General features: G+C 65.2%; 96 protein-coding genes, 1 pseudogene and 1 riboswitch (1 of these 98 running past the window's edge). Of the genes and pseudogenes, 38 read left to right on the top strand and 59 right to left on the bottom strand.

Annotation, left to right across the window (positions count from 1 at the left end; translation table 11 throughout):
• Positions 1 to 24: the end of an ABC transporter substrate-binding protein gene (locus AC1D1F_RS11355; RefSeq protein ID WP_477678868.1), read on the top strand. It extends 1,131 nt beyond the left edge of the window; 24 of the gene's 1,155 nt are visible here — the last part of the coding sequence; its start codon lies off the left edge, out of view; the stop codon is at positions 22 to 24.
• A gap of 72 nt (positions 25 to 96) precedes the next feature.
• Here the strand turns inward: AC1D1F_RS11355 and AC1D1F_RS11360 are convergent, their stop codons facing one another.
• On the bottom strand, positions 97 to 1,383 hold the full coding sequence (locus AC1D1F_RS11360) for a solute carrier family 23 protein (protein WP_477678867.1): 1,287 nt from the start codon (positions 1,381 to 1,383) through the stop codon (positions 97 to 99).
• A gap of 155 nt (positions 1,384 to 1,538) precedes the next feature.
• Entirely contained in the window at positions 1,539 to 2,438 is a 900-nt protein-coding gene (locus AC1D1F_RS11365; protein WP_477678866.1) for a LysR family transcriptional regulator, read from the bottom strand.
• A gap of 189 nt (positions 2,439 to 2,627) precedes the next feature.
• On the opposite strand from AC1D1F_RS11365, the gene speB reads away from it, so the two are divergent.
• The 5 genes from speB to AC1D1F_RS11390 all read left to right on the top strand — a co-directional run bounded on the left by speB (position 2,628) and on the right by AC1D1F_RS11390 (position 6,741).
• Positions 2,628 to 3,602, top strand: a complete 975-nt coding sequence (gene speB, locus AC1D1F_RS11370) for an agmatinase (RefSeq protein WP_477679365.1) — start codon at positions 2,628 to 2,630, stop codon at positions 3,600 to 3,602.
• A 64-nt stretch (positions 3,603 to 3,666) separates the two neighbouring features.
• Positions 3,667 to 4,530: a transporter substrate-binding domain-containing protein gene (locus AC1D1F_RS11375; protein WP_477679035.1), complete on the top strand. Its 864-nt coding sequence runs from the start codon at positions 3,667 to 3,669 to the stop codon at positions 4,528 to 4,530.
• Positions 4,531 to 4,562: 32 nt separating this feature from the next.
• Positions 4,563 to 5,288 carry an amino acid ABC transporter permease gene (locus AC1D1F_RS11380; protein ID WP_477679032.1) on the top strand — a complete coding sequence of 242 codons (726 nt, stop codon included), beginning with the start codon at positions 4,563 to 4,565 and terminating at the stop codon, positions 5,286 to 5,288.
• A complete protein-coding gene (locus AC1D1F_RS11385) occupies positions 5,285 to 5,950 on the top strand; it encodes an amino acid ABC transporter permease (RefSeq protein WP_477679033.1) in 666 nt (221 codons plus the stop codon). Before AC1D1F_RS11380 ends, AC1D1F_RS11385 begins: the two co-directional genes overlap by 4 nt.
• On the top strand, positions 5,947 to 6,741 hold the full coding sequence (locus tag AC1D1F_RS11390; protein ID WP_477696126.1) for an amino acid ABC transporter ATP-binding protein: 795 nt from the start codon (positions 5,947 to 5,949) through the stop codon (positions 6,739 to 6,741). Before AC1D1F_RS11385 ends, AC1D1F_RS11390 begins: the two co-directional genes overlap by 4 nt.
• A gap of 347 nt (positions 6,742 to 7,088) precedes the next feature.
• Here the strand turns inward: AC1D1F_RS11390 and AC1D1F_RS11395 are convergent, their stop codons facing one another.
• The 4 genes from AC1D1F_RS11395 to AC1D1F_RS11410 form a co-directional block, all read right to left on the bottom strand.
• Entirely contained in the window at positions 7,089 to 7,973 is an 885-nt protein-coding gene (locus AC1D1F_RS11395; protein ID WP_477675181.1) for an alpha/beta hydrolase, read from the bottom strand.
• Between the two features lie 231 nt (positions 7,974 to 8,204).
• Positions 8,205 to 8,825 (bottom strand): TetR/AcrR family transcriptional regulator, encoded by a 621-nt coding sequence (locus AC1D1F_RS11400; protein ID WP_477675182.1) that lies wholly within the window; start codon positions 8,823 to 8,825, stop codon positions 8,205 to 8,207.
• Between the two features lie 65 nt (positions 8,826 to 8,890).
• Positions 8,891 to 9,286, bottom strand: a complete 396-nt coding sequence (locus AC1D1F_RS11405; RefSeq protein ID WP_477675183.1) for a RidA family protein — start codon at positions 9,284 to 9,286, stop codon at positions 8,891 to 8,893.
• A 92-nt stretch (positions 9,287 to 9,378) separates the two neighbouring features.
• Entirely contained in the window at positions 9,379 to 9,822 is a 444-nt protein-coding gene (locus AC1D1F_RS11410; RefSeq protein ID WP_477700725.1) for a ribonuclease HI family protein, read from the bottom strand.
• A gap of 126 nt (positions 9,823 to 9,948) precedes the next feature.
• On the opposite strand from AC1D1F_RS11410, the gene AC1D1F_RS11415 reads away from it, so the two are divergent.
• The gene (locus tag AC1D1F_RS11415; protein WP_477675184.1) at positions 9,949 to 11,967 is read left to right on the top strand and encodes an acetoacetate--CoA ligase; all 2,019 of its coding nucleotides are present in this window, start codon (positions 9,949 to 9,951) and stop codon (positions 11,965 to 11,967) included.
• Here AC1D1F_RS11415 and AC1D1F_RS11420 read toward each other — a convergent pair.
• From AC1D1F_RS11420 to AC1D1F_RS11455, 8 genes are all read right to left on the bottom strand, one after another.
• Positions 11,950 to 12,906 (bottom strand): alpha/beta hydrolase, encoded by a 957-nt coding sequence (locus AC1D1F_RS11420; RefSeq protein WP_477675185.1) that lies wholly within the window; start codon positions 12,904 to 12,906, stop codon positions 11,950 to 11,952. The genes AC1D1F_RS11415 and AC1D1F_RS11420 overlap by 18 nt on opposite strands.
• Positions 12,907 to 12,937: 31 nt before the next feature.
• A complete protein-coding gene (locus AC1D1F_RS11425; RefSeq protein WP_477675186.1) occupies positions 12,938 to 14,050 on the bottom strand; it encodes an ABC transporter substrate-binding protein in 1,113 nt (370 codons plus the stop codon).
• Positions 14,047 to 16,464 carry an efflux RND transporter permease subunit gene (locus AC1D1F_RS11430; RefSeq protein ID WP_477675187.1) on the bottom strand — a complete coding sequence of 806 codons (2,418 nt, stop codon included), beginning with the start codon at positions 16,462 to 16,464 and terminating at the stop codon, positions 14,047 to 14,049. The genes AC1D1F_RS11425 and AC1D1F_RS11430 overlap by 4 nt, the downstream gene beginning before the upstream one ends.
• A gap of 56 nt (positions 16,465 to 16,520) precedes the next feature.
• Positions 16,521 to 17,576 carry a WD40/YVTN/BNR-like repeat-containing protein gene (locus AC1D1F_RS11435; protein ID WP_477675188.1) on the bottom strand — a complete coding sequence of 352 codons (1,056 nt, stop codon included), beginning with the start codon at positions 17,574 to 17,576 and terminating at the stop codon, positions 16,521 to 16,523.
• Positions 17,576 to 18,934: a DUF1329 domain-containing protein gene (locus AC1D1F_RS11440; RefSeq protein ID WP_477675189.1), complete on the bottom strand. Its 1,359-nt coding sequence runs from the start codon at positions 18,932 to 18,934 to the stop codon at positions 17,576 to 17,578. The genes AC1D1F_RS11435 and AC1D1F_RS11440 overlap by 1 nt, the downstream gene beginning before the upstream one ends.
• Positions 18,935 to 18,957: 23 nt before the next feature.
• Entirely contained in the window at positions 18,958 to 20,634 is a 1,677-nt protein-coding gene (locus tag AC1D1F_RS11445; protein WP_477675190.1) for a DUF1302 domain-containing protein, read from the bottom strand.
• A gap of 87 nt (positions 20,635 to 20,721) precedes the next feature.
• On the bottom strand, positions 20,722 to 21,489 hold the full coding sequence (locus AC1D1F_RS11450) for a coniferyl-alcohol dehydrogenase (protein ID WP_477675191.1): 768 nt from the start codon (positions 21,487 to 21,489) through the stop codon (positions 20,722 to 20,724).
• A 66-nt stretch (positions 21,490 to 21,555) separates the two neighbouring features.
• Positions 21,556 to 23,010 carry a benzaldehyde dehydrogenase gene (locus tag AC1D1F_RS11455; RefSeq protein ID WP_477675192.1) on the bottom strand — a complete coding sequence of 485 codons (1,455 nt, stop codon included), beginning with the start codon at positions 23,008 to 23,010 and terminating at the stop codon, positions 21,556 to 21,558.
• 267 nt (positions 23,011 to 23,277) lie between these two features.
• Between AC1D1F_RS11455 and AC1D1F_RS11460 the strand changes: the two genes are divergently transcribed.
• Positions 23,278 to 25,080: a sigma 54-interacting transcriptional regulator gene (locus AC1D1F_RS11460; protein ID WP_477675193.1), complete on the top strand. Its 1,803-nt coding sequence runs from the start codon at positions 23,278 to 23,280 to the stop codon at positions 25,078 to 25,080.
• A gap of 20 nt (positions 25,081 to 25,100) precedes the next feature.
• On the opposite strand, the gene AC1D1F_RS11465 is transcribed toward AC1D1F_RS11460, so the two are convergent.
• From AC1D1F_RS11465 to AC1D1F_RS11480, 4 genes are read right to left on the bottom strand one after another with little or no spacing between them, the layout of a single operon-like run.
• Complete coding sequence (locus AC1D1F_RS11465; RefSeq protein ID WP_477675194.1) at positions 25,101 to 25,730, bottom strand: ATP-binding cassette domain-containing protein; 630 nt, start codon at positions 25,728 to 25,730, stop codon at positions 25,101 to 25,103.
• A 5-nt stretch (positions 25,731 to 25,735) separates the two neighbouring features.
• The gene (locus AC1D1F_RS11470; protein ID WP_477675195.1) at positions 25,736 to 26,467 is read right to left on the bottom strand and encodes an ABC transporter ATP-binding protein; all 732 of its coding nucleotides are present in this window, start codon (positions 26,465 to 26,467) and stop codon (positions 25,736 to 25,738) included.
• Positions 26,464 to 27,207 carry an ABC transporter ATP-binding protein gene (locus AC1D1F_RS11475; protein ID WP_477675196.1) on the bottom strand — a complete coding sequence of 248 codons (744 nt, stop codon included), beginning with the start codon at positions 27,205 to 27,207 and terminating at the stop codon, positions 26,464 to 26,466. Before AC1D1F_RS11475 ends, AC1D1F_RS11470 begins: the two co-directional genes overlap by 4 nt.
• The gene (locus AC1D1F_RS11480) at positions 27,204 to 28,217 is read right to left on the bottom strand and encodes a branched-chain amino acid ABC transporter permease (protein WP_477675197.1); all 1,014 of its coding nucleotides are present in this window, start codon (positions 28,215 to 28,217) and stop codon (positions 27,204 to 27,206) included. Before AC1D1F_RS11480 ends, AC1D1F_RS11475 begins: the two co-directional genes overlap by 4 nt.
• Positions 28,218 to 28,407: 190 nt before the next feature.
• Between AC1D1F_RS11480 and AC1D1F_RS11485 the strand changes: the two genes are divergently transcribed.
• From AC1D1F_RS11485 to AC1D1F_RS11515, 7 genes are read left to right on the top strand one after another with little or no spacing between them, the layout of a single operon-like run.
• On the top strand, positions 28,408 to 29,292 hold the full coding sequence (locus AC1D1F_RS11485; RefSeq protein ID WP_477675198.1) for a MurR/RpiR family transcriptional regulator: 885 nt from the start codon (positions 28,408 to 28,410) through the stop codon (positions 29,290 to 29,292).
• Complete coding sequence (locus tag AC1D1F_RS11490; protein ID WP_477675199.1) at positions 29,289 to 31,232, top strand: bifunctional 5-dehydro-2-deoxygluconokinase/5-dehydro-2-deoxyphosphogluconate aldolase; 1,944 nt, start codon at positions 29,289 to 29,291, stop codon at positions 31,230 to 31,232. The genes AC1D1F_RS11485 and AC1D1F_RS11490 overlap by 4 nt, the downstream gene beginning before the upstream one ends.
• 25 nt (positions 31,233 to 31,257) lie before the next feature.
• Complete coding sequence (locus tag AC1D1F_RS11495) at positions 31,258 to 32,160, top strand: NAD(P)-dependent oxidoreductase (protein ID WP_477675200.1); 903 nt, start codon at positions 31,258 to 31,260, stop codon at positions 32,158 to 32,160.
• Between the two features lie 40 nt (positions 32,161 to 32,200).
• Entirely contained in the window at positions 32,201 to 33,553 is a 1,353-nt protein-coding gene (locus AC1D1F_RS11500) for an ABC transporter substrate-binding protein (RefSeq protein WP_477675201.1), read from the top strand.
• Between the two features lie 36 nt (positions 33,554 to 33,589).
• Positions 33,590 to 34,519: a branched-chain amino acid ABC transporter permease gene (locus AC1D1F_RS11505; protein WP_477675202.1), complete on the top strand. Its 930-nt coding sequence runs from the start codon at positions 33,590 to 33,592 to the stop codon at positions 34,517 to 34,519.
• 28 nt (positions 34,520 to 34,547) lie between these two features.
• Positions 34,548 to 35,291, top strand: a complete 744-nt coding sequence (locus tag AC1D1F_RS11510) for an SDR family NAD(P)-dependent oxidoreductase (RefSeq protein ID WP_477675203.1) — start codon at positions 34,548 to 34,550, stop codon at positions 35,289 to 35,291.
• Positions 35,292 to 35,341: 50 nt separating this feature from the next.
• Positions 35,342 to 36,151 (top strand): SDR family NAD(P)-dependent oxidoreductase, encoded by an 810-nt coding sequence (locus AC1D1F_RS11515; protein WP_477675204.1) that lies wholly within the window; start codon positions 35,342 to 35,344, stop codon positions 36,149 to 36,151.
• On the opposite strand, the gene AC1D1F_RS11520 is transcribed toward AC1D1F_RS11515, so the two are convergent.
• From AC1D1F_RS11520 to AC1D1F_RS11530, 3 genes are all read right to left on the bottom strand, one after another.
• Complete coding sequence (locus AC1D1F_RS11520; protein ID WP_477696123.1) at positions 36,135 to 37,340, bottom strand: pyridoxal-phosphate-dependent aminotransferase family protein; 1,206 nt, start codon at positions 37,338 to 37,340, stop codon at positions 36,135 to 36,137. The genes AC1D1F_RS11515 and AC1D1F_RS11520 overlap by 17 nt on opposite strands.
• Positions 37,341 to 37,349: 9 nt before the next feature.
• Entirely contained in the window at positions 37,350 to 38,246 is an 897-nt protein-coding gene (locus AC1D1F_RS11525) for a DMT family transporter (protein WP_477676320.1), read from the bottom strand.
• Positions 38,247 to 38,474: 228 nt separating this feature from the next.
• A complete protein-coding gene (locus tag AC1D1F_RS11530; RefSeq protein ID WP_477676319.1) occupies positions 38,475 to 38,993 on the bottom strand; it encodes a flavin reductase family protein in 519 nt (172 codons plus the stop codon).
• Positions 38,994 to 39,091: 98 nt separating this feature from the next.
• Between AC1D1F_RS11530 and AC1D1F_RS11535 the strand changes: the two genes are divergently transcribed.
• The gene (locus AC1D1F_RS11535) at positions 39,092 to 39,943 is read left to right on the top strand and encodes a M14 family zinc carboxypeptidase (protein WP_477676318.1); all 852 of its coding nucleotides are present in this window, start codon (positions 39,092 to 39,094) and stop codon (positions 39,941 to 39,943) included.
• A 28-nt stretch (positions 39,944 to 39,971) separates the two neighbouring features.
• Here the strand turns inward: AC1D1F_RS11535 and AC1D1F_RS11540 are convergent, their stop codons facing one another.
• The 10 genes from AC1D1F_RS11540 to AC1D1F_RS11585 all read right to left on the bottom strand — a co-directional run bounded on the left by AC1D1F_RS11540 (position 39,972) and on the right by AC1D1F_RS11585 (position 50,352).
• Positions 39,972 to 40,790, bottom strand: a complete 819-nt coding sequence (locus AC1D1F_RS11540) for a M55 family metallopeptidase (RefSeq protein ID WP_477676317.1) — start codon at positions 40,788 to 40,790, stop codon at positions 39,972 to 39,974.
• Complete coding sequence (locus AC1D1F_RS11545) at positions 40,787 to 41,878, bottom strand: DmpA family aminopeptidase (protein ID WP_477696122.1); 1,092 nt, start codon at positions 41,876 to 41,878, stop codon at positions 40,787 to 40,789. Before AC1D1F_RS11545 ends, AC1D1F_RS11540 begins: the two co-directional genes overlap by 4 nt.
• Before the next feature lie 15 nt (positions 41,879 to 41,893).
• A complete protein-coding gene (gene gsiD / locus AC1D1F_RS11550) occupies positions 41,894 to 42,802 on the bottom strand; it encodes a glutathione ABC transporter permease GsiD (protein WP_477676315.1) in 909 nt (302 codons plus the stop codon).
• The gene (gene gsiC, locus AC1D1F_RS11555) at positions 42,799 to 43,719 is read right to left on the bottom strand and encodes a glutathione ABC transporter permease GsiC (protein WP_477654438.1); all 921 of its coding nucleotides are present in this window, start codon (positions 43,717 to 43,719) and stop codon (positions 42,799 to 42,801) included. The genes gsiD and gsiC overlap by 4 nt, the downstream gene beginning before the upstream one ends.
• A gap of 41 nt (positions 43,720 to 43,760) precedes the next feature.
• Positions 43,761 to 45,311, bottom strand: a complete 1,551-nt coding sequence (gene gsiB / locus AC1D1F_RS11560; RefSeq protein WP_477676314.1) for a glutathione ABC transporter substrate-binding protein GsiB — start codon at positions 45,309 to 45,311, stop codon at positions 43,761 to 43,763.
• Between the two features lie 86 nt (positions 45,312 to 45,397).
• Entirely contained in the window at positions 45,398 to 47,266 is a 1,869-nt protein-coding gene (locus AC1D1F_RS11565) for a dipeptide ABC transporter ATP-binding protein (protein ID WP_477676313.1), read from the bottom strand.
• The gene (locus AC1D1F_RS11570; protein WP_477676322.1) at positions 47,263 to 48,228 is read right to left on the bottom strand and encodes an isoaspartyl peptidase/L-asparaginase family protein; all 966 of its coding nucleotides are present in this window, start codon (positions 48,226 to 48,228) and stop codon (positions 47,263 to 47,265) included. The genes AC1D1F_RS11565 and AC1D1F_RS11570 overlap by 4 nt, the downstream gene beginning before the upstream one ends.
• 50 nt (positions 48,229 to 48,278) lie before the next feature.
• Positions 48,279 to 49,238, bottom strand: coding sequence for a MurR/RpiR family transcriptional regulator (locus AC1D1F_RS11575; protein ID WP_477676312.1), 960 nt, complete (start codon positions 49,236 to 49,238; stop codon positions 48,279 to 48,281).
• 158 nt (positions 49,239 to 49,396) lie between these two features.
• A complete protein-coding gene (locus AC1D1F_RS11580) occupies positions 49,397 to 49,690 on the bottom strand; it encodes a hypothetical protein (protein WP_477676311.1) in 294 nt (97 codons plus the stop codon).
• A gap of 95 nt (positions 49,691 to 49,785) precedes the next feature.
• Entirely contained in the window at positions 49,786 to 50,352 is a 567-nt protein-coding gene (locus AC1D1F_RS11585) for a flavodoxin family protein (protein WP_477676310.1), read from the bottom strand.
• A gap of 86 nt (positions 50,353 to 50,438) precedes the next feature.
• Here AC1D1F_RS11585 and AC1D1F_RS11590 point away from each other — a divergent pair, with 86 nt between their 5' ends.
• Entirely contained in the window at positions 50,439 to 50,864 is a 426-nt protein-coding gene (locus AC1D1F_RS11590) for a VOC family protein (protein WP_477676309.1), read from the top strand.
• Here the strand turns inward: AC1D1F_RS11590 and AC1D1F_RS11595 are convergent.
• Both AC1D1F_RS11595 and AC1D1F_RS11600 read right to left on the bottom strand, forming a co-directional pair.
• Positions 50,861 to 51,496, bottom strand: coding sequence for a LysE family translocator (locus AC1D1F_RS11595; RefSeq protein ID WP_477676308.1), 636 nt, complete (start codon positions 51,494 to 51,496; stop codon positions 50,861 to 50,863). The two genes, AC1D1F_RS11590 and AC1D1F_RS11595, sit on opposite strands and share 4 nt — an antisense overlap.
• Positions 51,497 to 51,500: 4 nt before the next feature.
• On the bottom strand, positions 51,501 to 52,022 hold the full coding sequence (locus AC1D1F_RS11600; protein ID WP_477676307.1) for a hypothetical protein: 522 nt from the start codon (positions 52,020 to 52,022) through the stop codon (positions 51,501 to 51,503).
• 126 nt (positions 52,023 to 52,148) lie between these two features.
• On the opposite strand from AC1D1F_RS11600, the gene AC1D1F_RS11605 reads away from it, so the two are divergent.
• Positions 52,149 to 53,099, top strand: a complete 951-nt coding sequence (locus tag AC1D1F_RS11605; RefSeq protein WP_477676306.1) for a helix-turn-helix transcriptional regulator — start codon at positions 52,149 to 52,151, stop codon at positions 53,097 to 53,099.
• A 12-nt stretch (positions 53,100 to 53,111) separates the two neighbouring features.
• Here AC1D1F_RS11605 and AC1D1F_RS11610 read toward each other — a convergent pair whose 3' ends face one another.
• The gene (locus AC1D1F_RS11610) at positions 53,112 to 54,461 is read right to left on the bottom strand and encodes a D-amino acid dehydrogenase (RefSeq protein ID WP_477676305.1); all 1,350 of its coding nucleotides are present in this window, start codon (positions 54,459 to 54,461) and stop codon (positions 53,112 to 53,114) included.
• Between the two features lie 106 nt (positions 54,462 to 54,567).
• On the opposite strand from AC1D1F_RS11610, the gene AC1D1F_RS11615 reads away from it, so the two are divergent.
• Positions 54,568 to 55,512 (top strand): LysR family transcriptional regulator ArgP, encoded by a 945-nt coding sequence (locus AC1D1F_RS11615; RefSeq protein WP_477684368.1) that lies wholly within the window; start codon positions 54,568 to 54,570, stop codon positions 55,510 to 55,512.
• A 224-nt stretch (positions 55,513 to 55,736) separates the two neighbouring features.
• On the top strand, positions 55,737 to 59,801 hold the full coding sequence (locus tag AC1D1F_RS11620; protein ID WP_477675835.1) for a PAS domain S-box protein: 4,065 nt from the start codon (positions 55,737 to 55,739) through the stop codon (positions 59,799 to 59,801).
• Between the two features lie 206 nt (positions 59,802 to 60,007).
• Here the strand turns inward: AC1D1F_RS11620 and AC1D1F_RS11625 are convergent, their stop codons facing one another.
• Both AC1D1F_RS11625 and AC1D1F_RS11630 read right to left on the bottom strand, forming a co-directional pair.
• Positions 60,008 to 60,559 carry a hypothetical protein gene (locus AC1D1F_RS11625; protein WP_477654425.1) on the bottom strand — a complete coding sequence of 184 codons (552 nt, stop codon included), beginning with the start codon at positions 60,557 to 60,559 and terminating at the stop codon, positions 60,008 to 60,010.
• A gap of 275 nt (positions 60,560 to 60,834) precedes the next feature.
• Positions 60,835 to 61,686: a metallophosphoesterase gene (locus AC1D1F_RS11630; protein ID WP_477675836.1), complete on the bottom strand. Its 852-nt coding sequence runs from the start codon at positions 61,684 to 61,686 to the stop codon at positions 60,835 to 60,837.
• A 125-nt stretch (positions 61,687 to 61,811) separates the two neighbouring features.
• Here AC1D1F_RS11630 and AC1D1F_RS11635 point away from each other — a divergent pair, with 125 nt between their 5' ends.
• Both AC1D1F_RS11635 and AC1D1F_RS11640 read left to right on the top strand, forming a co-directional pair.
• Complete coding sequence (locus AC1D1F_RS11635) at positions 61,812 to 62,231, top strand: DUF1801 domain-containing protein (RefSeq protein ID WP_477675837.1); 420 nt, start codon at positions 61,812 to 61,814, stop codon at positions 62,229 to 62,231.
• Positions 62,228 to 62,650 carry a VOC family protein gene (locus tag AC1D1F_RS11640; RefSeq protein WP_477675838.1) on the top strand — a complete coding sequence of 141 codons (423 nt, stop codon included), beginning with the start codon at positions 62,228 to 62,230 and terminating at the stop codon, positions 62,648 to 62,650. The genes AC1D1F_RS11635 and AC1D1F_RS11640 overlap by 4 nt, the downstream gene beginning before the upstream one ends.
• 441 nt (positions 62,651 to 63,091) lie before the next feature.
• On the opposite strand, the gene AC1D1F_RS11645 is transcribed toward AC1D1F_RS11640, so the two are convergent.
• From AC1D1F_RS11645 to AC1D1F_RS11680, 8 genes are read right to left on the bottom strand one after another with little or no spacing between them, the layout of a single operon-like run.
• Positions 63,092 to 63,409: a DMT family transporter gene (locus AC1D1F_RS11645; RefSeq protein ID WP_477675839.1), complete on the bottom strand. Its 318-nt coding sequence runs from the start codon at positions 63,407 to 63,409 to the stop codon at positions 63,092 to 63,094.
• A gap of 35 nt (positions 63,410 to 63,444) precedes the next feature.
• A complete protein-coding gene (locus tag AC1D1F_RS11650; protein ID WP_477675840.1) occupies positions 63,445 to 64,188 on the bottom strand; it encodes a class I SAM-dependent methyltransferase in 744 nt (247 codons plus the stop codon).
• A gap of 30 nt (positions 64,189 to 64,218) precedes the next feature.
• The gene (locus AC1D1F_RS11655) at positions 64,219 to 65,118 is read right to left on the bottom strand and encodes a class I SAM-dependent methyltransferase (RefSeq protein WP_477675841.1); all 900 of its coding nucleotides are present in this window, start codon (positions 65,116 to 65,118) and stop codon (positions 64,219 to 64,221) included.
• On the bottom strand, positions 65,115 to 67,082 hold the full coding sequence (locus AC1D1F_RS11660) for an NAD-dependent epimerase/dehydratase family protein (protein WP_477675842.1): 1,968 nt from the start codon (positions 67,080 to 67,082) through the stop codon (positions 65,115 to 65,117). Before AC1D1F_RS11660 ends, AC1D1F_RS11655 begins: the two co-directional genes overlap by 4 nt.
• A gap of 4 nt (positions 67,083 to 67,086) precedes the next feature.
• The gene (locus tag AC1D1F_RS11665) at positions 67,087 to 67,971 is read right to left on the bottom strand and encodes a transketolase family protein (RefSeq protein ID WP_477675843.1); all 885 of its coding nucleotides are present in this window, start codon (positions 67,969 to 67,971) and stop codon (positions 67,087 to 67,089) included.
• The gene (locus AC1D1F_RS11670; protein ID WP_477696121.1) at positions 67,968 to 68,762 is read right to left on the bottom strand and encodes a 1-deoxy-D-xylulose-5-phosphate synthase N-terminal domain-containing protein; all 795 of its coding nucleotides are present in this window, start codon (positions 68,760 to 68,762) and stop codon (positions 67,968 to 67,970) included. The genes AC1D1F_RS11665 and AC1D1F_RS11670 overlap by 4 nt, the downstream gene beginning before the upstream one ends.
• Positions 68,759 to 68,920, bottom strand: coding sequence for a hypothetical protein (locus AC1D1F_RS11675; protein WP_477675845.1), 162 nt, complete (start codon positions 68,918 to 68,920; stop codon positions 68,759 to 68,761). The genes AC1D1F_RS11670 and AC1D1F_RS11675 overlap by 4 nt, the downstream gene beginning before the upstream one ends.
• A gap of 31 nt (positions 68,921 to 68,951) precedes the next feature.
• The gene (locus AC1D1F_RS11680) at positions 68,952 to 70,481 is read right to left on the bottom strand and encodes a sensor histidine kinase (protein ID WP_477675846.1); all 1,530 of its coding nucleotides are present in this window, start codon (positions 70,479 to 70,481) and stop codon (positions 68,952 to 68,954) included.
• A 171-nt stretch (positions 70,482 to 70,652) separates the two neighbouring features.
• On the opposite strand from AC1D1F_RS11680, the gene AC1D1F_RS11685 reads away from it, so the two are divergent.
• Positions 70,653 to 70,841, top strand: a complete 189-nt coding sequence (locus AC1D1F_RS11685; RefSeq protein ID WP_436155678.1) for a hypothetical protein — start codon at positions 70,653 to 70,655, stop codon at positions 70,839 to 70,841.
• A 31-nt stretch (positions 70,842 to 70,872) separates the two neighbouring features.
• Here AC1D1F_RS11685 and AC1D1F_RS11690 read toward each other — a convergent pair whose 3' ends face one another.
• The 3 genes from AC1D1F_RS11690 to AC1D1F_RS11700 form a co-directional block, all read right to left on the bottom strand.
• Complete coding sequence (locus AC1D1F_RS11690; protein WP_477696120.1) at positions 70,873 to 71,862, bottom strand: Bug family tripartite tricarboxylate transporter substrate binding protein; 990 nt, start codon at positions 71,860 to 71,862, stop codon at positions 70,873 to 70,875.
• 152 nt (positions 71,863 to 72,014) lie between these two features.
• The gene (locus AC1D1F_RS11695) at positions 72,015 to 72,893 is read right to left on the bottom strand and encodes a hypothetical protein (protein WP_477696119.1); all 879 of its coding nucleotides are present in this window, start codon (positions 72,891 to 72,893) and stop codon (positions 72,015 to 72,017) included.
• A 643-nt stretch (positions 72,894 to 73,536) separates the two neighbouring features.
• Positions 73,537 to 73,965 (bottom strand): autotransporter outer membrane beta-barrel domain-containing protein, encoded by a 429-nt coding sequence (locus tag AC1D1F_RS11700; RefSeq protein WP_477675849.1) that lies wholly within the window; start codon positions 73,963 to 73,965, stop codon positions 73,537 to 73,539.
• Between the two features lie 5 nt (positions 73,966 to 73,970).
• On the opposite strand from AC1D1F_RS11700, the gene AC1D1F_RS11705 reads away from it, so the two are divergent.
• Complete coding sequence (locus AC1D1F_RS11705; protein WP_477675850.1) at positions 73,971 to 74,246, top strand: response regulator transcription factor; 276 nt, start codon at positions 73,971 to 73,973, stop codon at positions 74,244 to 74,246.
• Positions 74,247 to 74,267: 21 nt separating this feature from the next.
• Here AC1D1F_RS11705 and AC1D1F_RS11710 read toward each other — a convergent pair whose 3' ends face one another.
• Positions 74,268 to 75,224, bottom strand: coding sequence for a LysR family transcriptional regulator (locus AC1D1F_RS11710; RefSeq protein ID WP_477654414.1), 957 nt, complete (start codon positions 75,222 to 75,224; stop codon positions 74,268 to 74,270).
• A gap of 174 nt (positions 75,225 to 75,398) precedes the next feature.
• Between AC1D1F_RS11710 and AC1D1F_RS11715 the strand changes: the two genes are divergently transcribed.
• Positions 75,399 to 75,914, top strand: a complete 516-nt coding sequence (locus tag AC1D1F_RS11715; RefSeq protein WP_477696118.1) for a hypothetical protein — start codon at positions 75,399 to 75,401, stop codon at positions 75,912 to 75,914.
• A 147-nt stretch (positions 75,915 to 76,061) separates the two neighbouring features.
• On the opposite strand, the gene AC1D1F_RS11720 is transcribed toward AC1D1F_RS11715, so the two are convergent.
• Entirely contained in the window at positions 76,062 to 77,924 is a 1,863-nt protein-coding gene (locus tag AC1D1F_RS11720; RefSeq protein ID WP_477696117.1) for a phosphoenolpyruvate carboxykinase (GTP), read from the bottom strand.
• Between the two features lie 441 nt (positions 77,925 to 78,365).
• On the bottom strand, positions 78,366 to 78,533 hold the full coding sequence (locus AC1D1F_RS11725; protein ID WP_436155687.1) for a hypothetical protein: 168 nt from the start codon (positions 78,531 to 78,533) through the stop codon (positions 78,366 to 78,368).
• A gap of 122 nt (positions 78,534 to 78,655) precedes the next feature.
• Here AC1D1F_RS11725 and AC1D1F_RS11730 point away from each other — a divergent pair, with 122 nt between their 5' ends.
• Positions 78,656 to 79,138 (top strand): glycine zipper family protein, encoded by a 483-nt coding sequence (locus tag AC1D1F_RS11730; RefSeq protein ID WP_477677789.1) that lies wholly within the window; start codon positions 78,656 to 78,658, stop codon positions 79,136 to 79,138.
• Between the two features lie 21 nt (positions 79,139 to 79,159).
• Here the strand turns inward: AC1D1F_RS11730 and AC1D1F_RS11735 are convergent, their stop codons facing one another.
• Positions 79,160 to 80,362, bottom strand: a complete 1,203-nt coding sequence (locus AC1D1F_RS11735; RefSeq protein WP_477677790.1) for a threonine ammonia-lyase — start codon at positions 80,360 to 80,362, stop codon at positions 79,160 to 79,162.
• Between the two features lie 251 nt (positions 80,363 to 80,613).
• Here AC1D1F_RS11735 and AC1D1F_RS11740 point away from each other — a divergent pair, with 251 nt between their 5' ends.
• The 4 genes from AC1D1F_RS11740 (at position 80,614) to AC1D1F_RS11755 (ending at position 86,143) form a co-directional block, all read left to right on the top strand.
• Positions 80,614 to 82,977: an ATP-binding protein gene (locus AC1D1F_RS11740; RefSeq protein WP_477677791.1), complete on the top strand. Its 2,364-nt coding sequence runs from the start codon at positions 80,614 to 80,616 to the stop codon at positions 82,975 to 82,977.
• A gap of 168 nt (positions 82,978 to 83,145) precedes the next feature.
• Entirely contained in the window at positions 83,146 to 84,798 is a 1,653-nt protein-coding gene (locus AC1D1F_RS11745; protein ID WP_477677792.1) for an FAD-binding protein, read from the top strand.
• Positions 84,795 to 85,124 carry a 4Fe-4S dicluster domain-containing protein gene (locus tag AC1D1F_RS11750; protein WP_477677793.1) on the top strand — a complete coding sequence of 110 codons (330 nt, stop codon included), beginning with the start codon at positions 84,795 to 84,797 and terminating at the stop codon, positions 85,122 to 85,124. Before AC1D1F_RS11745 ends, AC1D1F_RS11750 begins: the two co-directional genes overlap by 4 nt.
• A gap of 17 nt (positions 85,125 to 85,141) precedes the next feature.
• A complete protein-coding gene (locus AC1D1F_RS11755; protein WP_477700726.1) occupies positions 85,142 to 86,143 on the top strand; it encodes an ABC transporter substrate-binding protein in 1,002 nt (333 codons plus the stop codon).
• A gap of 80 nt (positions 86,144 to 86,223) precedes the next feature.
• Here AC1D1F_RS11755 and AC1D1F_RS11760 read toward each other — a convergent pair.
• The 5 genes and pseudogenes from AC1D1F_RS11760 to AC1D1F_RS11780 form a co-directional block, all read right to left on the bottom strand.
• Positions 86,224 to 86,983: pseudogene (locus AC1D1F_RS11760) on the bottom strand (class II glutamine amidotransferase); the annotation flags it as partial.
• 10 nt (positions 86,984 to 86,993) lie between these two features.
• Positions 86,994 to 87,737, bottom strand: coding sequence for an amino acid ABC transporter ATP-binding protein (locus tag AC1D1F_RS11765; RefSeq protein WP_477654408.1), 744 nt, complete (start codon positions 87,735 to 87,737; stop codon positions 86,994 to 86,996).
• 15 nt (positions 87,738 to 87,752) lie between these two features.
• Positions 87,753 to 88,856: an amino acid ABC transporter permease gene (locus AC1D1F_RS11770; protein WP_477696115.1), complete on the bottom strand. Its 1,104-nt coding sequence runs from the start codon at positions 88,854 to 88,856 to the stop codon at positions 87,753 to 87,755.
• A 3-nt stretch (positions 88,857 to 88,859) separates the two neighbouring features.
• Positions 88,860 to 90,062, bottom strand: a complete 1,203-nt coding sequence (locus tag AC1D1F_RS11775; protein ID WP_477679232.1) for an amino acid ABC transporter permease — start codon at positions 90,060 to 90,062, stop codon at positions 88,860 to 88,862.
• Between the two features lie 88 nt (positions 90,063 to 90,150).
• A complete protein-coding gene (locus tag AC1D1F_RS11780; protein ID WP_477696133.1) occupies positions 90,151 to 91,125 on the bottom strand; it encodes an amino acid ABC transporter substrate-binding protein in 975 nt (324 codons plus the stop codon).
• A gap of 564 nt (positions 91,126 to 91,689) precedes the next feature.
• Here AC1D1F_RS11780 and AC1D1F_RS11785 point away from each other — a divergent pair.
• Both AC1D1F_RS11785 and AC1D1F_RS11790 read left to right on the top strand, forming a co-directional pair.
• On the top strand, positions 91,690 to 92,205 hold the full coding sequence (locus tag AC1D1F_RS11785; RefSeq protein WP_477677689.1) for a serine O-acetyltransferase: 516 nt from the start codon (positions 91,690 to 91,692) through the stop codon (positions 92,203 to 92,205).
• Complete coding sequence (locus AC1D1F_RS11790; RefSeq protein WP_477696114.1) at positions 92,192 to 93,229, top strand: glycosyltransferase family 2 protein; 1,038 nt, start codon at positions 92,192 to 92,194, stop codon at positions 93,227 to 93,229. Before AC1D1F_RS11785 ends, AC1D1F_RS11790 begins: the two co-directional genes overlap by 14 nt.
• 47 nt (positions 93,230 to 93,276) lie before the next feature.
• On the opposite strand, the gene recQ is transcribed toward AC1D1F_RS11790, so the two are convergent.
• Positions 93,277 to 95,160, bottom strand: a complete 1,884-nt coding sequence (gene recQ / locus AC1D1F_RS11795; RefSeq protein ID WP_477654403.1) for a DNA helicase RecQ — start codon at positions 95,158 to 95,160, stop codon at positions 93,277 to 93,279.
• 57 nt (positions 95,161 to 95,217) lie between these two features.
• Complete coding sequence (locus tag AC1D1F_RS11800) at positions 95,218 to 95,610, bottom strand: rhodanese-like domain-containing protein (RefSeq protein ID WP_436155697.1); 393 nt, start codon at positions 95,608 to 95,610, stop codon at positions 95,218 to 95,220.
• A gap of 68 nt (positions 95,611 to 95,678) precedes the next feature.
• Between AC1D1F_RS11800 and AC1D1F_RS11805 the strand changes: the two genes are divergently transcribed.
• From AC1D1F_RS11805 to AC1D1F_RS11825, 5 genes are all read left to right on the top strand, one after another.
• Entirely contained in the window at positions 95,679 to 96,725 is a 1,047-nt protein-coding gene (locus AC1D1F_RS11805) for a homocysteine S-methyltransferase family protein (protein WP_477696113.1), read from the top strand.
• A 201-nt stretch (positions 96,726 to 96,926) separates the two neighbouring features.
• Positions 96,927 to 97,910, top strand: a complete 984-nt coding sequence (locus tag AC1D1F_RS11810; protein WP_477696112.1) for a Bug family tripartite tricarboxylate transporter substrate binding protein — start codon at positions 96,927 to 96,929, stop codon at positions 97,908 to 97,910.
• Between the two features lie 72 nt (positions 97,911 to 97,982).
• A riboswitch (S-adenosyl-L-homocysteine riboswitch) is annotated at positions 97,983 to 98,077 on the top strand.
• A gap of 15 nt (positions 98,078 to 98,092) precedes the next feature.
• A complete protein-coding gene (gene metH, locus AC1D1F_RS11815; protein ID WP_477696111.1) occupies positions 98,093 to 100,846 on the top strand; it encodes a methionine synthase in 2,754 nt (917 codons plus the stop codon).
• 175 nt (positions 100,847 to 101,021) lie between these two features.
• The gene (locus AC1D1F_RS11820; RefSeq protein ID WP_477696110.1) at positions 101,022 to 101,831 is read left to right on the top strand and encodes a glycine zipper 2TM domain-containing protein; all 810 of its coding nucleotides are present in this window, start codon (positions 101,022 to 101,024) and stop codon (positions 101,829 to 101,831) included.
• Positions 101,832 to 102,021: 190 nt separating this feature from the next.
• Positions 102,022 to 103,344, top strand: coding sequence for an HdeD family acid-resistance protein (locus tag AC1D1F_RS11825; protein ID WP_477678554.1), 1,323 nt, complete (start codon positions 102,022 to 102,024; stop codon positions 103,342 to 103,344).
• A 16-nt stretch (positions 103,345 to 103,360) separates the two neighbouring features.
• Here the strand turns inward: AC1D1F_RS11825 and AC1D1F_RS11830 are convergent, their stop codons facing one another.
• Positions 103,361 to 104,905, bottom strand: a complete 1,545-nt coding sequence (locus tag AC1D1F_RS11830) for a YifB family Mg chelatase-like AAA ATPase (protein WP_477678555.1) — start codon at positions 104,903 to 104,905, stop codon at positions 103,361 to 103,363.
• Positions 104,906 to 105,214: 309 nt separating this feature from the next.
• Between AC1D1F_RS11830 and glnK the strand changes: the two genes are divergently transcribed.
• Complete coding sequence (gene glnK / locus AC1D1F_RS11835; protein ID WP_007873831.1) at positions 105,215 to 105,553, top strand: P-II family nitrogen regulator; 339 nt, start codon at positions 105,215 to 105,217, stop codon at positions 105,551 to 105,553.
• Positions 105,554 to 105,744 lie beyond the last annotated feature (191 nt).

Here is a 105,744-nt window from a genome sequence, read left to right on the forward strand (position 1 = left end):
GCCGCGGGGCGCTTTCTGGGCTGATTCCGCTACGGCATTCGTGAAAAAGCCCCGGCTGGTGCATGACCAGCCGGGGCTTTTTTTATGGGAGCCGGCTTAGCGTTTTCGATTCAGCAGCGCGTACAGCAGGATGGCGCCGAAGGTCGCCGTGCCTATGCCGCCCAGCGCGAACTGGCCGAAGCGCAGCGTGAAGTCGCCCGTGCCCAGCACCAGCGTGATGGCCGCGACGATGAGGTTTTTGTTGTCCGAAAAGTCCACCTTGTTGTCGACCCAGATTTTGGCGCCGGCCACGGCGATCAGGCCGAACACCACGATGCTCACGCCGCCCATCACCGGCAGCGGGATGGCCTGGATCAGCGCGCCGAACTTGGGGCTGAAGCCCAGCACCACGGCGATCAGCGCCGCCACCACGAAGACGGCGGTCGAGTAGATCTTGGTCGCAGCCATCACGCCGATGTTTTCCGCATACGTCGTCACACCCGTGCCGCCTGCCGTGCCCGAGACCATAGTGGCCACGCCGTCGCCGATAAAGGCCCGGCCCATGTAGGCGTCCAGGTTTTTGCCGGTCATGGCCGTCACTGCCTTGATGTGGCCCAGGTTTTCCGCCACCAGGATGATGGCCACCGGCGCGATCAGCAGCATGGCGCCCGCCTCGAACACCGGCGCCGTGAAGCCCGGCAGGCCGACCCAGGCCGCATTGGCGATGCCCGAGAGGTCCATAGGCTTGCCCAGCCCCAGGCCGTTGGTCAGCACGGCGTAGATCACGCTGGCGACGATCAGCCCGACCAGGATCAGCAGGCGCTGCACCATGCCGCGCGTCATTACCGCCACCAGGGCCACGCTGACAAAGGTCACCAGCTGCATCCACGCATCAAAGTTGCCGGCGGCCATGTTCTTGACCGGAATGCCGGCCAGGTTCAGGCCGATCACCGCCACCACCGCGCCCGTGACCACGGGCGGCATGAAGCGCTCTATCCAGCCCGTGCCTATGGACTGCACCACCACGCCGATCAGCGTGTACAGCGCGCCGCAGGCGATGATGCCGCCCAGCGCCACGCCCAGGTTGGCGTTGGGACCCTTGCCGGCATAGGCCGTGGCGGCGATCACCACGCCGATAAAGGCAAAGCTGGAGCCCAGGTAGCTGGGCACCTTGCCGCCGGTGACGATGAAGAAAATCAGCGTGCCGATGCCGCTCATGAGGATGGCGATGTTGGGATCGAAACCCATCAGGATGGGCGCCAGCACCGTGGCGCCGAACATCGCGATCACGTGCTGCACGCCCATCACCGCGGTCTGCGGCCAGGGCAGGCGTTCGTCGGGGCCAATGACGCCGCCCTGTTGCAGGATCGCGCTGCTTTTTTCGGTCCAGTCCAGCATTCCCATCATGTCTCCTCGTTATAAAAGTGAGGCAATGCTAGGGGGAATGCGCGTCTCGCACAAGAGCGGGTGTTCGCGACGGGCGGCTTTTCGGTGGGACCGTTCAACCCGGGTATGAAACCGTGTACAACCGTTAGCCCAACAGGTTGCGCCAGCGACTCTCAGGGCACTTTGGCCGCCAGATCCAGCAGAAAGCTTCGCACCAGTGGTGGTGCAGGTGAACGCCGCCGAATAGCCGTAAATCGGGACACCAGTGACATGCGCCCCGGCAAGAGTTCCACCAGGTCACCCCGTTCCACCCAGTGCGCTGCGTAATGCGCAGGCAAAAAACCAATACACCCTGCCGAAAGGATGAGGATGGCTTGTGCCTCCACATTGTCAACAGTGAATGCAGCGGCTTCCACCTTTAGCAAATCGAGGTCTTTACGCCTGAGGTATCCACGGGCTACGACGCGTTCGCTGCGGATACGCAGCATCAAGCTCTTGACAGAAACAGATTCGCCATCAAGAACCGCATGGCCGGCACTGCAGTAAAGGCCGTGCGGTTCGTCATACAAGGGTGTTCCGGTCAAGCCTGCCACCTGGAATGGAAAATGGCCAATGGCCAGATGCAGGCGGCCACTCAATACCCGCTGTTCAAGTTCGCTCGGGGATCCCACATAGACATGCACACCAACATCTTTGCCGCGTGCCAGGAACCGCTGCATTGCGAGTTTCAACGGAGAGGTGGTGTCAGTCACCGTGTTATCAATAAGCCCTAGATTCAAGGTGCCGGTGAGGGTCTTTTTGAGCTGATCGGCTTCCAGTCGAAAAATATCGATTGCTCCAAGCAATCGTTGCGACGCATCATGGATGGCACGCCCCTGATCGGTCAGGCGAAATCCACCCCTGCCACGCTCGCACAGTCTGGCGCCCAGGCGCACCTCCAGTTGGCTGATCTGCATGCTGATCGTCGATTGACCCACATTCAGCTCGGCCTGCGCGGCCGACAGTCCCCCGCAACGAACCACAGCGTCAAAGACGCGTAACAACCGTAGATCGACTTCGTGCAACTGCTTCATGGGTCCAGACCTTATTGGGTTTCGCAGCTATATGGAGCCCCAATTTAATGCAATGCACCAAATTGGAAACTTCAATGTGTACCGATGTGATCTTCAAATACTCGCTATTTTATCGATTCAACTTCTCTCCTACATTGGTCCCATAGCGAGCGAGCAAAGCCGCGAAAGTTCTTGAAAAGAAAGACCAATATGTCTGACAACGCGTACGACCAGGGTCGCCTTGACCTGCCCTTTGTGGGTCACTGCACCTTCGCCAAATCACGCCCCTGCACCGACTGGGATCACATTGATGCGGATGTGGCGGTGCTGGGGGCACCCAATGACATGGGCACCCAGTGGCGGCCCGGTGCGCGCTTTGGACCCCGGGGCATCCGCGAAGCATCCACCCTCTTTTCTTTCGGCCATGGTGGCGCCTACGACCATGAGGATGACACCATGTACCTGACGCAAGACCAGGTGCGCATGGTGGATGTTGGCGATGCCGATATCGTGCATACCGACCAGGTCAAGAGCAACGCCAACATTGAACGTGCAGTACGCAAGATACTTGAAAAAGGCGCCATGCCCGTAGTGCTAGGTGGCGACCACTCTATCCATGCGCCCGTTATGCGGGCCTTTGAAGGGCGTGGACCGATTCACATCCTGCATGTGGATGCCCATCTGGACTTTGTCGACGAACGCCATGGCGTTCGGTATGGCCACGGCAACCCATTGCGCCGGGCTTCCGAAATGGCGCACGTGGTCGGCATGACCCAAATCGGCATCCGCAACGTCTCCTCTTCCAACCGGGACGACTACGACGCCGCCCGTGAAGCCGGCTCCACCATCCTGTCGGTGCGCCAGGTCCGCCAATTGGGAACGGCCGGCGTGCTGGCCCGGATTCCGGAAGGAGTCTCCTACTACCTCACCATTGACATTGATGGCTTTGATCCTTCGATTGCGCCTGGCACCGGAACCCCGAGCCATGGCGGCTTTCTGTACTACGAGATACTGGAAATCATCCGAGCACTTGCGCTGCGCAGTGGCGGGCGCATTGTTGGTATGGACCTGGTGGAAGTTGCCCCGGCTTATGACCCGGCGGGCGTTACCTCCATCCTGGCGGCACAACTATTGCTCAACAGCATCGGCTTCATTTTTCATGCCCGAAACCGGTTGGCTGATTGACGTATTTCGCTTCTGACTCTACATCCACCCATTCTTCACCCTTCATCAACCTCAGGAAATCGCCATGAAAACGCCACGTCGTCACTTTGTCCGTTGGTCCATTGCTGCCACCATCCTTGCAGGCTGCGGCTTTTTGTCGTCCCATGCCATCGCGGGCAGTTTGCTCGACGAACTGAAAAGCAGGAAGCAAATCGTTGTCGGTACCGAAGCGCAGTTCGCTCCTTTCGAGTACGTGAATGACGGCAAGATCGTCGGCTATGGACCTGACCTTATGAACCTGATCCTGGCCGACCTGCCGGGCGTGGCCGTCAAGCAACTCGACTTGCCTTTTCAAGGCATCCTGCCCGGACTGGCTGCCAAGCGGTTTGACTTTGTCATCACGTCTGTGACGATGACAAAAGAACGTGCTGACAAGTTCGCCTTCACCCTGCCGATTGCAGACGCGACCGTCTCGCTGGTCAAGCGCAAGGCGGATGCAGCATTGGCCAAACCGGACGACATCAGTGGCAAGGTGGTGGGCTCGCAAGCGGGATCGGCACAGCTCAAGGCGCTGCAGTCGTTTGACGCCAAATTGAAGGCAGCCGGTCGTCCCGGCGTGAAGGAAATCCGGGAATACACCGGCTTTGATGAGGCGTACGCAGACCTCACCGCCGGCCGCCTGGATGCGGTTGCACAAAGTCTGTCCAATCTCTCCACACTGGTGAAGACACGTGGCGACCTGTATGCCGTAGTGCCCGAATCCATCGGAGCCAAAACCTACTTTGGCTGGGTCGGACGCAAGGATGCCGAAAGCGCGTCCCTGGTGAAATTCTTCAATGACGGCATCGCCAAGGCGGCGCGTTCCGGCAAGCTCAAGGAACTCCAACTGAAGTGGTTCGGCTTCACCATGGACACTCCGGTGGATGCAGTGCCGGTTCCATCGATGTGAAGGCAATCGGTTTTTAGCCGTTAGTACCCCCCATGCTCACAGATACCACCCTGGGTGCTCGCTTGTTGGGCTACTTGCCGCGACTGGCTGAGGGTGCGGCCACCACATTGGGCCTCTCGCTGGTGGCCATCGTCTGTGGTTTTGCAATGGGGGCGGCCCTGCTGGGCCTCTCCTTGCGCCCCGGCCTGTTGGGGTTGCGCCAGCGGACCGTGGCGCTTTACGTGAGCTTTTTTCGGGGGACACCCCTGCTGGTGCAGTTGCTGATGCTCTTCTACCTGCCATCGGCGCTCGGTGTTGACCTGCCTCCGCCCCTGGCGGCCATGATGGCCCTGGGCCTCAACTCGGCAGCCTTTCAATGTGAGATATTAAGAGCCGGTTTGGCGGCCATTCCGCATGGTCAGATAGAGGCGGCCAGAGTCTTCGGACTCACACCCCGGCAGACCTTCAGCCAGATCCAGTTGCCGCAGATCGCTGTGGCCGTCTGGCCCACGCTGGTTTCAGAAGCCATTGACGTGCTCAAAGGTTCCGCCATTGTTTCGGTCATTGCCGTTACCGATCTGGCCCGCATCGGCCGCCAGATCGTCGCCGGCAATTTCCGGCCACTGGAGGTTTACCTTGCAGTTGCCGTCAGCTATTTGCTGCTGGCGCTGCTGCTTGTCGCTGCAGGCTGGGTCGTCAAACGTAAGCTGGCCGAACGGCGGTTCAGACCGGTCAGCAATGCAATTCTCGCATCGCCGTTCGGGGGGTCGCCTACATGATCGATTTCGATCTCATACAGAGCATTCTCCCTGCCTTCGGCGTTGCTGCGTGGCATACCGTGGTGCTGGTGCTGATTGCAGCCGTTGGCGGATTGCTGCTGGGATTCGGCCTCAACATGCTGCGCATCTTTGGCGGTCGGAAAGTCCGCGCCATTCTGCTCGTCTACACCAGCGTATTGCGCTTCACGCCGTTCCTGGCCCTACTCTTTATCGTCTATTTTGGATTGCCGGGTCTGGGCATTACGCTGTCACCGCTGCAGGCTGCCGCAATCACATTGGCGGTGTATAGCTCGGCCTATTTCGCTGAAATTTTCCGTAGCTGCTGGGACACCATTCCCAAAGGTCAACTGGAAGCCGCTGCAACCTTGGGCATCAGTCGCTTCAAGGCATTTCGCGTCATTGAAATGCCCCAGGCGCTGGCCATGAGCGTGCCGCTGCTGGCCAACCAAACCATTTTGGTGCTCAAGGAATCGGCCCTGGCGTCCATCATTACCTACCCGGAATTGACCATGGCGACGGGTCACATTGTTGCCGAGAAATTCGCCTATTTCGAGCCCTATCTGCTGCTCTCCGCTTGCTATTGGTTGATGACCTTGCTCATCGGCGCAGCCGGTCGCCGGCTGGGAGCGGCTTTCCCTGCAAACCCCAGGAGTCCCCGATGAATCATTCCTTGCCCATGATCGCAATGCGAGAGGTTGGAAAGTCGTTCGGCACGCACCGGGTCCTGCGCGGCATCAATCTTGAAGTGCATCGTGGCGAAGTGCTGGTGCTGATTGGCCCATCGGGCTCCGGCAAGACCACGGCCTTGCGCTGCATGAACTTTCTGGATGAGCACGACGAAGGGGAAGTCCTGATCCGGGGAACGCCGCTGGGTGTGCGTCAAATGCAGGACGGTCGCCGGGTGCGTGACAGTGAGCGTGAAATCGCAGCCGCGCGCGCACCGCTGGCCATGGTGTTTCAGCAGTTCAATCTGTGGCCGCACATGACGGCATTGGGCAACGTGATGGCCCCGCTGCTTCTGGCAAGAGGCCTCGGCGAAGTGCGGGCACGGCAGATGGCCATGGCGGCACTGGACCGGGTCGGTCTGACTGCCAAGGCAGATCTGCGTCCGGCAGCCCTGAGCGGTGGCCAGCAGCAACGTGTTGGCATTGCCCGTGCCCTGGCCGGTCAACCGCAAGTGATGCTGCTGGATGAACCTACTTCCGCGCTGGACCCCGAGTTGGTTGATGAGGTGCTGGAAGTCATTCTCTCGCTCTCGCGCGATGGCATGACCATGGTGATGGTCACACACGAAATGAGTTTCGCGGCGCAAGTGGCCAGCCGCATCGCCTTCATGGAAAAAGGCGAACTGGTGGCGGTTGGGACGGCCGATGAAATCATCCGGCGTCCTGCGCACCCGCGGATACAGACATTTCTGGCGCCGTGGGTGAGACGAAGTTTGCCGATCACCTGATATTGGGCTCAATCTGAAGCCCGGCGCGTTGCGCCACTCCCAAGTGCCGGCGATTGCCTCTGGTCAAGTGCGTTTGCACTTTGGTGCCGACATCGCGGTTCGACGGCTGATCCTTGGATGTTTGGCACCAGTGGCCGGTATCAGGAGGTCAATTTCAACTTCGGCAGGACCGCTTTCGCTGTACTGCAGGCGCTCAAGCGGGATCCGTTTACCGGCTGGGTTGGGCCCCCTTGCGGGTCGCCGTGACCGACCACTGACGGCGACTCCACGCGATCCAATTGGGTTTCCAGAAAGCTGCCGCTTTTTCAGGGCGAGTTTTCAAAAACAAAAAAGGACCAGCACCCTCGTCAGGCCAGGAATGCGGCCACCTGCCTCAGCACCTCGTCGTCCTTGAGGATCTTGCGGTGGCCCAGGCCTTCGGTGGCCAGCAGGCGCGCGCCGGCGATGGCTTCGGTATAGGCCACGCCGTCGGCGAAGCGGTTGATGCTGTCCTGCCGGTCATGCACCACCAGCGTGGGCAGGCTGATGCGTGGGCCGACCGCCGCGGGCTCGAACTGCGGCATCAAAATGCCTTCGCGCGCCTCGATGCGCCGTTGCATGGCCGCGCGCGTGGATTCGCGCAGGCCGAACACGTGCGCGAACAGCCGCGTGTATTCGAGCGGCGAGGCCGGCGGTGCCAGCAGCACCAGGCGGCCGGCCGCCAGCCCGCGGCTGGCCGCATACGCGCCGGCATTGGCCGCCAGCGAATGCGCCACTACCGCGCGCAGGGTGTGGCCCTGCTGCAGCAGCCGCGCCGTCACGTACTCGAGCACGCGCGCGAACTGCGGCAGGTTGGTGACCGAACCGCTGCTGCGCCCGTGCGCCGGCATTTCAATAATGACCGGCCGCAGGCCTTGCGCACTCAAGACCTCCGCCAGTGCCAGCATCTGTCCGGCATGCCCGCCCCAGCCGTGCACCAGCAGCACCACCGGGCCGGCCGGCGCGATGGGGCGGCTGTACATCGTCACGCTGGCGTCTTCAAAAGGCCATTGCTCAATGTGCCAGTCGGGGCTCCACTTTCTGCGGCGGCTCACCCACTTGGGCGGTAGCGGCGTGCCGAACAGGCGGTAAGCCGCGCGCACGGCCAGCGACGGCCACAGTTGCTGCGAAGCGCCCAGGCCCCAGCGGAAGATGCGCGTCAGGGGGCTGGCGTTGTAAAAGGCCGTGGTGGCCTGCAGGGAGGTGCGTGTCATGGCGGTTTCCTTTTTCTTCTGGATGTCAGTACCAGATCCAGTCTTCGTTGCTGCGCGGCAAACTGCGTAGCGAAGCCAGAACCGCCCTCACGGTGCGAACGCCAAGAAATACGCCTAAACCGATGATCAGGATCAACATGATTTCCTCATTTCTCCGCACAGTCGTGCGAAATTAAAAGTTACCCAAACACTGAAAAAAGCACTGCTGCCTCTTTCGCCTTGCCTTGTCTCTTATTTGTTGGTGATTGCCTCTGTCTGGTAGCTCTTGATCAGGCGCTCCCAGGATGCCTGAGCCCGTTCCGCCGCGCGTGGGTCGCGCAGAAAACGGGCATCGTGCAGCATCCCCATGGCAATGCTGCTGATTTCCATGACCAGCTGTTCCGCATCGGTGTCGGCCTTCAGTTGACCGGCCTCCATGGCCTGCAGCACGGTGCGCCGCAACGAGGCGCGCCAGCGGGTGACCTCGCCGAACAGCAGGTCGCGCAACTCGCCTTCCCGGTCGTCCAGCTCAAAGGCGCCCGCAGTGTAAATACAGCCCGACTTGGCCTCGACATCGCGCGTACGCACAATCCAGCGCTGCACGATGGTCTCCAGCCGCGGCAAGCCCTTGGGCTGCTGCATGGCGGGCACGAACACATCGGCAATGAAACGTCGGCCGAATTCTTCAATCACGGCCTTTTGCAAAGCCTCGCGCGAGCCGATGCGCGAAAACACGCCGCTCTTGGAAAGACCGATGCGGTCCGCCACTGCCTGCAAGGTGATAGCCTCCAGGCCGTCCGCCGCGGCCAGGTCAATGCCGGCGCCAATGATGGCGGCGCGGGTCATTTCGCTTTTCTGGGTTTTGGCGTCCATGGCGCGAATATTAGCACGATTGTGCGAAATGGCAATCCCGTCCTGGAATCTCGGTTTTTAGCCTTCTAGCAGGCTGCAATGCAGTCGATCTCAATGTCAAAGTGCCCTGGCCAGGCGGGCACGCAGACAAAAATCCGGGCCGGCGGGTCTTTGGGAAAGTACCGGGCGTAAATCGTATTGACTGCCGCGAACTTCTCGACCGAGGTGCAATAAACGTTGCACTTCAACACCTTGCCCAGCGAGGAGCCCGCCGTCTCCAGGCAAAGTTTCATCTGCTCCAGCACCAGCTCGGTCTGGCGTTCAAGGGAGGCATTGATGATGACTTCGCCCGTGGCCGGGTCAAACGGCGGCAGGCCGGAGACATAAACCGTGTCGCGATGGCGCGTCATCACCGAAGTGGGCGCCTTCCATCGCTCCAGCCAGGTGGAAAGGGGCTCGACGCGAATAACTTCTTTGGCCATGGCGGTGTTCCGGGTGGAGTTGCGGGTACTGCTGCCTTTGTACCCCGCAAGGGCACGGCCATGCTTCGCGACAGGACGAAGCATAGCTGCCGCTAACGGCGGCGCCTGGCAGGCGTGGCCGGCTTCTTGGGCAGCAGCCCCACAGCCGCCCTGGCCAGGGCGTCGGCTTCGCGGTTGCGGTGGCGTGGTATCCACACCAACCGCGCTGACGTGAAGGACCGCAACTCGGTACGCACCTCGTCAAACAGCGGGACCAGGCGTAAAAAGGGTTCGAGGGCGGTCCCGGACAGCTGTTTCACGACCACACTGTTGTCGCAATGAATCACCAGCGCGGCCGCGCCTCGCTGTTTGGCTTCCCGCAGCGCTGCCATCAGCGCGCGCAGTTCCGCCTCGTTGTTGCAGCCCCGCCCCTCGGCCAGGGCGGACAGCGAATGCCGCGTGCCGTCAGGCGCAGTGAGCACCGCGCCCAGGCCCATGCGGCCGGGGTTGGGCACGGCGCTGCCGTCGCAGTGGATCGTCCAGGCTTCTTCGGTCAATAAACAGTTCCAGGCGAATGGCGACATCCGCATGCCGCCGATTTTCATGGTCGGGTCCAGCAATATAAGCCACGGCCTTCACGCCTTTCGGTCAGCCTCCGCTCCGACTTGGTTTATGGTTGCGCCATGTTCCAGATACGCCACTACCAGAACTGGCTGCAGGCCACACGCGGCCTGTCCTTCGACAACTACGACGCGCTGTGGCGCTGGTCGGTCAGCGACCTCGACGCCTTCTGGCAAAGCATCTGGGATTACTTCGAGGTCCAGTCGCCCACGCCGCACACGGCCGTGCTGGGCCGGCGCACCATGCCCGGGGCTGAATGGTTTCCCGGCGCGCAGGGCAATTACGCGCAGCAGGTGTTCCGCCATGCGGCCGCGGCCGAAGCGGCGGGCGTGCCCGCCATCCTGAGCCACGGCGAAGCCAGCCTGGCGAAGGGCGAGGCGGCGCGCGAACTCGGCTGGGCCGAGATGCGCCGCCAGGCGGCCTCGCTGGCCCTGCACTTCCAGGCCCAGGGCGTGCAGCCCGGCGACCGCGTGGCCGCCTACCTGCCCAACACGCCCGAAACCATGGTTGCCTTTCTCGCCACGGTCAGCCTGGGCGCCGTCTGGAGCGTCTGCGCGCCCGACATGGGCACGCCCGCCGTGCTGGACCGCTTTCGCCAGATTGCGCCCAAGGTGCTGATCGCCTGCAACGGTGTGCATTACGGCGGGCGCGACATGGCGCGCGGCGAGGCAGTGGCCGAACTGGTTGCGGCCCTGCCCAGCGTCACGCATGTGCTCATTCACGAGATTCTTCCGGTCTCGGATGTGCCGGCATGCCACGCGAATTTCGCGCAGGCCGTCGCGCGCGACGACGCCCAGACCAAAGCCTTCGAGCCGCTGTGGTTGCCCTTCGACCACCCGCTGTGGATCGTCTATTCCAGCGGCACCACCGGCCTGCCCAAACCCATCGTCCACGGCCATGGCGGCGTGGCCTTGGTGGGGCTGGCGCTGCTGCGCCTGCACAACGACCTGGCACCCAGTTATGCCGACCCGGCCAATCCAGAACGCTTTCACTGGTACAGCTCCACCGGCTGGATCATGTGGAACGTACAGGCCGCCAGCCTGCTCAATGGCACCACCTGTTGCATCTACGACGGCAACCCGGCCGGCACGAACAAGGACAAGCCCGACTGGACCACCTTGTGGCGCTTTGTCGCGAACACCCGCGCGACCTTCTTCGGCGCGGGCGCGGCCTTCTTTGCCAACTGCATGAAGGCGGGTATTGACATTGCGCAATGCGGAGACCTGAGCCGGCTGCGCACCCTGGGAACCACCGGCTCCCCGCTGAGCGAGGACACACAGCGCTGGGGCACAGCGCAATTCGCAAAGATTGGAAACCCCGACATCTGGTGGTGCAATATTTCAGGCGGCACGGACTTCGCTGGCGCTTTCATTGGCGGCAACCGCGAGCTGCCCGTCGTCCCCGGCGAAATGCAATGCCGCATCCTCGGCTGCGCCGTCGAGGCCTGGAACGACAAGGGCGAATCCGTCGTCGATGAGGTCGGCGAGCTGGTCTGCACGCAGCCGCTGCCGTCCATGCCGCTCTACTTCGTCGGCGACAAAGACAATCAGCGCTACCTCGCAAGCTACTTCGACACCTACCCCGGTGTCTGGCGGCATGGCGACTGGCTCAAGGTCACGCCCTCGGGCAGCTGCATCATCTACGGCCGCAGCGACGCCACCATCAACCGCCACGGCCTGCGCATGGGCACCAGCGAGCTCTACAGCGCCATCGAGGCGCTGCCCGAGGTGCTGGACTCCATGGTGGTCGACCTCGAATACCTGGGCCGCGAAAGTTATATGCCGCTCTTCGTTGTGCTGCGTCCCGGCCAGGCACTGGATGAGGCGATGAAGGCCAAACTCAACCAGGCCGTCAAGACCGCGCTGTCGCCGCGCTTTGTGCCAAACGAGATCTTTGCCGTGCCCGAAATTCCGCGCACGCTCTCCGGCAAGAAGCAGGAGCTGCCGATCAAGAAGCTGCTGCTGGGCCAGCCGCTCGAGAAAGTGCTGAACCGCGATGCGATGGCCAACCCCGCTTGCCTGGACTGGTATGTGGCCTTTGCGCGCCAGCGTGCCGGGAAGCCGTCAAACCCGCTGGCGTAGCCACAGCGCCAGGTCCGTCATGACCCGCAGGCCTACCGGCGACACCGCCGTGAAATGAATACAGGCATGAATCGCCTCCGGGTAGTGCCGGTGCGCCACCTGCACGCCGGCCGAGGCCACGCGCTGTGCGAGGGCGTGGCCTTCGTCGCGCAGCGGGTCATGGCCCATGGTGGCCACCCAGGTGGCGGGAAGGCTGGCCAGGCCGCCTGAGTCCAGCAAGGCAAAGTCGGGGTGCTTGTCCGCATCGGGCTGCTTGCCGAGGTAGCTGGCCATAAACCACCGCATCACGTCCATGGTGAGAAATTTGCCTTCGTTCTCCGGGTAGGAGGCGCTGGGCTGGCTGGGGTGCTGCGCCACCGGGTAGATCAGGCCCAGGGCACGGACGGCCCTTGCGTTGACGCGGCGCGCTGCGACCAGCACGAGTTGCGCGCCGGCGCTGTCGCCGGCCACCGCGATGCGGCCGGCGTCGCCGCCCAGCGCGGCGGGGTTCGTGAGCACCCAGCGCAAGGCGGCCTCGACGTCGTCCGGCGCGGCGGGAAAGGGATGTTCGGGCGCCAGCCGGTAGTCCACCGCCACGACCAGCATGCCGCTGTGGTGGCACAGCGTGCGGCAGACCTTGTCATGGGTCTCCAGGTCGCCTATGACAAAACCGCCGCCATGTGCGTAGAGCAGCACGGGCCAGGGGCCTGGGGCGTCGGGGCTGTATGTGCGCAGGCACAGCGGGCCGCCCGGTCCGGGGAAGCTGATGTCTTTCACCTTCCCGATGGCCGGGGCCGGCAGGCCCAATGTGTCGGCAAGTTCGCGGTAAACCTGCCGCGCGATGGCCGGCGGCAGGCTTTCCAGCGGCGGGTTGCCCTGCGCGGCGGCCTGGGCCAGAAAGCCGGCCAGGCCAGGGTCCATATCGGCCGTCTCCAGCACCGGCTTCACAACAGAATTCATTCGAGAGTCTCCTCGTGGGTGGGTCATGTGGTCATCTAATTAATTTGCCGTCGCGCGCGCGCATGCCGATCTCGACATGGTCCGATGCGTGGTGCCGCTCCCGGCCGAACGAGAGCCTGAAGCCGCCCAGGTCCAGTGCGCCAAGGCTTTCAATCGCCTCGCCGAGGCGCTGGCCGTCGGCGCGCGGGCCGGCACGGCGCAAGGCTTCGGTGCAGACACGCAGGTTCAGGTAGGACTCCAGGCCTTCGAAGGTCATCGCCTCGGGGCCGATGAAATCGTCGGCATCGCGCTCGAGTTCACGCACGATGGGAAGGCGTGCCACCTCGGGATTCGGCACCACGCTGGTGTAGCCCACCAGCCGGTTGCGAAACAGCCGTGTCAGCTGCGTGAGCCCCGCCGTCGACAAAGTGGCGACGGTCGACGGCACGCTGTCATAGGCCGAGGCCGGAAGCCGGCCCAGCGCATCCAGCACTTCGTTGCCCAGGTTGAGGACCAGGGCTTGCGGCGCAGCCCTGGCCACGTCGCGGAAAGCCGCTTCGATGGACGCCAGCCGTGCGTCGGCGGTGATGCGCGTGACTTGCCGGCCGTCGCGTTGCAAGGCCGCCACCAGCGCCGCCGTGCGCGCCGGTTCGGAATCGTCGGCGAGTACCGCCACGCGGGTGACGCCGATGGATGCCAGCTGGCGCGCCAGCGCCTCGGCCTCCCGCGCGTCGTCCGGCCGCAGGCTGAAAACATGGCGGACATCGGGAGCACGCAAAGCCGACGCGCCCGACATCGGGCCGACCAGCGGCACGCGAAGTTCGCGCGTGGCCTGGGCGGCTTCAAGGCAGGCCCGCTCGCCCAGGCAATTGGCGATCAGCACCGCCTTGTGCCGGCTCACCAGGGTGCGCAGGTTGGCCGCCACGCGCCGGGGGTCGCCGCCGTCGTCCAGCGTCACCAGCTCGACGGGGCGTCCGGCAATTCCGCCCGACGCGTTGACGCGCTCCACATGCGCGCGGGCGCCGGCGAGCACGCGGTTGGCGACCGGAAAACCCGCGCCGGTGAGCGGCAGCGACTGGCCGATGACGATGGGTTCTGGCGCGGCCTGGCCTGCCGTGCAAGCGCACAGCAGCATCGCCGCGGCAATGAGTGCGCGCGCGCTCATACCAGCGCGCTTGCGCCCTTGGGCACGGGGCTCGCGGCATCCACGGCCGGCCGCAGCAGGAAGTAGCCCAGCGCCGGCAACAGGACCAGCGCCCCCACCATGTTCCACACAAACATGAAGGCCAGCAGGATGCCCATGTCGGCCTGAAACTTGATCGGCGAGAAAGCCCAGGTGCCGACGGCCAGCGCCAGCGTGATACCGGTGAGCAGCACGACGCGGCCGGTGAACTGCAGCGCATGGTGGTAGGCCTCGGACAGGCTGGCGCCTTCCCGCATGCGGGCCAGCGTGATGCTGAGCACATACAGCGCGTAGTCCACGCCTATGCCCACGCCCAGCGCGATCACCGGCAGCGTGGCGACCTTCACCCCCATGCCCAGGCCCACCATCAGCGCTTCGCACAGGATCGAGGTCAGCACCAGCGGCAGCACCGCCACCACCACCGCGCGCCAGGAGCGGAAAGTGATCCAGCACAGAATTACCACCGCCGCATACACCCACAGCAGCATCTCGCGCATGGCCTTGCCCACCACGATGTTGGTGGCCGCGTCTATGCCGGCGCTGCCCGCCGCCAGCTTGAAGCTGACGTCGGGCGTGTTGTTGAAGGCCGCGAAGCGCTCCACGTCGGCCACCACGCGCGCCAGGGTTTCGGCTTTGTGGTCTTTCAGGTAGACGTAGAGCGCGAGGAATGAGCAGCTCTGGTTGAAGAGCTCGCGCGGCGCGCGCGTCTGCACGCCGCCCAGGGCGCCTTCGTTGGGCAGCAGTTCAAACCACTTGAAGTTGCCCTCGTTGTAGCCCACCATGGCCAGCTTGGACAGCGCGGCCATGGAGTTGGTGGATTCCACCCCGGGCAGCTGCTCCAGCTGCCAGGCCAGGGCGTCCACCTTGGCCAGCGTGCCATAGGCCGTGCACTTATCCGCGGGCGTGGTCACCATCACGGTCAGGATGTCGGCGCTGGCCGCGTAGTGGGCGATCTGGTAGGCGTTGTCCTGGTTGTAGCGCGAGCCGGGGCGCAGCTCGGAGGCGCCTGGGTCCAGGTCTCCGATCTTCAGATGCAGGCTGATGGCATAGCCACCCGCGGCCATCAGGGTGGCAACGATCACCGCCGCTGTAGCCCAGCGCTTCTGCGTGAAATGGTCCAGCAAGGCCCACAGCCATGAACGTTGCGTCCCTTGCGGTGTTTCCTGGCGCAGGCTGCGCGCGGCGGCGGCGGGCGCCACACCCACATAGGACAGCAGGATGGGCAGCAGCACGAGGTTGGTGAAGATCAGAACCGCCACGCCTATGCTGGCGATCAGGGCCAGGTCCTGGATGACCTTGATCTGGATGATGACCAGCACCGCGAAGCCCACGGCATCGCAGAGCAGCGCGGTCAGGCCTGCGACAAACAGGCGCCGGAAGGTGTAGCGCGCGGCCACGACACGGTGCGTGCCGCGGCCTATGTCCTGCATGATGCCGTTCATCTTCTGCGCGCCGTGGCTCATGCCGATGGCGAACACCAGGAAAGGCACCAGCACCGAATAGGGGTCGAGCTCGTAGCCCAGCAGCGCCAGCAGGCCGAACTGCCAGACCACCGCCACCAGCGAACAGGCCACCACCAGCGCGGTGCTGCGCTTGCAGCGCGTGTAGCCGAACAGCACCACCGTGGTGATGGCCAGGGCCAGCAGAAAAAACAGCAGCACCTGGTGCAGTCCTTCGATCAGGTCGCCCGCGACCTTGGCGAAGCCGGTCACGCGGACCTGCAGCGTGTCGCTGCCGTATTTGGCGCGCAGGACTTCGATCTGCCGGGACAACTCGCCGTAATCCAGCGCCTGTCCGGTTTCGGGGTTGCGGTCCAGCAGGGGAACAAACACGATGCTGGACTTGAAGTCGCCCGCGACCAGCTGGCCGATCTCGCCCGAACGCTCGACGTTGGCACGCAAGCCGGCCAGGCTGGCGGGCGAGCCGTCGTAGGCGTCGGGGATCACCGACCCGCCGTCCAGGCCTTCTTCGGTCACGGCCACCCAGCGGGTGTTGGAGGTCCACAGCGACTTCATGAAAGGGCGGTCCACGCCGGGCAGCAGGAAGATCTCGTCATTGATCTTCTGCAGTGCGTCGAGATAGGCCTTGTCGAAGATCGTGCCCTGCCGGGCCTGCACCACCAGCCGCAGCGCATTGGCCTGGCCGCCCAGGTCGCTCTTGTGCGCCAGGTAGTTGACGATGTAGGGATGGCCCGTCGGAATGGTTTTTTCAAAACTCGCGTTCAGACGCAACTTGGTAGCCTGCCAGCCCAGCAACAGGGTGAGCAGCACGCACACCGCCATGACCCAGGGCCGGTGGTTAAAAAAAGCGCGCTCAAGCAGCGTGCCCGAGCGCGTGTCGAAATCTTCAAGCCGCGCGACAACGGGTTGGGTGGAGGAGGATGAATCGGCGTGCATAAAGTCTTGCCGCGTGCGCGGCGCTGGTCTCCGGGTGGTTCTCTTCTTTTTTTCTTTTAGCTGGCGGGCAGTTCCACACGCCGCATGCCGCGCAGGCTCGCCAGCACCAGGCTGCCGTCGGCCGCCAGGGCGGCGCCGGAAACCGGAACCGCTTCACGCGCCGGGATGCGCCGCAGGGCGGGCCCGTCCGCGCCGCCCACCAGGGCGTCGCCCGCCTGGCTTACCAGCACAAAGCCGCCGTCCGGCAAAGCCATGCCGGCCCCGATCGCCATGGGCAGGCCGGTGTCCAGCTTGTCCCAGTGCAGGCCTTCATCGGCGGAGCGATACGCCGAGCCGCGCAGGCCGTAGGCCACCAGCGCGCCGCCGCGTGTTTGCAGCAGGCCGAAAAAACTGCCCTTGTAGGGCGACGCGAGCGCGCTGAAGCTGGCGCCGCCGTCGGTGGAACGCAGCAGCAGGCCTTGTTCGCCGGCGATCACCAGCATGCGGCCGCGCGCGCGCACGCCGTACAGGTGCAGGTTCTTGGCGTTCGGCAGCCGCGGCCCCAGGGCCGTCCAGCTCTTGCCACCGTCCGTGGTGGCGAACATCAGGTTGTAGGCGCCGACGGCAAAGCCGCGCAGGGCGTCGATGAATTCGAGGTCAAAAAAAGGTTTGTCCGCGCCTTCTTCCACCAGGCGCTGCGCCTGCGCCATGGCACCGGCATCGCCTGAACGCTCCGCAGCCTGCTTCACGAGTTTGGCCGCCTGCACGCCGTCGAGCTGCTTGTGCCAGCTGGCGCCGCCATCCACGCTGCGAAGGATCACGCCCAGGTGTCCCGCAGTCCAGCCGGTGCGCGCGTCGGCAAAACACACGGCCGTCAAAGTGGCTTGCACCGGAACCTGCGCCTGCCGCCAGCTTGCGCCATGGTCGTCCGACAGCAGCACCGTGCCGCGCTCGCCGACGGCCACCAGCCGGTCACCGGCCCGTGCCACGGCCAGCGTGGCCGCGCCCAAGGCCTTGGGTGTGAGCAGCGCGGCTTGCGACAGCACCGCCGGCACATTGGCTGCCCAGGCGGGCAGCGCGGCAATCCCGCCCAGCCCCGCCAGGACGGCTTGCCGTCGGGTGACTCCAGCCATCAGCGCGCGCCTTCGCTGGCGAGGGACTCGGCGCTGAAGAAGGAGCGCGGAATCGGCGGCTGCATTTCGTACTGCTTGGGCAGTTCGTTGGAGGCCATGTTCAGGTAGTAGGCGCCGGTCTGCATGTCATAACCGCCCCACAGCACGATGTTGGTCACCGCCGGAATGTCGGGCGCCGTCAGCATCAGCGCGTAGTTGGTGCGCCAGAGCTGGCCTTTGGCGTCCCAGCCGTCGAACAGCGCGATCTGCCAGGAGTCCTCGTCGATGTAGTACTTGCGCTTGGGCACCACGTGGCGCTTGCCGGCCGCCAGCGTGGCCTCGACTTCCCACACGCGGTGCAGTTCCCAGCGCACCTGCGCGGGGTTCAGCGTGTTGGGCGTCACCAGGTCTTCGATCTTCGCGGAGGCGGCGCGGTTGTTGTTGTAGGGGATGTAGATTTCTTTCTTGCCGACCAGCTTGAGCTCGTGCTTGTCGATGGGGCCGAACAGCGTGAACGCTTCGTCGAACAGGCCAATGCCGGAAGTCACCGAGTCGGGCGTGTCATAGGCCACGGAAGGCGCTTTGCGCACGCGGCGCTGGCCCACCAGGTATTGCCACAGCCCGCGCGGCGCGGCTTCCGAAACGCCGTCGAGCGCCAGGATGGCCTCGCCGGCCTTGGAGCCCGGCGCGTTGACCACCAGCTTGCCGTACTGGTAGTAGCCGTCGAACTTCTCGGCGCTGCCGTCCTTGTCGTAGAAGGCCTGGCGTATGGTCTGCGTGCCGCCGGAGGCCATGGTGCGTTTGCCGTCGGAGGTCACCACCCACACACGCATCGGCATGGCGAAGTTGCCGCCGCGCCAGGCCGTGCGCTGGTTCCACATGGCTTCATAGCCGTCCTTGGGAATCGGGAACGGCGTGCCGCCGAAAGCGCCTTCCATGCCGTAGCCGCCTTCGATGGTCTTGGCCCGCGTGGCATTCTTGAAGGTGTTGTCGTACACCGACTGCGGCGCCGCCGCGGTGCGGTGCGTGGGATAGACATCGATGCGGAAGTCGGGGTACTTCTTCATCAGCGCCTGCACGCCGTCGGTCAGCTTGTCGGCGTGCTGCGCCATGTTTTTGGCGTTGATCGACAGGAGGGGTTTTTCGTTGGGATACAGGTCGGGCCGCGCATCGCCGTTCTTGTAGCCCGGCGCGGCCTTGGCCAGGCCGCCTTCCCAGGGCGGGATGCTGCCGTCCTTGTTGCCGGCTTTCTCGGCGCCCATGGGCGTCAGCGAGGATTTGAGTTTGGCGGCCTCTTCGGCGGTGACGGCGGCCTGGGCGGACATGGCGCCGGCCAGCAGGGCGGCCACGAGCCATGAATGTTTTGCGGTGTGCATCATGATGGTTGTCTCTGTAATGTTTTTCAGAAAGTGCGTGAAGCGGTGAAGGAAACGTAGTTGCGGTCTTTCAGGCTCTGCCCATAGGACAGCATGCGGGTCGGGGTGCTGGGGTCGGTGACGGTCAGGGTGTTTTCCTTGCCGAAGAAGGCGGTGTAGTTCAGGGCGAAGTTCCAGACGTTCTGGTATTTGCCTTTGATGCCTATGCTCACGTCGCCCGCGTTGCTGGCGCCGCCGGCGAAGTTGATGACGGCTGAGGAGCGGCCGCCGAAGTTGTAGCCCAGGCCCAGCGGGATGGACAGGTCCAGGCCCGGCAGCACCTGGAAGTACTGCGGCTCGAAGATCATGCGAAAGGCCGCGGCGTCACGCGTGGCGTTGGGGTCCAGCCCGCCGAAGCCGACAGCGCTGGGGTTTTTGCTCACGCTCAGCAGCCGGTTCCAAGCCAGTTCCGCCACCAGGGCGCCGCCGTCCCACAAGCCGGACTTGTTGAGCACATAGATGCCCGACAGATTCACGTGCGCCGTCCTGCCGATGGCGTAGCAGGGGTTGGAAGACGAGCCGTCGCAGTTGGCCGGCGGCATAAAGGGCGCGCCGCCCAGCACGGCCGGATCGCTGGCCAGCGGCGCGTTGCTGCGCAGCGAGCCTTCGAGCGCCCAGTTGAGCTGCCCTATCGACGAGGTGACGCTGGCGCCCACGGTCTTGATGCCCTTGGCATAGACGTTGTGCACATTGCCGTTGATCAGGTCGAACACCGGGACGGCCGGGGTCTTGTCGTTGTAGCGCGCCGCGTACAGGCCGAACTCGTAGTTGCCGCCGGCCGGCGCCCAGCGCAGCTGCGCGCCGAACTGACCGCTGTCGCCCGGCTTCTGGTCGCGGCTGGTGTCGGTGGGCAGCACCGGCCCGCCGAGGTAGACGCGGCCGCCGCCTATGTAGTCCTGGTTGGAGAAATAGCTGCCGACGCCGGGGATCTTGCTGGGCCGCCACTTGAGCTGGTAGTAGCCGCCCAGCGTCACGCCCTCGGCCACCTGCAGCGTGCCGGAGATTTGTTCCACCGGCAGCAGCACTTCCTTGAACTGCCAGTTCGGCACCGAGACGATTTTTGCGATGTCCACCGGGCCCTGCGCGTTGGCGATGCCGTTCTGGCCGAAGAACACGCTCTCGCCGTACTGCAGCGCGTGTTTGCCGACGCGTATCGAGGCCGGCATGCTGCCGAGGGATCCCTTGCCCCAGACAAAGGCGTCGAGGAATTCGTCGCCGCGGCCGTGCTGGTCCCGCGTCGCGGGGACGAACTGGTTGGCGGGCTGGCCGGCGAAGTTGCTGACGCCGGCCGTGCCGTCGTTGGCGTTGGCGCGCAGGTATTGCGAGTCGTACCAGGCGGAGTGGCTGACGCGCAGGCCCCAGTTGCTGCGGTTGTAGTCGAACTCGGTCAGCAGGTCGGCGCGGTTGGAGATCAGGCCCTTCTTGAAGTTGAGGTCGCCGTCGTTCTCGTTGGTGACGCCGCCGTCGCCGCGGGCGGCCGGCGAGGTGAGCAGCGCGGACGGGTCTTTCATCCGCCAGGCCAGGCTGTACTTGGGTGTGAAGTCCAGCCGGATCTTGGTGTCGGGGTCGCTGGATTCCAGCTCGAAGGCATGGGCCTGCAGCATGCAGGCCAGGCAACTCAGCGCCAGCGTGCTGAGCCTGAAGGGGGTGAATAGTTTTGTCATGGTTTTTGTCTCCTCGTTATGTGTCGTGTTTGTCGTGGGTTGGGGATGGATGCCCTCGCATCCTTGGCGTGCCGTCGCTAGAGGTAGTCAGATATAGGTGGAGGCCAGGCCGCCGTCGACCGGAATGTTGGCACCGCTGACCCAGCGCGCGGCGTCGCTGCACAGCCAGGCGATGACGGGTGCGATCTCGTCGGCAAAGCCGGGGCGCAGCATGCGGTGGGCATCGGCCTGGACGCGTTCCTGGCCCAGCATGGCGACGAAGTCGCCCAGGATGGGCGTGAACACCGGGCCGGGCGCCACGCAGTTCATGCGCACGCCTTTGCCCAGGAACCACTCCTGCGACTGCACGGCATTCCAGACGATCAGGGCTTCCTTGAAATACTGGTAGCAGGTCGCCTGCGGCACCGGGTGGCTGCGCAGCCACGCCGCGCCGGCTTCAAACCCTTTGGCGGCCGCCAACTCCTTGTGCTGGGCCAGCCGCTGCGGCCATTCGGCGCCCAATATGGACGCCACGTTGACGATGCTGGCGCCGCGCGGCATGCGCGCCAGCACCTTTTCCGTCAGGTGCCGCAGGCCCAGGTAGTTCACGCGGGCCACCAGCTCGCCGTCAGCCGTGCCGGGTACGCCGGCGATGTTGCACAGGGCATCGACCTGGGCCGGCAATTGGGCCACGGCGGCGTCTATCGCCGCGGCGGTGCCGAGGTCGGCCTTGATGAAGCCGTCCAGCGTGAGGCTGGGATCGTTGCGGTCCATGCCGATGACCGTCGCGCCCTGGAAGCGCGCCAGCCTGGCGACCTCGGCGCCTATGCCGGACGAGGTGCCGGTGATGACAATGGTTTTGCCTTGCAGGCTCATAAAGCCTCCCGGGTGTGCGGATTCATGAAAGGTCTCCTTGAAGTGGTGAGGGGCTGAACGTCTGGTTCAGAACGGGAACATGGGCGCGGTGTCCTTGACGGTCATCCACTGCCATTGCGTGTATTCCTCCCAGTCGGACGGGCCGCCCACGCTGCTGCCGTTGCCCGCGATGCCGGGGCCGCCGAAGGGATTGACGCAGTCGTCGTTGACGGTCTGGTCGTTGATGTGGACCATGCCGGCCTTGAGCTGCTGCCCCACCGCCATGGCGCGGCCCACCGAACGGGAGATGACGGCGCAGGCCAGGCTGCCGCTGTTGTTGTTGGCCAGCGCGACCGCTTCCTCGTCGCTGCCGAAGGTGACGATGTTGGCCACCGGGCCGAAAGTCTCTTCGTCGAACACGCGCATGCCGGGCTTCACGCCCGACAGCACCGTCGGCTTGTAGAACAGGCCGTCGTAGCTTCCGCCGGCTTCCAGCTTCGCGCCGGCCTTGATGCTGTCCTGCACGATGGCGTGCACGCGGTCACGCTGGCGCGCATCGATCAGCGGCCCAAGCGCGACCTGGCCGGTGGCGCCGTCGCCGACCGGCAGGTGCGTGGCCTTGGCAACCAGGCGCTGCAGCAGCGGGGCCGCGATGCTCTGGTGCACCAGGATGCGGTTGGCGGCCATGCAGATCTGGCCCTGGTGCAGGTAGGCGGCCCAGGCGGCGTTGCTCGCGGCGATGTCCAGGTCGGCATCGTCCAGGATGATCAGCGAGTTCGCGCCGCCGAGTTCCAGCGACACCTTCTTGAGGTGCTTGCCCGCCAGCTCGCCGATGCGCCGGCCCACCGCGGGCGAGCCGGTGAAGGCGATCATGGGCACCCGCGGGTCGGTGACCAGGGCTTCACCGGCTTCGGCGTCGCCGGGCAACACATGCAGCAAATCCCTGGGCAGGCCCGCTTCCGCAAAAATGCGCGCGATCATCAGGCCGCCGGTCACCGGTGTGCGGGTGTCGGGTTTGATGACCACGGCATTGCCCGCGGCCAGCGCCGGCGCCACCGCGCGCAACGTCAGGATCAGCGGAAAGTTGAAGGGCGAGATGACACCCACCACTCCATGCGGCACGCGGCGGGCGATGCTGGTGCGCCCCGGCACGCTGGGCAGCACATGGCCCTGGGGCTGCAGCGGCATGGCGGCGGCCAGGTGGCAGATGGTGATGGCTTCACGAATCTCGTGCTGCCCCTTGGGCAATATGCCGCCGGTCTCCCGCGTGGCATACAGCGCGAGTTCGTCGAAGTGCTGCTGGAACAGCGCGCCGGCGCGGCGGAAGACGTCGGCCCTTTCACGCGGGGGCAGGGCGGCCCAGGGCTTTTGCGCGGTGGCCGCCGCCCGCGTGGCCGCGGCCACGTCCGCCGCGTTGGCGATGCCCACCGTGCACATCACCTTGCCGGTCGCCGGTTCGACCACGTCGCGCTTCCCGCCGCCCAGCGGCGCTTGCGCCAGCGCGGAAAAATCCAGAAATGCCATCGCGTCGGATACACCCATTTGCTTTTGTCCTTACGGTTGTTTGATCAGCTCGCCACATCGGCGCGTCGTGCTCCTGTATCGCAATGCATGTACCAGCGCCGCGCGCAAAGGCCCGCTTGCTGCGCTGCACCCAAAGCTTTTTCACTGGGAAAACCGGGACATACCCTAGGTGTGTTTGCTGCGGCGCAGCACATGGAAATCCCCCATGTTTTCTTGATCAACTAGTTATAAAGTTGAATCAAATTTCACCAATTGATCAAATCCATCAAATCGAGGAGCAAGGCCATGCGCGTATCCGATCGCATTTCCCTGGCCGAAGTGGCCCGCGCCACCGGGGTCGCGCTGGGCAGCTTCGACAGCGCGTCGGTGGCCAAGGCCCTGGGCGGGTTTGCCAGCACGCACATAGGCGGCGACACGCACCCGACGATCGCCGACATCAGCGAATGCCTGTTCTTTTCACCGGGCGACGGGCGCATCTGGCTGCAGGACCAGCGCATGGTGCTGCTGCACACCGAGGCGCTGGGGTCCATGCGCCGCGAAATGATCGACAGCCTGGGCATCGAAAAAGCCCGCGGCCTGTTCACCCGCGCCGGTTACGTCAGCGGCGCCCGCGATGCCCAGCTGGTGCGCAAGCACTGGCCCGACGCCGACCCGCCGGCGGCCGCCATGGCCGGCACGCGCCTGCACGCGCTCGAGGGCGTAGTGAAGGTGGAGCTGGTCAGCGTGACCTACGACCCGGACACCAGCGGCTATGAGGGCGAATTCATCTGGCACAACTCCAGCGAGGACGATGAACACATCGCCGCCTACGGCATAGGCGGCTCCCCGGCCTGCTGGATGCAGGTGGGCTATGCCACGGGCTATGTCAGCACGCTGTTCGGCCGCCTCATCGTTTTCCGGGAAACCATGTGCCGGTCCATGGGCCAGGCGCAATGCCGGGTGGTCGGCAAGTCCGCCGACAAGTGGGACAACATTGAAGAAGACATGCGCTACCTGAACGCCCGGGAGTTTGTCGACACCGCGGCCTATGCACGCAGCGAAGCGGGGCCGGCCGACCTGGCGACCAGCGACGTGCCGGCCGGCGACGCGATGGTGGGGGCCTCATCCGCCTTCAACGCGGCCTGCCACCAGCTGAGCCGGGTGGCACGCACCACCGCCACCGTGCTGTTCACGGGGGAGTCGGGTGTGGGCAAAGAAAAGTTCGCCAGCATGCTGCACAGGATCAGCCCGCGCAAAGACCAGCCGTTTATCGCGGTGAACTGCGCGGCCATCCCGGAAACCCTGATCGAGTCCGAGCTGTTCGGCGTGGAGCGCGGCGCCTACACCGGGGCCAGCCATTCGCGGCCGGGCCGCTTTGAGCGGGCCAGCGGCGGCACCCTGTTCCTGGACGAAATCGGCATGCTGAGTTTTGTGGCCCAGGGCAAGCTGCTGCGCGCCCTGCAGGAGGGCGAGGTCGAGCGCGTGGGCGGCACGCGCGGCATCGCGGTCGACGTGCGTGTGGTGGCCGCCACCAATGAGGATTTGCGCCAGGCCGTGCGCGAAGGCCGGTTCCGCGAAGACCTGTTCTTCCGGCTCAATGTGTTCCCCATCCATCTGCCGCCGCTGCGCGAACGGCGCGACGACATTCCCCTGCTGATGAACCATTTCCTGAACCACTACCGGCGCAAGCACGGCTGCAACACCGGCGGCTTCACGCAGGCCTCGGTGCGCACGCTGCTGAACTACGGTTTTCCCGGCAACATACGTGAATTGCAAAACCTGATCGAGCGCGCCGTGATCATGGCCGATGCCGACGGCTTGATCGACGTGCACCACCTGTTTACCGGCGGCGAGACCCTGAGCACCGAGGTCATGACCTTGCGGCTGCAGGGCAGTTCAGGCACCTTGAACTTCGATGGGGCACAGGCCTGCGCGAATCCCGTGCCAGCGGGCGCCACCGGCACGCCGCAGTCCCTGGAGCAAACCGAGCGCGACACGCTGGAACACGCCATCTCCGCCTGCCAGGGAAATCTTTCGGCGGCGGCGCGGCGGCTCAACACCACGCGCGCGAAGCTGGCCTACCGGGCCAGGAAGCACAGCCTGATTTGAGCTGCTTGCGGCGCCGTGGATCAAACCGCCGGCGCCAGCGCCCCCAGGTAAGCCCTGACCTTCTCGTCGCGCGCCAGCGTATCGAAGTCCGGCGCTTCACTGATCGCGCCCTTCTGCACAAAGATAAAGCGCTCGCAGCATTGCCGCAGGATGTCGACGTGGTAGGGCTCGTTCGGGTGCAGGCATAAAAACACCAGCCGGCCGTTGGCCTTGAGTTTGGCGAAGAAGTCCAGCATGAAGCCGATGTAGCCGTCCTGCGTGTTGAACTGTGGCTCATCGAACAGGTGCACCAGCGGCGAATCGCTTTGCGCGTGCGCCAGCATGAAGTCGGGCTTGGTCTTCTGGAAGGACCGTACCTGGTAGGACTGGTGGTAGTGGATCGCCAGCCGGTCACGCTCACGCGTGCGCACCTGGTGGATGTCCTGGCCGTTGACGAGCACGCGGCCCGCGCTCGGCAGGTTGCTGCCGGTGATCAGCTCGAACAGCGTGGTCTTGCCCGAACCGTTGGGGCCCATGACGCCGACCACGCAGGGCTTGTGCACCTCGAAATCGGCGTTCAATGAAAAAGTCGTGGTCTTGCGGAAGACGCCGCGCTGGTATTGCTTGGCGACGTTTTCAACGCGTAACAGTGGATGGAGTGGATGGCTCATGCGGGTCAGACTCCCAAAAGCTGCCGGCACAAGGCGGCGTCGTTGCGCAGGTCGGCCGCGGGGCCCTCGTGGACGATCACGCCCTGGTTCATCACATAGGCGCGGTCGGCCACCTGCAGCGCGCTTTGCACGTTCTGCTCGACCACCAGCACCGCGATGCCTTCGGCCTTGAGCCGGCTGATGGTCTTCATCACGTCCTGCACCACCTTGGGCGCCAGGCCCTGGCTGGGCTCGTCGAAGAGCACCAGGCCGGGCGAGCCCAGCAGGGCGCGCGAGATCGCCACCATCTGCATCTCGCCGCCCGAGAGATTTTCGCACTCGCGGTGCATCAGGTACTCGAGCGCGCTGAAGATCTCAAAACACTCTTTCTCGTGCCAGGACCGGAAGCGCGTGGCCTTGCGCGCGATGGCGAGGTTGCGCGCCACCGTCAGCGTCGGGAAGATGCGCCTGTCGTCGGGCACCCAGCCCATGCCGGCCTTGGCGATCTCGTGCGTGGGCATGCGTGTGATGTCGCGCGCATCAAACGCGATGCTTCCCTTGCGCGGCGGCGTCAGGCCCAGGATGGAGCGTAGCAGCGTGGTCTTGCCCGCGCCGTTGGGGCCCAGCAGCGCCACCACCTCGCCGGCGCCGACTTTGAGCGACACGTCGAACAGCACCTGCGTTTCGCCATAAAAGGTGTCGATACGATCCACAGTCAGCATGTCCGCCTGGGTCGCCGGCTTCAGCACCGCGCTCATGCCAGCGCTCCCAGGTTGGAGCGGCGCACCCATTCGTTTTGCCGCAGCTGGTCGGGCGTGCCCTGGCTGATGACCTGGCCCCAGTGGATGACCGAGATCTGATCGGCGAGTTTGAAAAGAAAGTTCATGTCGTGTTCGATGATCACAATCGTGAGCTGGCGCTTGAGTTCTTTCACCAGCTCCATCAGGCGCGCCGTGCCTTCGGCGCCCAGGCCGGCGGTGGGCTCGTCGAGGAAGAGCATGCGCGGCTCGGCCGCCAGCGCGACGCCGATCTCCAGCGCGCGGCGTTCGCCGTAAGACAGGCTGCTGGCCAGCGTGCGCTCCTTGCCCTTGAGGCCCACGCGTTCGAGGATGGCCGCGGCCAGCTGCAGCGCCGTGCTGTCGGCGCCCAGGTCGCGCCAGGGGTTGAAGCCCTGCCTGCGCACATGCGGCGTGGCCACCAGCACGTTGTCGAGCGCGGTGTAGCTGTCGAACAAATTCATGATCTGGAAGGAGCGCGACACCCCCTTGCGCGCGATCTCGCGCGGCGACAGGCCGGTGATGTCCTCGCCGGCAAAGGTCACGCGGCCGCGATCCGGCTTGTAGCGGCCGGTCAGTACGTTGAAGCAGGTGGTCTTGCCCGCGCCGTTGGGGCCCATGATGCCGTTGAGCTGGCCCTCCTCGAAGCTGAGCGTGATGTCTTGCAGCACCACCTGGGCGCCAAAACGTTTGGAAAGGCCGCTGGCCTCGAAGAGCTTCACAGCGCACCTCCCGCGTGCACCGGTTTGGCTGGTGCGTTGCGCCGCGGCCTGGCCTTCCAGGCCTGCCATGCGCCGGCGACGCCTTCGGGCTTGAACAGCACCATGGCCATGAAGATCAGGCCGTACCAGAGCAGCCAGGTTTCGGTGTAGGCGCCGAGCAGGTCGCGCGCCAGGATAAAGAAGGTCGCGCCTATGACGGGGCCCCAGAAGCTCACCAGCCCGCCGCCTATCAACACCATCATCACGACAAAACCCGAGTTGTGCAGGCTCATGACATTGGGGTAGGCCGACTGCTGCGCCATGGCGAACAGCGCACCGGCCAGGCCCGCCACCGCGGTGGAGATCGTGAAGGCCAGCCATTTGTAGAGCCAGACGTTGTAGCCCACAAAGGCCGCGCGCATTTCGTTCTGCTTGATGGCGCTGAAGATGCGGCCCAGCGGCGAATGGATCAGGCGCCACAGGCCCAGCAGCACCAGCGCGAACAGCGCCAGGCAAAAGAAAAAGAGGGCGTTGTTACCCGAAAGGTTGAAAGACACAAAACCGAAATCGGCCGGCAGGCGCTTGATGTTGAGCAGCCCGTCTTCACCGCCCGTGACGGTATGCCATTTGTTGGCGATGAACCAGAACACCTGGCCGAAGGCGATGGTGAGCAGCGCGTAATAAATGCCGCGCCGGTGCGAGATGAACAGCGCCACCAGAGCGCCCAGCGCCGCCGTGACCAGCACCGCGCCGGCCAGGTCGAACCACAGGTTGGGCCAGACCTTGAGCTGCAGCAGGCCGAAGGCGTAGGCGCCCGTGCCGAAGAAGGCGCCGTGCCCGAAGGAGGGCAGTCCGGTGAAGCCCAGCAACAGGTTGTAGCCCAGTGCGAACAGCACCCAGATCATGATTTCCAGGGCCAGGTATTGGTACAGCCCGACGCGGCCCACCCACAGCGGTGTGGACAGCAGCACCAGCAGGGTTGCGAGCATCGGCAGGGGAATCAGCGGCGCGCGGCCGGAGGCGAGTTGCATGGGGACCTTGTCTCTTCGTTTGTTCTGGGTGAATGGGTACAGGAATAAGGCGCTGGAAAAGAAAAGCTGAAGAAGGGCTGGACAGAACAGAATATACGTTCTATTATTTAAACAAGCAAGAACATTTATTCTAATTTGATGCGACGCAGGCCCGGCCCGTCCATCGCATTCCCCGAGGCGGCAACGACATATGGACTCTGCAACGACTTACGAAGAACTCAAGGCGCTGATTGGCCGGACTTACCCGGACATGTCCAAGCAGCTGCAGCGCATCGCGCGCTTCGCGCTCGAGCAGCCCAACGACCTGGCCCTGGGCACGGTGGCAACGGTGGCCGAGGCCACCGAGGTGCAGCCTTCGGCCATGATCCGCTTCGCCAACGCGCTGGGCTATGGTGGTTTTTCCGAAATGCAGCAGGTGTTCCGCGGCCACTTGCTGGAGCGTTCCGACAGCTACCGCGAACGCATAGACCAGCTGCGCCGCAAGCAGCTCAACGGCGAGCGCGCGCCGGCCGGTGTGCTGCACCAGCTGGTGGGCGAATCGGTGGCCGAGCTCGGCCACCTCGAAGAAACCATCGCCCAGGCCGACCTCAAAGCGGCCGTGAAACTCATGGCCTCGGCGCCGCGCATCCATGTGCTGGCCCAGCGCCGCGCTTTTCCGGTGGCGGGTTACCTGGCTTATGCACTGAGCCAGCTTGAACTGCGCACGCACCTGCTCGACGGCACCGGCGGCATGCTGCGCGAAAGCCTGCGCTCCATCGCGCCCGGCGACGTGCTGATCGCCGCGAGCTTTCGCAACTACTCGCCCGAGGTCATCGAGGCTGCCGCCGTCGCCGCCAAACTGGGCGCCTCGGTGATCGCCATCACCGACGGCCCGATTTCGCCGCTCAAGGCGCATGCCAAGGTCTGCCTGGAGCTGGCCGACGATTCCTCCAAGCCCTTCCGTTCGCTGGTCGCGCCGCTGTGCCTGGCGCAGGCGCTGGTGGTCAGCACCGGGCACCAGCTGGCCGAGCAGGGCGCCGCGAAAACCAGAACCAAGCCGGTAGCAGCCAAGGCCGCGCGCAAGGGGGCCGCATGAATCGTCCGCTGGATTTGATCTGCATGGGCCGCGCCGCCGTCGACCTGTATGGCGAACAAATCGGCGGCCGGCTGGAAGACATGCAGAGCTTCAGCAAATACCTGGGCGGCTCACCCGCCAACACCGCCGTGGGCGTGGCGCGCCTGGGCCTCAAGCCGGCCATGCTGACCCGCGTGGGCGACGAGCACAACGGCCGCTTTGTGCGTGAAACCCTGGCGGCCGAGGGCGTGGACGTGAGCCACGTGGGCACCGACCCCAAGCGCCTGACCGCGCTGGTCTTCCTGGGCATCCAGGACCGCGACACCTTCCCGCTGGTTTTTTACCGCGACAACTGCGCCGACATGGCGATCAGCCCGGACGATTTCGACGCGGCCTTTATCGCCTCGTCCAAGGCGCTGCTGATTTCCGGGACCCACCTGTCGCAGCCGCTGACGTACGAAAGCTGCACCCGCGCCATGGCGCTGGCCAAGGCCGCGGGCACACGCGTGGTGCTGGACATCGACTACCGACCCGTGCTCTGGGGCCTGACCAGCCCAGGCATGGGCGAGCAGCGCTTCGTGCCTTCGGGCGAGGTCAGCGCGCACCTGCAAACCATCATCGGCCAATGCGACCTGGTGGTCGGCACCGAGGAAGAAATCCATATCGCCGGCGGCAGCACCGACACGCTGGCCGCCCTGCGCCGCCTGCGCGAACTGACGGCCGGTACGCTGGTCGTCAAGCGCGGCCCCATGGGCTGCGTGGTGTTCGACGGCGCGATTCCCGATTCGCTTGAGCAAGGCCTGCAAGGTCCGGGCTTTCCGGTCGACGTCTACAACGTGCTGGGTGCGGGCGATGCCTTTATGTCGGGTTTTCTGCGCGGCTGGATTCCGGGCGAGCCGCTCACGCGCTGCTGCGCCTATGCCAATGCCTGCGGTGCATTGGTCGTGTCGCGCCACGGCTGCGCGCCGGCCATGGCGAGCTGGGAAGAGCTGCAGTTCTTCCTGGCACATGGCTCGGCCACGCGCCGCCTGCGCGAAGACGCGCAACTCGAACACCTGCACCGCGCCAGCACGCGCACGCGCCGCTGGGAAGAACTGGTCATCCTGGCCTTCGACCACCGCATGCAGCTCGAAGAGATTGCCGCGCGCCACGGCGCGGGCAAGGAACGCATCCCGGTCTTTAAATCCCTGATCGCCGAAGGCGCCCGCCGCGGTGCCGGCCAGCGCGCCGGTGTGGGCGTGATCGTCGACGGGCGTTTCGGCGAAGACGTGCTTCCTTCGGTCACCGGCAAGGGCTGGTGGGTGGCGCGGCCGGTCGAGCTGCCGGGCTCGCGCCCGCTGCAGTTCGAAGCCGGCGCCGGCCTGGGCGCGGCGATGCGCACCTGGCCCGGCGAGCACGTCGCCAAGTGCCTGGTGTACTACCACCCGCACGACACGCCAGCCCTGCGCGAAAGCCAGCTGGCGAAACTGGCCGACCTGCAGCGCGCCAGCGTCGACAGCTTTCACGAATTCCTCATCGAGGTCATTCCGCCCAAGGACATGCCCTCCGACGACGACACCGTGCCGCTGGCGCTGGAGCAGATTTACCAGGCCGGCATCTTCCCCGACTGGTGGAAGCTGCCGCCCGCCGCCAGCGCGGCCGCCTGGGAAAAGATCGCCACGGTGATCCACCAGCATGACACGCATTGCCGCGGCGTGCTGGTGCTGGGCCTGGAAGCCAGCGAGGAAAAACTAGCCCAGAGCTTTCGCATCGCGGCGCCGCACGCGATCTGCCGCGGCTTCGCGGTGGGGCGTTCGATTTTTGCCGATGCCGCAAACGGCTGGTTCTCGGGTGCCATGGACAACGCGGCGGTCGTGAAAGACATTGCCGAGCGTTATGCGCGGCTGATCGTGCTGTGGGACCAGGCGCGGGCGGGAAAACGAAGCGGCGCTTCAGCCGGTGCGGCTGAAGCCGTGAACTGAAAACAAGAAACAAGACGGAGACAACATGACACCCAAAATCGGATTTATCGGCATCGGCATGATGGGCCACGGCATGGCCAAGAACCTGCTGGCCAAAGGCTTAGTCCTGACCTTCAAGGTCAACCGCAACCGCGACAACCTGGCCGACCTGATCGCGGCCGGCGCGAAGGAAGCCAAAACCAACGCCGAATGCGCGCAGGCATCGGACATTGTGTTCATCTGCGTCACGGGCTCGCCCCAGGTCGAGGACATCGTCTACGGCAAGGACGGCCTGCTGGACGGCGGCCGCAAAGGCCTGATCGTGGTCGACACCTCCACGGCAGAGCCGGCCTCCAGCACCCGCATCCGCAAGGACCTCGCGGCCAAGGGCATCAAGCTGGTCGATGCGCCGCTGGCGCGCACGCCCAAGGAGGCCGAGGAAGGCCGGCTCAACACCATGGTGGGCGCCGAGCCTGAAGACTTCAAGACGCTGGAGCCGGTGCTCAAGGCTTTTTGCGAAAACATCTTCCACGTCGGCCCGCCAGGCCACGGCCATGTGCTCAAGCTGGTCAACAACATGATGGCCATGAGTTTTGCGGCCTCGATCGCCGAAGCCTTCGCGGTCGCGGCCAAAAGCGGGCTGGACCTGAATCGCCTCTACGACGTGATCTCGGCCGGCGGCGTGAACTGCGGCATTTTCCAGATGATGGCGACCAAGACGCTGAAAGAAGGCGACGTCACCGGCTTCAAGTTCGGCATCGCCAACGCGCAGAAAGACCTGCGCTACTACACCCACCTGGCCGAGATGCTGCCCGTCACCAGCTTTATGGGCGAGGCCACGCACCAGAGCCTGATCCAGGCCAGCAACGCCGGCTTCGGCGACAAGCTGATCGCCTCCCTTTTCGAAGCACAGGAAAAACTCAACGACGTCAAGATCGTTCCCCGTTAGGCCAACCCGTTCGACCCATTCACACGCAGGAGACAAAACCATGAGCGACATCAAGAACAACGACACAAGCCCCGAATCCAAATCCGAGGCCACGGCCACTTCGCGCCGAACGCTGCTCAAGCACTCCAGCCTGGCGCTGGTGGGCGCGGGCCTGTACGGCGCGGCGCCCTTCATGGGCCCCTGGAAACACAACCACGCCTGGGCGCAGAGCGGCCAGAAGAAGCCGCTGACCATTGGCCTGACCATGGACGCCTCGGGCCTGTACGCGGCCTCGGGCGCCGAGGAGCGGCTGGGCGCCATGATGGCGATCAAGGAGTTCAACGACAAGGGCGGCGTGCTGGGCCGGCGCATCGAGGCCATCCACATCGACACCGAGACCACGCCGGCCACCGGCTCGCGTGTGGCCGAGCGCATGATCACGCGCAACGAGGCGGCCTTCCTGATAGGCGCGGTGCACTCGGGCGTGTCCAACGCCATCTCGCAGGTGGCGCAGAAATACGGCACGGTGTTCCTCAACACCAACTCCAGCAGCCCGACTGAGGCCGGCAAGGACTGCCACCGCACCAAGTTCGTCTGGGACGGCAATGGCACCAATTTTTCCAATGCGATCGTCAAGAACGCCATCAAGGCCAGCGGCAAGAACTGGGTGCTGCTGACCAACGACTATGTGTGGGGCCACACCACCTCCAAGGCAACGCGCGCCATCGTGGAGGCCAACGGCGGCAAGATCGTGGAAGAGTTGCTGGTGCCGCAGAACACGCGCGACTTCTCGTCCTACCTGCTCAAGCTGCAGCAGCTCAAGCCCAATGTGGTGGCCACGGCCGTGGGCGGCGATGACATCAAGGCGCTGCGCCAGCAGGTGGTGCAGCTCAAGATGAACCAGACCATGGCCTGGATCAACAACCAGCAGGACTGGCCCGATGTCTACGGCCTGGGCCCGGAGGCCATCTTCGGCGTCTTCGGCACCACCTGGTACTGGCGCCTGAACCTGCCCGGCGTGAAGGAATTCGTCGCGGCCTACCAGAAGCAGTTCCCGGGCATGGCCATCCGCGTGCCGGGCAATGTGTACCACAACGGCTACATGGCCACGCGCGAACTGCTGCGCTGCGTGGAAGAGGCCGGCACCACCAACAACATCGCGGTCATCAAGAAGCTCGAGGGCCGCAAGATGAGCGCCGCCGACCGCCTGCAGCACTACGACGCCTGGATGGACCCGGTCACCCACCAGTGCCAGCAGACGATTTACATGGCCAGCTACAACGACCAGCCGGCCGAGAAGGACGATATCTTCAAGATCCTCACCCAGGCCGATCCCAAGGACGTGATGGACAAGGATTCCTCGGGTGCCTGCAAGCTCGAGAGCTACGACGCGACGCCCAGCTACGAAGCCTGACCGGCCCTTGATCCTCAAAGACTGACAAAGACCGACATGGATTTCCTGCTCCGGCTTATTCCGCACCTCGTCAACGGCATCTCGCTGGGCCTGCTGTTCGCGCTCATCGCGCTGGGCTTCATGCTGATCGTGGGGGTGATGGAGACCATCAACCTCGCGCACGGCTCGTTGTTCGCGCTGGGCATGTACTTCGCGCTGTTTTTGATCGCGCCGCAATTGGGCATGTTTCCCAACCTGCAGGCCTGGTACATGACGCTACCACTGGGAACGCGTTACGGCGTGGCGCTTGTTTTTGCGCCGATTTTTGTCGGTATCTTCGGCATGCTGCTGGAGCTGTGCATGCGGCGTACCTACGGCCGCGACCCGCTGTACGGCCTGCTGCTGACCTTCGGCGCCGCCCTGGTGATTGAAGAGGGCATTCGCCTGGTGTGGGGCTCGTCGGAAAAGCAGCTGATGCTGCCGGAGGTGATTTCCGGCGCTTTCCTGATGGGGGACCTGGTCTACTCAAAGTACCGCTTCTTCGCCAGCGGCTTTGCCGTCCTGATGATTGTGCTGCTCTGGGTGTTTTTGCAGAAGACGCCCTACGGCGCCATCATCAAGGCCGGCGCGCATGACAGCGAAATGGTGCGCGCCCTGGGCATCAACCTTTCGCGCCTGCGCCTCTTCGTCTTCGGCCTGGGCGTGGCGCTGGCCGCCATCGCGGGCGTGGTCATGGCGCCGATCTGGGGCATACGCCCGCATGTGGGCGTGGACGCGGTGGTGCCGGCCTTCCTGATCATTGTGCTGGGCGGCGTCGGTTCGTTGTGGGGCGCGGTGATTGCCGGGCTCATGGTCGGAATGGTGGTGGGTCTCACGGGCTCCTATGCATCCGAGTGGTCGCTGATGTCTATGTACCTGTTGTTCATCGCCGTCGTGACTTTCCGTTCGAGGGGTTTGTTTGGCAAGAAGAGCGTCCTCGATGCTTGATCACCCGTCTTTACGGAAGGCTATTTGAATGAAACCGCTTCAAGACAAAGTCGCGCTGGTCACGGGCGCGGCCGGCACCATGGGCCTGGCCGTCGTCAAGGCCTTGCTCGAAGACGGCTGCAAGGTCGCGATGGTCGATGTGAGCCATGAGCGCAACCGCGCGCTGGCCGATGAACTGGGCTCGCGTGCCTTGTCGTTCTCGTTTGACATCAGCGATGCCGCCGCCGTGAGCGACGGCCATGCGCTCATCGTCAAGGCCTTGGGGCCGGTCGACATCCTGGTCAACAACGCGGGCATCCTCTCCAACAACAAGGTCGAAGCCACCGAAGCCGGCGAGTGGCGGCGCGTGCTGGGCGCCAACCTGGACGGCGCGTTTTACCTCGCGCAGCAGGTGGTGCCGGCAATGAAGGCGCGGCGCTTCGGCCGCATCGTCAACACCAGTTCCCTGGCGGCCAAGACCGGGGGGCTGACGGCGGGCACGGCGTACTCGGTGTCCAAGGGCGCGATGAGTTCGCTGACCTTTTCACTGGCACGCGAGCTTGCGCCCTTCGGCGTCACGGCCAACGCTGTCGCGCCGGCCTACGTCAAAACCCCCATGATCACCGAACAGCTCAATGAGGAGCAGCGCCAGAAGCTGCTCAAGGACATCCCGGTCGGCCGCTTCTGCGAGCCTGAGGAGTTCGCCCACGTGGTGCGCTTCCTGGCCTCGCCGCTGTCGGGCTTCATCACGGGCGAGATCATCGACCTCAACGGTGGCCTTTTGATGGACTGAGGAAAACCCTTTCGCCGCCGCCCCGCTTTGCGCCTCACAATTTGCCATCCATGAGCATCACACCTCAAATTGATTTCAGCGCCGCGCTGACAGGCCTGTTCGACCTGCGCGGCAAAACCGCTTACGTACCCGGCGGCTACGGTGGCATTGGCGAGGCGATTGCCTGGGGCCTGGCGATGGCTGGGGCGCGCGTGGCGGTGTCGGGCCGCGACGAGGCCAAGGCGCAGGCCGTGGCCTCGGCCTTGCAGGCGGCGGGACATGAAGCCATGGGCCTGGCCATGGACGCGCATTCGGTGCCGCAGATGCAGGCCTCCGTCGACGCGGTGGCAGCGCGGTGGGGCGGCCTCGACATCCTGGTGAACTGCGTCGGCATGCAGCGCGAGCAGGCCTTGCTCGAGGTCACCGAAGAAGCTTTTGACGAAGTGCTGCAGGTCAACCTCAAGGCCGCGATGTTTCTGGCGCAGGCGGCAGCCAAACACCAGATCGCAGGCGGCAAGGGCGGCGCGCAGGTGCATTTGCTCTCGGTGCGCGCGCAGCTTGGTTTACGCGGCCGTGGCTACTCGGCCTACAGCAGCAGCAAGGGCGGCCTGGTCATGCTGATACGCCAGCATGCGAGTGAGCTTGCGCCGCATGGCATCACGGTGAACGGCATTGCGCCCACGGTGGTGCAGACCGAGATGGCGCGCCACTGGCTGGAAAATCCCGAGACGCGAAAACAGGTGCTGGAACGTATCCCGCTGGGCCGCGTGGCTGACCCCCAGGACGTGGCCGGTGCGGCGGTGTTTTTTGCAGCACCTGCATCCCGGTTCGTCACGGGGCAAGTCCTGTACCTCGACGGCGGAATTACCGCGTCCCAGTAACCCCGCCCGCTAGTGCCGCGACGGCATGCTGCACGCCGCCGCTGCCGATCGGAATACCCTGCACCCTCAGGGCGGCTTCCACACCGGCAAGGCAGCCGAGGATCATCGCCGGATTCATGTCACCCAGGTGGCCTATGCGAAAGCTGCGGCCTGCCAGCGGCCCCAGGCCGCCCGCGATGGCGACCTGGAACTGCTCGCGCGCGACTGAGCGCAAGGCTTCGGGGTCAATGCCGGCGGCCACGGACACCGTGGTGACGGAGACCGAGCGCGCCGCCGGCTCGCGCACAAACAGGCTGAGCGCGCCGCCTTCGCTCCAGGCCTCGACGGCGGCATGCACCGCGCCGGCGATCATGCGGTGGCGGGCGATGACTTGCTCAACGCCCTCGTGAAAAATCAGGCCCAGCGCGGCCTCAAGACCGAACAGCAGGCTTTGCGGCGGCGTGCCGCAGAACTTGCGGTAGCTGAGCGGGCTTTGCCGACGCGCCCAGTCCCAGTAGAAGCGCGGTGAGGGGTTGGCGGCCGCTACTTTCATCGCGGCGGCGTCCGCGGCCACAAAGGCCAGCCCGGGCGGCACCATCAGGCCTTTTTGCGAAGCGCCCAGCACGACGTTGGCGCCCAGCGCATCCATGGCAAAGGGCGCCGCGCCGAGCGAGGCGACCACGTCCACCACCAGCAGCGCAGGGTGGGCCGCGGCGTCCAGCGCCTGCCGGATCCTGGCGAGGTCGCTGGTCATGCCGCTGGCGGTGTCGGTGTGCACCACAAATACGGCCACGATGGCATGCGCGGTGTCGGCGCGCAAGGCGGCTTCGATGGCCGGCACGTCGATCGGGTAGCCTTCGCGCCAGGGTGTGCGCCAGACTTTCGCGCCCATGGCCTCGGCCTGCACGGCCCAGGATTCGGAGAAATGCCCGGTGCCCGCGATCAGCACCTGCTGGCCCGGCGCGAGCAGGTTGGCGATCACGGCCTCCCAGGCGCCGTGGCCGTTGCAGGCATACATGAAGACGTCGGCCGCGGCGGTTTGCAGCAGCGCCTTGAGCCCGGTCTCGCAGGCCTGGATCACACGATCGAGCCGCGGGTCGGCCAGGTCCATGGGCTGGCGCCGCATCGCGTCCATGACCTCGTCGGGCACCCGCGTGGGGCCGGGTGAGTGGAGGAATCGGTGGCCGGGGATGCGTGGGTGGGGCGTCATGCGGAAAAATTATGCGCCTGACGGCTTGCGGTTGACGAGCACGATGCCGGCCGCCACGGTGGCCAGCGCCACCAGCAGGCCGGTGGTGACGCTTTCTTTCAGCCACAGCGCGCCGAACAGCAGCGCGAACAGCGGCGTGAAAAACACAAACACCGAAATTTTGGTGGCCGGGTAGCGGCCCAGCATCCACATCCAGGCCAGGTAGCTGGCAAAGGCGCCTATCACCGTCTGCAGCAGCAGGGAGGTGATGGCGAAGGGGCTGAAGTGCCACGACCACTGTTCGCCCAGGTAGAGCGACAGGAAGGGGAACACGGCAGCGCTCACGGCCAGCTGGTAGAACAGCAGCTTTTCAGCGGAGATGCTGACGAGTTTGGTGGCGCGTATCACCACCGTGGTCAGGCCCCACAGCATGCCGGCGGCCAGCGCCAGCAGGTCGCCGCGCGCTGTCGAGGCGTGGTCGCCCGTAAAGCCTTCGCGCAGCGCGAACACCACGGCGGCAAACGCGCACAGCAGGCCCACCCATTGCAGGCCGCGCAGCCGTTCGGACTTGACCCACAGCGGCACCAGCGCCGCGACCCAGAAGGGCGAGGTGTACAGAAACACCGTGAGGCGCGAGGCGCTGGTGTACTGCAGGCCCACATAGATGCAGGCGAACTCCGCGCCGAACAGGGCGCCCGCCAGCAGGCCGGCTTTGAGTGAGCCGTCGCGGCTGAACAGCGGAATCTTGCGCCACAGGCACCAGAGCCACAGCAGGACGGTGGCGCCGACGAGGCGCAGCGAGGCCTGGAACATGGGCGGGATCTCGCTGATCGTGGCCTTGATCAGGACCTGCTGCAGGCCCCAGAACAGGCAGCAGCCCAGCAGCAGGGACATGGCGAGGGTGTCGAGATGCGTCTTGCGTGTCATCGGTGAAGGACCTGGAAACTCGGGGTGTGGATGCCTTGAAGTGATCGAGCGCCGCTGGCCCCCACCCCTGCCCTCCCCCAGTGGGGGAGGGAGCAAGAGCTGGTGAGTGACGCAACAGGAATTCGATTCATCAGGTCATTCCGTTTATTGCTCCTTCCCCCACTGGGGGAAGGTTGGGATGGGGGCTCTGCGAAAGGGACGCGGCCAAGGCCAGCGCCTCTGCGCTCGCTACAGCGGGTGCTCTGTATAAAACTTGCCGCCGTGGAACAGCAGCGGCGAGGCGCCCGCACGGTGGCCGCAGCGTTCGACCTCGCCCACGAAAATCACGTGGTCGCCTTCTTCATAGCGGCTGCGATTGAAGCATTCGAAGTGGGCGGCCGCGCCGTCCAGCAGCGGCGCGCCGCTGGCGCCTTCGGTGTGGGCCACGCCGTCCCAGCGGTCGGCGCGCCCGCTGGCAAAGCGTTCGGCCAGCGCTTTCTGGTCGGCCGCGAGGATGTTGATCGCATAGTGTGAGCCGGTGCTGAGCGCGGCCATGGAGCCCGCCGCGCGCGCCAGGCTCCAGAGCACCAGCGGCGGTTGCAGCGACACCGAGTTGAAGGAATTGGCGGTCAGGCCCACCAGCACGCCGGCCGGCGTGCGGGCGGTGACGATGGTGACCCCGGTGGCGAACATCGCCAGCGACGCCCGGAATTCTCGCTGCGAAAAACTGGGGCTGCTCGCTTGGCGAGGGGTGGCGGGAGTCGGCATAGAAGGCTAATTTAACTGATGCCGGCGAGGCCTGTTTGCGCCAGGGTCTAGGCGGCCGGGCTGCGCAGGCCGCGGCGGCGCCGGTTAAACTCGCGGGCATGCCGTTTCGCCGCCTTGCCCTTTGCCTGTTTGCTACTTATTTCATAGCATGTGGTGCCCAAGCTGCTTCGCCTTGCGTTGAATACGCGGCCAGACTCCCGAACGTCAAGCGCGAACTCTGCGAAGCGGCGCAACTGCAGCCCTCGGGCGCGCGCTCGGTCAACGGGCAGGCACTCTGGGTGCGCGACATCAAGCCGGACAACGCCAGCCTGCGCGTGCTGGTGGTGGGCGCCATCCACGGCGACGAGCTGTCCTCGGGCGCGGTGGCCCTGCACTGGATCAGGCTGGCCGCGCAACCGCCGCAGGACGCGCCCCAGGTGGTCCACTGGCGCTTTGTGCCGGTGCTCAATCCCGACGGCGTGCTCTCCAGGCCGCCGCGCCGCGTCAACGCGCATGGCGTGGACCTGAACCGCAATTTCCCGACCCCCAACTGGGAACGCGACGCCAGGGTCTACTGGGAAAAACGCACGGGCAAAGACCCGCGCCGCTGGCCCGGCCCCAAGCCGCTGTCCGAACCCGAATCGCGTTTTCTGCACGAGCAGATGCAAAGCTTCAAGCCCCAGCTCATCGTCAGCATCCATGCGCCTTACGGCGTGCTTGACTTCGACGGCCCCTCGGTGCCGCCCTCGCGCCTGGGGCGGCTGTACCTGGACCAGGTCGGCATCTTCCCGGGCTCGCTGGGCAACTACGGCGGCATCCACAAAGGCGTGCCGGTCGTGACCATAGAGCTGCCCAACTCCACGCGCACCCCGCTGGACGCCGAGATGCGCCAGATGTGGCTGGACCTGCTGCGCTGGATGAGCGAACGGGGGGTGGGGCAGAGCGCGGAACACACGCCGCGCGTGCCTTAGAGCGGCTCTTGATCCTCGAAAAAGGTTTCTAGCGCAGCATGCTGGACATGGCCGACAGGCTGTTGACCATGCGCACTGCAGCCTCCACTGTCGGCGCATCAAAGCCGACTTCGTCCCCGTCCAGCCGGCGCAGGGCCGGCCATTGGCAAAACAGGTCGGCCAGCGCCGGAGACTGGGTCTGGATGCGTACCGCGACAGGGCCTTTCAGCACATAAGGGCGGGCTGATCCGTACTGCGCCAAGGCCGTGGCAACGCCGGCGCGTATGGCGCCGCAGGCCTGGGCCGGGGACAGGCTGATGCCGCTGGTCTGGCCGCTTGCCCGCTTGGTTTGCACAAAGACGGCATGCGGAAACAGCGGGCGGTGCTCCTCGATGAACACATCGTCGCCGCTGGCCATCACCACCGGCACGCCGTACTCGCCGGCCAGCGCGCCGTAAATCCCGGCTTCGCCCAGCTCGATGCCGTTGAAGTACACGCGGGCAAAGGCAAAGCTGTTGATGGTGTGCGCCAGAATGCCGCGGCCTTGCGCGCGCGAGTGGTAGCCGATCATGCAGACGGCGTCCACGCCGTCGTCGACGCCGGCCATCATGCTCAGGTAGCGCGGCTTGCCCATGACGGCCTGGGCGCGCGCATCCAGCAGCTCGGGCGGCATGTTGCGAAAACTACCGTGTGAATCGTTGACCAGCACCTCGGTGGCGCCCGCGTCGAAGGCGCCGGCGATGGCGGCGTTGGCCTCGTGCGTCATCAGCAGGCGGGCGCGTTCGTACTCGGGATTGCCGGCGCGCACCTGCTCGTGGTGAAAGACGCCGGCAACGCCTTCGATGTCGGTGGAGATCAGGACTTTCATGGGGAATCCGGTGAAGGTGAAGAGGGCGAAAGTGGAGAGAGGGATGAAGAGGGCCCGCCGGGCAGCAAGTCGGCCAGCGCGTTGCGCCGGTGGCCGTCGCGGCCGGTGACGGCGCGGGCCAGCCACAAAGCATGGAGGATGGCCTGCTCGGTGCTGTCGGCAACCGCCTGGAACAGCGGGTCGATCAAGCCGTCGTGCAGCATGGCCACGGCCGGCATGGGCCTGGCGGTTTGCTGGGGCACGGTGTAGGCGGTCGAAAACGCCAGGGCGATGTCGCCGCTGCCGTGGCCGAATACCGAGCCGGTGCGGGCCAGCCCGGCGCCGGCGCGCAATGCCAGCCGGCGCAGCTGGCGCGCGTCAAGGGGGGCATCGGTAGCAATCAGCAGGATGATGGAGCCTTTTTCGGGCTCTGCCGTTTGTGCCTGATGTGCCACCAGCCGGGCGCCAAGGACCTGGCCCGCCAGGACCAGTTGCGGCAGCTGGCCGTAGTTGGCCAGCACCAGGGCGCCGACAGTGTGCTCGCCGCCTCCCGGGGCCGGCACGCGGCGCGAGGCCGTGCCTACGCCGCCTTTGAGCCCGAAGCTCGACATGCCGCGGCCCGCGCCGACCGAACCTTCCTCGACGTCCACGCCGGCCCGCCCGCAGGCCTGTAGGTAGTGCTGCTCCGTGACGGCCATGTGCTGGATGTCGTTGAGAAAGCCGTCGTTGCACTCAAACACCAGCGGGTTGACCGTGGACAGGCCGCGCCCTGTTTCGGGATTGGCGGCGACGCACTGCCGGATCTGCGCGGTGGCCACGGCGGCGACCGAAAAGGTATTGGTGAGCGCAATCGGCGTTTCCAGCACACCGAGCTCATCGACCTGAAGCAGGCCCACGCTCTTGCCGAAGCCGTTGAGCACGACGGCCGCGGCCGGCACCCGGTCGCGGAACAGGTCGCCGGCATGGGGGCGCACAACGGTCACGCCGGTTTGCACCTCGTTCGCGTCCAGCGTGCAATGGCCCACGGTCACGCCGGCGACGTCGGTGATGGCGTTGCGCCGCCCGTGCGGCAGGCTGCCGATGTGGGGCAGCAGGTGGCGCGGTGTCACGAAACCTTGCCCCGCTTACTGGCGGTCGATCTTGGGGTCCAGCGCATCGCGCAGGCCGTCGCCCAGCAGGTTGAACGCCAGCACGGTCAGGAAGATGGCCAGGCTGGGAAACAGCGCGATGTGCGGCGCATTGAGCATGTCGGCGCGCGCCTCATTGAGCATGGCGCCCCATTCCGGCGTGGGCGGCTGCGCGCCCAGGCCGAGGAAGGAAAGGCTGGCGGCGGTGATGATGGAGGTGCCTATGCGCATGGTCAGGTACACCACCACCGACGACACCGTGCCCGGCAGCAAATGCCGCAGCATGATGACCGAGTCGGGCGCGCCTATGGAGCGCACCGCCTCGATGTAGGTCTGGTGCTTCAGCGACAGCACATTGCCGCGCACCAGGCGCGCAAACGCCGGCACGCTGAAGACGGCCACGGCCATGATCACGTTGATCATGCCGTTGCCCAGGATCGCGACGATGCCGATGGCCAGCAAGATGCCGGGAAAGGCGAACAGCACGTCGGACATGCGCATGACGATGCGGTCCCACCAGCCTTCATAGTAGCCCGCCAGCAGTCCCAGCAGCGTGCCGATCACGGCGCCCACGGCCACCGAGACCAGGCCCGCGGCCAGGGAGATGCGCGCACCCATCAGGATGCGGCTGAAGATGTCGCGCCCCAGCGCGTCCACGCCGAACCAGTGTTTGGCCGAGGGCGGCGTGTTCAGGGCGTCGTAGTCGAAGAAGTTCTCGGCGTCGAAAGGGCTCAGCCAGGGCGCGAGCACCGCGACGAGCACCAGCAGCAGCACAAAACCACCGGCGACGAGGGCCACGCGCTGCTTCTTGAATTTCCGCCAGAACTCGGCGGCGGGTGTGCGCACGGCGAGGGCCGCGGGCGGCCCGTCCGCGGCGGCGGTACTTGGGGTTTCGGTGGTGTTCACTTGAAACGGATGGTCGGGTTGATGATGGCGTAGAGCATGTCCACCACCAGGTTGATCAGGATGAATTCGAGCGAGAACAGCAGCACCAGCGCCTGGATCACGGGGTAGTCCCGCATCTCCACCGCGTCGACCAGCAGCCGGCCCATGCCGGGCCAGTTGAACACGACCTCGACGACGATGGAGCCGCCCAGCAGGAAGCCGAACTGCAGGCCCATCATGGTGACGACCGGGATCAGCGCGTTGCGCAGCGCGTGCTTCACGACCACCACGGTTTCGGACAGGCCCTTGGCGCGCGCCGTGCGCACGTAGTCTTCCTTGAGGATGTCGATGAAGGAGCTGCGCGTGAAGCGCGCCATCACGGCCGCCACACCCGCGCCCAGCGTGAGGGACGGCAGGATGTAGTGCCGCCACGAATCGGCCCCGACGGTGGGCAGCCAGCCCAGTTGCACCGAAAAGAACTGCATCAGCAGCATGCCCAGCGCGAACGAGGGAAAGGAGATGCCCGAGACCGCCAGCGACATGCCCAGCCGGTCGGGCCAGCGGTTGCGCCACACCGCCGACACCATGCCCAGCACCAGCCCCAGCAGCACCGACCAGCCCATGGCCGCGATGGTGAGCCAGAAGGTGGGGGCAAAGCGCTCCGAGATCTCCGTGGCCACGGGCCGCTTGGTGCGGATGGACAGGCCGAAGTCACCCTGCAGCGCATGGCTGAAAAAGCGCACGAACTGCTGCGGTATCGGCAGGTCCAGTCCCAGGTCGCGGCGCACCAGCTCCACGGTTTCAGGTCCCGCGTCGGGCCCGGCGGCCAGGCGCGCCGGATCGCCGGGCAGCAGGTGCACGAACAGGAACACCAGCACGGCCACGATCAGCAGCGTCGGCAGCAGGCCCAGCAGGCGCTTGAGAAGGTAGTAGGTCATGCGGTGAGCGCGTTTTTGTCAGGAGGCTGTTGCGGACGGGATTACTTGAGTTCGACTTCGTCGAAGTTGAAGCTGCCGTCGGGGATCACGTAGAAGCCGGCCAGGTTGCGCGCACGCACCGAGAGCAGCCGTTCGGTCACCAGGAAGGCCCAGGGCGCGTCTTTCCAGATACGCTGCTGGGCATCGGTGTACAGCTTGGCCTTCTCCGCGCCGCTGGTGGTGACCAGCGCCTTGGCGATGTCGGCGTCCACTTCGGGGTTCTTGTAGTAGGCGGTGTTGAACATCTTGGGCGGCAGGGACTCGGAGGCCAGCAGGGGACGCAGGGCCCAGTCGGCTTCACCGGTGGACGAGGACCAGCCCACGTAGTACATGCGCACCGGAGCCGTGGCGGGGTCCTGCGCGCTTTCCACGCGCTCCACACGCTGGCCGGCTTCCAGCGCCTGCACCTGCACCTTGATGCCGACCTGGGCCAGCTGCTGCTGCACGAACTGGATCACCTTCTGCGCGGTGGTGTAGTTGTAGGCCGACCACAGGGTGCTTTCAAAACCGTTGGGATAACCGGCTTCCTTCAGCAGCTCGCGCGCCTTGGCCGGGTTGTAGGGCCAGGGGCCCAGCTTGGCGGCGTATTCCACACCGTGGGGCACCACGCCTTCGGCGGGAATCGCGTAGCCCGAGAAGGCCACCTTGACCAGCGCCTCCTTGTTGATCGCGTAGTTGATGGCTTCACGCACCTTCGGGTTGTCGAAGGGCTTTTGCTGCGTGTTCATCGAGAGGTAGCGATGGATGATGGACGGTGCGCTCGTCACCTCCAGGCTCGGCTTCTTCGACAGGCTGTCCACCGTTTCGGGCGGCATAGGGAAAGCGAAGTGCGCTTCGTTGGTCTGCATCATGGCCGCGCGCGTGTTGTTATCCACCACGGGGCGCCAGGTGATGCTGTCGACCTTGGGGTAGCCTTTCTTCCAGTAGCCGTCCCACTTGGCGACCTTGAGGTAGTCGGTGGCCTTCCACTCGACGAACTTGAAGGGACCCGTGCCCACGGGGTTCTGCGCGATGCCCTTGCTGCCGTACTTGGCCAGTGCCGTGGGCGAGATCATCACGCCCGAGGGGTGGGCCAGTGTGTTGATGAAAGGCGAGAAGGGCTCCTTGAGCGTCACGCGCGCGGTGGTGGCGTCCATCGCTTCGGTCTTGGCGATGTTCTTGTAGAGGTTGTAGCGCTTGAGCTTGTTCTCGGGGTTGGTGACGCGGTCGAAATTGGCTTTCACGGCCTCGGCGTTGAAAGGCGTGCCGTCATGGAACTTGATGCCGGACTTCAGCTTGAAGGTGTAGACCAGGCCGTCTTTGCTGACGGTGTGGCTCTCGGCCAGCACCGGCACCATCTTCATGTCCTTGTCGAAACCGTACAGGCCCTGGTAGAAGGATTTGGCCATGGCCTGCGACAGCGTGTCGTTGGCGTCATACGGATCGGTGCTGGTGAAATTGGACTGGACGGCAACGACCACGTCTTTGGCGGCATGGGCCGGCGCGGCGGCAAGGCATGCCAGGCCGATCAGGCCGGCCAGTGCGGCGGTGAGGGGGGAGAGACGGTTCTTCATGAAAAAACTCCTTGAGGCGAAACGAGGGGCAAACACGGGAGACAAAAAGACAATGCGAAAGGCGGGGTGGTGGTCAATGAGGGTGGTCAATAAGGGCCTCCCACCGAATGCCGCGCGACAAAATGCCCCGGCGCCACCTGGTGCAGCGGCGCCACTTGCGGGGCGTCGCCCATGGCGCGTATGGGGCTGGGAATCTCGTCGGCCATGAGTTCGCGCACGCCGCCGCGGCGGGCCGGGTCGGCCACCGGCACGGCCGCCAGCAGGCGCCGGGTGTAGGCGTGCTGCGGGTTCTCGAACACGGCGCGGCGCGGGCCGATTTCCACGATCTGGCCCAGGTACATCACGGCCACGCGGTGGCTGATGCGCTCGACCACCGCCATGTCGTGCGAGATGAACAGGAAGGCGACGCCGAATTCCTGCTGCAGGTCCAGCATCAGGTTGATGATCTGCGCGCGGATCGACACGTCCAGCGCCGACACCGCCTCGTCGGCGATCACCACCTTGGGGTTGAGCGCCAGTGCCCGCGCGATCGCCACGCGCTGGCGTTGCCCGCCGGAGAATTCGTGCGGGTAGCGATGGGCCGCTTCGGCCGGCAAGCCCACCTTGCCCAGCAGCCAGCGCACGCGTTCCTGCGCCTCCTCGGGCGAGGCGAGCTTGTGGATCAGCATGGGTTCCATGACCGAGTAGCCCACCGTCAGCCGCGGATCGAGCGAGGCAAAGGGGTCCTGGAACACGAACTGGATATCGCGGCGCAAGGCCTGCAGGGCCCGACCCTTGAGCGCCGAGATGTCGCGCCCCGCGACCTCGACCTGCCCGCTGTTGAATTCCAGCAGCCGGGCCAGCGAACGGCCCGTGGTGGATTTTCCGCAACCTGATTCGCCGACCAGCGACAAGGTTTCACCGGCCTTGAGCTCGAAGCTGAGCTGCTCCACCGCATACACCTGCCGTTGCGCGCGCCCGAACAGGCCGCCCGCCAGCGGAAAGCGCGTGACCAGGTCCTGCACCTTGAGGACTGGCGGCAGGTCGTGGCGCACGGTGTCTGCGGCGCTGAGGGGTTGGCCGCCTTCGCCATCTTTGCCCTGCGGCGCGCCCGGCACTGCAAAGCGCGCCGGCAGGTCCTGCCCGTGCATGGCCCCGAGCCGGGGCACCGCCGCCAGCAAGGCCTGGGTGTAAGGCTGCTGCGGCCTGGCGAAGAGGCTGGCACAGTCGCCTTCTTCCACCTTGTCGCCGCGATACATCACCAGCACGCGGTCGGCAATTTCGGCCACCACGCCCATGTCGTGGGTGATGAAGATCACCGCCATGGCCAGTTCGCGCTGCAACTGCTGGATCAGCGCGAGGATCTGCGCCTGGATGGTCACGTCAAGTGCCGTGGTGGGTTCGTCGGCGATCAGCAGCGTGGGCTTGCAGGCCAGCGCCATCGCGATCACCACACGCTGGCGCATGCCACCCGACAGCTGGTGCGGATGGCGTCCCAGCACGTTCCTGGCTTCCGGAATGCGGACCAGGTCGAGCATGCGCAGCGCTTCGGCCAGCGCCGCCTTGCGCGAAAGCCCCTGGTGCAGGCGTATCGATTCGGCGATCTGCTCGCCCACGGTGAACACCGGGTTGAGCGAGGTCATGGGCTCCTGGAACACCATGGCGAGGTCGGCCCCGCGCAGGCTGCGCATCTGCGATTGCGAAGCGCGCGCCAGGTCCAGGCGCTCGCCGTTGCGGCGCGTCAGCCACATGCTGCCGCTGCCCAGGCGTCCGCCGCCTTGCTCCACCAGGCGCATGAGGGCCAGCGAGGACACCGATTTGCCGGAGCCGGATTCGCCCACGATGGCGAGCGTCTCCCCGGCGTCGACGTGAAAGCCGAGATTGCGCACCGCGTGCACGGTGCGCTGCTCATTGGCAAAACTCACACTGAGGTCCTGGACCTCGATGACGCGCTGGCGGTCTGGCAAGGAGCTCATGCGGCGCATCCGTCGGTGTCTTTGGCTTCGTCGGCGTAAATCGCGCTCACCGGCGCCTCGCCCACGCGGGCCCAGCCGCGGTACATGCCCTCGGTGTTGAAAGGAAGGCTCAGGTTGCCCTGCGCATCGACGGCGATCAGGCCGCCGCGGCCGCCGATGGCGGGCAGTACTTTCATGACCACTTCCCGGGCGGCCGCATCCAGCGACATGCCGGCGTAGGCCATGCGCGCGCAGATGTCGTAGGCTGCCGCGGTGCGTATGAACATTTCGCCGGTGCCGGTGCAGGAAATCGCGGCGGTGCGGTTGTCGGCATAGGTGCCGGCGCCTATCAGGGGCGTGTCGCCGACCCGGCCGGCGCGCTTGTTGGTCATGCCGCCCGTGGAGGTGGCTGCGGCCAGGTTGCCTTGCGCATCAAGGGCGACGGCGCCCACGGTGCCGAATTTGCGGCCTTCGTCCAGGGGCGGCGCGCCGGCCGCGCCTGAGCGGAACACCAGGGCCGCGCCGTCGTGGTCCAGCACGGCAGCGTCGGTCGCGAGTGCGCGCCGCAGCTGCTCGCGGCGGGCCTCGGTCGAAAAATAATCGGGCGAAACCATTTCCAGTCCCTGCTCTTCAGCGAAGGCCTCAGCGCCGGCGGCCACCAGCAGCACATGCTCGCTGTGTTCCATCACGGCACGCGCCGCGCGCACCGGGCGGCGCACACGGTTCACGCAGGCCACCGCGCCGGCGCGCAGGGTCGCGCCGTCCATCACGGCGGCGTCGAGCTCATGGGTTTCGTCGTGGGTGAAGACGGCGCCGTGCCCGGCGTTGAAGAGCGGGCAGTCCTCGAGCAGCTCCACCGCCAGGCTGACCGCATCCAGTGCGCTGCCGCCATCGGCCAGCAGCAGCTGCGCGGGCCGCAGGATGGCCTGCAGGGCGGCATGGTAGGCCGCGTTTTGCTCAGCGCTGATGTGGCTGCGGCTCATGGTGCCGGCGCCGCCGTGGATGGCGATAAGGGGGAGAGGCTGGGGCCGTGTCACTTGGAAACCTTTGGCAATTTGGGTGGGGTACGGGCTTTGCGGGAAGGCGGTGCTGCGCTGTCCGCATCGGCGCGCAGCCGGCCGGCGTGGTTGCCGTGCAACCAGGGCAGCACCGACTCGGCGAGTTGTGTCGCCGCCATGAGCGAGCCTTTGCCGCTGTGGGCGACGGCGCTGCACAAGGCTTCGATCAGGGCCAGCACGGTGGCTTCGGAGTTCGCGAAATACTGGCTTTCGGTATGGGCATACAGCGCGACGGTGGCCAGGGGCGCCAGCGGCGATGTCACGCGGTCGGTCAGCGCCAGCACCGGCACGCCGGCATCGCGCGCGCGGCGCGCCAGCAGGATGGTGTCGCCGAAATAGCGCGGGTAAGCGATGGCGATCAGCAGGTCTTCGGGCTTGAGGCGGGACAGCACGCGCGCGCCGTACGAAGAGCTTTCCACGCTGGCCAGCAGCTGGACGTTGTCGCAGTAAGGGTCCAGCGAGCGCTGCAGCAGCCCACCCAGCCAGCTGCTGCTGCCAAAGCCGGCGATGTAGATGCGCCGTGCCTTCAGGATCGCCGCCACCGCCTGCTCGCAGCTCTGGGCGTCCAGCGATTGGCGTGTCAGTTCGATGTTGCGTTGGGTTTGCGCCAGGGCGGACGCAAACACGTCGGCCACCGTGGCGGAATGCTCCAGCTTGTTGCGCAGCTTCTCGACCGGGGCCAGCGTGGCTTCGAAGCCCAGCACCAGCGCGGCGCGGAACTGCGGGTAGCCGTCAAATTCCAGCGCCCGGGCGAAGCGGTTGGCGGTGGCCACGGAAACCCCCAGCGTGGCGGCCAGTTCGTCGATGGGCATGGTGGCCGCCTGCAAGGGGTGGGCCAGCACATAGTCGGCCATCTGCCGGTGGGAGCGCGTCAGCGTCGGCAGCAAGCGCCCAATGCGCTGTGCCATCGAAGGATTGCCGGGGAATGTCGCCATCAGGTCGGAGCTGAATTAAATGTATATAAATTTACAAACTAATTCATCATAGCGAAATATTTGATCATTTCCAATCGAATTCAGGGCGGCAACGCATTTGCGGTTTCGGTTTCTGTAGTGGGCTGAGGGTGCCCGCCGTCCGGCGGGGCAGGGATGCGTCAGGACCCGAGCTTTTTATAGGTGCGGTCCATCTCCACGCTTTTGCTGGTGTCCTTGACGCCGCGCTTCAGGTCGCGCCCCGCCTGCTCGACGACGGGATTCGGTTTGGCATTCGTCATGTCCACCGCCTGGTCACGCTCGTGCGGCAGTTCCAGGCTGGACTCGACGGCGCCGTCCTTCAGGGTGTCCTGCTCGCCGGGGCGCGAGCGTTGTGCGCGCGGATCCTTCGCCGGCATGCCTTTGCTGGAGGCCGGTTGTGGACTGCTGTTCGAGGGCGTGTTTTTAGGGGTCATGGGACGACTCTGAGCGTCCTGCCGCGCCGGCCTTGTCAGCCCGGAAAATCATGGCCTGTAGGAGAAGGCCACTTGAAACAGCTTCGCCGAGGCCTTCAGGACGCCAGAAAGCTCGCGGCCTGCGCCACAGCCGCCGCGTCGGCCTTGACCGCATCGGGCGGGCCGCCCTTGCCCCACAGTTCACCGCCGTAGTTCATGGCCATGAACTGCGCGCACAGCCGGATTGAATCGACCATGGGCTGGGCCTTGGCGCGGTCGCCGCTGGTGGTGACCAGCCACAGCGTCTTTTTCGCCATTTCTTCCTTGAAGGGCAGGCCGGGCACGCGCATCCAGGCGCTCCAGTGGTCCAGGTAGATCTTCAGCGGCGCGGGGATGCTGTACCAGTAGACCGGGGCCACGAACACGATGTCGGTCGCTGCCAGCGTCGCGTCCAGCAGGGTTTTCATGTCGCCTTCGGGCATGGGGTACTGGCCTGTGGTGTGGCGCTGGTCCACAAACAGCGGCATTTGCAGGGAGGGCAAATGCTGCCAGGTCTGGGGTGTGCCGGCCGGCAAGGCCGCGGCGGCCTGTTGCGCAAGCCATTCGGTGTTGCCCAGCGCGCCGGGTTCGCGCGTGGAGGTGGTCAGGAAAAGGAATTGGGGCTTGGCATTCATGGCGGCCATGGTAGCGGCAGCCGCGGGCCCTTGCCTGCGCGGGGTCTGGGCCCGCGTGCCAGAATAAAGCCCCGTTTCACCTGGGCCGCCCCGCCATGATCCGTATTCGCGACATCGACCACATCGTCCTGCGGGTCTCGGACCTGATGGGAATGTTGCAGTTTTACCAGCAGGTGCTGGGCTGCAGCCTGGAGCGCCGGCAGGATGCGATCGGCCTGGTGCAACTGCGCGCCGGGCGTTCGCTGGTGGACCTGGTGCCGGTGGACGGAACCCTGGGCCGGGCCGGCGGCGCGGCGCCTGGCAAGGAAGGCCACAACGTCGACCATGTCTGCTTTCGCGTGGAGCCCTTCGACGCCGGGGCCATACGCCGCCACCTGGCGGCCCACGGCGTGGAGGCGGGCCCGGTGGAGTCGCGCTACGGCGCCGAGGGCGAGGGGCCTTCGATCTACCTCAAGGACCCCGAAGGCAATACCGTGGAATTGAAGGGCCCGCCCTGGCCCGCGGGCGGCGCCCAAGCCTAAAAGCGTGCCCAGCCCTGCCAGGCCGTGAAGGCCGCGCAGACGATCAGCACGGCGCCCACCCCCCGCGCCATCACCACGCTGGCGGCCGGCCGGTCGGCCAGCCACTGGCGCGCGCCGGCGGCGGCCAATGCAAGCGAGCCGTAAATACCGGTCTGGGTCAAAGCGATGATGAGTCCCAGCGCCACCGCCTGTATCCACAGCGAGCCGTATTCCAGTCGCAGGAACTGCGGAAAAATCGCCAGCATGAACAAATAGGCCTTGGGATTGAGTAAACAGGTCAGCGCGGCCTGCCGGAAGGTGCGCCACGGCGGGGTTTGCGCCAGCGAGGGCAGGCTGCCGAATACCGAGGTGCTGCGCGTGAGCGACCAGCCTATCCAGGCGATGTAGAGGCTTCCCGCAACGAGCATCACATTGACCATGCCGGGCACCACCCGCAGCACAAGGCCCAGCCCCAGTGCGCCGGCCACCACGTGGCAGACACCGCCGGCCACGATGCCGCCGACCGCGAAGAGGCCGGCGCGGCGCCCGCCGGTCAGCGAGCTGGCCATGACAAAGGCCATGTCCATGCCGGGCAGGATGATGATGCCCAGCACCATCAGGAAAAACAGCCAGAGGTGGGCGAACTGGTCCATGGTCTTAGCGCAGCGCGGAATAGGCGGGCCGGGCCAGTTCCATCACCCAGTTGGTTTCCCAGTGGCGGCCGCTGTCCTCGGAAAAAGCCTGCTCCCAGCGTGCGCTGACGGGCGTGATGCCGGACCAGGTAAAACGCACGCGCACCGGCCGGCCCTCGTGCATGTCGCTGCCCTCGAAGCGGCCTGTGCCGTCTTCGGCAAACGCCCCCACCACGGGCGGCTGCATCAGGCCGTCGCTGTGGCTGACCCAATAAATGCTCCAGAGCCGCGTCTGCGGGCTGAAAAAACGCAGCGCCATGCCTATGGTCCGGTTGCCCTCGGCGACCAGGTCGTTCATATTGCCCAGCCCGCCCAGCAGCAGTGCGCCGTCCTGCACGGCCTCGAAACGCTCCCAGTCGGTGCAGCCCGCCAGGCGCTTTTTGAGCCGCTTGTTGCTGACCAGCCAGCGCCCGGTGATGAAGTTGAAGTCGTGCCGCCCGTCGCTGAGCTGCGGCAGGTCCAGGGGTTTGGTCAGGGTGCTGTTCATGGTGTGGATCAAGCGCTTGTGGTGCCCCGTGATGATGCGTGGAGGGTGCTGGGTGGCTGTGGAAAAACCCAGTCTATGGATGTAATAGGGCTATTTCGGCCCTAATAAAGCGCTAGACTTTTCGCCATGTACTCCCCGACCACCCGTGTATTGACCGTGCTGGAACTGCTGCAGTCCCATGGACGCATGAGCGGCGCCGAACTGGCGCGGCGGCTGGAGGTCGATGGCCGCACGCTGCGCCGCTATATCGCCAAGCTGGAAGACCTGGGCATCCCGGTGGTGGCCGAGCGCGGACGCTACGGCTGCTACAGCCTGATCGCCGGCTTCAAGCTGCCGCCCATGATGTTCACCGACGACGAGGCCCTGGCGCTGTCGATAGGCCTGCTGGCCGCGCGCAGCCTGGGGCTGGCCGAGGCCGCGCCGGCCGCGCAAAGTGCGCAGGCCAAGCTCGAGCGCGTGATGCCGCACAACCTGAAAAACCGCATACGCGGCCTGGGCGAGACGGTGACGCTGGACCTGCGCCCCGCGGACGCGCCCGGCGACAACACCGCCTTGCTGGCCCTGAGCGCCGCCGCCCACGGCTGGCAGCGCGTACACATGGCTTACCAGTCGGCCGAGGGTGAGGTCACGGAGCGCGACTTCGATGCCTACGGCCTGGTGTTTCGCCGCGGCCGATGGTATGCGGCGGGCTGGTGCCACCTGCGCGGCGCGCTGCGCTCATTCAGGCTGGACCGGGTGCGCGAGGTGAAAGCGCTCAACGTGGTGTTCACCCCGCCGGCCGACTTCGATGCGGTGCAGCACCTGGCGCTGGGGCTGGCCACCATGCCGCGCAGCAACACCGTGCGCTTGTTGCTGCGCACCGACCTGCAGACCGCGCAAAGGGAGCTGCCCGACAGCGTCGGTGTGTTCCAGCCCAGCGAGGAGGGCGTGCTGCTGCACAGCCAGACCGACCACCTGGGCTGGTTCGCGCGGCAGCTGATGTGCCTGTCTTTTCCGTTCGACGTGCAGGAGCCCGGTGAGTTGCGCGTCGCGCTGCGCGAGCATGCCGAGCGGACGCTGGCACAGCACGCGGCGTAAAGCGATGGGGGATCAGGCGGTCTTGGTTTGCAAACGGCCGCCGCCGCGATCCTGGCCGTAAAAGCCGAAATTCATGGCCGGGACTTCACCGCTGATCAGCTCGGCGATGGCCTTGCCCGAGCCCGCGCCGTGCGTCCAGCCCAGCGTGCCGTGCCCGGCGTTGACCCACAGCCTGCCCACTTTGGTCTTGCCGATGTAGGGGATGTTGGTGGGCGTGGCGGGGCGCAGGCCGGTCCAGAACTGCGGCGTGCCGCCCTGCTCTTCAAGGCGGGTGTCGCAGACGCCCGGCAGCACTTCTTCGATGCGCTCGGCCAGCATCTTGCAGCGGGCCTTGGCCAGCGGCGTGTCCAGCGAGAGGTCATAGCCGCCGACCTCGATGGTGCCGGCCACGCGCAAATGGCCGCCGAGCCGGCTCATGGCGCATTTGACTTCGTCGTCGATGGTGCTGACAAAAGGCGCGAGTTCCGGCTTGAGCAGCTTGAAGGTGGCGCTGTAACCTTTGCCCGGATAGATGGGCAGGTCGACGCCCACGCTGCGCAGCAGCGGCGCCGTGTAAGAGCCGCAGGCCACGACGATTTCGTCGGCCTTGAGCCGGACCAGTTCTTCGTTCTCGCCGCGGATGGTGCGCGGCCGCACGGCGACGGACTCGATGGCGCCGCCGGTTTTTTCCAGCCGCTCGATGTCGTGGCCGTAGAGGAAACGCGCGCCCCGGTCGGCGCAGCGCTGTGCCAGCGCCTGGGTGAAGACACGGGCGTCGCCGCTTTCGTCGCTGGCGGTGTAAGTGCCGCCCACGATGCGGTGCGCGAAGGACTTGAAGGCCGGCTCTATGGCCAGCAGTTCGGCCGTGCTCACCACGCGGCGCGCCACGCCGTATTTGCGCATCAGGGCCGCGGCCTCGCCGGCCGTGTCGAAGGTTTTGGGGTCGGTGAAGTAGTGCGCGATGCCGCGCTCAAGCCGGTTGTATTCGATGCCGGTGGCGGCCACCACGTCCTTGAGCGCCGCGTGGCTGTAGGCGCCCAGCGCCACCAGCTGCTGCACGTTGCGCTCGAACGCGGTGTCATTGCATTGCGCCAGGAACTGCAGGCCCCAGCGCCACTGCTGCCAGCCTTCGCCGAAGGGCAGCTGCGGACGGAACAGCAACGGCGCGTCGTCCCGGAACATCCATTTCAGCGCCTTGAGCGGCGCGTCCTTGTTGGCCCAGGGCTCGCAATAGCTGACGGAAATCTGCGCCGCGTTGCCGAAACTGGTTTCCAGCGCGGCCCCGGGCTGGCGGTCCACCACCGTGACCTCATGGCCGCGCTCAAGCAGATGCCAGGCGGTGCTCACGCCAATGATGCCCGCCCCTAAAACGACTACTTTCATCCGAACCCCTTTGGAAGCTTCAAGTGTGAAGGATGTTGCTTTCAATTAATAGAAAAATTAAACTCTCAGTGAAAACATCAGAACAGCTAATACAAAGGGATGACGGATGAGCACTTTTGACCCTGATGCGCTTGAATGCCTGGCGGCGATTGTCGAAGAGGGCGGTTTTGAGCGCGCGGCCCAGCGCTTGTCCATCACCCAGTCGGCGGTTTCGCAGCGCCTGCGGGCATTGGAGGCCCAGGTCGGCACCGTGCTGATCGTGCGCAGCCGCCCGCTGAAACCCACCTCGGCCGGCCAGCTGTTGCTCAAACACACCAAAATGTTGCGCCTGTTGCGCGCCGACCTGGAGCGCGACCTGAAAGAACTGGCGCCCAGTTCGCTGGGCGGCGCGCGCGAGGAAGAGCGCATCTCGATCGCCATCAACGCCGACAGCATCGCCACCTGGGCCTTGCCGGCCCTGACCGAACTGGTGCAGCAGGGCCTGCCCATGGAGATCATCCACGACGACCAGAATTTCACCCATGAATGGCTGCGCGAAGGCCAGGTGCTGGGCTGCGTGACCACGCTCAAGCAGGCGCTGCGCGGCTGCAAGGTGGAGCCGCTGGGCGCGATGCAGTACATCGCGGTGGCGGCGCCGGCCTTTGCGCAAAACCGCCTCGGCCTGCGCGACGGCGCGGGCGACAGGCAGGCCGCGCCCGGGTTGACGCAGTACAACTTCCGCGAGGTGCCCTTCATCGCCTTCAATCGCAAGGACGAGTTGCCGGTCGATTTTGTCAGCAAGGCCTTCGGGCTCAAGCGCGTCACCCTGAACCAGCTGTTCGTGCCCTCGTCGGAAGGCATGGTCAGGGCCGTGCTGGCGGGCTGGGGCGTCAGCGTGGTGCCGCGCCTGCTCGCGCAGGGCCTCATTGACCAGGGCCAGCTCGTCAATGTGGCGCCCCATTACACGCTGCCCATCCAGCTCTATTGGCATTGCTGGAACCTGGAGTCCGAGGTTCTGGACGCCCTGACGGCCGCGCTCAAGCAGTCGGCAGCCCAGTCGCTGGTGCCGTAACGCAGCGCTGCGGCACGGCGATGCTTGGGGCTGGAACCAGCCCCTTGGTATTCAATTTCCCGCCGCACGGCCAAGCCTGACCCTGTAGGACAGCGCCGAAGACTGCCACTAAAGGCCTCAATTCGGGGACTAATCCCATTTACAAAAGCCGGGTGCGTGCGCACACTGCAGAAACTATGCAGGGCGCGCCGCGGCATGGCAGGGAAAGGCACAAGGTAACAGGAATGCTGGGATGGCTCGGGCTGCGTACCCGTCTGGTTCTGCTGGTGCTGCTCGCGCTGCTCCCCGTCTTCGGCCTGCTTGTCTATTCCGCGGAGCAAAGCCACAGGGCCGCGTTGCGGCTGGCGCAGTCGGACCTGCTGTCGGATGTCCTGATGCTCTCGACCCGCGAGCAGCGCACGGTGGACATGGTCCACGAGCTGCTCAACGGCATTGCCAGCGGGCCGCACATCAAAAACCTGGTGCCCGGCCTGTGCGGCCAACACCTGAAAAACCTCCACGCGGAGCATCCCGAAATCACCAACATGGGCCTGGCCGCGTCCGACGGTACCTTGCTGTGCGACGCACTGGGTACGACCAACGGCCTGCGTATCGATGACCGGCCTTATTTCAAGCAGGTCATGGCGGGCCAGCGTTTCGCGGCGGGCCGTTATGCCACGGGCCGCGCCAGCGGGCGTCCCGGCATCGGTTTCGCAGTGCCCGTGCGCAACGAAGCCGGGAACATCAGCGGCGTGGCTTTCGCGGTGCTGGGGCTGCCCGCGCTGGCGGAATCGCTGGCGGAGGCACCCACCATGCCGGGCGCCCGCCTGTCCGTGCTGGACCGGGACGGCACGGTGCTGGCGGTGTCCCCGCCGGCGCCGTCCTGGCTGGGCGAGCCGCACCCGGACCCCAACGTGCAACAGGCGGTGCGGGAGCGCCGGCAAGGGGTGCAGCATGCGGCGGGCATGCAGGGCGCGCCGCGGGTCTATGCCGTGGCGCCCGTGCCGGGCGGAGGACGCGAGGGCTTGATGGTGGCGATCAGCGTTCCGGAAGCGGTGATCGCGGCGCCCAGCCATGAGGACCTGGTTCTCGAACTGCTGGCGCTGGCGGCGATGGCGCTGGTTGGCGTGGCCTGCGCGCGCTGGATGGGCAACCGGCTGATCGTCAACCCCGCCAAGGCCATCCTGAGAGAAGCCGACGAGGTGGCCCAGGGCAACCTGGGCGCACGCGTGAAGCTGGGGCCGCTGTACCAGGGCGAGCTCGGCGAAATCGGGCTCACCTTCAACCGCATGGCCGAGTCGCTGCAAGCCCGGCAGCGGGAGCTCGACGCCATGCTGGACCGCGTCGACAAGGAGCGGTCCCTGCTGGACCTGATCCTCAACAGCATGAACGAGGGGGTGATCGCCACGGACACCGAAGGCCGCTTCCTGCTGTTCAACGCCACGGCGCGGGTGCTGTTCAACGCGGCGCCGGATCCCGGCATGCGGATCGAGGACTGGCGCCGCGGCCATGAACTGCTGATGCTGGACGGCAGGACGCCCTACCCCACGCCCGAACGCCCGCTGACCCAGGCCGCGCGCGGCATCCGCATCGACAACTGGGACCTGGTGTTTCGCCGGCCCGGCGCGGAAGACAGGGTGCTGCGCATCAGCACCCGGCCGCTGCGCGACGCCGCCGGCATGCTGATGGGCGGCCTGGTCGTGTTCAACGACATCACCGCCCAGAAGGCGGCGGAAAACTTCGCGCGGGCGCAGGAGCAGGTGCTGGCCCTGATCGCCGGCGGGGCGCCCCTGGCACAGTCACTGGAAGCCATCGTTCGCCTGATCGAAGACAGCTCGCCGGACAGCCTGTGCTCCATCCTGCTGCTGGAGGACGGCAAGCTGCACCTGGGAGCCGCGCCCAGCCTGCCCGACCGCTACAACCAGGCCATCGAGGGCCTGCTTGCCAACGAGGGCGTGGGCGCCTGCGGCACCGCGGCGTTCCGCAACCAGCTGGTGGTGGTGGAAGACACGCAGAGCGACCCGCTGATGCAGGACTACCGCGAGCTGATGCGGGAGCACGGCCTGCGGGCCTGCTGGTCCATGCCGGTGGTGTCGACCGACGGCGAGGTGCTCGCGACGTTCGCGATCTACCGCGCTTACCCGTGCAGGCCCCAGACCGCTGAGATCGAGCTGATCGCCATCGCCGCGCGCCTGGCCGGCATCGCGCTGGCGCGCGTGCGCGCCGAGGCGGCCCTGGTCAGCAGCGAGGCGCGCTTTCGTGAACTGGCGGAAAACATCCAGGACGTTTTCTACAACGTGGATCCGCGCTCCGGCCGTCTCCTCTACATCAGCCCCGCCTATGAAAAGATCTGGGGCCGCAGCCGCGAAAGCCTGTTTGCCGACCCTCTTTCGTACGCCGATGTCGCATTGCCGGAGGACACCCATTTGCTCAAGGAGGCCAGGAAGCGCAATCGCATCGGGCAAGCCTCCGACACCGAATACCGCATCCTGTCCACGGACGGCCAGATACGCTGGATACGGGACCACGCCTACCCGGTAATGGGTGCTTCCGGCGAGCTGGAGCGTGTGGTGGGCACGGCGCGCGACATCACCGACCGCAAGCTCGCCGACCTGGCGCTGGCCAGCACCAACCGGGCCTTGCAGATGCTGAGCCGCTCCTGCATCGCCATCAACCGCGTGGACGAGGAAAGCGAACTGCTGGCCGAGGTATGCCGCGTCGCCGTCGACGTGGGGGGCTATCGCATGGCCTGGGTGGGCTATGCGCAGGACGACGCGGAGCGCCGCATCCTGCCCGTGGCCCACGCCGGCGAAGAAAACGGCTATCTTGCGGCGATCCGCCTGAGCTGGCGCGACGACGATGCCACCGGCCAGGGCCCGGCGGGCCAGGCCGTGCGCAGCGGGCAGCCCCAGCAGACCGGCGACATCAGTCAGGCCGAGAGCCGGTTCTACTGGCACGCGCCGGCCCTGGAGCGCGGGTTCCTCAGCGCGATCTGCCTGCCACTGCGCGACGGCCCGCGCAGCTTCGGCGTGCTGTGCCTGTATTCGGGCGAGGCGCAGAATTTCAGCGCCGATGAGGTCAGGCTGCTGCAGGAGCTCGCGGACAACCTGGCTTTCGGCGTGATCGGCTTGCGCGCGCGGCTGGAACGCCGGCGCAGCCAGGAGGCCGAGCGTCAGGCCGTCATCAAGATACGCGAGCAGGCTTCGCTGCTGGACCGGGCGCAGGACGCCATCATGGTCCGCAACCTCGACCGGACCATACGCTTCTGGAACAAGGGCGCCGAGCGCCTTTACGGCTGGACGGCCGAAGAGGTGCTCGGCAAGAGCATGGAAACGTTCATGTACGCCGATCCCCAGGTGCTGATCGACAGCATGGCCCGTACGGTGGCCAATGAGGGCGACTGGAGCGGCGAACTCGAGCAGCGCGCACGCGACGGCTCGATGGTGTGCATCGAAGCGCGCTGGACGGTGGTGCGCGACGAGCGGGGCCAGGTCAACGGGGTGCTGGGCATCAACACCGACATCCACGAACGCAAGCGCGCGCGCGAGGAAATCCTGCGGCTCAATGCCAGCCTGGAGGAACGCGTGCAGCAGCGCACCGCCCAGCTCGAATTCGCCAACAAGGAGCTGGAGGCTTTCTCCTACTCGGTGTCGCATGACCTGCGCAGCCCGCTGAGCGCTGTTGACGGCTTCAGCGACCTGCTTGAGCGGGCCATGGCCAAGGCCGAAAGCAGCCCCCTGACCGAACGCAGCCGGCATTACCTGGCGCGCATACGCGCGGGGGTTTCACAAATGGGCGAGTTGATCGACGCGATGCTCACGCTGGCGCAGGTGTCGCGCTCCAGCCTGCGCTGGGAGCGGGTCGACCTCAGCGCGGTGGCCGAAGCCCTGCTGGCCGGCTACCGCGAGCGCGAACCCGACCGTGCCGTGCGCCTGCATGTCGAACCCGGCGTGACGGGCCAGGGCGACCCGCGGCTGCTCAAGCAGGTGCTCGACAACCTGATCGGCAATGCCTGGAAGTTCAGCGCCAAGCAGGAATACACCGAGATCAGCTTCGGCCGCGAAACCGGCAAGGACGGCGAGACGGTGTACTTCGTGCGCGACAGGGGCGCGGGCTTTGACATGGCCTATGTCGAAAAACTGTTCGGCGCCTTCCAGCGCCTGCATGCGCTGTCCGAGTTCGCCGGCACCGGTGTCGGCCTGGCCACGGTGCAGCGCGTCATCGCGCGCCACGGCGGCAAGGTGTGGGCCGAGTCACAGCCGGATAAAGGTGCGACGTTTTATTTCACGCTGGGTGTGGAGACGGTGTAACCCCCGTCCAGGCTCACTGCGTGTAGCCTGTTCCCCCAAAAGTGATGCACCCCTGTCCAAGCTCACTACGTGTAGCCTGTTCCCCCCTCAAGGGGGCGGCGCCTGCGGTCTGGCAAAGCCAGTCCCGCGGCCCCCTGCTGGTATTGAGCGGCTCGCTTCGCATCGCGCCTGGGACGCCGTGCATTGCACGAAGTGAGGAGCGCTGACTAAAAGGTTTTCTGTTGGAGTGTCTCGCGAAGGGTCTGTGCCTTGTCGGCATCAAACTGCCCTTCAACCCGGGCCAGCACCTCGCCCTGGCGGTTGACCACCACGGCATAGACCTGGTCGGTGCTGCCCAGGCCGGCGGAGCGCACGAAGCTGGCGCGGTCGGTGAACACCGGCACCAGTTTGGCCCGCTCGGTGTCGGCCGGGTAATGCTGGAGCAAGCGGTTTTCGACCGCGCTGCGGCCCGTCATCGTGCCGGGGTCGTTGACCACCGGCATGCGCATCCAGGTGATCGAAGGGTCGTTGCGCAAATTCATGCCCTGGATCCAGCTCTCGACCTGGGCGTGCTGGCCGCGCTTGAAGGTGATGAGGGCGAGGGTGCGGTCGGAGGGCAGGCCCTCGGGCACGGTGACCGGCTGTCGCAGCAGGGTTTGCGCCATGAAGGCCGGCAGGCGACCCATCACGCTGGAGTCATTGGGCGCCGCAAGCGCGAGTGCAAAGGCCAGGCCGGCGGCGGCAAGCCAGGCGCCAAGATAGGACACATTGCTTTTCATGGTGCTCTCCCCGATAAGGGTGCGGTGCAGGAAGTCCTGCATGAACCCTTCATGCAAGATACATGCAAGCCGAACGGCGCGCAAACCCACAATTGGAACAAAGTGTTATCACCTTGTGATGACGCTTTGCTTCCGCGTTGCAGGCCCTTGTTGGGTCATGCGCCGCGCGGGAAGTTCAAAAAAAAGTGGCGCGGCCGAATGCGCCATGGCGTTATGACTTTAGTCAGCAGCGGCGTGCGGACAGCGCGCTGATAAGAATGCTTTGGACTGTTGAGCTATTGGCCGATGCCGATCAGCAGTTCAGGTAAATAACCCTCCTGCTCGCCCTTGCGCGCATAGCCCAGCGGATTGGCGACGACGCGGCAGCCACGGCTGGTGTAGTCGATCGCGCAGTGCAAATGGCCGTGCAGCCACAGGTCGGCCAGCGGCAGCAGTTCATCGAGGGCGTTGCAAAACCCCGCCGTGCCCGGTGCCAGGCCGTAGCGCGGGTCGGCGCTCAGCAGGCTGGGCGCGAAGTGAGTGACGGCCACCGTGAGGCCGTCAAAGGGCTGGGCCAGTGCCTGCCGCAGCCAGGCCTGGCTTTTCAGGCCCTGCTCGCGCACGTCGGCCGCCAGCAGCGGCTGCCCGCCCCTGAACGAATGATTTTTGCTGAGGTAGAAATTGGCCGCGCGAAAGGCTTTCTCGCGCGCCTTCAGCTGTTCGCCTAGCGTGATATCGGCGTCTTGGGCCTGGCCCCCGCTCAGCGCGTCGAAGTCGGTCCACAGCGTGCTGCCCACAAAACGGATGCCCCGCAGCACCACGATTTCCTGTTCCAGCCAGACCATGCCCAGCCGCTCGCAAGTCTCGCGCAAGCGCGCATGGGCGGCGTCAAAGTCCAGGCCGTCGTACTCGTGGTTGCCCGGCAGGAAGAGCACCGGGGTCGGCCAGCCAGCGCCACCCTGGGCCACGGGCAGGGGCGAAAAACGCGCCAGGCCGAAATCGGCGACGCCGCGTTCTCCCAGCAGCGAGCCCTGCTGGTAGGAGCCGATGTCGCCGGCCAGCACCAGCAGGTCGGCGCCGGGCACCGGCCTGGCCGTGAAGTCGGGGTTGCTTTCGAGATGCAGGTCGGACAGGAGCTGGATGTTCACCCGTCGATTGTGCGGGAAGACCGGCCCTGTTCCGGGCGAGGGCTTTTTGCTTGCGCCACCGCGCGCCCCTGCACTGCGCTAGATTCCATGGGGCGGGGCATGAAGCTATGGAACAGGAGCCGCTTGTGACGCAAATCGAGATCAGGAACGCCGCCGTGGCGCAAACCTTCGCGGCCTACCCGCCGGACTTGCGGCGCCGCTTGATGCTGCTGCGCGGGCTGATCCTGGACACTGCGGCCGCCACGCCCGGCGTCGGCGAGATCGAGGAAACGCTCAAGTGGGGGGAACCTGCCTACCTCACGTCGGCCAGCAAAAGCGGCAGCACCCTGCGCCTGGGGCCGGTCAAATCCAGTCCTTCGCAGTACGCCCTCTACTTCAACTGCAAGACCACGCTGGTGGACACCTTCCGCACGCTGTTTCCGCGGGAGCTCCGTTATGAAGGAAACCGGGCCATCGTGCTGGACGCCGCCGACGCGCTGCCGCGTGATGCGCTGGCATTCTGCATCCAGGCGGCCTTGACGTATCACCGGAGGAAATCCGTATGAAACCGCGCATTACCCTGATCACCCTGGGCGTTGATGACCTTGAGCGCTCGCTGGTTTTTTACCGCGACGGCCTGGGGCTGGCGACGCCCGGCATCGTCGGTAAGGAATTCGAGCACGGCGCCGTGGTCTTCCTCGACCTGCAGCCCGGCCTCAAGCTGGCGCTGTGGCCGCGCGCCAGCCTGGCGCACGACACCGGCCTGCTGCCCTCGCAGCGCGGGGTGCCGGGCTTTTCACTGGCGCACAACGTGGCCTCGCAGCAGGAGGTGGACGCGGTGATGGCCGAGGCCGCGAAAGCCGGCGCCGTGATCACCAAGCCGGCAAGCGCGACCTTCTACGGCGGCTATGCCGGCTACTTCCAGGATCCGGACGGCCATCTCTGGGAAGTGGCGTGGAATCCGCAGTTTGAGCTGGCCGATTAGGGTCGCCGCGGGCCTGGGTGATGTCAGGCCAGCGGCGCCGGCAGCCGCACCGTGAAGGTCGTTCCTTGCCCGGGCTGGCTGCTGATCGCAACAAAGAAAGGCTCTCTCAGGACGGAAGCCATCCCTGAGTAAATAGGATTCCCGAAACGATTAAAAGAGCCCCTGCCCAGAAGCGTGGATGGAGACACTCTCCGAATAGCTGACGGCTACCGAGGGGGACCAGAATGTATCCACCCGCCGCGAACGGCACCAGTTGGGAAAGAGGGAGGGTTTGAAGTGCGAGCATCACGAGGCCAATCGACACCAGTTGCAGGCTGCCAGCCGCACCGAGACGAGCCAGCCGTCGCGGGAAGCTACCGGGTAGCGCCGCCCCCTTCATGAAAAGCTGGGAAACACTGCTGCAGGCCAGGGACGTTAAGCAGAGCCCGAGTTCGGCTGGGCTCATCGCGGCATCACTCCCCGGCTGGTGAGCACCACGCCTGCAAGGATGAGCGTCATCCCAACGGCGTAGCTACCGGTCAACACTTCTGCGAAGATCCACGCACCCGCTAGGGGAGTGATGCCGTAGATAAGTGCCGTCCACGGATAGGCTACCGATAACGGCAGTCGGCGAAGGGTCAGCAGCCAGCAGCAAATACCGCCGGCGGAAGCACCCAAAGCAGCCCACAGCCAGGGGTTGCGAACAAAACCTTCCATCGCACTGGCATGGGTCAACGAGTGCAGTCCCGCGAACTTTAAGAGTATCTGGGATGCAGTCATGCACAAGATCATCCCCGCCAGGAAAACTGCGTGCATCATCTGCCAGCGACGATGATGCTCTGGCCACAGGCGATGTCCCGCAACAGGGGAATGCGTTCGACAAGCGGCTCGACCGCTCGCAGGACTTTGGCGATTGGGTCCGGACAGAAGAAGGGCACTAGGTTTAACATGCGGCAACGGTGTACAGATAGGCTGGCCGCGGTGATCCAGCTGCATATCAAGCCGGGGCGGAAGGAGCGTTCTTCGTGCTCGATGTGATAATTTGAGAAGCGTTCCAGGAGCTTAAGGACCGGGTTGTTGCCGTTGGGCTCGAGCACAATTACTGTGCCCTCGAATGCGGCCAGTCCGGCCAGGGCGCGAGCTGGATCGGGCAGATGATGAAGTACCCCTCGAATTACGATGCAGTCGAATCGCCCGGAAGCGATGTATTCGTCAAGCACGTAGATATTACCGACTTCGAAGTGCACGGTGTCCGCAACACCCAGAGCCTGAGCGCGGGCACGGGCGGCGTCGATGGCCACGGCGGCTGGGTCAAGGCCAACAACCTGGCGTACGCCAAGGCGGGCAAATTCGACGGTATACGCACCATCGCCGCAACCTAGGTCTAGCACAGAGGCGCCACGGAAGTCGAAGGATTCGGCGATGGCGCGGCTTATTCGGCCATTGGCGAGGCGAGACGATAGACGGTCCCCTGTATATGCGTAAGCCCCGAGTTCGCGCACATCTTCGTCAAAGCGACGAACATTTCGTTTAATGTCGGGGGGCTGGACTTTGGTCATAGTGTGCCGGCAGCCTTGGCGGCCGTGATTTCATTGAGGCTTGATGCCGACAGCGAGCATGTTGCCGACGTTTATGGCGAAGGTATGGTCCGCAAGCCCGGACCGCTCAAGCAGGCTGAGGAGTGTTTTTTTTGCAGAATCCGGCAGCGGCGTGAGTCGAAGCCAGTAACGCAGCGGGTAGGCGTTGCGGATCGGGCTCAGTGCAATGCGTTCGAACCCGGCCCTTTGGAGCAGTTCACGCAGGGCCCGGGGGCTGAAGAGTTGGAGGTGCTCAACATCGATGATCGGCGAACGCAGGCCGAGCAGCCGATTGAGAGGAGCCCGCCAGTCATGCACCACTACCGCTATTGCGCCTCCTGGCTCGAGGAGACTGTGGGCGGTGGCGACGAAATCGCCCGGATCAGGTAGATGTTCAAGCGTCATGAAGGAACAGATGAGGGATGGAGTCTCGCCGTCAAGCATGGATGCCGAGAACATTCCCTCCCTAAGCAGGGGGCGTGCTGCCGGCGGGGCGGCGTCGATAGCTGCCCGTGAAGGCTCGATGCCAATCACCGGTGTGAATCCTTGGGCCTGCAACCAAGGAAGGAACGGTCCGCTACCGGCGCCTACATCGATTGCAGCGTTGCGGACGGTGAGCCCTTGCAAGTGGGGCTCAAGAGCGTCAGCGTATGTTTTGGCCGCGGCCACTGCTTCGGGACCCGAGTCAAAACCCGCATCAGCGTAGGCGGCGTGCAGGAAGTCCTCGGCCGGAGGCGAAGGCGCGTAGACCAAATCGCAGGTGGTACAGCGCACGAGGCGAAGGCACATGAATTCCGGTGGTTTGCGGGATGCGTAAGTCAGAGTTCCGACCCGCTCGGGATCAATACGCTCGGCAGCGAAGGGCGCGTGGCTGCGGCCCATGCAGACGGGACATGCGCGCTCGACGCTCAAAGTTGCCCCCTCGGATCTGCGGGACGGATCTCACCGTGCACGATCAGACTCCGGCGAATGAAGGCTGGTCGAGCTTTGATCTCCTCGAAAATCTTGCCTATGTATTCGCCTAAAAGACCGATTCCGAGCAGTGTGAAGGAACCGAAAAACATAACCAGCAATGATAGAAAGGTCACGCCCTTGGGGACTGTCTCGGGGCTGAGAACCCGTACAAGGATGCTGAAGATCGCCAGCAAAATTGTCGCAAAGGATGCAACCCCTCCCGCCGCGGTAAGCAAGTGCAGCGGCATGCGGGAGAAGGAAAAGATGCCTTTCTTGGCCCAACCGATGTTCTTGATCCAGTTATTTGTGCTGACACCAAACATGCGCTCGGGCCTCACATAATCCACCCCTTCCTGGTGGAAGCCTACATAGGCGCGCAGTCCGCGCAGGAACGAGTCGCGCTCCTGGCATTGGAGCAGCCAATACACGACGGTACGGTCGATCAGAGAAAAGTCACCCGCATCTTTTGGAATGGGGACCTCGCTCATCAGGGCAAAAACACGATAGAAAGCCCGATAACAGGCCTCGAGTAGCACGGGCATCTCACGTTTTATCCTCCGACCATAGACAACGTCCGCACCTGCGCGCCAACGCTCTACGAAAGCTTCGATCAGTTCCGGCGGATCTTGCAGGTCGCCGTCCATCAGTACCACGGCCTCCTTGCTGGCAAGTTCCATGCCGCTGCGAAAGGCTGCTTGGGAGCCGAAGTTACGCGAATGGGTGATGCCGATCACATGGGGGTCGCGGGCGCTGATCTCCCGGATCACCTCAGCGGAATCGTCGGGGGAGTTGTCGTTGACAAAGATAATCTCGTAATCAAGCCCCACTCGCTGGAACATCGCTACTAACCGTTCATGCATGACCGGGATAGCCTGAACGTCACGATAACAAGCTATCACTGCAGAGATGGAGTTCTTTTCCTTGCGTGGCTGTGTGCGCTTGGTCAGTCGTGTGAAATTTGCATCGACGAGATAGTTTCGCCACCAATCGCGAGTTTTCTTGAGGCCATCTGTGAGGTCCACTTTGGCAGACCAGCCAAGCAGACGTTTTGCCTTGGTAGTGTCTGCGTACCAGTTGTCTGTTGTATCCCATGCACGGCCTGCGGCGGGGTTGAAGCGCGGTTCGGCAGTGAGCCCGAAAGATGTGAGGGCCAAGTCGGCGAGTGCTGCGAGGGTGGTTGGCCGGCCGCTGCCGATGTTGATGGACTCACCGGCAAGATTTGGCCCCATCAGCTGCGCGGTATCGGCAAAGGCTTCGATGACGTCGTCCACGTGCACGAAGTCGCGGCTTACCTCGGCTCGAGCCAGAACCGGGAGTTCCCCTCGCAGGCTGGCTTCGCACAGCGCGGGGATGAGCCTCGAGCTGTCCTCAAACGGACCATACACCGAGTAGAGACGCAGGTTGGTAACCGGAACGCCGCGCACCTTGCCGAAATAAGCAATGGCAGCGCCGGCAGCGACCTTGCTAACCGCATAGTGGCTGTTTGGCACGAGTGAGGCATTTTCAGCGGGAGCTGCTGAGTTGAGACCGTATTCCGACGAACTGCCTGCGTGAACGAAGGCTGCCAGCTCCATCCCCGCAATCTCTTCCATCAGGCGAATAAAGCTGAGGTAGTTGGTTGCGTGGACGCGCTCATAGTTCTGCTCGAAGGAATAGGCCCCAAAGGATGCGCAATCGAAGACCATCTTTGGTCCAACCCGGTGTAGCACCGATCGGACGCTAACCGGATCCTGCAGGTTCAGGAATGCGATGTTGGTCGAGGGTACGCCGTCGAGACGCCAGGTGTCGCCGGAAAAAACGGTGCCGGTTACATCGCTGCGCACCGCAAGCAGACGGCGTAGCAAGTTGGCTCCAATGAAACCGCTGGCACCAAGAACCAGCACCGGGCCAGCCAGATTTCTAAGCTTGTTGTCGAGAGTCATTTTCTCAGCCGGTGACCATGGAACGGATGGATGGCGCATCGAGCCCGCACTGGGCACGGTGAAAAGCCTGGGAGCCGAAGCGACCGGTGGGATAGCCGAGAGCCGGTCTATGAACGAAGCGCCCCGCTGCCAAGCCGCGGGCGGCGAGGCCAAATGCCAAGTTCATCCCGAGTCCCCCTTGGGCAACATGTTCTTCCAGAACGTAAAGGGGACGACCAATTATCTGATCCAGAAATCTGGATGGTATTTCGGCGTCATTGAACTCGCACACAGCCCATACCGACGGTCTTGAATCGATATCAAGGTCGGCCAAGGCTTGCCAGGCAACGCCCGCAATCGGACCAAGAGCCGCAATAGCGCCGCAGCGACCGGGCAGAACTTCTCGCCAGGGGGCGTACTCAGGCACACTTTGACCAACCGGCCTGACGTCGTAGCCCAGGCGAAGATAAGTAGGCTCGTCAAGGTGCGCAAGAAGTGCAGGTAGATCATTGTCAAAAGCCGGCACCAGCACACGCACGCCCAGGGCATTCATCGCTGCACAGTCTTCAAGTGCGTGATGGGTCGGTCCCATATGGCCGTATGCGTAACCACCGCCGTTTCCCACCAAGCACACCGGCAGGCCGCCCAGGCAAAGGTCATTGCGGATCTGTTCGAAGGGACGTGCGTAGCAGAAGGGGGCAATGCTGTAGACGATCACGCGCAAGGATTCACGCGCGAGCCCTGCCGCAACGCCGATCATGTTCTGTTCGGCCACCCCGGCATTGACGAAGCGTCTACCAAACGCGGACTTGACTTCTTCCAGGGCCATAAAACCGAGATCGCCGGTGAGGAAAAACCAGTCGTCGTGGTTGCAGTGCGCCAAAACCGCGTCTGCGAAGGCTTTTCTCATTGAGCGCCCTTCTGTTCGAAGGTGCTGAGGGCCGCTGCATAGTTGGCCTCAGACAAAGGCAGGTAATGGGATTCCAGCTGGCCCTCGAAATGCAGACCACGCCCCTTAACAGTGTCAAGAATCAACACCCGGGGAGCGCCATTGGCGGGTCTGGCGATGGCTTTCGCGATGGCATCTGGATCGTGGCCGTTGATCCTTTGAACGTCAGCACCGAACGCTGTTATGCGTGGAGTGAGATCGTCACAAGAGATCACGTCAGCCGTGCGACCGAAACCCTGCAGGCCATTCTGGTCGATGAGTATGACAAGATTTCTCAGCCGCTGATGGATGGCGAAGTTAAGGGCCTCCCAGCAGCTACCCTCCTGCCATTCGCCGTCGGAGCAAAGACAGAAGACCTGATGATCAAGACCCTTGTGGCGTGCCGCGAGAGCAAGGCCGGCCGCCAACGACGGACCGTGTCCGAGAGATCCGGTGGAAAACATCAACCCGGGAATGCCGGAGCCGCTAGGGTGGCCGGGAAGCAAAGTGTCGTCACGCGTGAAAGTCCGTAGATCAGTATCAGAGAGGCGACCAAGGCTCCATAGTGTGGCGTAGAGAGCTCCAGCCGAGTGCCCTTTTGAAAGAACAAAGCGGTCGCCTGGCGCCATCACAATGTGATGCAGCGTCATCAGTGCGTCTATACATGAGAAATTACCGCCGAGATGCCCACAGTTTGCGTCATGGTGAAGCTGAAGGAGTCTTATTTTCGTATCGCGAAGAAGATCGGCGAAGAGATCACTTATTTCTTTCATTGTTCTGCGCCCTTTGCCGTATAAATTTGGTGCGCAGAATTGCGCAGGTGAGACACCGGCTCAAAATTATTCAGAATATATTGATAATCAAAGGGTTGCGGCGCCATGAAGTTCGGGTTGCTTTCTCGGTGCAAGTCGGCCAGAGGCTGGATGTTCACCCGCCGATTGTGCGGGAAGACGGTCCCGATGTCAGGCCAGCGGCGCCGGAAGCCGCACCGTGAAGGTCGTTCCCTGCCCGGGCTGGCTGCTGACCTCGATCTCGCCCTTGTGCAGGTCCACGCATTCCTTGACGATGTGCAGGCCTATGCCAGTGCCGGAAATATTGCCCACGTTGGTGCCGCGATGAAAGCTGCCGAACAGGCGCGGCAGGTCGGCCTCCGGAATGCCTATGCCCTGGTCGCTGATGCGCAGGTGCATCTGCTCACCGACGCCGCGGACCGCGAATTTCACCGGCGTGTCCGGGTCTGAATACTTGAGCGCGTTGCCCAGCAGGTTGATCACCACGTGGCGCAACAGCTGCTGGTCCGCCGTGCGCGGCGCGTCCAGCCCGTCGCAGGTGAGGGATACGCGCGCGGCCTGCGGGTTGCCGCGCTCGAGCTCGGCCATCACCTGCACCAGCCAGTCGGGCACCACCAGCGGGGCCGCCTCGAACTTGAATTTGCCCAGCTCCAGGCGGCTGGTCAACAGCACCTGCTCGACCATGTTGTTCATGCGCGCCACGGCGGTCTTGATCTGGCCCAGCAGCTCGCGGCGCTCTTCGGCCGGAAAGCTCGCCCCGTAGGCATCCAGCAGTTCCACGGACGACAGGATGGCGGCCAGCGGCGTGCGGAACTCGTGCGAGGTGACCGCCACGAAGCGCGACTTGAGCTCCGACAACTCGCGCTCATGCGCCAGCGCCTTGAGCATGTCTTCCTCCGCCTGGCGCTTGAGTGTCACGTCGGTCAGGAAGTTGAGCGTGGCGGGCGTGCCCTCCCACTCGAACATCACCGCGCTGATCTCGAGCCAGCGCGTGATGCTTTGGCTGTGCTGCACGCGGAACTGGTAGTGGTTTTCGACGCTCTCCCCGCGCAGGCGCTTGCGGTGGTTGCCGAGCACCCGCTCACGGTCGTCGGGGTGGATGAACTCGATGAAGGGGCGGGACTTGGCGGTTTCCTCGTCCAGCGCGGTGAGTTTCAGCGCCTTGGGGTTGGCATAGAGGATGCGGCCGCCGGCCGTGACCAGGATGCCCTCACTGACGTTTTCGACCACCGCGCGGTATTTGGCCTCGGAGTCGGTGCGCCTGCCGATTTCCACGCGCAATTGCTTGGAGGTATCGAGCTGCCAGGTGATGTTGTTGGCCAGGTGAATGACGCGTAGCAGTTGCCCCGAAGGGCTGTGGATGGGCAGCGCGCGCTGGCTCAGCCTTGCGACGTCGCCGTTGGGCCTGCGCACGCGATATTCCTCGCTGCGCTTGATGACGGCCTGCTGCAACTGCCGCACCCGGTCGCGGTCCGCGGGGTCGACCTGGTCCAGCCATTGCCACGTATCGCCCGCCAGTTTCTCGGCCGACAGGCCCCAGAAAATCTCAAAAGCCGGGTTGGTGTAGCTGATGCGGCCGCTGGCCGGGTCCCAGGACCAGAGCATGGCGTCGATATTGGCGGCGACCTGCCGCAGCAATTCCTCGCCGGGCAACGAAGCCGGCGTCACAGCCGACGTCGATGCGGGGGAGGGTGCGGGCATGCAGGGAGCATAGCCGTTCGGGACGCGTGATTTCCTCCCGTTAAACCCCGGCCATGCGGGGCTGCGGATCAAACTATGCATGTTTTGCATGGGTTTGGCCCCGTCTTAGGCTTGAAACCCTAGGGAAAACCCTTATTCTTGATCCATCGCCAACTTTTCACCCTCTGCCGGGTGACTTTCGACATGTATAGCCTGTTTGCCCAGATCGCCCGTTTCCTGCCTTCCGCCGCCGGCGTGGCCCCCGTCAATGGCGTGGCCCACAACCTGATGGAGCGCGCCGAAGCCCGTGCCGGCCGCAACCCCCAGCAAGCCCAGGAACTGCGCGACGCCGCTCGCGCCTACCTCAGCGTGGTTCGCTGAGGCCCGCTCCGCCTGAAGGCGGAGCACCCTCTCAAAGCTTCACACCCGCGCCCTTCACCGCGGGCGACAGCACGGCCACCTGCTCCCTGACGAAGCCGGTGAACGCCGCCGGGCTCATGGCCTGGGTGGTGATGCCCAACTCCAGCATCTTCTTTTTGATCTCTGCCGTTGCCAGTATTTCGTTGCAGGCGCTGCTCAGCCGCGCCACCACGTCGGCCGGCATGTGCGCCGGCCCGCTCAGGCCGAAGAAGTTGTCCAGTACCAATTTCCGGTAGCCGAACTCAAGCACGCTGGGCACATCCGGCACCAGCGGTGAGCGCGCCGCCGAGGTCACCGCCAGCGGCACCAGCTGTCCGCTCTTGAAGTAAGGCACAAACGCCGTCAGCACGTCGATGCCGATGGGGATCACGCCCGCGATCAGGTCCGTCGTCATGGGCGCGCCTCCGCGGTAGGGGATGTGCTGCAGGTTCACGCCCATGGCTTTTTTCATCAACTCACCGTAGATGTGGCCGATGGAGGCCGGCCCGCCCGAGCCGAAATCCAGCCGGCCGGCCTTGCGCGCCTGCGCCTCCACGTCGGTCATGGTCTTGATGGGCACATGCGGGTTGGCCATGACCACGCAGGGCGCGTTGCCGATCAGCGCGATGTGGGTAAAGCCCTCCACCGGGTCATAGGGCTGCTTTTCCAGCGCGAACGGGCCTATGGACACCGGCGTCGAATTGCTCAGCATCAGCGTGTAGCCGTCGGCAGGCGCCTGCGCCACCACCAGCCCACCCACGCTGCCGCCCGCACCGGGGCGGTTGTCCACCACCACCGCCTGGCCCAGCTTTTTGCCGAGTTGTTCGGCCATGACGCGCGCGACGATGTCGCTGGCGCCGCCGGCCGGGAAGGTCACGACGATCTTGATGGGTTTGTCGGGCCAGGCCGCGAAGGCCGGCAGGGCGAGGGACGCGGCACTGCCGGCGAGAAGTTTCAGCGCGCTGCGGCGTGCGAGGGGCCGGCGAAGTTCAAAGTGGGACATGGAGCGTTCCTGCGGACAGTTGAGTGCGAAACTGTGTGCAAAAACCGTGCCCCAGGGCCCCAAAACCGTTCAAATGAGGGGCGGTGCGCGCCGGGCGCCGGAATATCGCCGGCAAATCAATAGCCGCTTGCGCACGTCGCCCCGCCTCGTGATCAGCGCCACAGCTCTCCACTCAGGGACACATCCTTGACCATGCGCTCTTCCAGGTAGGCGTCCTTGTACGCGGAACGCACGGTCTTCCAGGTTTCGCTGTTGGCCGGGAGGTCCGTGCGCGCCGAGATGATGGTGCGAAACGAGATATGGCCGACGCCGGTGAATGACGCTTCGGCGCGCAGGGCCGCATTGCAGTTGATCGTCTCCCCCGGGCCGATCATTCCAGGGGGGCAAATGTCGGCCCGTATGTCGCCGGGCTTCAGTGCCAGCTCCGAGGCTCGCATATTCGGCAGCGGGTGCAGGGTCAGGGCGATGCGCGGCTGGCTCACGCGGATGGCGCGGCGGCCTGCATTGGTCAGGGAAAAACCGAAGGAAACGGTGTGGTCCTGCCAGGCGACCTTTTGCTGGAACTTGACCTGCAGGTTGGGAGCCAGGGAGTCCACCAGTTCATCGACCGCCTTCACCCGCTCCAGCCGCTTGCGTTCCGCGGCCTGGGCGTCGGGCACCGGCTTCTGCGCGGGCTCGGGAACCGGTTCCGCCACGGCCTTTGGCAGCTGGATCTCGGTTTTCATCTGCTCCATGTTGGCGCGCAATGCCTCGGTCTGGGCCTTTGCCTCGGCGAGCTTTTGTTCAAGCTGCTGCTGGTTCTTGTGGTTGTCGGCCATCAGTTGCTGCATCAACCGCTGGGCCTCCTTCTGCGCCTTGGCCGCCGGGCGGTCCACCAGCAGATAGCGCGCCGCACTGCCTCCCACCACCATCACCAGGCAGGCGATCAGCAGGAAAACCAGGGTGTCGTATCGCTGGGCCCCGCCATCCTTGACGGGTTTGGGAGGCGGAAGGGGCGCCAGGGGAATGGGGGGCATCTGTTTGTAAGCCATGAGCAATGACGTGGGTGAATGAGGTTATGGGTTGGGTGGGTTGGTGGATCAATGGTTAACGGGTGAGGAGCCAGCAGCCCGGCCATCCGCTTCGGGGCGTCGGGTTCACCATCGCCGAGCAGCCCATGCCGTTCGGTTGTGAATTCAAGCCTTGAGGCCGGCGGAACCTGACGCCATGCCTCGCCGGAGGACATCGCAGTTCCGGTTGCAAGCGCCACCCTCCTCATCTCATTGACATTTTTTAACAAGCACTCTTTGAGAAACTTCCGTTGGTGAGGCACGCTCTCCCGGGGCGCATGCCTTGGTTTGACTTTGCTTTACGTTACATTTTTTTGCAAGTAGACCGTTTGGCAACGTTCAATGTCTCGATTGCCGAAGAGCAAAACCAAAGAATTAATTTGATGAGATGGCGCTAGCCGGGGAGAGTTGGGACCGCGCCCGAAAGCCCAAAAAGCTGTGTGGTGCGCTAAATAAAGGCCGCCGGATAGGGGGACCTGGACCTTGAATCGCCCGCTGTTGCAGGGGCGTTGTGTGCCGCCACTTGAAACCGGAAGGCCGCAGCGGGCCGGCATCGATTGGCATGCTGCCAGCGACCTGCGCCGGTCCGGACGCGCTTAAGCCGATAAACCCTTGCCGTGCGTGCCTACCAGCGGCTGCGCAAACCCACCAGTACAGCCAGCTTGCGCTGGGCCGAATTGTGTTCAGCCTGAACGTCGGCGAAGAGGTCCACACCTTTGCTGATGCTGCCGCTGGCGCCCAGCCCTAGGATCAGCGTGTCCCGCTTCAGTGCCGCACCCGAAACCTGGAAAGGCGAGGCCGTCGCCGCGCCCTGGAATTGCGCTGTCAGCGGTGCGTTCAGGTCAGCGAACTCGTGCGCCCAGATCACGCGAGGCTCGATGTGGATGCGGCCTGCATCAAAAGATGCCTTGGCGCCCAGCATCGATCTGGATGAGTTGATGGTCTGGCCGGCCACTTGCAGATTGAGCGCCCCTGCGCCGGTTTCGGTGAAGCCATCGGCCTTGTTTCTGCTGAGCGAAAGCCCGGCCAGCGGTTGCAGCGTCCAGCCGTCCATCGGAATTGAATAGCAGGCCTCTCCCGCACTTTTCCGAATCCATCGCCGCACTGCGCCAGCCGCCGGGTATCGACGCGCTGGCCGAGCTGCGCAAGCTGACCGAACGCGAAAAGCAGGTGCTGTGTTCGGTGGCGGAGGGCGCGTCCAGCAAACTGATTGCCGCCAGCTTATTGCTGCAGCGTGAAACCGTGCGCACGCACAGGCGCAACCTGATGCTGAAGCTGGGCATGCACAACAGCGCCCAGCTGACGGCCTTCGCGATCCGTGCCGGGCTGATTTAGCCTTGGTGCCGGCTGGCTAGCTCAGGCGGAGAAGGCCTGGTCGGCCGCCCGCACCAGTGCCTGGCGTAACCACGCATGCGCGCTGCGTTGCTGCGAGCGCCGGTGCCACACAGCGTCCACGTGCACCGGCGACACGTCAAACGGCAGCGGGCGCAGCACCAACTGGTCGGCGATTCCAGTCACCCTGACGAAATGCCGCGGCAGCACGGTGAGCAGGTTGGAATTGGCCACCACCCGCCCCGCGGTGAAGAACTGGTTGACGGTCAGCACCACATGCCGCTCCCGGCCCAGGGAGGCCAGGGATTCGTCGATAAAGCCGTAGGGCCGGCCCGAAAAGCTCACCAGCATGTGGCGCGCGGCGCAAAAACGGTTGAGCGTGAAAGGGCCGGTGGCCAGCGGATGGTCCTTGCGCATCACGCAGACATACTCGCCGTCATAGAGCCGCTGGTGCAGGAAGGGCAGGGGTTCGCCGCTTTGCGCGTGCGCGGTCAGGTCGGCCAGCAGCGAGGGAAAGTAGCCGACGGCCATATCGCAGGTCTCTTCGTCGAGCATGCGCCGTGGGTCCCGGGTGGTGAGCGGCACCACCCGCATCGACACGCCGGGGGCTTCCTGATCCAGCGTTTCGACCAGGCCGGGCATCAGCTCGGCCGCGGTCGCGTCGGCCATGGCCAGCACAAAGGTGGTGTTGGCCGTGCCGGGCACAAATTCGCTGGGGACCAGCGACTCTTGCAGCTGCTGCAGCGCCTCGCGCACGGCCGGCCAGATGGCCAGGGCGCGCGATGTGGGCGCCATGCCCTGGCCGCTGCGCTGCACCAGCTCGTCGCCCAGGGTCTCTCGCAGCCGGCGCAGCGCATTGCTGACGGCGGGCTGGGTCAGCGACAGGTTGCGGGCCGCCCGCGTCAGGCTGCGCTCGGCCATCACTTCGTCGAAAACACGAAGCAGGTTCAGGTCAAGCGTCCGGAAATTAAGGGGATTCAAGGAAGTGGAAGGGGGTGGAAGGGGGTAGGTGAGCGGGTTTGGCCCAGGATTATCACTATTGTGAATGAATCACATCATAAAGATAAAGTTGAGTAACATCAGTGATAACCCTAATATCCCCTTACCCGCTGAGATATCTGTGTCCCGGCGGGGATAACCAATCGGGAGTTCCTCATGACCAGCTTCGTCAATATCAAACATTCCACACAGCATCCCGGCGTTGTCCGTGCTGAGTCGGCCTTTGGTGCCGTACGCCAGCTGGGCCATGCATTCTCCGGCACCCGCGGCCTCGCCACGCTGCTCTTGTCCGCCGTTGCGGCCGCCGTTATGGTGGTGGCTTACCAGGTGATGGACAGCGTTACCGAAGGCCATCTGCTGGTGATGTGGATCGCGCTGTGGGCCATCGCCTTTGCCACCCTGGCGCTTTTTGCCGGCAGCGCACGCAACGCCGCCGCCCGCGTCAAGACCGGCCTCGACAGCTGGTCGCGCAGCCTGGCCGAAGCCCGCGCCGACCAGCGCCTGTGGCAAGCCGCCCGGAACGATCCCCGCGTGATGGCCGATCTGCAAATGGCCCTGCAACGCGCGGCCGATGTTGAAGAAGTCGCAGCCGCTCCCGCCGTCAAGGCCGAGCGTGCCGAGGCTGTCAACGGTGTCTCGGTGCTGCGCGCCTACCATCGCAGCTATATCTAAGCATCCCGCCGGATGCCGGGCAGCCCGCCGCGGCGGCCCACAAAAAAGCCACCTTGTCAGGTGGCTTTTTCTTTGCCCTGTCGCCGGATGGTTTCAGGGGCATGAGGCGCGGCGCAGGTCGTGCGCCGCACCCGCATGGCAGGCCGATCAGGCAGCCAGGCGGCGCTCGATCGCGGCTTTGGTCTCCCCCAGCTCTTTCGGCAGGTGATGTTCGAGTTGCTTGAACAGTTCGGCGTGCAGCTCCAGCTCTTTCAGCCAGGCGGCCTTGTCGATGCTGGTCACGGTGTTGAACTGCTCGGCGCTGAAGTTGAGGCCGGTCCAGTTCAGGTCTTCATAGGCGGGGCTGATGCCGGTGATGTGCTCGGAACCCTTGCCCGTGCCTTCGATGCGGTCGATCATCCACTTGAGCACGCGCATGTTTTCGCCGTAGCCGGGCCAGACGAACTTGCCGTCTTCGCCCTTGCGGAACCAGTTGGTGGTGTAGATCTTCGGGATCACCGCGCCGGTGGCTTCCAGCTTTTTGCCGACGTTGAGCCAGTGCTGGAAGTAGTCGCTCATGTTGTAGCCCATGAAAGGCAGCATGGCGAAGGGGTCGCGGCGCACCACGCCGGCCTGGCCGGTGGCGGCTGCCGTGGTTTCCGAGCCCATGGTCGCGGCCATGTACACGCCTTCGACCCAGTTGCGCGCTTCGGTGACCAGCGGCACGGTGGTGGAGCGGCGGCCGCCGAAGATGAAGGCGTCAATCGCCACGCCTTTGGGGTCGTCCCAGGCGCTGTCGAGGGCCGGGTTATTGATGGCGGCGACGGTGAAGCGTGCGTTGGGGTGGGCGGCCTTGGCGCCGGTTTCCTTGGCGATCTGCGGTGTCCAGTCCTTGCCTTGCCAGTCGATCAGGTGCGCGGGCTGGCCGCCGGTGTCTTTTTCCATGCCTTCCCACCACACGTCGCCGTCGTCGGTCAGGGCGACGTTGGTGAAGATGACGTTCCTGTCCAGGCTCGCCATGCAGTTCGGGTTGGTGTGGAAATTGGTGCCCGGCGCCACGCCGAAGTAACCGGCTTCGGGGTTGATGGCGTAGAGCTTGCCGTCGGCACTGGGCTTGATCCAGGCGATGTCGTCGCCGATGGTGGTGACTTTCCAGCCGTCAAAGCCGGCCGGCGGCACCAGCATGGAGAAGTTGGTCTTGCCGCAGGCGCTCGGGAAGGCGGCCGCCACATGGTATTTCTTGCCCTGGGGATTCGTCACGCCGAGGATCAGCATGTGTTCGGCCAGCCAGCCTTCGTCGCGACCCATGTTGGAAGCGATGCGCAACGCGAAGCACTTCTTGCCCAGCAGCGCATTGCCGCCGTAGCCGGAGCCGTAGGACCAGATCTCGCGCGTCTCGGGGTAGTGCACGATGTACTTGGTCTTGTTGCAGGGCCATTTCACGTCCTTCTGGCCTTCAGCCAGCGGCGCGCCCACGGTGTGCACGCAGGGCACGAAGTCGCCGTCGACGCCCAGCACGCCGAACACCGCCTGGCCCATGCGCGTCATGATCTTCATGTTGACGGCCACGTAGGGGCTGTCGGAGAGTTCGATGCCGATGTGCGCGATCGGCGAGCCCAGCGGGCCCATGCTGAAAGGCACCACGTACATGGTGCGGCCCTTCATGCAGCCGTCAAACAGGGGTTGCAGCGTCTGGCGCATCTCGGCGGGCGCCATCCAGTTGTTGGTCGGGCCGGCGTCTTCCTTTTTGGCCGAGCAGATGTAGGTGCGGTCTTCCACGCGCGCGACGTCGCTGGGGTCGCTCTGGGCCAGGAAGCTGTTGGGGCGCTTGGCCTCGTTGAGTTTCTTGAAGGTGCCGGCGTCGACCAGCTGCTGGCACAAGCGCTGGTATTCGGCGTCGCTGCCGTCGCACCAGTAGACGTCGTCGGGCTTGCACAGGGCCACCATGTCGGCGACCCAGGCGATCAGTTTCGCGTTCTTGACGTAGCTGGGTGTGTTGAGCTTGAGGCCCTGCATCACGGGTTGGTTCATCGAAAAAACTCCAAAGTAAAAAAGCGTTATTTCGGGAAGCGTCGCGCGGCAGTCGTGGCCATGGTCCTGTGCTTGAGACGCTTGTCGAAATAAGGCTTGAGGGCTTCCGGACCGCCGCAGCGTGAGGCAAAAAGCGGTCGGAAGGACCGGCTTTTCCCACCTCCCACGGGTCGGCCTGAGAATTCATTTTAAGAACAACGGCGCAGGTTACCTTGCGGTTACCGTCAAAAGTTATGCATAACTTGCATGAGGTTATGCATATGGCGCGCAGGGGTTCAGGCAGTCATGACATGGGGGTATGGAATGCCATGGGGCGCTGTCGGGCCGAGGTTTTCGCTGCGGAAAAGGGCCGGAAAAGAGTCAGAGGGCGCTGGGGCCGAAAACAAAAAAGTCCGCAGGGTGCGGACTTTTGGGGGAAAGCGAGGGAGAGGCGGGAGGGTTTCAGGCCATGTAGATGGCGATGAAGGCCAGCAGGAACATCAGCACGCCGCCGACCACGGGCAGAACAATGGGGATCACGGGGATGATGGCGTCAACGGCATCCTGCTCCTGGGCGGGCGTGGCGCTGTCGTGGGCGGCATTGGTGGTGTGGCTGGCTGGACTGGACATGGGGGTTCCTGAATTGCTTGAAAGTCTGGCCGGATTTTACCCGCATGCCGCGATGGGCCGCAAAGAAGCCGGCCGCCGCCTTTGCGTTACCCTTTAGCCATGCCTGTTTGTGGAAGGAAAGCATGAAATCCCCAATCCCATTTCAATCCCGGCTGCGCGCCGTTTCCGCCGGCGCAGCCCTGTCCGCGCTGGCCCTGCTGTCGGCCTGCGCCACCGGCGGCCCCAACAGCGCTTCGGCCAGGCCGGTGCTCTATCCCAACGCCACGCTCAACCGGGTAGGCGACGCCCAGGGCCAGGCCGAGGCCAATGCCTGCATGTCGCGGGCCTCGGCCGCCGGGCTCAGCCCGTCGCAAAGCGGCAATGAAGTGGGCCGCCGCGCCGGCGAAGGCGCGGCCGTTGGCGGCGTGGCCTCGGCCGTGGGCGCCCTGATCACCGGGCGAGGCGGAGAAGGCGTGCTGCGCGCCGGCGCCGCGGGTGCCGCCGTGGGCGGCTCGGCGGGCGCGGTGTCGGGTGCTTTCCATAACGACAAGCCCAACAGCACCTACCGCAGCTTTGTGCAGCGCTGCCTCAGCGAGCGCGGCTTTGAGGTGATCGGCTGGAACTGAACCGCCGGCCGATAGCCGCGCTCAGTGCTGCTCCGAGGCCTCGAAGCCGGCCGCGTTGACCGCCGCCAGCACCTGCTGGATGTGGTCGCGCCCGCGCGTCTGGATCACCAGCTCGATCTCCACGTTCTGGGCCGAGAGCATGGTGAAGGCGCGCTGGTGATGCACTTCGTCGATGTTGGCCCCGGCGTCGGCCACGGTGGCGGTGATTTTCGCCAGTGAGCCAGGAATGTCGCGCACGCTGACCTTGATGCGCGCCAGGCGCCCGGCGCGCACCATGCCGCGCTCGATGATGGCGGCCAGCAGCAGCGGGTCGATATTGCCGCCGCACAGCACCAGGCCGACCCTTTTGCCGGCAAAGCGCGCCGGGTATTTGAGCAGTGCCGCCAGTCCGGCCGCGCCCGCGCCTTCGACCAGGGTTTTTTCGATCTCGAGCAGCATCACCATGGCCTGCTCGATGTCGCCCTCGTCCACCAGCACCAGGTCGTCCACCAGCTTGGCGATGATGGCCCGCGGGATGACGCCGGGCGTTCCGACGGCGATGCCTTCGGCAATCGTGCTGGTGCCTTGCGGATGCTGGGTGCCCTTGATGGCGTTGACCATGCCCGGGAAGCGGGAGGTCTGCACGCCGATGATTTCAATGCCGGGTTTCAGGGCCCTGGCCGCCGTGGCCATGCCCGCGATCAGGCCGCCGCCGCCCACGGCGATGACCAGGGTGTCCAGCTCGGGCACGGCGCGCAGCATTTCCAGCCCCACGGTGCCCTGGCCCGCGACGATGGCTTCGTCGTCATAGGGGTGCACAAAGACCAGGCCCTCGCGCTCGGCCAGCAGCAGGGCGTGGGCGCGCGACTCGTCGAGCGAATCGCCGTGCAGCACCACCTCGGCGCCAAAGCCGCGGGTGCGCTCTATCTTCACGCCCGGCGTGAAACGCGGCATCACGATCACCGCCCGCAGGCCGAGGCGCTGCGCGTGGTAGGCCACACCCTGGGCATGGTTACCCGCGCTCATCGCGATCACACCGCGTCGCCGTTCGTCGGCTGACAGTTGCGCGAGCTTGTTACAAGCGCCACGCTCCTTGAAGGATGCGGTGTATTGGAGGTTCTCGAACTTCAGGAAAATCTGCGCGCCCGTCAGCTGCGACAGCGTCCTGGATTCCACGCACGGTGTGTCCAGCAAATGGCCCTGCAGCCGCTGGGCGGCCTGTTCGATGTCGGTAAGGCTGAGCATGATTTCCTCTGTGGCGATGTACGGGATTGTGCCGGGTGATTGTCCGCGTGTAACGTTAGCGATTCTGTGGCGCATTTCACACGGAAGGGTTCAAGTAGCGTCTTCCATGATGCTTCAAGCTGCGTTATGGTGGAGCCTCGTTGAGCCCCATGGCGCCCAGGCGTTCATGGCCAAGGTGATAGGTCACGCAATGAGGCAAGGTGCATAGGCAATGTCAACCAGCGGTGTAGTTGCAACAGGGAGGTTTGTCCATGAGCAAGCGTTCCGTTAGCGAGCAGCAGTGGCTGCTGTCCCCCGGGCTCAAGGAAGCCCCGGTGCTGGACCTGATGTGTTCGCATTTCGTGCTGACGCTGGCGGCCCGCCAGGGCGCCAAGTTCAACGTCAGGCGCGACCTCAACAGCCTGCTCTCGCTCTCCGGCCGGCACCTGGTCTGGCCCCTGCCCGCCCTGCAGCGCCTGCGCGAATTCCTGGTCCGCCGCTGCAAGGACAACGAATTCTGGCGCGGCCACGAAAGCCTGACCGACGCTGAATTCATGGCGCGGCACGGCGCCTGGCGCGGCCCCTACGAAGAGGGCACGCTGTTTTTCTACCTCGATGAACACGCGAAAGACCAGCCCAAGGATTTGCTTTCCGTGCTTGCCGCCACCGGCGAATGGCTGACGCACGCACTCAAGAAACAATCGACCCTGGTCGAAAAAAACATCGATGCGCTGGCCAACCTTCTGCAACTGAACCGCGCCGAGCGTGCGCTGCTGCTCTACGGCACGCTGGCGCGCTACCAGCGCGACCTGCGCTCCCTGCTGGTGGAGTTCAAGGTCAACAACGCCCCTGAAGCCTATGCCGCCATCGCCGACGTGGCCGGCGTCAAAGCGCCTGAGGTCGCCGAAGCGCTGCGCGCCGGTTCGCGGCTCGAACGCATAGGCATGGTCGAGAACCTGATCTCCGAGCACAACATCACCGACCTCGCCGACCTCATGAAGGTCAGCGAGAAACTGCCGCCGGTTTTGATGCGCGAATACCGCGACCAGAACGAGCTGATGGCCGTCTTCACGCGCCCCGCCGCGCACAGCAGCCTGGGCCTGGCCGATTTCGCTTTTGTGCAGGAGGACGCGCAAGTGCTGGTGTCCCTGCTGCGCAATGCCGTGGCCGCCAAGGAGCAGGGTGTCAACGTGCTGCTCTACGGCCCGCCCGGCACCGGCAAGACCGAGCTGGCCAAGGTCGTCACGCAGGCCGCCGGGCTGGACCTGTTCGAGGTCGAATACGCCGACCGTGACGGCAACTCGCTGAGCGGGCGCGACCGCTACCGTTCATTGCAGATCGCGCAGGTCTTCCTCAAGGGCAGCACGCACTCGGCCCTGCTGTTCGACGAGGTGGAAGACGTGTTCCCGCCGATCTCCAACGAAGCCGCGCAGCTGATGGCGCGCTCCGAGCAACTGCCGGTGCCGGCCAGCGGCTCGGTCAGCGGCAAGGCCTGGGTCAACCAGATCCTGGAGTCCAACACCGTGCCCACGCTGTGGGTCACCAACCGCATCGAACAAATCGACCCGGCATTCCGCCGCCGTTTCGCCTACCACCTCGAGCTGCGCTCGCCTCCGCCCGGTGCGCGCGAGGGCGTGGTGCGCAAGACGCTGGAGGGTGTGCAGGTCAGCGATGCCTTTGTGGCCAAGCTTACGGCGCGCAAAGGCCTCACGCCCGCGCAGATACGCACGGCCGTCCGCTTCGCCCGGCTGGCCAGCGCGCCTGAGGAAAAAATCGACGCGCAGGTCGACGGCGACGCCATGCAGGCCATCCTGGCCGGCGGCCGGCCGCTGCTGATGGAATCGTTGATTGAGCGGCAGCTCAAGAACGCCGACGTTGCGCTGGGCAACAAATCCGAAAGCGCGGGGCGGCGCAGCGTCACCACCTACGACCTGTCCATGCTCAACGTCGAGTCGCGCTTTGAAGTGTCGCGCATCGTCGAGGCGCTCAAGAGCCGCGGCCACGGCAGCCTGTGCTTTTACGGCCCGCCCGGCACCGGCAAGACCGCGCTGGCCGAGCACATCGCCAAGGCGTTGGACCTGCCCCTGATCATCAAGCAGGCCAGCGACCTCATGAGCAAGTACGTCGGCGAGACCGAGCAGAACATGGCGGCCATGTTCCGCGAGGCCGAGTCCGAAAAAGCCGTACTGCTGCTCGACGAAGCCGACAGCTTTCTGCAGGACAGGCGCGGCGCCCAGCGCACCTACGAGGTGACCGAGGTCAACGAAATGCTGCAGGGCATGGAACGCCACAACGGCATCTTCATCTGTACCACCAACCTGTTTGACAGCCTGGACCAGGCGGCGCTGCGCCGCTTCACCTTCAAGATCAAATTCATGCCGCTGACCCGCGAGCAGCGCGAAGCCATGTTTGTGGTCGAGGCACTGGCCGGCGACGCGGCCCTGTTGGGCGGCGCCCTGTGCGAGCGCCTGGGCAAGCTCACCCAGCTGTGCCCCGGCGACTTCGCGGCCGTCAAACGCCAGGTTGACATCCTCGCGGCCGAGTTCACGGCCGAGGAATTCCTCGCGCAGCTTGAGGCCGAGCACCGCATCAAGCCCGAGGTGCGCGAAGGCCGCAACATGGGTTTCTTGCAGTAACTTCCGCCCGCTGCGGGGTGAGGTGCGCCGCGGAACCTGTCATTTCCAACTATCTTTAACCGGAAAGCTTCGTTCGCAAGCTGCCCGGCCCTGCCTAGAGTTACACCACTGGCGCCTCCGCTGTTTCAAAAAGCGGTTGCCGCCCAGGCGCAACTTCAGGAGCAGGCGATGGGAACACGGGATTGGGATCTGGAGCGGCTGTCGAATGCGGCAGGCGCGGTGCGGCACGAGGTGGATGTGCTGGTGATTGGCGGCGGCCCCGCCGGCGCCTGGGCCGCCGTCAGCGCGGCCGCTACGGGCGCCTCGGTGCTGCTGGCCGACAAGGGCTATTGCGGCACCTCGGGCGCCACCGCGCCTTCGGGGACGGGACTCTGGCACGTCTCGCCCGACGGTGCCGCGCGCGAAGAGGCCAAGGCCAGCCGCCTGGCGATGGGCGGGCATCTGGCCGAGCATGCCTGGATGGACCGCGTGCTGGCGCAGACCTGGGCCAATGTCGATTTGCTGACCGAATGGGGCTACCCCTTCCCGGTCGATGCCGACGGCCGGCTGCGCCGCACCTCGCTGCAAGGACCTGAATACATGCGCCTGATGCGCAAGCAGGTCAAGGCGGCCGGCGCCCGCATCATCGACCACAGCCCCGCGCTGGAACTGCTGGTCGATGACGGTGGCACGGTCTGCGGCGCCACCGGCGTGAATCGCCAGAGCGGCGAGACCTGGGTGGCGCGCGCCGGCGCGGTGGTCATCGCCACCGGCGGCTGCGCCTTCCTGAGCCGCGCGCTGGGCTGCAATGTATTGACCGGCGACGGCCACCTGATGGCAGCCGAAGCCGGCGCCGAACTCTCCGGCATGGAGTTCTCCAACGCTTACGGCCTGGGCCCGGCGTTTTCCTCGGTCACCAAATCGCTGTTCTACAACTGGGCGACCTTCTACCACCAGGACGGCTCGCCGATTGAAGGCGCGGGTTCCGCGCGCGGGCGCAGCGTGATCGCCCAGACCTTGCAGACCCATCCGGTCTACGCCTGCCTGGACAAGGCCGACGCCGACATACGCGCCTGGATGCGCACGGCCCAGCCCAACTTTTTCGTCTCTTTCGACCGGCAGGGCATCAACCCCTTTACCCAGCATTTCCCCGTGACCTTGCGACTCGAAGGCACGGTGCGCGGCACCGGCGGCCTGCACCTGGTGAGCGAGAGCTGCGCGACCACGGTGCCCGGCCTTTACGCGGCCGGCGACGCGGCCACGCGCGAACTGATCTGCGGCGGCTTCACCGGCGGTGGCAGCCACAACGCGGCCTGGGCCTTGTCCTCGGGCTTCTGGGCCGGCGCGGGCGCGGCCGATTTCGGCCGCAGCGTGCGCAGCGCGGCGCAGCGCGTGGCCTTGCGCGCGGGCGGCGTCGGTTTGCAAGGCAAAGGCAGCCATGCACCCGACAGCGCCGAAGTCATACGCGCGGTGCAGGCCGAGGTGTTTCCGTATGAACGTAACTGGTACCGTCGCGGCGACCTGCTGGAGGATTCCCTGCAGCGGCTCGACGCGCTGTGGCACCGCCTGCGCGCGGGTGCGCCCGCGGCCAATGCGCAGGAGGCGGTGCGCGCCCGCGAAGCCGCAGCCATGCTCGCCACTTCGCGCTGGATGTACCGCAGCGCGCTGCAGCGCACCGAAACACGCGGCATGCACAGGCGCAAGGAACATACGGCCAGCGACCCGGCGCAGCGCCACCGGCTGGTCAGCGGCGGGCTCGATGAAGTCTGGGTGCGCAGGCATGCGGTGGACGACGCGCCGTCAGCCCACGCGCCTCTCGCGGCGCAGGGAGTGCCGGCATGATTGAAATCGTCAGCGCCACCCGCTGCACCGCCTGCAATATCTGCGTGCATGCCTGCCCCACCAATGTGTTTGACATCGTGCCCGGTGGCCCGCCCGTGATCGCGCGGCAGGACGACTGCCAGACCTGCTTCATGTGCGAGCTCTACTGCCCTGAGGATGCGCTTTATGTCGCGCCGATCGCCGACCACGCCGCCGTGGTCGACGAGCACTCAGCCGGCACGCAGGCCTTGATGGGCAGCTATCGCAGCGCCATAGGCTGGGGCAAGGGACGGCAGTCCACCGCCGGGGCCGACGCGAGTTATGAACTTCTGCAACGGGCGCACTGATGCGCCGGCTAACTGATATGACCGACCTGAAATTTTCCGTGGCTCGTTTGAAGACTCCACGCCGCCGGTTTCTTGGCACCGCGCTCGCGGCGGCGGCCTCGCTGGCCGTCCCGGTTCTGGGCCGCGCCCAGACCGCATCCCCCAAGGCCTTGCGCCTGGGTTTTATCGGCCCCGGAAAAAAACCAGCTTCGGCCACGGGCTGGGCCTTGCAGCAGGGCCAGCTGCAGCGCGAGCTGGCGCCGCTCGGTTTTGGCGAGGTGGCCACACGCGTGTTTCCCAACGGGCCTGACCTCAACGAGGCCTTTGTCTCAGGCAAGCTCGACGTCGGCATCTACGGCGACACGCCCGCCGTCGTCGCCCGCGCCCAGGGCTTTGAAGGGCGTTTGCTGGGTTTTGACAACGTCGGCATGAACGTCTGGCTGCTCACGCCGCGCGGCGGCGTCAAAACCGTCAGGGAGCTTGAGGGCAAGACCGTGGGCGTGGCGCTGGGCTCTTATATGCACCGCTACGTGCTGGGCCTGCTCAAGGAGGCGGGCCTGCTGAAAACCGTCAAGGTGGTGCACATGCTGCCGCGCGACGGCGAGCCCGCGCTGGAGCGCGGCGCCGTGGCGGCGTTTGCCGCACCCATCAACACGGGGCCCTTGCTGGCCTCACGCGGCTACCCGGTGATCGATGAGGCCGAAAAGCATCCGACCCTGCGCGGCACCTCGGTCATCATCGCCGCACCCAAACTGCTGGCCGGCGCGCCCGGGCTGCCGGCCGCCTGGGCCCGCGCGCGCACCTTGGCGTTGCAGGACATACGCCGCGACAGCGCGGCTTACTACGCCTTCCACGCTGAGGCCAGCGGCTTTCCGGTGGGGGCGGTGAAAGACTCCTACCCGCTCTCGCATTTCCCCGACACGGCTTACCCGGCCGAAGGGCTCAAGCTGATCGAGGAAGTGAAACGCTTTTTGCTGGCCGAGAACCTGATACGGCGGGACTTTGCCCTTGCGCAGTGGACGGTGGCCGGGGCGGACTGATCCGGCTTATACGCAGGCCAGGCTGGCCTCGTGCTTTTTCCGGATCGCTTCGGTGACTTCCAGCTGCGCCTGCCGCACGATACTGCCGTCTTCCATCCACAGCAGCTGCCCGGGCTGCATCTGTTGCCAGTTTTCATTGCGCGTGAGCGGCTGGGTGGCGACCACGCAGAGCCGGTCTTCGGGGTTGTTGGTCTGGGCGAAATCCATGCTGAGGTCGGCGTCCACCAGGCTGGCATTGGAAAACGGCCATTCACGCACCAGGTACCACAGCCGCGTAGAGCAATGCGCGTACAGCGACTGGCCGTTGGACAGCAAATAGTTGAAAACACCGAATTCGGCCGTACGCTCGCTCATGGCGCACAGCGTGTCGAACACGATGTCGGCCGAGCAGGGCTCGCGCGGGCTGATGCGCTTGAGTTCTTCCATCAGCGCGCAGAACGCCCGCTCGCTGTCGGTGGTGCCCACCGGCTGGTAATTGCCGGCGGAGTCCGGCTGGTAGTCGATCAGGTCGCCGTTGTGGGCGAACAGCCAGTGCCGGCCCCAGAGCTCACGCGTAAAGGGATGGCAGTTCTCCAGCCGCATCGGGTCGCCCTGGGTCGCCTTGCGGATATGCGAGACCACGTTGCGCGACTTGATCGCGTAGTGCTTGAGCATTTCGGCGACCGGTGAGGTGGCCGCCGGCTGGGCATCGACAAAAAGGCGGCAGGCCTTGTCTTCAAAAAAACCGATGCCGAAACCGTCCGCATGGTGGTCGGTCAGGCCGCCGCGCGCGGCGAAGCCGGTCAACGAAAACCGAAGGTCCGCCGGCTTCGCCGAATTCATTCCCAGGAGTTGGCACATGGGCAGTAGTCTAATGCCCCAGAATTTTGGACAGGAAATCCTTGGCCCGGTCGGTCTGTGGATGGTTGAAGAACTCGGTGGGCGTGTTCTCCTCGACGATCTGGCCCTGGTCCATGAAGATCACGCGGTCGGCTACTGCTTTGGCAAAGCCCATTTCGTGCGTCACGCACAGCATGGTCATGCCCTGGTTGGCCAGTTCCATCATCACGTCCAGCACTTCCTTGATCATTTCCGGGTCCAGCGCCGAGGTGGGCTCGTCGAACAGCATGATCTTGGGCGTGAGGCACAGCGCCCGGGCAATCGCCACGCGCTGCTGCTGGCCGCCCGACAGCTGCAGGGGGTACTTCTGCGCCTGCTCGGCGATGCGCACGCGCTCCAGTTGCACCATGGCGCGCTCGATCGCGTCTTTTTTCGACAGGCCCGCCACCCAGGTCGGCGAGAGCGTGAGGTTTTCCAGCACCGTCAGGTGGGGGAACAGGTTGAACTGCTGGAACACCATGCCGACCTGGCGGCGCACCGCGTCAATCGCCTTGATGTCGTCGCCCAGCAGCGAGCCCGCGACGGTGAGTTTGCCTTCCTGGTAGTCCTCCAGCGCGTTGATGCAGCGGATCATGGTGGACTTGCCCGAGCCTGAAGGCCCGCAGATCACCAGGCGCTCGCCCGGCTTGACTTGAAGGTCGATGTCGCGCAACACGTGGAAGTTGTTGCCGTACCATTTGTTGACCTTGTCGAAGTGGATGGTGGGTTCGCTCATTTTGTTATTTCCTGTTCAACGGGCTTTGCCCACGGCGAGCCGGCGTTCAATCCACAAGCTGTAGCGCGACATGGCGAAGCAGCAGGTGAAATAAATCGCGGCAATGAAAATATAGGCTTCGATCTTGAAAGGGCGCCAGTTCGGGTCCGAGCCCACGGCCAGCGACAGCGCGCCCGTGAGTTCGTAGAGCGACACGATGGTCACCAGCGAGGTGTCCTTGAAGAGCGAGATGAAATTGTTCATGATGCTGGGGACCACGGTGCCCAGGGCTTGCGGCAGCACGATCTTGCCCTGCGTCTGCCAGTAGCCCAGCCCCAGGCTGGCGGCCGCCTCGGTCTGGCCCTTGGAGAGGGACTGCAAACCGCCGCGCACGATCTCGGCCATGTAGGCAGCCGCGAACAGCGTGATGCCGACGATGACCCGCACCAGCACGTCCGGCGACTGGCCTATGGGCATGAACAGCGGGAACATGAAGCTGGCCATGAACAGCACCGAGATCAGCGGCACGCCGCGTATCAGCTCGACGTAGATGACGCACAGCGTGCGTATGGCCGGCATGTTGGCGCGGCGCCCCAGCGCCACCACCACGGCGATCGGGAAGGCGATGGTCATCGAGATCACCGTGAGCATCACGGTCAGCGGCAGGCCGCCCCACTGGTCGGTCGTCACCTTGGCCAGGCCCAGGACACCGCCGCTCATCAGCGTGAAGAAGGTCGCCAGCACCGCGACCCACAGCAGCGCCAGCCAGGGCTTCCAGAACCAGCGTACGCAGCTGGCCACCACCAGGCCCAACAGCAGCAGGGTGGCGAGTTCCGCGCGCCAGTGTTCGGGCTGCGGGTAGCGGCCCAGCAGGATGATGCGGCCCTTTTCGCGGATCACGCCCCAGCAGGCGCCCACGCCGCGCGCGGCCTGGCAGGCGTCCGGGTCGGCCGCGGTGACGGCATGGAAGATGCCCCACTGCGCGATGCCCGAGGCGGCCCACGCCAGCAGCGCGAGCACGACAAGGGAAATCACCGTATTGCCGATGCTGGAGAACAGGTTGTTGCGCAGCCAGGGGCCGACACCCTCCATCTTGATGGGGGCGGGGCGGGCTGCGATCGGGACAAAGGTTTTGCTCATCGCTCAGCGCTCCTTGATGGCGGCACGGCTGTTGAACCAATTCATCAGGCCGGACGTCGCCAGCGAGGTGCTCAGGTAGATCAGCATGATGATGGCGATGCACTCCACGGCCCGGCCGGTCTGGTTCAGCGAGGTGTTGGCGATGGAGACCAGGTCCGGGTAACCCACGGCGACGGCCAGCGAGGAATTTTTGGTGAGGTTGAGGTACTGGTTGGTCAGCGGCGGGATGATGACCCGTAGCGCCTGCGGCAGCACCACCAGCCGCATCGAGTGGCCGCGCGACAGGCCCAGCGAGGCGCTGGCCTCATGCTGGCCCAGCGACACCGAGGCGATGCCGGCGCGCACCACTTCGGCCACGAAGGCGGAGGTGTAGAGCACCAGGCCCAGCAGCACCGCGAGGTACTCCGGCGACAGTGCCCCGCCGCCTTCGACCTGCGACTCGGTCAGCAACGGCATGTTCCATTCGTTGGGCGCGCCGCCGGCGAGCCAGCCAAGCAGCGCACCGCCGATGACCAGCGCCAAAGACACCCAGAACACCGGCCGCGGTTTGCCGGTCAGGTCGAACTGCCGGCGCGCGCTACGTGCATAGAACACGCTGGCCGCGACACCGACCAGGGCGCCCACAAGCGCCAGCGTCTGGCCCAGCTTCCATACCGGCGAAGGGTAGGAGAGGCCGTTCTTGCTGACGTAAACCCATTTGCCGATGTGCAGCGCCTGGTCGATGGCCGGCAGGTATTCGGTGAACAGCAGGTACCACATCAGCAGTTGCAGCAGCACCGGGATGTTGCGGAAGGTCTCCACGTAGCCGTAGCACAGCGCGCGCACCAGGGCGTTGCGCGAGAAGCGGCCCACGCCCAGCAGGGTGCCCAGGGTTGAGGTCAGCACGATGCCGACCACCGCCACGCGCAGCGTGTTGACCAGCCCGACCAGGAAGGCTTTCCAGTAGGGGTCTATGGAGTCGTAATTGAGCCAGCCTTCGCCGATGTCGAATCCGGCCGGTTGCATCAGGAAGTCGAAGCCGCTCTGGATGCCGCGGGTCTTCATGTTGGCCATGGTGTTGCTGACCAGCAGCCAGATCAGGAAGACGATCAGGCTGACGGCGGCTATCTGGTAGACGATGGCGCGCGCCTGCTTGCTGCGCCAGGAAAAAACCTTGCGCCGCAGGGCCGGAGCCGGGCGCGGGGGAATCAGGGAGTGCTCGGACATAAACGGGGTACCCAAAAAAGCGGGCCGCTCGACAACGTGTGGTTGTGAGCGGCCCGTTGCGTTAGCGCATCGGAATCAGGTGATCAGGTCAGCGCACCGGCATGGCGTACATCTGGCCGCCCTTGTTCCACTGGTTGTTCTGGCCTCGCGGCAGCGCCAGCGGCGTCTTGGGGCCGACGTTGCGTTCGAAGATCTCGCCGTAGTTGCCGACGGCCTTGACGGCGCGCACCAGCCACTCCTTGTCCAGGCCCAACAGCTTGCCGGTGTCCTCGCCGCTGCCGGTCAGGCGCATGACCACGGGGTCCTTGCTGTCCTTGGTCATGGCGTCGACATTGGCCTGGGTCACGCCGTACTCTTCGGCTTCGACCAGGCCGTACACCACCCACTTGACGATGGCGAACCACTCGTCGTCACCGCGGCGCACCATGGGGCCCAGCGGCTCCTTGGAGATCAGCTCGGGCAGGATCAGGTGGTCGGCGGGAACCTTGGCTTCCTTGTTGCGCACCGAAGCCAGGCCCGAGGCGTCCGTCGTGTAAGCCTGGCAGCGGCCCGAGAAGTAGGCGGCGTTGACGGCCTCCTGCTTTTCAAACACCACGGGCTTCATGTTCAGGTTGTTGGCCTTGGAGAAATCGGTCAGGTTTTTTTCGGTCGTGGTGCCGGACTGCACGCAGACCGTGGCGTTCTTCAGCGACTTGGCGCTTTTGACTTTGCTCTTCACGGGAACCATGAAACCCTGGCCGTCGTAATAGGTGACGGCGGTCATGTGCAGGCCCAGCGACGCGTCGCGGGTCAACGAGAAGGTGGTGTTGCGCGAGAGCACGTCCACTTCGCCGGACTGCAGCGCGGTGAAGCGCTGCTGGGCGTTCAGGGGAACCCATTTGACCTTGCTGGCGTCGCCCAGCACGCTGGCGGCGATGGCCTTGCAGGTGTCCACGTCAAGACCGGTCCAGGCGCCGTTGCTGTCGGCGGAGGAAAAGCCCGCCAGGCCGACGTTCACGCCGCAGATGACCTGGCCGCGTGCCTTGATGGCATCCAGTGTCTTGCCGGCGTGGGCGGGCGCCATCGCAGCAAGGGTGAGGCCGGCGGCAGCCAGCGTGGCAAGGCCATGTTTTTTTGCGATTTTGATCACGGGATTCTCCAGTCAGTGAAACTTATGAGGTCCAGCACGATGCGTGCCAGCGCCGAAATGCTAACCCAAGCATTGCGTGCGCCAAGCGGATGTAAAGGCCTATTCGCTCGGGATAAACCCTTGCGAAAAATGCGTCATGAGCTTAACGGGGGGTTGATATGCACGCCAGGCATGGCGCATGGACACAAAGCGGAAGATTTCCCGTCCCGGCCGCCGCCTTGTGCTGGCCCGGCTGCCCCAAAACCGGGCACAACGGTCTTCTTTACGACCCGCCTGCGCTGCTGATACAGCCGCTGCCAGCTCAATCTCTGGCAAGTCCATTGGTACGAATCTTGCACTTTTCCTCTGCGAGAGCTGAGATTTATCGCCCCGGCTTTGCCGGGTTCTGAAGCGCTTGCCGCGGACTTCTTCCTGGAACTCCGAACCGCCCCCCGTTGGAGCCTGCGACCGTGCGAGTGCTTGTCACGTCTCAATGTGCGTTATGGAAGGTCAATAGCGATGGCTTTTCTTGAGGACTTGCGTGCGGCGCAGGAAGGCGTTCTGTCCCTGGGCTTCTGGGCGCTACAGGTATACAGGCTGGGGCATTTGCGCTACCGGTATCAGTCCAGGCTGGTGCGCTACCCGCTTGGCGCCCTGCATCTGGTACTGGCCAAGCTGGCTGAAATGTTTTGCGGCGTCACGATCGGGGTCTCGGCCCAGATCGGGAGACGCCTCGTCATAGAACATTCCGGCGCGATTGTGGTGCATGGCAAGGCCGTGATCGGGGACGACTGCATCATCCGCCAGGGCGTCACCATCGGCAACCAGCGCATGGACAGGCCGCTGGAAGCGCCGCACATCGGCAACCGTGTGAACATCGGCGCCGGCGCGAAGATCCTTGGGGCCATACGGATTGGGGATGACGTTGACATTGGCGCCAATGCGGTGGTGATCACGGACGTTCCCGTCGGCGCGCTTGCCGTGGGAGTGCCGGCCCGCATTATTTTGCGAGGTAAAAATGATGCAGCCCTCTGAAGCCACAGGTGCCCCATGCCGGGTGAGCATCGTCATCAAGGCCCTGAACGAAGAAAAGCGCATCGTCGCCGCAGTGGAGAGTGCGCTGACGGCCGTCCGGATGGTCGGTGGCGAGGTGGTGCTCGCCGATTCCTGCTCCAGCGACCGCACCGTGGCGTTGGCCTCTGCTTATCCCATCCGTATCGTGCAACTGGCACGCGCCGATGAGCGCTGCTGCGGCGTCGGCCCCCAGCTGGGTTACCAGCATTCGGTGGGCGAATTTGTTTACATCCTGGACGGCGACATGGAAATGCTGCCCGGTTTTTTGCCGGAGGCGCTGGCCTTCATGCAGGCGCACCCCGACGTGGCCGGCGTGGGAGGGCAAGTCGTTGAAATGAATACCAGCAGCCTGGAATATGTGGCGCGCGTGGAGCGGGGTTTGGGCCACATGCGGGCGGGCACGGTGGACCGGCTGGACATGGGCGGCCTGTACCGCAGGGCCGCGGTGGAGCAAGCCGGGTATTTTTCAGACCGCAATCTGCACAGCTATGAGGAGTTTGACCTGGCCATGCGCCTGCATGCCAGGGGCTGGAAATTGTGGCGCCTGGGCACCGATTCCGTGCGGCACCATGGCCACGATGCGCCTCCCTACCAGTTGCTGGTGCGCCGCTGGCGCAGCCGCTACATCTGCGGCCTGGGTGAAGTGCTGCGCGCGGCCTGGGGCGAATCGCACCTGGGGCTGGTGCTGACGCGGGTGCGCGAGTTGCGGCTGTATGTCGCCGTGCTGGGATGGTGGGCCGTGCTGTTCGCCGTTTTGGTGGCGCCCCTGCCGTGGACAGCGCGCGTCGCGGCCTTCTCTTGCATTGCGGCGGTACCCATCCTGTTGATGGCATGGCGAAAACGCAGCGCCACAAAAGCCGTGTTTTCGGTCGTGTCGTGGTGTTTTAACGCTGCCGGCCTGGTTCGCGGGCTGTTGACGCCGCAGCGCCCCGCCCGCGCGGCCATAGACAGCGTCGAGATCCGGAATACGCCTGGCGCGGTTTAAGCGGCCAAGGCGTACCGCGCGGGTTTCGGCCGCCGGCTTGCGAAGGCCTAAGCCGTTGCTGCGCAGACGCGCAGCACTTCGGCCCCGTAGGCCTCGAGCTTTTTGACGCCGATACCGCTGATGCCTTCGAGGTCGGCGACACCTTGCGGTGCGCGTTCCGCAATTGCGCGCAAGGTTGCGTCGTGGAAGATCACGAAGGCCGGCAGGTTGTGCTCGCGCGCGACTTCAGCGCGCCAGGCTTTGAGGCGCGCCAGGCGCTCGAGTGCGCCGGCGTTGAGCGCGGCTTCGGCCAGGCCCTTGACCGAGGTCTTGGTCACGCGCTTGCCGCGCCCGCCGGCCTTGGCGCCCGCCGCCTGCTCGCGCAGCACCACGCTGACCTCGCCCTTGAGCACCTGGCGCGCATCGGGCATCAGCTGCAGGGTGCTGAAGGCCTCGGCGTCCACGCGCACCATGTTGCGCGCGATCAGCTGGCGCAGCACGCCGCGCCATTGCGCCTCGGCCAGGTCCGCGCCTATGCCGAAGGTGCTGAGCTTGTCGTGCCCGTGCTGGGCCACTTTTTCGGTGGCCTTGCCGCGCAGGATGTCCATGATGTGGCCGGCGCCGAAGCTGATGCCGCTGGCCTGCTGCACGCGGTAGATGCAGCTGAGCATCTTGCGCGCCGCCTCGGTGGCGTCCCACACCGCCGGCGGGTTCAGGCAGTTGTCGCAGTTGCCGCAGGGCTGGCTGTCTTCGCCGAAGTAGCCGAGCAGGCTGACGCGGCGGCAACGTGTGTCCTCGGCCAAGGTCAGCAGCGCGTCGAGCTTGCCGCGCATCACCTGCTTGAAGTCTTCGCTGGCGGCCTCGCTGGTGTCTATCATGCGCCGCTGGTTCACCACGTCCTGCAGGCCGTAGACCATCCAGGCGTCGGCGCTCTGGCCGTCGCGGCCGGCGCGGCCGGTTTCCTGGTAGTAGCCCTCGATGTTCTTGGGCATGTCCAGGTGGGCGACGAAGCGCACGTCGGGCTTGTCGATGCCCATGCCGAAGGCGATGGTGGCGACCATGACGATGCCGTCCTCGCGCAGGAAGCGGTCCTGCCGTTGCTGGCGCAGCGTTGAATCGAGGCCCGCGTGGTAGGCCAGCGCCTTCAGGCCCGCGTCCTGCAGCATGCCGGCGATCTCTTCCACGCGCTTGCGCGACTGGCAGTAGACGATGCCGGCTTCGCCCTCGTGCTCGGTCTCGATGAAACGCAGCAGCTGGCGCGTCGGGTCGGTCTTTTCGACGATGGTGTAGCGGATGTTGGGCCGGTCGAAGCTGCTGACGAACTGGCGCGCGTCCTCCAGCTTGAGGCGTTCGATCATGTCCTGGCGCGTCAACGCGTCGGCCGTGGCCGTCAGCGCCATGCGCGGCACGTCGGGGAAGGTCTCGTGCAGCAGGCTTAGCGAGCGGTATTCGGGCCGGAAGTCGTGGCCCCACTGGCTCACGCAGTGGGCCTCGTCGATCGCGAACAGGCTCAGCAGCCCGCGCTCGTGCAGCGAGGCCAGCAAGCCCTTCATGCGCGGCGTGTTGATGCGCTCGGGCGCGGCGTACAGCAGCGTCAGTTCGTTACGCAGCAGCTGTTTTTCGAGCTGGCTGCTTTCGTCAAAGCTCTGCGTGGAATTGAGGAAAGCCGCCGACACGCCGGCCTCGTGCAGCGCGCCGACCTGGTCGTGCATCAGCGCGATCAGCGGCGAGATCACCACCGTCACGCCGTGGCCGGCCTGCTGCCGCACGATGGCCGGTATCTGGTAGCACAGCGACTTGCCGCCACCCGTGGGCATCAGCACCAGCGCGTCGCCGCCGCGCACCACGTGGTCCACGATGGCTTCCTGCGGGCCCCGGAAGCTGTCGTAACCGAACACCTCGGCCAGTACGTGCAAAGGGGTGGGAAGGGGGGAGACGGGGAGTGAGGACAAGGTTGGAATGAAATTGATGCGGTGAAGCCTGCTGCGCGGACGCCGGGAAAGCGAAGGCTACATCTGCTCCCAGGGCAGGCCGTCAAAGCGCCAGCCCGAGAGTGTGGAGCGCTGGAACTGCTCGTCGAGTTCGCCCTCGAAGCCGTGCACCACATGCTGCACGTCGGTGAAGCCGGCCGCCTCCAGCGCCTTGCCGGCATCCAGCGTGCGCTTGCCGGAGCGGCAGATCAGCAGCACCGGCTGCGCCTTGCCGGCGGCCTCGCGCGCCACGGCTTCGGCGAACTTCTGCGCGTCGGGCTGCAGGTCGGGGTACTCGTACCACGGCACATTGACCACGCCCGGCGGACGGCCGACATACAGCGACTCGATTTCCATGCGCACGTCCACAAACAGCGCATCGGGATGCGCCTGCAACCAGGACCAGGCTTCTTTGGGTTGAAAATTTTTCATGATCAGGGCAATACCCCTATTGTCGAGGAAAGTCCGACGCAAAACGGAGCCCACTTTAAAATGCTGGCATGAAGCCAATCATCTACACCCGCGGGCAGCAATTGCCGGCCATCCTGGAACAACGCATCGCCATCCTCGACGGCGCCATGGGCACCATGATCCAGCGCTTCAAATTGAACGAGGCCCAGTACCGCGGCGAGCGCTTCAAGGACTTCCACAAGGACGTCAAGGGCAACAACGAATTGCTGAGCCTCACGCGCCCCGACGTGATCCAGGACATCCACGAAGGCTACCTGGCCGCGGGCGCCGACATGATTGAAACCAACACCTTCGGCGCGACCACGGTGGCGCAGGGCGATTACGACATGGCCGAGCTGGCCGTCGAGATGAATTACGAATCGGCCCGCATCGCGCGCGCCGCCTGCGACAAGTTCTCCACGCCCGACAAGCCGCGCTTCGTGGTCGGCGCCCTGGGCCCCACGCCCAAGACGGCCAGCATCAGCCCCGACGTGAACGATCCCGGCGCGCGCAACACCAGCTTTGAAGAGCTGCGCAAGGCTTATTACGAACAGACCGAGGCGCTGGTCAAGGGCGGCAGCGACGTGCTGCTGGTCGAAACCATCTTCGACACGCTCAACGCCAAGGCGGCGCTTTTCGCCATCGACGAATACTTCGACAACTCCGGCGAGCGCCTGCCCCTGATCATCAGCGGCACCGTGACCGACGCCTCGGGCCGCATCCTGAGCGGGCAGACCGTGACGGCTTTCTGGCACAGCGTGCGCCATGCCGCGCCGCTGGCGATCGGCCTCAACTGCGCGCTGGGCGCCACCCTGATGCGCCCCTACATCCAGGAACTGGCCCGCGTGGCCGGCGACACCTTCATCAGCTGCTATCCCAATGCCGGCCTGCCCAATCCCATGAGCGACACCGGCTTTGACGAGACGCCCGACGTCACCTCGCGCCTGCTGCGCGAGTTCGCCGATGAAGGCCTGGTCAACATCGTGGGCGGCTGCTGCGGCACCACGCCTGACCACATCGGCGCGATTGCCCACGCCGTGGCCCCCGTGGCCGCGCGCTCGCTGCAGCGCGGCGGCTTCTACAAGGAAGCCGCCTGAGGGTGAGGGGCCTTCCCGGCCTCCTTATCTCTTGCTTTCCACCCCGGCCGTTACAAAGTATCCAGACGGGATCCACCCCGGCGCGTCACATTTAGCGGCTATAGTCAGGCCCGTTTGTCAGGCTTGGTTTTCACCATCCGGCGCTGCGCCCCGCAGCCTGCCCGTGGCCGGACACAACACAACATCACAACTAAGGAAATCATGAACGTGCGTTCATTCATCAAGATCGCCGCGGCATTCGCCGTGGCCACGGCCGCCCTGGGGGCCCATGCGCAGCTGGCGCCGCAAAAACCGGTCACCATCATCGTCCCGTACCCGGCCGGCGGCCCGCTGGACAATGCTGCGCGCATCCTGGCCGAGAAGCTGCGCCCCCTGCTCAAGACCGAAGTGACGGTCGACAACCGGCCCGGTTCCGGCGGCAACGTGGGCGCCGCGATGGTCGCCAAGGCGCCGGCCGACGGCCATACGCTGGTGATGGGCGCGGTGGCCACCCACGCCATCAACCCCTGGCTCTACCCCAACATGCCTTACGACGCGCTGAAGGACTTCACTCCCATCACGCTGGTGGCTCGTGTGCCCAATGTGCTGGTCATGAACGCCGAGACGGCGAAACGCCTGAACATCAAGGACACCAAGGACCTGATCGCCTATGCGCGCAAGAACCCCGGCCGGCTGAACTACGCCTCCGGCGGCAACGGCAGCGCCGGCCACCTCGCGGGCGAGCTGTTCAAAAGCCTGGCCAAGATCAGCGTGGTGCACCTGCCTTCCAGCGGCTCGGCCCAGGCGCAGACCGGCCTGCTGTCCGGCCAGACCGACCTGATGTTCGACAACCTGGCCTCGGCCAGCGCCAACATCAAGTCGGGCAAGCTGGTGGCCTTCGGCGTGACCACCATCAACCGCTCCAGCAGCTTCACCGAGATCCCCACCATCAACGATGTGCTGCCCGGCTTCCACATCAGCACCTGGTTCGGCATCTTCGGCCCGGCCAACCTGCCCAAAGCCACGACCGACCAGCTGCAAAAAGCCTTCGCCGCCGCGCTCAACACGCCCGACACGGCCGAAAAATTTGCACGCATGAGCGCCACGCCCAGCCCCATGACCTCGGCGGACTTCGCCTACATGGTCATGAAAGAGCACGCCGATTACGGCCGCCTCATCAAGGTTGCCAAGATCAAACTCGATTAAGTAGCACTCCGTTCCCCGGGGCATTCGCACCGGGGGATGGCGCAACAGGGCGTTCAGCCGGTAAAATACCGGCAACCCAAGGAGCGTTGCAGCGGACCCCAGCGTCCGTCAGGCTTGGGTTACAGGCCGCCCTCTCGGCACGCCTGCGGCAACGACGCTCACCTTGGCCTTAAGGTGAGTCCGTGTCTGAAACCGAAAATTCCGTCTTCGTCCCCCCCATGAAGCTGTCCGGCCTGGAGCCGGTCAACATCGGCGCGGGCACCCTGTTCGTCAACATCGGCGAGCGCACCAACGTCACCGGCTCCAAGGCCTTTGCCCGCATGATCCTGAACGGTGAATACGAGCAGGCCCTGGCGGTCGCCCGCCAGCAGGTTGAAAACGGCGCGCAGATCATCGACATCAACATGGACGAGGCCATGCTGGACAGTCAGGCCGCCATGGTGCGTTTCCTGAACCTGATCGCCAGCGAACCCGACATCGCCCGCGTGCCCATCATGATCGACAGCTCCAAGTGGAGCGTCATCGAGGCCGGCCTGCGTTGCATCCAGGGCAAGGGCATCGTCAACTCGATCTCGATGAAGGAGGGCCTGGAGCCCTTCAAGCAGCAGGCCAAACTGCTCAAGCGCTACGGCGCGGCGGCCGTGGTCATGGCCTTCGATGAAAAAGGCCAGGCCGACACCTACGAGCGCAAGGTCGAGATCTGCGAACGCGCTTACCGCGTGCTGGTCGACGAGCTCGGCTTCCCCCCCGAGGACATCATTTTCGATCCCAACATCTTCGCGATCGCCACCGGTATCGAGGAGCACAACAACTACGCGGTCGACTTCATCAACGCCACGCGCTGGATCAAGCAGAACCTGCCCGGCGCCAAGGTTTCCGGCGGCGTGTCCAACGTGTCCTTCAGCTTCCGCGGCAACGACCCGGTGCGCGAAGCCATCCACACCGTGTTCCTGTACCACGCGATCCAGGCCGGCATGGACATGGGCATCGTCAACGCCGGCATGGTCGGCGTGTATGACGACCTGGATCCGGTGCTGCGCGAACGCGTCGAGGACGTGGTGCTCAACCGTGCGCCCGTCTACAAACCGGGCGAGCCCGAACTCACGCCCAGCGAGCGTCTGATCGAAGTGGCCGAAACCGCGAAAAGCGGCGCCAAGGACGACAGCAAGAAAAACGAATGGCGCGCCCTGCCGGTGCGCCAGCGGCTGTCGCACGCGCTGGTCCACGGCATGAACGAGCACATCGTGACAGACACCGAGGAGGTGTACCGCGAGATTCTGGCCGAAGGCGGCCGCCCGCTGCACGTCATCGAAGGCCCGCTGATGGACGGCATGAACATCGTCGGCGACCTGTTCGGCCAGGGCAAGATGTTCCTGCCCCAGGTGGTCAAAAGCGCCCGCGTGATGAAGCAGGCCGTGGCGCACCTGCTGCCTTACATCGAGGCCGAAAAGCTGCTGCTCGAAGCCGCCGGCGGCGACGTCAAGACCAAAGGCAAGATCATCATCGCCACAGTCAAGGGCGACGTGCACGACATCGGCAAGAACATCGTGACGGTGGTCCTGCAGTGCAACAACTTCGAGGTCGTGAACATGGGCGTGATGGTGCCCTGCCATGAGATCCTGGCGCGCGCCAAGGTCGAGGGCGCCGACATCGTCGGGCTGTCCGGCCTGATCACGCCCAGCCTGGAAGAAATGCAGTACGTGGCCGCCGAGATGCAGAAGGACGAGCATTTCCGCATCAAGAAGATCCCGCTGTTGATAGGCGGCGCCACCACCAGCCGTGTGCATACGGCCGTCAAGATTTCGCCGCACTACGAAGGCCCGGTGGTGTATGTGCCCGACGCCTCGCGCAGCGTGAGCGTGGCGCAAAGCCTGCTGTCCGACCAGGCCGCCAAATACATCGAAGACCTGTATACCGACTACGACAAGGTGCGCACCCAGCACGCCAACAAAAAACAGGTGCCGATGTGGCCGCTGGCCAAGGCGCGCGCCAATGCCACGCCCATGGACTGGGCCGGCTACACACCGCCCGTGCCCAAGTTCACCGGCCGGCGCATGTTCAAGAACTTCGACCTGGCCGAACTCGCGCAGTACATCGACTGGGGCCCTTTCTTCCAGACCTGGGACCTGGCCGGCCCGTTTCCGGCCATCCTCAAGGATGAGGTGGTGGGCACGGAAGCCGTGCGCGTTTATGCCGACGCGCAGCGCATGCTCAAGCGCCTGATCGAGGGCCGCTGGCTCACCGCCAGCGGCGTGATGGCGCTGTACCCGGCCAACAGCGTGGGCGACGACATCGAGATCTACACCGACGAGACGCGCAGCGAAGTCGCCATGACCTGGTACGGCCTGCGCCAGCAGACCGAAAAAACTGCGATTGACGGCGTGATGCGGCCCAGCCGCTGCCTGGCCGACTTCGTCGCGCCCAAGGGTGTTGCCGACTACATCGGCGTCTTCGCCGTGACGGCCGGCATAGGCGCCGAGAAGAAAGAGAAATACTTCCTCGACGACCACGACGACTACTCGTCCATCATGCTCAAGGCCCTGGCCGACCGCCTGGCCGAGGCCTTCGCCGAAAGCCTGCACCAGCGCGTGCGCAAGGACCTGTGGGGTTATGTGCCGGCCGAATCGCTGGACAGCGAAGCGCTGATCGCCGAAAAATACCAGGGCATACGCCCGGCCCCCGGCTACCCGGCCTGCCCCGACCACAGCGTCAAGAAAGAGATGTTCGAGCTGCTCAAGGCCGGCGAGATCGGCATGGCGTTGACCGAAAGCCTGGCCATGACGCCGGCCGCCAGCGTCAGCGGCTTCTACCTGAGCCACCCGCAGAGCACTTACTTCAACGTCGGCAAGATTGGCGACGACCAGCTGCAGGACCTGGCGCAGCGGCGCGGCCTGAAGGCGGCTGAGTTGCAGCGCTTGCTGGCGCCCAACCTGTAGGCTCCGGGCTTACCGCTCTCCTTCGCATTTACCGCAGCTTTGCCGGAAAATAGGCGGCGTTTACATAAATACACCGCTCCCTGCAAAAGCGTGTTTACCTTCACGGCATGCGAAACGTTGAACAGGCACTGCGCAACGTTGAGCCAGCGATTTGATTTCACCAGAGGGAATTGTCATGAACACATCCACCGAAACTCTCCAGCCCGGCCAGCAGGCCTCGTCGGCCAGCAAGCCCTTGTGGGCCGCCGTCGGCATCCTGGGCGTCGCCGTCCTGGCCATGGGCGGCACCATGATTTACCAGATGCGAAACCCGCCCGTCGCCGCGCCCGTGGCGCTGGCTGCGCCGCAGCAGGCACCGGTGGCTCCGGCAGTCGCGCCGCCCGTGGCCGCAGCCGCCACCGCGGCCGACGACCTGGCTGAAAAGCCCGCCGCGGCCCCCGCCAAGCCCGCGCCCGTGCCTGCCAAAAAAGTCGCCAAACCCACGCCTAAACCGGCGCCCGCGCCCAGCTACGCCGGCATTTCGCCCGCTCCCGGCCCCACGCCCGCACCGGTTGTTGTGGCGCAGGTCTGCCATGTGTGCGGCGCCGTTGAATCGGTCACGCCCGTTGAACGCTCCACCAAGCCCGCAGGTGTCGGCGCGGGCGCCGTTGCCGGTGGCGTGCTGGGCGCCGTGCTCGGTAACCAGGTCGGCCATGGCGGCGGCCGCACCGCGGCCACCATCCTGGGCGCCGTCGGCGGCGGTTTTGCCGGCAACGCGATTGAAGGGCATATGCGCAAGGAAACCGTCTACCAGGTCGGCGTGCGCATGGAAGACGGCTCGCAGCGCCTGGTGGAAGTGGCGCGCGCGCCCAGCGTGGGCAGCCGCGTGACGGTGGAAGGCAATGTGCTGCGCACCGGCGACGGCGCCACCTACGGTCCCAAGCCGGCGCCCGCGCCCGTGGCCGCACAGCCTGCCGCCGAGCCTTCTCCGTACTACAACCGCTGACCGGTCCGGCCGGCATGGCTCCAAGCGCCCCGCAACGCCAGGTTGCGGGGCTTTTTTACGTCCGCCGCCCGGGGGCGCGGCGCTATGATGGCCCGGCTTATGACAGGGGGTAGTGGACTTCGCGCCATTGAAGTGAGTTGAAATAAAGCCAGCCCCTCCGGCCGCCTCGCGGCAGCACAACGGCAGAAACATGTTCAGACTTGCGTTGATTCTTTTTGGCGGCGATGCGCTGGTCGGGCGCTGGAAAATTTTCATGGCGGCCGGCGTGCTGGCCGCGCTCTTCGGCGCCGTTCTGCTGGTCGACCTGGTGGACGGCGTGGCCGACGTCGCCACCTGGGTGCTGGGCGCGGTGCTGCTGGCCCAGGGGCTTGTCGAGATGGTGGTGGGTGCAACCCACGCGCGAATGCGGCGCCGTTTCGAGCTGCTGCGCGGCGCGGCCATGGTGGTGTGTGCCTGCCTGGTGCTGGACTTCCCCTGGGACAACGCGATCGCCGCCGGCATCCTGTTTGGCGCCGCTTTCACCTTCAACGGCTTGATCCGCATCGTCTCCAGCTGGTTGATTCGCTACCCGAGCTGGCGCAAGTCCAACCTGACAGGCTGGGCTTACCTGCTGCTGGCGCTGTTGCTGTTCACCGACTGGCCCGTGCCCTCCAGCATGAACGTGTCGCTGTGCACCGGCCTGGCGCTGGGCGTCGGCGGCTATGTCCTGATGCGCGGCGCCTGGCGGCTCAGGCGCCTGCCGCGCGGCTCCCGGCTGGCGGCCGTTGAGCTTTACAGCGGCACCCGGGTGCTGCCACCCGATGCGGCGCCGGCCACCCCCGAGGTGCTGGCCGCGAACGCCGCCGCCGGCCACATGATCGTGCATGTCTGGACGGCGGTCGACGGGGTCGACGACAAGCAGGACCGCATACGCCTTCCGCTGATCGAGCGCTACATCGCCTCCATGACCAAGAAGGGCCGCGTCTCAACCGGCCATATCGCGCTGGAATGTGATGACGGCCTGTACATCAGCCACCACCCGCGGGTCCGCCTGGCCATCACGCAGGCCAACCTGGTCGGCCACCTGCGCGCCACTTCGGGCAACGACCATCCCGGCGTCTGGCTGCCGGCCTATGCCGAAGAAGCCGCGGCGACCCGGCCTTCCACCCACAAGCTGCATTTTCGCGTCTACAACAGAAGCTACCTCCAGGCCTTCTGGGACGTCTACCACCGGGACGACACCTACAACCTCACCAGCCGCAATTGTTCCGTCGTGGTGACGCAGGCCGTGGACGCGGCCATGGAAGGCGTCTTTGCCGGCAAACCTTTCTGGCGCACACTTCTTCGGCTGGCATTGCACCCCGACGTGTGGATGGCCGGCAGCGCGCGCGTGCGCGCTGAAGCCATGGCCTGGACGCCGGGGTTGGCGCTTGATTACGTGAGCGCCGTGCGGCGCATCACCCACCCGCGCCACGACCTAAAGGTGCATCTGTCGCGCTGGTGGAAAACCCGCAAAGCGCGCAGGCCGCTCTAACTGAAAAACGCCAGTATTACTGGGCGGCCTTCAGCGCCCGGCGGTATTGCACCGCCTCCGCTACATGCACCGTCTGCACGGCCTGTGCGCCGGCCAGGTCGGCGATGGTTCGGGCCACTTTCAGGCAGCGGTGGATGCCGCGTCCCGACCAGCCCAGCCGGGCGGCCGCGGTGTTGAGGAATTTCGCGGCCGTATCGTCGAGCTGGCATTGCGCGTCTATGGCGCGGCCTTCCAGCGCCTGGTTGGTGCAGCCTTGCCGGGCCGTGGCGCGGTCGCGGGCCGCGACGACACGAAGCCGGATGTCGGCCGTGGCCTCGCCGGGCGGGGCGTTCACCAGTTCATCGGCCGCCAGCGCGCCGACTTCCACATGCAGGTCTATGCGGTCCAGCAGCGGGCCGCTGAGTTTGCCCTGGTAGCGCGCCACCAGCTCGGGCGAGCAGCGGCAGGTCCGCAAGCTGGAGCCGAGGTAGCCGCAAGGGCAGGGGTTCATGGCCGCGACCAGCTGGAAACGGGCCGGGAATTCGGCGCGCTGGGCGGCCCGCGAGATGGTGATGCTGCCGGATTCCAGCGGCTCGCGCAGCGCCTCGAGCGCCGCGCGCGGGAACTCGGGCAGCTCGTCGAGGAAGAGCACGCCGCGGTGCGCCAGCGAGATTTCGCCGGGCCGGGGCGGTGAGCCGCCGCCGACCAGCGCCACGGCGCTGGCGGTATGGTGCGGCGCGCAGGTCGGGCGTTGCGCCCACTTGTCCAGCGAGAAGCGGCCGCCCAAAGAGGCCACGGCCGCGCTTTCAAGCGCCTCCTCGGTGGTCATGGCCGGCAGCAGGCCGGCAAAGCGCTGGGCCAGCATCGATTTGCCGGAACCGGGCGCCCCCATCATCAGCACGCTGTGTCCGCCGGCCGCCGCGATCTCCAGCGCGCGCCGTGCCGCTGCCTGGCCTTTTACGTCGGCCAGGTCCAGGTAGGCCGATGGCGCGGGCAGCGCCAACGGTTTCACTTGCGCCCAGCCGTCCAGCGCTTCGACGGCGGCGTCTCCCGGCAAGAACTGCCTGACGACGTCGAGCAAATGGTGCGCCCGGAAAATCTCCGCGCCCGGAACCAGGGCTGCCTCCTGGGCGCTGGCGTCGGGCAGGACGAGCTTGGGCAAGGCGCCCGCGGCGGCGCGCTCGGTGCGCGCCAGCGCCAGGCTCATGGCGAGCGCGCCGCGCACCGGCCGCAGGTCGCCGCCCAGGGAGAGCTCGCCGGCGAATTCATACCCTTCGAGCTTGCGGGCGTCGACCTGGCTGCTGGCCGCGAGTATGCCCAGCGCGATCGGCAGGTCGAAGCGGCCGGAATCCTTGGGCAGGTCGGCCGGCGCGAGGTTGACGGTGATTCTTTTATTGGCCGGAAACTCCAGGCCGGTGTTCTGGATGGCCGAGCGCACGCGCTCCCGGGCCTCCTTGACCTCGGTCTCCGCCAGGCCGACCAGCGTGAAGCTGGGCAGGCCGTTGGCCAGGTGGACCTCGACGCAGACCGGCCGCGCCTCCAGCCCCAACAAGGCGCGGCTGTGCACTAAAGACAAGCTCATGAAGCAACTCCCCTGTTTTGCCCCAAAGTTGTGCGCGACATGCGCCCCAATTTGGTGCTCATTGTTTGCCTGGATTCTAGAACGCCCACTGCCTCGGGTGGAAAACAGGCTGGCTTACGGTCCATAAGGCAGGCTGCTTTGGCACGGTACGTGCTATTGAACCCTGCGGAATCTGAAGACCTGTTGTGGCAACCCTCGGAATCCCTGAACCGGAGCGCTCCGATCTTCATGCGCCCAGAAAACCTGTAGAGCAGCCGGGGCGGTGCACCGAGGGGCCGCTTCCTTATTCATCCTTGGAGGAAACCTGAAATGAAACTCGTAACGGCCATCATCAAACCGTTCAAGCTGGACGAAGTGCGCGAGGCGCTGTCCGGCATTGGCGTGCAAGGCATCACCGTGACCGAAGTCAAGGGCTTCGGCCGCCAGAAAGGGCATACCGAGCTGTACCGCGGCGCGGAATATGTCGTCGACTTCCTGCCCAAGGTCAAGATCGAGGCGGCTGTGTCCGACGACCTGGTCGACCGCGTGATCGAAGCGGTGGAGGGCGCCGCCCGCACCGGCAAGATCGGCGACGGCAAGGTCTTTGTCTACAACCTCGAGCAGGTCGTGCGCATCCGCACCGGTGAAACCGGCAAGGAAGCGCTGTAAGCGCTCAACCCAAATATAAAGAGAACATAGACATGAAAAAACTACTTGCCTCCCTTGTACTGGGACTGAGCCTGCTCACAACCGGCGCCGTGATGGCGCAGGCCCCGGCAGCCGCGCCCGCCGCCTCGGCCGCGGAAGCCAAACCGGCTGAAGCCGCGGCGCCTGCAGCGCCCGCAGCCGCGGCAGCGGCC

Source organism: Polaromonas sp. P1_H6 (genome assembly GCF_056405195.1).

Bases quoted from the DNA above. Each gene is read 5' to 3' on its own strand.
- AC1D1F_RS11785 (WP_477677689.1), top strand. From the start codon at position 91,690: ATGGCTTTTCTTGAGGACTTGCGTGCGGCGCAGGAAGGCGTTCTGTCC.
- AC1D1F_RS11820 (WP_477696110.1), top strand. From the start codon at position 101,022: ATGAACACATCCACCGAAACTCTCCAGCCCGGCCAGCAGGCCTCGTCG.
- AC1D1F_RS11605 (WP_477676306.1), top strand. From the start codon at position 52,149: ATGTACTCCCCGACCACCCGTGTATTGACCGTGCTGGAACTGCTGCAG.
- AC1D1F_RS11570 (WP_477676322.1), bottom strand. From the start codon at position 48,228: ATGAGCCGCAGCCACATCAGCGCTGAGCAAAACGCGGCCTACCATGCC.
- AC1D1F_RS11810 (WP_477696112.1), top strand. From the start codon at position 96,927: ATGAACGTGCGTTCATTCATCAAGATCGCCGCGGCATTCGCCGTGGCC.
- AC1D1F_RS11730 (WP_477677789.1), top strand. From the start codon at position 78,656: ATGAAATCCCCAATCCCATTTCAATCCCGGCTGCGCGCCGTTTCCGCC.
- gsiB (WP_477676314.1), bottom strand. From the start codon at position 45,311: ATGAAGAACCGTCTCTCCCCCCTCACCGCCGCACTGGCCGGCCTGATC.
- AC1D1F_RS11800 (WP_436155697.1), bottom strand. From the start codon at position 95,610: ATGAAAAATTTTCAACCCAAAGAAGCCTGGTCCTGGTTGCAGGCGCAT.
- AC1D1F_RS11520 (WP_477696123.1), bottom strand. From the start codon at position 37,340: ATGACGCCCCACCCACGCATCCCCGGCCACCGATTCCTCCACTCACCC.
- AC1D1F_RS11695 (WP_477696119.1), bottom strand. From the start codon at position 72,893: ATGGCTTACAAACAGATGCCCCCCATTCCCCTGGCGCCCCTTCCGCCT.
- AC1D1F_RS11625 (WP_477654425.1), bottom strand. From the start codon at position 60,559: ATGAAAAGCAATGTGTCCTATCTTGGCGCCTGGCTTGCCGCCGCCGGC.
- AC1D1F_RS11405 (WP_477675183.1), bottom strand. From the start codon at position 9,286: ATGGCCAAAGAAGTTATTCGCGTCGAGCCCCTTTCCACCTGGCTGGAG.
- AC1D1F_RS11755 (WP_477700726.1), top strand. From the start codon at position 85,142: ATGACCGACCTGAAATTTTCCGTGGCTCGTTTGAAGACTCCACGCCGC.
- AC1D1F_RS11455 (WP_477675192.1), bottom strand. From the start codon at position 23,010: ATGGGTGTATCCGACGCGATGGCATTTCTGGATTTTTCCGCGCTGGCG.
- speB (WP_477679365.1), top strand. From the start codon at position 2,628: ATGTCTGACAACGCGTACGACCAGGGTCGCCTTGACCTGCCCTTTGTG.
- AC1D1F_RS11790 (WP_477696114.1), top strand. From the start codon at position 92,192: ATGCAGCCCTCTGAAGCCACAGGTGCCCCATGCCGGGTGAGCATCGTC.
- AC1D1F_RS11780 (WP_477696133.1), bottom strand. From the start codon at position 91,125: ATGGCGCCCGCCCACGCCGGCAAGACACTGGATGCCATCAAGGCACGC.
- AC1D1F_RS11645 (WP_477675839.1), bottom strand. From the start codon at position 63,409: ATGACTGCATCCCAGATACTCTTAAAGTTCGCGGGACTGCACTCGTTG.
- AC1D1F_RS11375 (WP_477679035.1), top strand. From the start codon at position 3,667: ATGAAAACGCCACGTCGTCACTTTGTCCGTTGGTCCATTGCTGCCACC.
- AC1D1F_RS11460 (WP_477675193.1), top strand. From the start codon at position 23,278: ATGCGCGTATCCGATCGCATTTCCCTGGCCGAAGTGGCCCGCGCCACC.
- AC1D1F_RS11825 (WP_477678554.1), top strand. From the start codon at position 102,022: ATGTTCAGACTTGCGTTGATTCTTTTTGGCGGCGATGCGCTGGTCGGG.
- AC1D1F_RS11615 (WP_477684368.1), top strand. From the start codon at position 54,568: ATGAGCACTTTTGACCCTGATGCGCTTGAATGCCTGGCGGCGATTGTC.
- AC1D1F_RS11770 (WP_477696115.1), bottom strand. From the start codon at position 88,856: ATGAGCAAAACCTTTGTCCCGATCGCAGCCCGCCCCGCCCCCATCAAG.
- AC1D1F_RS11680 (WP_477675846.1), bottom strand. From the start codon at position 70,481: ATGCCCGCACCCTCCCCCGCATCGACGTCGGCTGTGACGCCGGCTTCG.
- AC1D1F_RS11665 (WP_477675843.1), bottom strand. From the start codon at position 67,971: ATGAGAAAAGCCTTCGCAGACGCGGTTTTGGCGCACTGCAACCACGAC.
- AC1D1F_RS11385 (WP_477679033.1), top strand. From the start codon at position 5,285: ATGATCGATTTCGATCTCATACAGAGCATTCTCCCTGCCTTCGGCGTT.
- AC1D1F_RS11445 (WP_477675190.1), bottom strand. From the start codon at position 20,634: ATGACAAAACTATTCACCCCCTTCAGGCTCAGCACGCTGGCGCTGAGT.
- AC1D1F_RS11535 (WP_477676318.1), top strand. From the start codon at position 39,092: ATGCCGTTTCGCCGCCTTGCCCTTTGCCTGTTTGCTACTTATTTCATA.
- AC1D1F_RS11435 (WP_477675188.1), bottom strand. From the start codon at position 17,576: ATGGCTGGAGTCACCCGACGGCAAGCCGTCCTGGCGGGGCTGGGCGGG.
- AC1D1F_RS11480 (WP_477675197.1), bottom strand. From the start codon at position 28,217: ATGCAACTCGCCTCCGGCCGCGCGCCGCTGATTCCCCTGCCGATGCTC.
- AC1D1F_RS11485 (WP_477675198.1), top strand. From the start codon at position 28,408: ATGGACTCTGCAACGACTTACGAAGAACTCAAGGCGCTGATTGGCCGG.
- AC1D1F_RS11515 (WP_477675204.1), top strand. From the start codon at position 35,342: ATGAGCATCACACCTCAAATTGATTTCAGCGCCGCGCTGACAGGCCTG.
- AC1D1F_RS11390 (WP_477696126.1), top strand. From the start codon at position 5,947: ATGAATCATTCCTTGCCCATGATCGCAATGCGAGAGGTTGGAAAGTCG.
- AC1D1F_RS11505 (WP_477675202.1), top strand. From the start codon at position 33,590: ATGGATTTCCTGCTCCGGCTTATTCCGCACCTCGTCAACGGCATCTCG.
- AC1D1F_RS11365 (WP_477678866.1), bottom strand. From the start codon at position 2,438: ATGAAGCAGTTGCACGAAGTCGATCTACGGTTGTTACGCGTCTTTGAC.
- AC1D1F_RS11745 (WP_477677792.1), top strand. From the start codon at position 83,146: ATGGGAACACGGGATTGGGATCTGGAGCGGCTGTCGAATGCGGCAGGC.
- AC1D1F_RS11380 (WP_477679032.1), top strand. From the start codon at position 4,563: ATGCTCACAGATACCACCCTGGGTGCTCGCTTGTTGGGCTACTTGCCG.
- AC1D1F_RS11400 (WP_477675182.1), bottom strand. From the start codon at position 8,825: ATGGACGCCAAAACCCAGAAAAGCGAAATGACCCGCGCCGCCATCATT.
- AC1D1F_RS11360 (WP_477678867.1), bottom strand. From the start codon at position 1,383: ATGGGAATGCTGGACTGGACCGAAAAAAGCAGCGCGATCCTGCAACAG.
- AC1D1F_RS11735 (WP_477677790.1), bottom strand. From the start codon at position 80,362: ATGCTCAGCCTTACCGACATCGAACAGGCCGCCCAGCGGCTGCAGGGC.
- AC1D1F_RS11740 (WP_477677791.1), top strand. From the start codon at position 80,614: ATGAGCAAGCGTTCCGTTAGCGAGCAGCAGTGGCTGCTGTCCCCCGGG.
- AC1D1F_RS11690 (WP_477696120.1), bottom strand. From the start codon at position 71,862: ATGTCCCACTTTGAACTTCGCCGGCCCCTCGCACGCCGCAGCGCGCTG.
- AC1D1F_RS11725 (WP_436155687.1), bottom strand. From the start codon at position 78,533: ATGTCCAGTCCAGCCAGCCACACCACCAATGCCGCCCACGACAGCGCC.
- AC1D1F_RS11495 (WP_477675200.1), top strand. From the start codon at position 31,258: ATGACACCCAAAATCGGATTTATCGGCATCGGCATGATGGGCCACGGC.
- AC1D1F_RS11805 (WP_477696113.1), top strand. From the start codon at position 95,679: ATGAAGCCAATCATCTACACCCGCGGGCAGCAATTGCCGGCCATCCTG.
- AC1D1F_RS11530 (WP_477676319.1), bottom strand. From the start codon at position 38,993: ATGCCGACTCCCGCCACCCCTCGCCAAGCGAGCAGCCCCAGTTTTTCG.
- AC1D1F_RS11595 (WP_477676308.1), bottom strand. From the start codon at position 51,496: ATGGACCAGTTCGCCCACCTCTGGCTGTTTTTCCTGATGGTGCTGGGC.
- AC1D1F_RS11450 (WP_477675191.1), bottom strand. From the start codon at position 21,489: ATGAGCCTGCAAGGCAAAACCATTGTCATCACCGGCACCTCGTCCGGC.
- AC1D1F_RS11590 (WP_477676309.1), top strand. From the start codon at position 50,439: ATGATCCGTATTCGCGACATCGACCACATCGTCCTGCGGGTCTCGGAC.
- AC1D1F_RS11585 (WP_477676310.1), bottom strand. From the start codon at position 50,352: ATGGCCGCCATGAATGCCAAGCCCCAATTCCTTTTCCTGACCACCTCC.
- AC1D1F_RS11430 (WP_477675187.1), bottom strand. From the start codon at position 16,464: ATGCACGCCGATTCATCCTCCTCCACCCAACCCGTTGTCGCGCGGCTT.
- AC1D1F_RS11425 (WP_477675186.1), bottom strand. From the start codon at position 14,050: ATGAGCGCGCGCGCACTCATTGCCGCGGCGATGCTGCTGTGCGCTTGC.
- AC1D1F_RS11650 (WP_477675840.1), bottom strand. From the start codon at position 64,188: ATGACCAAAGTCCAGCCCCCCGACATTAAACGAAATGTTCGTCGCTTT.
- AC1D1F_RS11600 (WP_477676307.1), bottom strand. From the start codon at position 52,022: ATGAACAGCACCCTGACCAAACCCCTGGACCTGCCGCAGCTCAGCGAC.
- AC1D1F_RS11620 (WP_477675835.1), top strand. From the start codon at position 55,737: ATGCTGGGATGGCTCGGGCTGCGTACCCGTCTGGTTCTGCTGGTGCTG.
- glnK (WP_007873831.1), top strand. From the start codon at position 105,215: ATGAAACTCGTAACGGCCATCATCAAACCGTTCAAGCTGGACGAAGTG.
- gsiC (WP_477654438.1), bottom strand. From the start codon at position 43,719: ATGACCTACTACCTTCTCAAGCGCCTGCTGGGCCTGCTGCCGACGCTG.
- AC1D1F_RS11660 (WP_477675842.1), bottom strand. From the start codon at position 67,082: ATGACTCTCGACAACAAGCTTAGAAATCTGGCTGGCCCGGTGCTGGTT.
- AC1D1F_RS11500 (WP_477675201.1), top strand. From the start codon at position 32,201: ATGAGCGACATCAAGAACAACGACACAAGCCCCGAATCCAAATCCGAG.
- AC1D1F_RS11510 (WP_477675203.1), top strand. From the start codon at position 34,548: ATGAAACCGCTTCAAGACAAAGTCGCGCTGGTCACGGGCGCGGCCGGC.
- AC1D1F_RS11750 (WP_477677793.1), top strand. From the start codon at position 84,795: ATGATTGAAATCGTCAGCGCCACCCGCTGCACCGCCTGCAATATCTGC.
- AC1D1F_RS11700 (WP_477675849.1), bottom strand. From the start codon at position 73,965: ATGGACGGCTGGACGCTGCAACCGCTGGCCGGGCTTTCGCTCAGCAGA.
- AC1D1F_RS11395 (WP_477675181.1), bottom strand. From the start codon at position 7,973: ATGACACGCACCTCCCTGCAGGCCACCACGGCCTTTTACAACGCCAGC.
- AC1D1F_RS11715 (WP_477696118.1), top strand. From the start codon at position 75,399: ATGACCAGCTTCGTCAATATCAAACATTCCACACAGCATCCCGGCGTT.
- AC1D1F_RS11720 (WP_477696117.1), bottom strand. From the start codon at position 77,924: ATGAACCAACCCGTGATGCAGGGCCTCAAGCTCAACACACCCAGCTAC.
- AC1D1F_RS11765 (WP_477654408.1), bottom strand. From the start codon at position 87,737: ATGAGCGAACCCACCATCCACTTCGACAAGGTCAACAAATGGTACGGC.
- AC1D1F_RS11440 (WP_477675189.1), bottom strand. From the start codon at position 18,934: ATGATGCACACCGCAAAACATTCATGGCTCGTGGCCGCCCTGCTGGCC.
- AC1D1F_RS11565 (WP_477676313.1), bottom strand. From the start codon at position 47,266: ATGAGCTCCTTGCCAGACCGCCAGCGCGTCATCGAGGTCCAGGACCTC.
- AC1D1F_RS11540 (WP_477676317.1), bottom strand. From the start codon at position 40,790: ATGAAAGTCCTGATCTCCACCGACATCGAAGGCGTTGCCGGCGTCTTT.
- AC1D1F_RS11525 (WP_477676320.1), bottom strand. From the start codon at position 38,246: ATGACACGCAAGACGCATCTCGACACCCTCGCCATGTCCCTGCTGCTG.
- AC1D1F_RS11610 (WP_477676305.1), bottom strand. From the start codon at position 54,461: ATGAAAGTAGTCGTTTTAGGGGCGGGCATCATTGGCGTGAGCACCGCC.
- AC1D1F_RS11640 (WP_477675838.1), top strand. From the start codon at position 62,228: ATGAAACCGCGCATTACCCTGATCACCCTGGGCGTTGATGACCTTGAG.
- AC1D1F_RS11830 (WP_477678555.1), bottom strand. From the start codon at position 104,905: ATGAGCTTGTCTTTAGTGCACAGCCGCGCCTTGTTGGGGCTGGAGGCG.
- AC1D1F_RS11465 (WP_477675194.1), bottom strand. From the start codon at position 25,730: ATGAGCCATCCACTCCATCCACTGTTACGCGTTGAAAACGTCGCCAAG.
- AC1D1F_RS11580 (WP_477676311.1), bottom strand. From the start codon at position 49,690: ATGACCCCTAAAAACACGCCCTCGAACAGCAGTCCACAACCGGCCTCC.
- AC1D1F_RS11775 (WP_477679232.1), bottom strand. From the start codon at position 90,062: ATGTCCGAGCACTCCCTGATTCCCCCGCGCCCGGCTCCGGCCCTGCGG.
- AC1D1F_RS11470 (WP_477675195.1), bottom strand. From the start codon at position 26,467: ATGAGCGCGGTGCTGAAGCCGGCGACCCAGGCGGACATGCTGACTGTG.
- AC1D1F_RS11415 (WP_477675184.1), top strand. From the start codon at position 9,949: ATGTTCCAGATACGCCACTACCAGAACTGGCTGCAGGCCACACGCGGC.
- AC1D1F_RS11420 (WP_477675185.1), bottom strand. From the start codon at position 12,906: ATGAATTCTGTTGTGAAGCCGGTGCTGGAGACGGCCGATATGGACCCT.
- AC1D1F_RS11490 (WP_477675199.1), top strand. From the start codon at position 29,289: ATGAATCGTCCGCTGGATTTGATCTGCATGGGCCGCGCCGCCGTCGAC.
- AC1D1F_RS11575 (WP_477676312.1), bottom strand. From the start codon at position 49,238: ATGGCGACATTCCCCGGCAATCCTTCGATGGCACAGCGCATTGGGCGC.
- AC1D1F_RS11670 (WP_477696121.1), bottom strand. From the start codon at position 68,762: ATGAAAGAAATAAGTGATCTCTTCGCCGATCTTCTTCGCGATACGAAA.